Raw genomic sequence first — 114,642 nt, 5'->3', positions numbered from 1 at the left:
TGACCGTGCCCGCCGTCGCCGACTCGGTCGGCACCCGTACCGTGACCACCGCGAACCCACCGGGCTCGGCGTCGGATGCGCTGACCCCGACGTGCGCGGCGGCGGTCCCGGCCCCTGCTAGTCCGAACCCCGCCACCAGCACCGTGCCGGCGATCCAACGTGCGAATGTCACTGTGTTTCTTCCTGTTCTGTGGATTCGGTGAGCCCCGCGACCACCGCAATGGCTCGCCCTTCGTGGGCGATGACAACCGGTCCCGTATGCCCGGCAAGACGAGTGAGTGCCTGCGACAACGGCTCGCTGGTGCCGGTGAACGGCAGCGGCGCGCCGAGATGTGCACTCACCGGATCGGTGGCAACTGCGGCAGCGAGCCCTTCGGCCGTCACCGATCCGAGAATCTCGGCCACCACGGTCGGCCCGGATACCTTGCGCTGCAGCACGACCGGCAGGGCTGTGCCGCTTCCCAGCAGGTCGCGCGCTTCGGCGACCGTCGCGCCCGACGGCACCGCCACCAGGTCAGCAGCCCGATCGAGTTCGCTCAGCACGTCACCGACCGTCGGCCCGTCCACCGCCGTGGTGAGCGGAAATCCCAGGCTCCCCAGCCATTCGTCGTTGTAGTACTTCGACAGATACGCCCGCCCCGAATCCGGCGCGACGACCACCACGACATCCTCGGGCCCCAACGTCCGCGCCGTCCGCAGCGCCGCCGCGATGGCCGTCCCCGACGATCCGCCCAGCAGCAGCCCTTCTTCCCGCGCCACCCGATGCAGCACCCGAATGGCCTCGGCATCGGGAATCCGCTCGATCCCGTCCACCACCTCCGTGTGATACGACTCCGGCCACTCGTCGGCCGCCGTCTCCGGATGCAGGAAATGCCCGACCGCTTCGACGTACCAGATCCGCCCGTCCCCACCGCCGTACACGGAGGTCAGCGGATCGGCCCCGATCACCCGCACGGTCCCGCCGGACGCCTCCTTCAGGTATTCACCGGTCCCGGTGATGGTTCCACCGGTCCCCACGCCCGCCACGAAATGCGTGACGCGCCCGGCGGTCTGCCCCCAGATCTCGGGCCCGGTGGTGGTCCGGTGCGCTTCCGGATTAGCCGGATTGTCGTACTGCCCGGCGAACCACGCCCCGGGAATCTCCGAGGTCAGCCGCAATGCGACCGACCGCAGATGCTCCGGATGATCGACCGGCCGCAGCCCCGGCGTCTCGTGCACCTCCGCCCCGTGCGCCCGCAGCAATGCCTTCTTCTCCGCGCTCACCCGATCGGGCACCACCACCACGGTCCGATACCCGCGTGCCGCCGCCAGCGCCGCCAATCCGAGCCCGGTGTTCCCGGAACTGGCCTCGACCACGGTCCCGCCGGGCCGCAGTTCCCCGGCCCGCTCGGCGGCCAGCAGCATCCCGAGTGCAGCCCGATCCTTCACGCTCCCACCGGGATTGAGGTACTCCAGCTTCACGTACACCGTGGCCGCGATATCGTCGACCACCCGGTTCAGTCGCACCAGAGGCGTATGCCCGATGGCCTCGGCGACGGAGTCGAACACGCCGAGAGCCTTGGCGGAAACCTCGGTGGCGTGCGTGGAAACACCGGTCATGCGGCAGCCCTGCCTGTCTCGCCGAGCGCGGTGAAGAGCTCTCGGCGCAGTCGTAGATACTCGGGGTCATCGTGATCACGCGGGCGGGGTAGCTCGATCGCCAAGTCCCGCACCACTTTTCCGGGCCGCGGCGTGAACACCACCACCCGGTCTGCCAGTCGCAGCGCCTCGTCCACATCATGGGTGACCAGCACCGCGGTGAATCGGTCCCGCTCCCACAGCCGTGCTATCTCACCCTGCAACGTGGCGCGGGTGAGCGCGTCGAGCTTGCCGAGCGGTTCGTCGAGCAGAAACAGCCGCGGCCGATTCACCAGAGCCCGCGCCAATGCCACCCGTTGTGCCATGCCACCGGACAGCTGGGCCGGGTAGGAATCCCGGAAACTTTCCAGGCCAACCAGTTCCAGCGCCTCGGTCACCCGGTCACGCTCGGCGGCGAGAGTGCCTCGTGCCTGCGGTCCCAGCGCCACATTCTGTTCGACGGTCCGCCACGGATACAACGTCGGATCTTGAAACATCAACGCGCGGTGCGGATCCGGTGCCGTGATCAGCTCCCCGTCGGCCCGCAAGGTGCCGCGCGAGGGTCGGTCCAACCCGGCAAGCAACCGCAGCAATGTCGACTTCCCGCACCCGGACGGCCCCAGCAATGCCACGAACTGCCCCGGTTCGATGCGCAGCGAGATATCGGTCAGCACCCGCAGCCGCCCCAATTCCTGCGCCCGCGTCGGCACCGGCGCGGGCCGCCCCAGCACCCGATCGAGCACACCACGCTTGCGCGCCCCGTCCACCGAGAACTGGTGCGACACACCGTCGATCTCGATCGTGATCCCGTCGCTCACCATCGCACCAAATCCTTCTGCCAGGCCAGCACGCGATTGCGCACCCGCAGCAGTCCGCTGATCGCGGTGCAGCACACCACGATCATGATCACGATCGCGGCGTACATCCGCGGATACGCCGCCCACCCCTTCGTCCACTGGATGTACCAGCCGAGCCCGTTCTTCACCCCGAGCAATTCCGCCACCGCCAGCGCCGTCAACGATGCGCACAAGCCCATGAACAGCCCGGTGAAAATGCTCGGCAGCGCACCCGGCACCGCGACCCGCCAGATCAGGAAGCGATTCGACGCGCCCAGCGTCTGCGCCACATCGAAATACCCGCGCGCCACCCCCGACACACCCACCCGGGTCAGGAACGACACCGGGAACCACACACCCAGCGCCACCATGAACACGCTGCCCAGATAGGTGCTCGGGAACAGGATGAACACCACCGGCAGAATCGTCGCGGGCGGCACCGGACCGAGCGTCAGCAGAATCGGATGCGTCCAGTACGCGACACTTTGCGCCCACCCGGTCGCGATCCCGGTGAGCAGCCCGCCCACCGCACCGATCGCGAACCCCGTCAGCAGCAGCAACAGTGAATGCCAGGTGCACGACAGCAGCAGCCCGCCGTCCTCCCGGAACACCTGCAGCATCTGCTGCGGTGATGCGAAGTGCGGCGGTTCCAGCCAGCCGGTCTTGGCGGTGCTGAACTCCCACACCAGCATCCACGCGGCCAGCACCCCGATCCACGGGGTCCAATACCGCAATCGCACGGTCGCCGCGCGACTGCGATAGGCCGCCACTGCCCAGACCGTCAGCCCGAAAGCGATGGCGGCGAACAGTATTCCGACCGCTCTCGGCCCGGCCACGGTCAGGCGATCCGGTACGGCCAGCGTCGCCCCCGCGGTCAACACCCACAACGACCACGCCGACACCAACCCCAGCGTCGGCGGATACCGCACCGCGTTCACCACCGCCGCGACCGTCTTCGATTCGGTAGCAATGTCTTCCGCCGCCGGAGCGGTCGTCACCACGTCAACCCCAGATCGGCGAACACCTTGTCGGCCAACACCCGCGCATCGGTCTTCCGATCCAGATACCCCGTCTTGGCGAACTTCTCGATGCCCGGCGTGATCTCCGGCTTGAACTGCACCGCGGACGGGTTGTAGCCGTAGGTCTTCAATGTCGATTCCACGACCGTCAGATCCGCCGCCACATATTTGTTGTCCACCTCGAGCGCCGCGGTCTGTCCCAGATTCGCGCCCACCCAGCGACTCCCCTCGGCCCAGGCCGTGACCAGCGCCCGCGCGGTATCCGGATCCTCCCGTAGCAGGCGGCCATTGAGAGCGGTCGCGCAGCAGAACAACTGACGGTTCGCCCCCTGCTGATTATTGGTGAGCTCCCGCGCCTTGCCCTTCAAGGTCGGCAGCAACGCGTTCGGGTCACTCCCCGCGACCGCCTGGATCTCACCGCGCGCCAGCGCATCCCCCAGCTGATCGCCCGGGAACACCCGCCATTCGACGTCCTGGCTCGGATTGATCCCCGCGTCGAGCAGATCCAGCGAGAAGAACGACATGGACGAATCACCGATCGCGCCCACCCCGATGGTCTTGCCCCGCAGCTCCGCCACCGACTTGATCGGACTGTCGGGCGCCACGATGATCCGCAGGCACCCCTCGTGCAGCCCCGCCGCCAGCTTGGCGTCGATCCCCTGCTCGATCGGCTTCAACCAGGAGAAAAAGATCCCCGGCGCGGCATCCAGCTTCCCGGCGCCGACCGCGTCCTTGATCTCATCGGCCCCGGTCTTGACCACCTCGACCTTCAGCCCGTGCTTCTCGAAAATCCCCTGATGCAGCGCCGCGAACAGCGGCGCCTCACAAACCCCGCCGCCGAACCCGATCTTCAACGCCCGATTGACCGGCCCCGACCCCGGCGTCCGCCGAGTCGTCAACCAGGCCCCCAGCCCGCCCCCGGCCACCACTGCCGCCGCGATCCCGGCCCCCGCGAACAACTTCCGCCGCGACAACGCCGGAACCTCCAGCTCCGCAGGCCCTCCCAGATCCTCGGTCTCGTCCAACTCGTTCTCGCCCGCCATCGCCGCAGCCCTCCATCGTCGCGCCGCACTCCCACACCGTTATTCGGTGCCCGAGCGCCTCGACGTCAGACTCGCAAAGCGACACACCGGCGAACAGATTTCCCCTCACCACGAACACAAGTCCCCCCAACGAAAAAGAGGCGAGGACCAATGGTCCTCGCCTCTTATCCGAGCCGCCCAGGGGAATCGAACCCCTGACCTTTTCATTACGAGTGAAGCGCTCTACCGACTGAGCTAGGGCGGCGTGCCTTCCGGCGCTGCGAGTCTATCGTCTCGTGCCCGAATCGCGAAAACGGGTGCCCGGGGTGATGTGCGACACGCCGGAGGGTCAGCCGGAACGCGCCGCGATCAGGGCGGCGGCCATGGCGGCGAGGGCGAAGCGGGGCTTGACGTTGGTTTCCAGGGCGTCGCGGCAGTCCAGGACGGCCTGGATCGAGAGCAGCAGGCCCTCGGGGCGGACGTCGGTGGCGAGTTCGCGGATCTGCTCGGCCATATCGGGATGGGTGAGCACCACACCGGAGGAGGAATCCGCCGCGGCGGCGCCGAAGCGGACCGCGAGCGCGTCCCGGTACATGCCCGCGACATCGATCAGGGCCCGGTCCAGGGCGTCGCGCCCGGTCCGGGTGGCCCGCGACTTCTGGCGTTTCTCCAGGTCTTTCAGCGCACCGGCGGATCCGCGGGTGGCCGAGGCCGCGCCCTTGCCGGTGCCGCCCGCGCCCAGCGCGGTGGCCAGCTCGTCGCGTTCCTTCTCGTCCCGTTCGGCGCTGACCTGCTTGGCCTCGTCGTCGGCGGACTTCACCAGGTCGTCGGCCGCCTGGTACGCCGCCGCGGGTCGCGCAGTGGCCACGACCAGCTGCAACGCCTTCTTGCGCCGGGACCGGGCCTGCTCATCGGTGGCCAGCCACCGCGCCCGGCCCACATGCCCGCCGCTCACCGACGCCGCCCACCCGGCGGTCCGCTCGTCGAGCCCGTGCCGCTCGCGGAGCACCTGCGCGATCGAGGCCACCGACGGTGTCGCCAAATGCACATGGCGACAACGGGATCGCAGTGTCACCGAAATATCCTCCGGATCCACCGAGGGCGCGCAGAGCAGGAACACCGTCCGCGCCGGCGGCTCCTCCACCACCTTGAGCAGTACGTTTCCGGCGGCCTCGGTCAACCGGTCGGCATCCTCGACGACGACCACCTGCCAGCGCCCGGTACTGGGACGGCGCGAGGCCACCTGCACGATCTCGCGCATCTCCTTGGTGCCGATGCTCAATCCCTCCGGCACCACCCGCCGCACGTCACCGTGCGTCCCGGCCATGGTGGTCGTGCACGCGTGACAGCGCCCGCACCCGGGCGTACCCGGATCGGTGCACTGCAGGGCGGCCGCAAAACACAGCGCCGCCACCGAACGGCCCGATCCGGGCGGCCCGGTGAACAACCACGAATGCGTCATGGCCGACGACGATCCGGCGCCATCTCGCGCCGCCACCGCCGCAGCCGTCAGCGCGGACTCGACCGCATCCTGGCCGACCAGCCGATCGAAGACACCCGCCACGTCGACCACCTTAGCCGCCACCCCCGACAGCCTCGGCCGACGGTCAGTCGGCGCTACTGTCAGTTGGCCCGCTGATAGGTGGAGTTGGCCCCGTCCAAGGCTTCCCGAATGATGTCGGCGTGCCCGGCATGGTGCGCGGTCTCCCGCAGAATGTGCAGCAGGATGTAGCGCACGGTCAGGTGCACGCGGTCGGGCGCCCACGGTGCGGTCGGCGTCGGCACCGAATCCTCGAGGTTGGGTAGCTCACGAATCAGCTTCGCCGTCTGCTCGGCGACCACGTCCCACTCGGCCAGCAGCCCCGCCACGGTCTGTTCCGGATCCAGCCGGTACTCGGAATCCATTCGGGAGACATCGAATTCGGAGTTCGGATCGCGCTCGACGAGGATCGTCGTCCAATGCTTCTCCACATTCACCACGTGGCTGAGCAGACCGCCGAGGGTGAGTTCACTGACCGTGGTGCGCTGGCGCGCCTGCGTGTCGTCGATGTTCCGGACCGGGATCCGAAACAACTCCCGCTGGCTGTCGAGAATCTTGATCAGTTCTTCACGCTCATGGTCGACGGTCATCGAATGTCCTTCCGCTGGTGCGTGTTACGGGTTACACGCTACGGCAGGACACCGACAGAAAAGCCGGTGAAAAGCGAAAACGCTCCCGCCGGAGCGGGAGCGTTCGCATCGAATCCGATCAGGACTGCGCCGCGGCGGTCTTCTTCGCCGGAGCTTTCTTGGCAGCCGCAGCCTTCTTGGTGGTCACACCGTCGGCCGTCTTCGCCGCCGCCTTCTTCGCGGCAGCCTTCTTGACGACGGTCTTGGCCACCGCGGTCTTCTTGGCCGCGGTCTTCTTCGCGGGAGCCTTCTTGGCCGTCTTCTTCGCGGCCTTCTTCACCGGGCCGCGTGCCCGCCGATCCGCCAGCAGCTCCGAGGCCCGCGCATCCGTGATCGACTCGACCTCGTCACCCTTGCGCAGGCTGGCATTGGTCTCACCGTCGGTGACGTACGGACCGAACCGCCCGTCCTTGATCACCATCGGCTTCTCCGACACCGGGTCCACACCCAGCTCGCGCAGCGGCGGCGCACTCGCCGACTGGCCACCGCGCCGCTTGGGCTCGGCGTAGATCTTGAGCGCCTCCTCCAACGTCACCGAGAAGATCTGGTCCTCGCCGGTGAGCGAACGCGAGTCGGTGCCCTTCTTGAGGTACGGCCCGTAGCGCCCGTTCTGCGCGGTGATCTCGTCCCCGGAGGTCGGGTCCGCACCCACCACGCGCGGCAGCGACAGCAGCTGCAACGCCTCTTCCAGCGTCACCGTCTCCACGCTCATGGACTTGAACAGCGACCCGGTGCGCGGCTTCGGCTTGTCGGCCGCCTTCTTGGCGGGCTTCTTCGCGCCGGTGTCGATATCCTCGGCCGGTTCCGGCAGCACCTCGGTGACGTACGGCCCGAAACGCCCTTCCTTGGCGACGATTTCGTGCCCGGACACCGGATCGACACCCAGCGAACGCCCTTCCTGCGGCGTCGCGAACAGCTTCTCCGCGACCTCCGGCGTCAGTTCGTCCGGCGGCAGATCATCGGGCAGATTGGCCCGCTGCGAGATCGGATCCCCGTCCGGGTCATCGGGATTGACGATCATGCGCTCGAGGTAAGGCCCGAACTTGCCGACCCGAACCACGACGTCGCGGCCCTCTTCATCGGCAAAAAGCTTGATGGAGTTGACTTCTCGCGCGTCGATGCCGTCGAGCCGTTCGCCCACCATCTTTTTCAGGCCGCCCGAGCGCGCAACCGAACCCTCGGCACCGTGATCGCCACCGAAATAGAAGGAGGACAACCAGTTTCCGCGCTGCTCCCGACCACCGGCGATGGCGTCGAGATCGTCTTCCATGGCCGCGGTGAAGTCGAAGTCCACCAGCCGCCCGAAGTGCACCTCCAGCAGCCCGATCACCGCGAACGCCACCCACGACGGCACCAGCGCGCTACCGCGCTTGTACACATACCCGCGGTCGAGAATCGTCTTGATGATCGAGGAGTAGGTGGAAGGACGGCCGATGCCGAGATCTTCCAGCGCCTTGATCAGCGAGGCTTCGGTGAAACGCGCGGGCGGATTGGTGGTGTGCCCGTCGGGCTCGAGCTCGATGGCGGTCACGCCCTGGCCCTCGGTCAGTGCGGGCAGTCGCGATTCGGCGTCGTCGGACTGGCCGCCCGCCTCCTCGTCGACACTCTCCACATACGCCTTGAGGAAGCCGGCGAACGTGATCGTCCGGCCCGAAGCCGAAAACACGCACTCCTCACCGGAATTCGCGTTACCGGTAATCCGCACCGTCATCGTGGTGCCGCGCGCGTCCTGCATCTGCGAGGCGACCGTACGCTGCCAGATCAGTTCATACAGACGGAATTCGTCGGTATCGACCTTGTTGTGCAGCTGTCCCGGCGTGGCGAAGACGTCACCGGCGGGACGAATCGCCTCGTGCGCCTCCTGCGCATTCTTGACCTTGCGGGTGTACTGCCGCGGTGTGGGACTCACATACTCCGCGCCGTACAACTGCGTGGCCTGCGAACGCGCCGCCTGAATCGCCGACTCCGACAGGGTCGTCGAGTCCGTACGCATATAAGTGATGTAGCCGTTTTCGTACAACCGCTGCGCCACCCGCATGGTGCGCTCGGAGGTGAAGCGCAGCTTGCGCGCGGCCTCCTGCTGCAGCGTCGAAGTCATGAACGGCGCGTACGGCTTTCGGGTGTACGGCTTGGATTCCACCGAGCTGACGGTGAAATCGGCCCCGTGCAGTCCCTCGGCCAAACGCTGCGCATATCCGGCATCGAGCACGACTACGCCCTGCGACTTCAGCTGCCCGTCGGATCCGAAGTCACGACCGGTCGCCACGCGCGAGCCCTGGACGGTGACCAAACGAGCACCGAAGACCCGCGGATTCCCGCCGGTCTCGTCCCCGCCCGCATCCAGCTTGGCCGCGATATCCCAGTACTCCGCGGACCGGAACGCCATGCGCTCCCGCTCGCGCTGCACGATGACTCGCGTCGCCACCGACTGCACCCGGCCCGCCGACAAGCGCGGCATGACCTTCTTCCACAGCACCGGCGACACTTCGTAGCCGTAGAGCCGGTCCAGGATGCGCCGCGTCTCCTGCGCGTCGACCAGGTCCTTGTCCAGCTCACGGGTGTCGCGGGCGGCGGCCTGAATGGCCGACTCGGTGATCTCGTGGAACACCATGCGCCGCACCGGCACCTTGGGCTTGAGTGTCTCGAGCAGATGCCAGGCGATCGCCTCGCCCTCGCGGTCGGGGTCGGTGGCGAGATAGAGCTCGTCGGCGTCGGCCAGCAGGCTCTTCAGCTCACTGACCTTCCCCTTCTTATCGGGGCTGACCACATAGATGGCCTCGAAATCGTGATCGACGTCAACGCCGAGCCGAGCCCACTGCTGTCCTTTGTATTTGGCGGGCACATCCGCCGCGCCACGCGGCAGGTCCCGAATATGACCGACCGAAGCCTCCACCACGTAACCGCGGCCGAGGTAGGGAGCGATCTTCTTGGCCTTCGTCGGCGACTCCACAATCACGAGACGACGCAGGGAACGGCCCTGGTCGGGCGCTGCCTCAGGGTTCGGCGCTGCACCGCGGTCTCGTGTTGCCACCGGCGAACACACCTTTCGTCTCGATCCGCGTCGGCTCTGGTGTACGCACCCTACGCGGCTGGGGCAAAGCGGCTGCGATGTCCGATATCGCTGCCAGCAACGTTTATACCGTGTTCAAAGGCCGCGGCTGGTGCGCGGCGACGATGTAGCCCCTGATCGTGATCGAGTGTAATGGGTCCAGATATGGGTCGTCCCCCACCGCCCGGAGGCGATGGGGGACGGAACCTGTGGGTTGGCTCGCTCTTAGAGCGCGCGAACACCGGTGGCCTGCGGGCCCTTGGTGCCCTGGCCAACCTCGAACTCGACCTTCTGGTTCTCCTCGAGGGTACGGAAGCCCGATCCCTGGATCTCGGAGTAGTGGACGAAGACGTCCGCGGAGCCGTCCTCGGGCGCGATGAAGCCGAACCCCTTCTCCGCGTTGAACCACTTCACAGTTCCCTGTGCCATTCTGTTCCTTCTCTTTCCATACCGGAACGGCGGACAACGAGGTTCGTCCACCGGGTCCGTTCCGACCGTTGTACTCTGTTCCCCCTGCAGGAAAGCACCTAGTACACCGTTCGCAACATCGATCCTGCTGATGGTTTGGACTTTCGATCCGTTCCCTCGAACACAGAAGCTTGCGACCAGGAACCAGTGAACCATGTCTTTGGGGAATTCAACAGCCGAGTTACCCACAATTTGCAAAAAAGTTGATCTTGCGAATGCGCAGGTGAGGGGCATAATGCCCAAATCCGAACTTGAAGTTGGTTTGCTTCCGGATAACAGAGCGAGCATCCGGCAAACCGGGTGTGAGGCAGGCCGCTACTCGGTAGTGAAATGGCAGGTAGGGCTGCGGGCGCACACACCTTTCGCACCCGTTGGGCGTGTCGCGGTGACGACTCGATGAATGATGAAGATCAGTTGCGATGCGCTGGAGACAACAGCGACATCAGCTACGGGAGATCGTTGCTGAATCGTGTCCTAAATGGACCGGTGTCCGGTGACCCCCGCCTCACCCACGTCACCGAGCTACCGTCCCGCGCGGCACAGATCACGAAATGGCCCGAATGGACATCTCCGGATGTCATCGCCGCAGTTCAGGCGGCCGGAGTCGCGGAGCCGTGGAGTCACCAGAGCGAGGCCGCGGACCTGGCCGCGGCCGGGCGGCACGTGGTGCTGTCGACCGGGACGGCGTCCGGAAAATCGCTGGCGTATCAGCTGCCCGTGCTGACCACGCTGCAGGAAGATCCCCGGGCCACCGCGCTGTATCTGTCGCCCACCAAGGCGTTGGGGGCCGATCAATTGCGCATGGTCAACGAGCTGACCAGCGAAGATCCCCTGCGGAACGTGCACCCCGCGCCCTACGACGGGGACACCCCGGCCGAGATCCGGCAGTGGGTGCGGGCGCACGCGCGCTGGGTTTTCACCAATCCCGACATGCTGCACGTCGGAATGCTGCGATCGCATCAGCGGTGGGGGCGGCTGTTGCGGCAGCTCAAATACGTCGTGGTCGATGAATGTCATATCTACCGCGGGGTTTTCGGGTCGCACGTGGCGCTGGTGCTGCGCCGGCTACGGCGACTCGCCGAGCGGTACGGGGCGGATCCGGTCTTCGTGCTGTGCTCGGCGACCACCGCGGACCCGGCCCGCACCGCCGAAAAGCTGATCGGCGCACCGTGTGTCGCGGTCACCGAGGACGGGTCGCCGCAGGGGTCGCGCACCGTGGCGCTGTGGGAGCCGCCGCTGCTCGGGGCGGGCCTGACCGGGGAAAACGGTGCGGCCATTCGCCGTTCGGCCGGCGCGGAGGCCGCCACCGTGATGGCGGATCTGGTGGCCGAGGGCGCGCGCACGCTGACCTTCGTCCGGTCGCGGCGTGGGGCCGAGTCGGTGGCAATGGACACGCGGCGGCTCCTCGCGGACGTAGATGCCCAGCTCCCGTCGCGTGTCGCGGCCTATCGCGCCGGGTATCTGGCCGAGGATCGGCGGGCGCTGGAGACGGCATTGTCGGAGGGCTCGCTGCTGGGCGCGGCCACCACGAACGCCCTGGAACTGGGCGTGGACATCGCGGGACTGGATGCCGTTGTGGTGGCGGGTTATCCGGGCACGGTGGCCTCGTTCTGGCAGCAGGCCGGGCGCGCCGGACGGCGCACGCAGGGGTCGTTGGTGCTGCTCATCGCGCGCGACGACCCGCTGGACACCTACCTCGTGCATCACCCGGAGGCGCTGCTCGGACGGCCCCTCGAGGCCACCATCACCGACCCGCACAACCCGTACGTGCTCGGCCCGCATCTGCTGTGCGCGGCGCTGGAACAGCCGCTCAGCGATGCCGAAGTGCACTCCTTCCAAGCCTGGGATCTGCTGTCCGACCTGGCCGAACAGGGTTTGATCCGGCGCCGGGCCGGGGTCGCGCGGGACGGCACCGCGCGCTGGTTCGTGACCGCGGACGCGCATCCGCACGACGCGGTGGACGTGCGCGGCGGCATCGGCAGCGCGATCGCGGTGGTGGACGGCGAATCCGGGCGCATGCTCGGGACCACCGATGCCGGGCGCGCCCCGGCCACCCTGCATCCCGGTGCGGTGCACCTGCACCAGGGCGAGAGCTACGTGGTCGACGAGCTGGACCTGGAGGAAGGCGTCGCGCTGGTGCACGCCGATACGCCGGGGTGGAGCACCAGCGCGCGGGCGGTGACCTCGCTGGAGATCGAGGCCGTCACCGAGGAACGCCGATACGGCTCGGTCACAACGGCTTTGGCGCAGGTGCTGGTGACCCGGCAGGTGATCGGCTATCTGCGCCGACTGCCCAGCGGCGAAGTGCTGGACATGGTGGCGCTGGATCTCCCCGCGCAGACGCTGCCCACCCGGGCGGTGTTCTACACCGTCACGCCGGACCTGCTGGTCCGGGCCGGAATCGACGCGCGACACGCCGCGGGCGCGCTGCACGCGGCCGAACACGCCGCGATCGGCATGCTGCCGCTGGTGGCGACCTGCGACCGCTGGGACATCGGCGGCGTGTCGACGGCGGAGCACGCCGATACCGGGCTGCCGACCGTATTCGTCTACGACGGACATCCGGGCGGGGCGGGCTTCGCCGAGCGCGGGTTCTCCCAGCTCCGGCACTGGCTGACGGCGACCCTCGGGGCCATCGAGTCGTGCGTGTGCCTGGGCGGCTGTCCTTCCTGCGTACAGTCGCCGAAGTGCGGGAACGGCAACAATCCGCTGGACAAGGCCGGGGCGGCCCGGCTACTGCGGGCGGTGCTGGCCGAGCTCGGAGAAAGTGACGGCGGTCACCCCGAACCGTGACGCCGCCGACTCCGACGCGAGACCGGAGCGCCACCCGACCAACCGGTCGGCCACGTCAACTGGTAGATATCGGGCTGCCCGGAGGCGTCCGCGACACGCAGGGTGTGAAGTCGATTAAAAAGGGATGTGATCCTGTTAACTGGAGGGTTGCTCCGTTCGATAATGTCGCTCGCGGATTTACCTGTGTATTCATTCCAATGAGTCTCGCGGAACGAATTGGAAAGCGATCGATACCCAATCTATTCGGTTATCCCATTCATCGAATTTCGACATTGATCACTACTGGATGTGGCCCGCGCCATCCCATTTCTAACCAACCGCTCGGTACGAGCTATTCGCGGTCACGCCTACTCCACCGGTCCCGCGCGCGCCATCGCCCGCACCGCACGCTCGCCCAGCGGGCCGAGCGATATCCGGCCCTCGACGGTGACCGTGACATCCCAGTCCGCCGCCGCGCACCCGGTTTGGCGAGCGCCCATTCGAACGGCGATCTCCGCGCTCCGGGCGCAGGCCGCCGCGACACCGCCGCCGAGGGCACCGGCCGCCGCGAGCGCACTCAGGTCCGCGGCGGACTGCACCCGATGCCGCGCGATGACGGCCACACCCACCTGCGCGACCAGCACACCCACCATGAGCAGCCCGATCAGGGCCATACACGCCGTTACCGTCACACCGCCCGCCTCGGCCTCGGTCCGGTTTCCGACCGTCATCGGGACTCGCCGGGCTCGCGGGCTGCGACCGCCGCCGCGTGCAGGGTGATCGGAAACACGGCGGCACGGGCACTGACCTCGACGACGACCAGGTCTCCCTCGGTGTGAACGGCGACCCGGGTACCGGGTGGCCCGACCCGGCGGGCGATGGCGATGCCGGTCTCCGGATCACCGCGGGCGGCCAGGCGAGCCGCCTCGCGGGCGGCATCGACACAGCGCACCTGCGCCGATACCGCCAGCAGGGCGCCGACCGTCAACACCAGCACCGCCACCAGCGCGGCTAGCGCGATCGCCGCCTCAACGGTTGCCATCCCCGCCTCGGTGTCGGGTGATGGTGTGGCATACGTCACTTGACGGGAGTCTTCAGGGCCTTGTCGATGATCTTCGTCAGGGCGTTCACAATGCTGTCGCCGGTCACCACGGTGTACAGCACCGCCCCGAACGCCGCGGCCGCGATGGTGCCGATGGCGTATTCCGCGGTGCTCATCCCGTCCTCGGCGGTCAGCGCGCGCAGCAGTCGAGTTCGCAGTTCCCAGCACAGGTTTCGGACAGTCGTTCCCACGGTCACTCCTTCTCTCACTCCGGCGCGGCGGTTCCGCACCGGCACAGTCGGGGTCGGTCACAGCAGGCCGCCGTCCAGCACGCGCCCGGCCAGGCCGATGACGACGGGGACGATGCCCAGGCACAGGAAGGCGGGCAGGAAACACAGGCCGAGCGGGCCGCCGATCAGGACTCCCGCCCGTTCGGCCCGCGCGGCGGCGGCATCCTCGAGCTCGGAGCGGCGGCGCTGGGCCAATTCGGCGACGGCCGTGGCCAATCCGGTCCCGGAGCGCGCCGAGCGGCGGGCCATCCGGGCCAGGGCCGTCACCACGTCGTCGGTGTGCCCGGCGTCCGCCTGCCCGGCCGCGGCCTGCTCCCACGCGGACGCGGGATCGGCGCCGAGCGCCAACAGGTCCGACGCCCGGCGCAGGGCGGAGGCCAGTGGCTCCGGGGATTCGGCCGCGACCGCGCCGACCGCAGCGGCCGCGGGCAATCCGGATCGCAGACAGGCCGCGAGCAGATCGAGGGCCGAGACGTCACCCAGCGGATCCGGACCCGGCCGCGAAATCGGCGGCGGCGCAGCGGGAGCCGGGATGCCGAGTCGGCGCAGGCGATGTCCGGCCTCGACGCGGCCCGGCAGCATCAGCAGTGCGGCACCCACCGAGGCCAGCGCGAGGGCGGGTGTCATCGCAGCACCCCGCCGGTGATGGCGTCGGCCCACAGCAGCCCGGCACAGGTCAGTGCGACACCGAGCGGCAGCAGCACGGTCCCGGCCGCGGATACGAACAGCACGTGCAGCGGCGACGCACCCATCAGCTGCCCCAGGCCGATCCCCAGCAGCGGCAGCAGCGCCAGCACCAGCGCCGTGGCCCGGGCGCCCGCCAACGCGGCCTCGGTGCGATCCCGGAAGTGTCTGCGGCCCAGGAGATCCAGCCGCGCGGCCGCCAGCGGTTCGGCCAGTGAGAGTCCGTGGCGCTCCGCCACCAGCCACGCCCCGGCCACCCGGGACAGCTCCTCGGCCACCACGCTGCCGGGCCGTCGCAGCCCCTCCGCGCCCGACCCGCCCAGCCGGCTGCACGCGGCACTCACCGCGAAGGCCCTGGCCACCTCACCCGTGGTCTCCGCCGCCGCCACCGCGGCCGCCGCACTCGGATGCGCGCCGATCCGCAGTTCCCCGATCACCGCTTCCAGCCCGGCCAACAGCCCGGTCACCTCGGCGACCCGCGATCGATCCCGCCGGGCGCGACGGCGGCGCCGCACAACGGTGGCCGCTATCAGCGCCGTGGCGATCAACGCCCCGGGTCCGGCCGCCAGCGAGAATGCGGCCGACGCCAGTACAGCAACCTTAATAATGTTGCTGTGCAGCATCTTTCGCGAAACAGCCCGCTGTGGAAAGAGTCGAGCCAACCGCCGCCGAGCAGCCGGTGGCGGCAGCGCGAGGAGCGCACCTGCGACACAGGCCAGAATGACCACGCCGGGAGCGGGATTCGGCATCATCAGCACCCACCGCACTGACGAGTCGCCGAATCTTCTTCGGCACCAGTCGAATCGACGCGATCATGGCATCGGCAGTTGGCGCGCCAACCCAGCCGCAGTCCGGGAAACCGCGAGTTCCGCACCCGGAACGGACTGCAGCACAAGAGATTACCAACCGGAGCAGACGAGTCATCACTCGAGGTCGTCATCGCAGGTCCTTTCATCGAGGAGTCGACCGAGCGCCGCCGCAGCCGGAGCCTGGCGGCTGTCGGCGGTCCAGGCCGGGGTGATCCGGACCCGGCCGTCGGAGGCGGTCACCAGGCCGATCTCACGCAGGGTGCGGCGGCCGTCGGGATGGCGGTGGACGTGCAGGATCACCTGGATCGCGGCCGCCAGTTGGCTGTGCAGGGCGGCCGCGGGCATCCCACCGAGCGCCGCGAGAGCCTCCATCCGGGCGGGTACCTCGCCCGGCGAGTTCGCGTGCACGGTGCCCGCGCCGCCGTCGTGCCCGGTGTTCAGGGCGGTGAGCAGGTCCACGACCTCCGCGCCCCGAACCTCGCCCACCACGATGCGATCTGGCCGCATGCGCAACGCCTGGCGGACCAGATCACGGACGGTGACCGCGCCCGCCCCTTCGACATTGGCCGGCCGGGCGACCAGTCGGACCACGTGCGGGTGCGGCGGCGCGAGCTCGGCCGCGTCCTCGACGCAGATGATGCGCTCGGCCGGATCGACCGTGGCCAGCAGACCCGAGAGCAGCGTGGTCTTCCCCGCACCGGTCCCACCGACCACCAGAAACGCGAGCCGGGCCCGAATAATGCGCTCCAGCAGCGCTTTCGCCACCGGTGACACCGCACCGGCGGCGGCCAGCGCGTCGAGGCCCTGGGTGGCAGGACGCAAGACCCGCAGGGACAGACAGGTGCCGCCGTGGGCGATCGGCGCCAGCACCGCGTGCAGTCGCACGCCGAAGGAATCCCCCAGCGCCGCTTCGCTTCCCGCCAGCCTGCCGTCCACCCACGGCTGCGCGTCGTCGAGCCGCCGGCCGGCCGCCAGCGCCAGCCGCTGGGCCAGCCTGCGCACCGCCGCCTCGTCCGCGAACCGCACCGCGGTCCGGCGCAACCCGCGCCCGCGATCCACCCACACCGCGTCCGGCCCGGTGACCAGCACATCGGCCACTTCGGGATCGTGCAGCAGCGGCTCGAGCACCCCGGCCCCGGTCATCTCGGTCTGCAGCAATCGCAAGGCGCGCAACAGATCCGTGTCCGCGAGCACCCCACCCGCCTCGGCCCGCACCGCCGCGGCCACCTGCGCCGGATCCGGATCGGCCGCGCCCTCCGCCAAACGCTCCCGCACCCGCTCCAGCAGCTCGGCCGACAACAACTCAGTCATCACGGACCTCCACCCCGACCAGCAACCAGCGACAGCCGCGACCGGACCCGAGACGGCAGTAGCCGGAACGCGACTCCCGCGCGGGCGGCCAAACAGCGATGCGGATCGACGGACCCGGCCGGGAACGCGGCGACCATCGCCGGGGCACCGGGCTCACTTGCGCACCCCCGCCGACTCCAGCGCCGAAGCGCAGTACGCACCGCGGGAACGCGCGATCCGCCACCACGCGGGCCCCGGCCGGGCAGCTACCTGTCCCATCGGGCCGTCGGAAAACAATGCGGTCAGGCAGGTTTCGGCCGCGGTGCGCAGTGGCCCACGGCGGCGGACGGTGAGCCCGCCGCGCTCCAGCCGCTCGGTGAGGCCAGGTTGGGACGGCACGGAAGCCAACAGCGGCAGTGCCAGGGCCTCGGCGATTTCGGTGGCACCGAGACCCCCGGGAGCGGGCCCGCGCACGACCACCCGCACATTGGGGTTGCGGGTACGGCAATACGCGGCAGCGGATTTCGCCGCCGCCACCGACCGCAGCCGGGCCCGGGTCACCAGCACCACGAGGTCGGCGATGTCGAGAACCTGCTCGGTGTACGGCCCGTGATCACTGGAGAGATCCGCGACCACCAGATCACCTGCGGCACGGCCACCCTCGATGACGGCCCGCACGGCGGCGGGCGCGAGCGCATCGACCGCGGTGCCCGGTATTTCGAAGGCCGGTGCGGCGGTTCCCCGGTCGACCAGACAGCCCGCCGCACGCTCGAATCCCGTTGCCAGTACTACCCGCTGACCGCTGTCGCCCTCCACAGACACGAGATCGGTTGTCGGCGTTTCCGTTCCGCCCACACCCTCGGAATCGGTCCTCCCACACGAGAGCACCGCCAGGCCGGACGCGGCGGGCAGGGCGGCGTGCAGGGCCGGAGCGGACACGCGCCCGTGTTCGATGGTGAGATCCGGCCAGCGCAGACCCGGAGCATTCTCCAGCCCCAGCAGCAGATCCAGGCCGCCGCCGAAGGGCGCGCAGTCGACCAGCAGGGTGCGGTCGCGGAAACGGCCAGCGGCGGTGAGGGCCACGGCCGTGGCGAGGACCGAGGCGCCCGCCCCGGCGCCCGCGCCCGCCACCGCGAGCACCGCGCCGTCACCGGGCCTGCGGCCGTCGTGCGCCGCGAAGGCGGCCACCAACGCGTCGGCGTCGGCGGGCAGCGCCAGCACCAGTTCGGCACCCACGGCGGTGGCGGCCTGCCAGTCGAGCAAACTCGGCTCCCCGTCGGTCACCAGGAGAATCCCGGCGCGGCGGGGGTGTTCGGCGGATGCACAGCTACGCGCGGCGGCGGTATCGAGGACGATGGCGGAGGCGGCCGTCCAGGCGGGCCGCCCGGGCGGCGAGACACGCTCGTCGAGTGGACGGTCGGCCGCGGCGGCAATGCGGCGGATCTCGTCCCGCAGACGGGGATCGGCGACGAGCGACAGAGCCGGTGGTGTGGCGGCGTCGGAGTTCATGCTGGTCAGCGTCGCCCGATCGGCGAGAGGGCGAAAGCGGGTCCACGGCGAGTGTGGATAACACGCGACCTGTGCAGAACTCGAGGTGCGGGAAGGACTTCGGAGTTGCCCGGAAATCGGGGGACCTGTCCGGAAATAGAGGACGGCCCCAGCCGGGGGGGGAGGAGGCTGGGGCCGTCGGGTTCAGCCCCGGGGGGTCGGGCTGAACGCGCCTGGACCATGTCCAGGTAACTGCGATACTACACCCAAGCCCCGGCCGGATTGCAAGTCCGTCCGGCGAGTCTTTTTCCCGCCCCGACGGCCCGGCTTCCGACTGGCTAACCCGGACATATCCTGCGCCGAAAGTGATGCCCGACACCGCGACCGCCGCGCCGCATGAAAAGGCGCAGGTCCATCGCGGGACCCGCGCGACGCGCCCAAGATCCCCGCGACGCGCCGCCGGACCATATCCTGGACCACGTGACAGCCGAACGCGGACGAGTCGCCGCCTTCTTCGATCTCGACAAGACGGTGATCGCCAGGTCGAGCGCCTTCGTGTTCAGCAAGCCGTTCCTGGATCAGGGCCTGCTCAGCCGCCGTGCGGTGCTCGAGAGCAGCTACGCGCACTTCCTGTTCCTGCTCTCGGGCGCCGATCACGATCAGATGGAGCGCATGCGCGAACACCTGACCAAGATGTGCGCGGGCTGGGATGTCGACCAGGTGCGCTCGATCGTCGCTGAGACCCTGCACGACATCGTGGATCCGCTCATCTACGCCGAGGCCGCGGATCTCATTGCGGACCATCGGATTCGGGGCCACGACGTGATCATCGTGTCGGCGTCGGGCGAGGAGGTGGTCGCACCGATCGCCGCGGCGCTGGGCGCCGATCACTTCGCCGCCACCCGGATGGTCATCGAAAACGGTAAGTACGCGGGCGAAGTCGAGTTCTACTGCTACGGCCCGGGCAAGGTCGAGGCCATCGAAAAGCTTGCGGCCCACTACGATTACGACCTGACCCGCTGCTACGCCTACTCCGACTCGGTCACCGATCTGCCCATGCTCGAGGTGGTCGGGCACCCGACGGCGGTGAACCCGGATCGGGGCCTGCGCCGCGAGGCCGCGTCGCGCGGCTGGCCGGTGCTCACCTTCTCGAATCCGGTCTCGCTGTGGGCTCGACTACCCGCACCGACCACCACCACGGTGGCCGCGACGGCCGCGGTCGGGTTCGGCGCGCTCGCGGCCGGAGCCCTCACCTACCGACTGCTGCGCCGACGGCGCTGACCCGGAACAACTGGGCCGCCGACCGAAACGCCCGGCCGCAAAAATACTCGGACACACCGAGTAATTTGAATGTTTCCCCAGGTCTTGCTGTGACGGGCGTCACGGGGTAACAATGGATGCACGGAAGGACGGAAGGCCAAGATCGGACCGGAAGAGAAGGTTTCGACCTCCCATCCCACCCTTCCCAGCACGGACATCAGGCACCCACGCGGAGCACGCCGCGACAGGGCACAAGTAGTTGTGGGCCTGCGTTATCTGGGATTTCGACGGCGAGGGCCTCGCATCCATGCGGGGATGAACCACCGGATCCTGGAGAGCTCGCCGAGGCCGAAGAGACACAACCCGAGAAGCACGCTTGGTAACCGGGTGATCCGTGCTAGCGGGCGGTGAGGTCGCAATCGCGACAACGCCGCCCGCTCTTATGCGTAAGGGCTATTACCGCACGGGCTATTACCCGGATGCGGCGTCCGCGATCGAGCGAGCCTCTCGCGCACCGTCTTCCAGCGCCCCGCAGGTGAGAATCACCCAGCCGCCAACTCCCTCGGCAGTGCCCATGCCGAAGGCGGCCGCGGCATCCAGATAGGCCTGGCGGCGGCGGAGCCAGAAAACTTCGGGGACACCCAGACTGTGTGGGTCGAGGCCGCTGGACACGGCGACCAGTCGGGAGGCAGCGCGGGCGACGATGCCGTCGGCGGTGCCGAAGGGACGCAGGGACAGCAGCTCGCCGTGCACGATGGCGGCGATCACGGGGGCCGGGGCCTTTGTGCTGGTGATGGTTTGGACCAGGAGGTCGAGGCGTTCGGCGACGCCGGGGACATTGCGGGGACGGCCGAGTTGCTGTTGGTCCTCGACCAGGTCGGCGGCTGCCAAGAGGTGCAGACGGGCCAGCGCCTGCAGCGGGGCGCGCTGCCAGACGCCGACCAGGTTGGTGAGGGCCTCGGCGTCGAGGGCCTGGCCGACGCGCAGGGCGCCCGCGAGGATCGGGTCGCCGACATTGCCGTCCGCGGGCAGGTCGATGGTGCCGCCGTCGATGGCCGCGGACGAGCGGGCGGCGCGGACGGCGGCCTCGGCGGCGGTGGTGGGCCAGCCGCGCCGGTTCGCCCGGTGGCGGTGCACCTCGGCAAGGCTGTCACGGGCCTTGTCGGCGGCTTCGCGCACACCGGGCAGATCGACGAGGGGCTGCAGCGGGTCGGTCACGAGGTACGAGGCTAGCGGCCCCGCGACCGGGAGAATCAGCCGACCAGCAGGTCACGGCCGGGGATGGCCTCCAGGAGTCGTCGGGTGTAGTCGGATTGCGGATGGTCGAAGACCTCGGTGGTCGAGGCCGCCTCGACCACCGAGCCCTGGCACATGACCAGGACGTCGTCGGCGATCTGCCGAACCACGGCCAGGTCATGGGTGATGAACAGGTAGGTCAGTCCGAGCTCGGCCTGAAGTTCGTTGAGCAACTGCAGGATCTGCGCCTGGACGAGCACATCGAGAGCCGAGACGGCTTCGTCGCAGACCACGACTTCCGGGGACAGCGCCAGCGCGCGGGCGATCGCGACGCGCTGACGTTGGCCGCCGGAGAGCTCGTTCGGGTAGCGGCGCATGGCCGAGGCCGGGAGCGAGACCTTGTCGAGCAGGTCGCGAACGGTGGCCTCGCGTTCCTTCGGAGTACCGATGCCGTGGGTGCGCAACGGTTCCTCGATGGTGCGGTAGATGGAATACATCGGATCCAACGACCCGTAGGGGTCCTGGAATATCGGTTGCACGCGACGCCGGAAGGCGAAGGCGGCCTTGGCATTCAGGGTGGCGACCTCGCGCCCGTCGAAGGTGACGCGGCCGGAGGTGGGCGGCTGCAGGCCCAGGACCAGCTGTGCCACGGTGGATTTGCCGGAGCCGGATTCTCCGACGATGGCGGTGGTGGTTCCGCGTCGCAGCGTGAACGAGACATCGTCCACGGCAACGAGTTCGGTGGACTTCCAGGGCGCGTTGCCGCGGATGCGGTACACCTTGCGGAGCTTGTCGGCGACCAGTACGTCGTCCGGCGCACTGGCGAATTCGGCGTCGGTCTCGGCCAGCTGACCCGCCACCTGGACGGCCTGCTGGCGCACCTCGGCGCGGTCGCGCACCGAGGACAGCCGCTGCGAGGCCAGCGACGGTGCCGAGTTCACCAGCTTCTTGGTGTACAGATGCTGCGGGTTGCGCAGGATCTGCAGTGCCGGACCGGATTCCACCACCCGGCCCCGGTACATGACCACCAGATGCTCGGCCCGTTCAGCGGCCAGGCCGAGGTCGTGGGTGATGAGCAGGACCGCGGTGCCCAGTTCGCCGGTGAGCGTGTCGAGGTGGTCGAGGATCTGCCGCTGCACGGTGACGTCCAGGGCGGAGGTCGGTTCGTCGGCGATGAGCAGCTTGGGGCGGCACGAGAGCCCGATGGCAATGAGCGCGCGCTGCCGCATGCCGCCGGAGAATTCGTGCGGATACTGGTTCACCCGGCGTTCGGCGTCGGGCATGCCCGCCTCGGACAGCAGTTCGACGGCGCGCTGCCGGGCGGCCCGGCCCTTGGCGATGCCGTTGGCCTCCAGGGTCTCCCGGATCTGGAATCCGATCTTCCACACCGGATTCAGATTCGACATGGGGTCCTGGGGCACGAACCCGATGCCGCGCCCGCGCACCGCGACGATGTCCCGCGGCGACGCCTTCGACAGGTCCTTGCCGTCGAACATGATGGAGCCGGACGTGATTCGCCCGGTGCCGGGCAGCAGGTCGATGATGGCGTGCGCGGTGGTCGACTTGCCGGACCCGGATTCGCCGACGATGGCGACGGTCTGGCCGGGGTAGACCGTCAGGCCCACCCCGCGGACCGCCGGAACCTGTTGGCCTTCGGAGCTGAAACAGACGTTCAGGTCCCGGACTTCGAGCAGTGGTTCGGTCATGTCGTCACCTCTTCCGAGCCTTGGGATCCAGCGCGTCGCGCACCGCGTCGCCGAGCATGATGAAGCTGAGCACCGTGAGCGCCAGCGCGGTCGCGGGGTAGAACAGAATGCCGGAAGTACGAATCTCCTTCTGGTCGGCGGCGATATCCGAACCCCAGGACACGATCTCGCGCGACAGTCCGACGCCCAGGTAGGACAGCGTCGCCTCGGTGACGATGAAGACGCCGAGCGAGATGGTGCTGACCACGATCAGCGGTCCGGCCGAGTTGGGCAGGACGTGGCGGATCAGCGTCCGGAATCGGGAGACGCCCAGTGCCTTTGCGGCCGTGACATATTCGCTGTTGCGGGACTCGATGACCGCCCCGCGCGCGATGCGGGCGGCCTGCGGCCAGCTGAAGGACGCCAGCGTCACCATGACCGTCCACACGGTCCGGGTGTGCAGCAGCTGCATGAGCACGATGGCGGCCAGGGTGAGCGGCAGCGCGTAGAAGATCTCCGCGATCCGCGAGATCACCGCGTCGAGCAGCCCGCCGTAGTACCCGGCCAGCGCGCCGAGTGTGCCGCCGATCAGCACGAACAGGAGGGTCGCGCCCAGCCCGGTCTCCACCGAGGCGCGCGCCCCGTAGATGGTCCGGGCGTAGATGTCGCAGCCCTGCTTGTCGAAGCCGAACGGATGCCCGGACGACGGCGCGTGCATGCTGAAATCGCCACTGCAGTACCGCGGATCGAGGCTGCTGAACAGCTGCGGCCACACTGCGACGAGCAGGATGAAGGCGATCAGCAGCGCCGCGATCACGAAGATCGGATTGCGGCGCAGCTGCTGCCAGGCCTCCCGCCAGACGCTGGTCGGGGCCGCGGTCTCGGTGACCCGGTCGGTGGCCAGCACCTCCACCTCGTCGGCCGGGGCCACGAAATGTTCTTGCCCGGAACGTGTTTCAGTGGGAGTTTCAGGCATAGCGGATCCTCGGATCGAGTGCGGCGTAGAGCAGATCGACGATGAGGTTGGTCAGCAGCAGGATCACGATGAGCACAGTCACGAAGGCCACCACCGTAGGCGGTTCACCGCGGGTGATGGCTTGGTAGAGCGTGCCGCCGACGCCCGGGATGTTGAAGATGCCCTCGGTGACGACCGCGCCGCCCATGAGGAACCCGAGATCCGAGCCGACGAAGGTGACCACCGGGATCAGCGAATTGCGCAGGATGTGCACCACGATGACCCGCGGGCGACCGAGACCCTTGGCGGTCGCGGTGCGCACGTAGTCGGCGTTCATGTTCTCCGCCACGGCGTTTCGGGTCAGCCGCAGCACGTAGGCGAACGACAGCGACCCGAGCACGAACGCTGGCACCAGCAAATCGGTGAAACTCGCTTTGCTGCCGACGGTGACCGGCGCGATCCCCCATTTGATGCCGAGCAGGTACTGCGCCAGGAACCCGAGCACGAAGATCGGGATGGCGATGATGACCAGGCTCAGCACCAGCATGGTGGAGTCGAACAGCTTGCCCTTGCGCAACCCGGCGACGAGTCCGAAGGCGACACCGAAGAAGAACTCGATGCACACCGCCATCACGGCCAGCCGGAAGGTGATCGGGAAGGCGCGGGCCAGCTCCTCACGCACCGGCCGCCCCGAGAACGAGGTGCCGAAGTCCAGCGTCACAATGCCTTTCAGGTATTGCAGGTACTGGATGTAGAAGGGCTGATCCAGGTGGTAGCGCGCCTTGAGCGTCGCCTCGATCGCCGGGGTCATCTGCCGATCCCCGGCGAGCGCCTGGATGGGGTCGCCGGGAATCAGGAAGACCATCGCGTAGATGAGCAGGGTTGCTCCGAGAAAGACCGGAATCATCTGGAGCAACCGCCGCACGATGTACCAGGCCATGCCCGCTACTTCTCGATGTTCTCGAAGTCGAACAGGCCCGACCAGGTGACCTCGGCCTTGACCTTGTCCGAGCGCCCGGCCGCGACGTTGTAGTCGAAGATCGGGATGTCGGCCATGTCCTTGAACAGCAACTGCTGGGCCTGGGCGAGGATGTCGTAGGCGGCCTCGGGGGTCGCCGCGCCCTGCGCCTGGGTGAGCAGCTTGTCGAAGTCCGGGTTGGCGTATTGCGTGTTGTTGGTGCCGGATCCGGTGAGGTAGAGGGCGGTCAGGAATTCGAACATGGACGGGTAGTCGCCCTGCCAGCCGTAGCGGAACGCCTTGCCGATGGTCTTGTTGGTGATCTCGTCGCGAATGTTCTTGAAGGTCGGGTACGGCGCGCCGACCGCGTCGATGCCGAGGGTGTTCTTGACGCTGTTGGCCACGGCCTCGATCCACGCCTGATGGCCGCCGTCGGCGTTGTAGGCGATCTGGTAGGTCCCCGACCACGGTGAGATCGCATTCGCCTGCGCCCACAGCGCTTTCGCCTGGTCCGGGTTGAACTTCAGCACGTCGGAGCCGGGCAGATCCTTACGGAAGCCGGGCAGTGTGAAGGCGGTGAAGTCCTGGCAGGGCACGCGGGTGCCGTGGAAGATGTTCTGCGCGATCTGATCCCGGTTGATGGCCATCGAGATGGCCTTGCGCCGCAGTACGCCTTCCTCACCGGCGAAGTGCGCGACGGTGGGCTGGATGCCGATGTGCTGGCTGTAGGCGATGGGCTTGTGGATGGCCCGGTCGCCGAGGTCCTTCTCGTAGGTGGCCAGCGCCGATTCCGGGATGATGTCGAGGGCATCCAGGTTGCCCTGCAACAGATCCGCGTAGGCGGTGTCGTAGGACTGGTACATCACGAAGCGCAGGCCCTTGTTCTTGGGCGGGCGGCCGCCGTGATAGTCCGGGTTGGGCAGCACTTCGATCTTCACGTTGTGCTGCCAGGTGGAGAACTTGTAGGGCCCGTTGCCGATCGGGTTCTGCCCGAAGTCCTTGGTGTTCTTGAAGAACGCATCCGGCATCGGATAGAACGGCGCGAAGCCGAGTTTCAGCTCGAAGTCGATCGACGGGTTGGTGAGGTCGACGGTGAAGGTCTTGTCGTCGAGCACCTTCAGACCCGACATGGTCTGCGCCTTGGGCGGATCCGCGCTGACATCGCTGTACCCGGCGATGCCGTCGAAGGCCCAGTTCTGCAGCTGACCGTTGGTGGACAGCGCACCGTAGTTCCAGGCGTCGACGAAGGACTTCGCGGTCACCGGCGTCCCGTCGGTGAACTTCCAGTCCTTGAGGGTGATCTTGTAGTGCTGCCGGTCGGTGGTCTCGATGGACTGGGCCACCTCGTCGCGGGCGGTGCCGTTGACGTCGTAGTACTTCAGACCGGCCCAGAGCCGGTCCACCACGCGGCCACCCATGTTCTCGTTGACATCGGTGGGCACCAGAGGTCGTTGTGGCTCACCACCATTGACCGTCACGAGGTCGGTGTTGTCGCCACCGCTGGATGAACAACCTGTCAACGCGAGCGCCGCGGCCACGGTCGCGGCGGCCACGAGGGCGGTAATCGTCTTGAATCTCAACGCTTCTCTCCTGATCCGAGGAAGTGCGTAAGGAGGATGGCGATAACCGCCGGGGTGCCAGTGGTTATGACCATTCGCCTTGGGTGAATCGGACACTAACCATCCGGACCGAAGTTGTCAGCGGATCGAAACGGGATTGTTCGGCTTGTTAGCAATCCGGCAACATTCACGGTTTGTTCATAGGCACTCTGCAAGGTTCGTCACGAGGGCCCCACCGATCGAGACTGCCGAACACGACGCAGGTCACAGTCGGTTAGGGTCGAACGTGGCCGCCGTCACCCCGTGCGGCCTGCACGCGAGAGAAGAAGAGAAGAGATGACCACGGAATCCTCCGCCGAGCACCTGGACGCCTACCCGCCCAGCGCCGAGTTCGCGGCCACCGCCAACGGCGATGCCTCTCTCTACGACCGGGCAGCCGCCGACCGCGAGGGCTTCTGGGCCGAACAGGCCCGCCGCCTGCACTGGCATCAGCCCTTCACACAGGTACTGGACTGGGACGACGCGCCCTTCGCCAAGTGGTTCGCGGACGGCAAGCTCAATGTCGCCTACAACTGCGTGGACCGGCACGTGCTCGACGGGCACGGCGATCAGGTCGCCATCCATTGGGAGGGCGAGCCCGGCGATTCCCGCGACCTCACCTACAACGATCTGCTGGCCGAGGTCTCCCGGGCCGCCAACTACCTGACCGGTCTGGGCCTGGTGGCCGGTGACCGCGTCGCCATCTACATGCCGATGGTCCCCGAGGCCATCGTGGCCATGCTCGCCAGCGCCCGGCTGGGCCTGACCCACTCGGTGGTGTTCGCGGGCTTCTCCCCCAGCGCCCTGCGCCAGCGCGTCGACGACGCCGCGGCCAAGCTCGTCATCACCACCGACGGCCAGTGGCGGCGCGGCAAGCCCGCCCCGCTCAAGACCGCGGTGGACGAGGCGCTCGCCGAAGGTGATTCGACCGTCGAGCACGTGCTCGTGGTGCGCCGCACCGGGCTGGACACCCCGATGGTCGAGGGCCGCGACATCTGGTGGGACGAGACCGTCTCGCTGGCCTCGCCCGAACACGAGGCGCAGGCGTTCGACGCCGAGCACCCGCTGTTCATCCTCTACACCTCCGGCACCACCGGGAAGCCCAAGGGCATCCTGCACACCTCGGGTGGCTACCTGACCCAGGCGGCGTACACCCACAACTACGTCTTCGACCACAAGCCGGGCAAGGACGTGTACTGGTGCACCGCCGACATCGGCTGGGTGACCGGGCACAGCTACATCGTGTACGGGCCGCTGGCCAACCGGGCCACCGAGGTCGTCTACGAGGGCACCCCGAACTTCCCGGACGAGCACCGGCACTGGCAGATCATCGAAAAGTACGGTGTGAGCATCTATTACACCGCGCCGACGCTGGTCCGCACGTTCATGAAGTGGGGTCGCGAGATCCCGGAGTCGCACGATCTGTCGAGCCTGCGACTGCTGGGTTCGGTCGGCGAGCCGATCAACCCGGAAGCGTGGCGCTGGTACCGGGATGTGGTGGGCGGCAACAAGACTCCCATCGTGGACACCTGGTGGCAGACCGAGACCGGCGCGATCATGATCTCGCCGCTGCCGGGCGTCACCGCGGCCAAGCCGGGCGCGGCCATGACCCCGCTGCCGGGCATCTCGGCCAAGGTCGTGGACGAGGAAGGCAATCCGGTCGAGCTGGGCGAGACCGAAGCGAATGGCTACCTGGTGCTCGACGAGCCGTGGCCGTCCATGCTGCGCGGCATCTGGGGCGATAACGCCCGCTACAAGGAGACCTACTGGGCTCGCTACGGCGAGAAGGGCTGGTACTTCGCGGGTGACGGCGCCAAGCTCGACAAGGACGGGGACCTCTGGGTGCTCGGCCGCGTCGACGACGTCATGAACGTGTCGGGTCACCGCATCTCCACCGCCGAGGTCGAGTCCGCGCTGGTCGGGCACTCCGGCGTCGCGGAGGCCGCGGTCGTCGGCGCGTCGGACGAGACCACGGGTCAGGGCATCGTGGCGTTCGTGATCCTGACCGCCGAGGCCAAGGACACCGGCGACGCTCTGATCGCCGAACTCAAGGCCGAGGTCTCCCACGAGATCAGCCCGATCGCCCGGCCGCGGGAGATCCACGTGGTGCCGGAACTGCCGAAGACACGCTCGGGCAAGATCATGCGCCGCCTGCTGCGCGACGTGGCCGAGGGCCGCGAACTGGGTGACACCTCAACCCTGGTGGACCCCAACGTTTTCGAAGCCATCCGGGCGGGTAAGGCGTAAGCGCCCGAACAGTCGGCGGGGCCCCGTGACCTGTGGTCACGGGGCCTCTTCGCGTGCGGGGTGGTCAAGAAGGTCCGGGCAAACCGTTAGAATTGCGCAAAAGGTGTGCCGGGAAGTCTGGTCGGCATGCGGTTGTGCCGAGGAGCCCGTCAGTGGTGTGCACGCCGCTGTTCTGTCGACTGTACGACTGGAAGGTGCACACCGTGATCGCTCAGGTCCGCTCGGAGCTGGCCCGCTATCTCAGAACCGAAACCTTCGGCGGTGCACTGCTTCTCATCGCGGCCGCCGGAGCGCTCATCTGGGTCAATTCCCCGTGGGGCGCGAGCTACACCACGATGATCGATGCCAAGCTCGCGATTCCCGCGCTGCACCTGGATCTCACGCTGGCCGACTGGACCAAGGACGGCCTGCTGGCCATCTTCTTCTTCGTCGCCGGGCTGGAACTCAAACGCGAACTGGTGGTGGGCGAACTCGCCGACCGCAAACGCGCCACCCTGCCCATCGTGGCCGCCATCGGCGGCGTGGTGATGCCCGCGCTCATCGCCATGGCGGTCGGCTGGGGCGCGCCGGGCATGGATCGCGGCTGGGCCATCCCGGTCGCCACCGACATCGCCTTCGCGCTGGCCGTGCTGGCCATGACCGGATCGCGAATCCCGGCCAGCGCCCGTGTGTTCCTGCTCAGCCTGGCGGTCGTCGACGACCTGATCGCCATCCTGCTGATCGCAGTGCTGTTCACCACCACCCTGAAGATGCTGTGGCTGCTGATCGCGATCGCCTGCTTCGCGGGCTGGGCGCTGGCGCAGAAGTTCCGGCTCGGCAGCCCACTCATCTATGTGCCGCTGGGCCTGCTCTCCTGGTATGCCCTGCACGAGGCCGGAATTCACGCCACCCTGGCCGGTGTCGCGTGCGGCCTGCTGACCCGGGTGCGGCCGGACCCGGGCGAGGACGAGCATTGTGTGCCCGCCGCCAAGCTGGAGCATTTCTTCCAGCCCATCTCGGCGGTGGTGTGCGTACCCCTGTTCGCGTTGTTCGCCTCCGGCGTGCCGCTGGATTCGAACGTGCTCTCCAAGCTGTTCTCCGACCGCTTGGCGCTGGCCATCATCGCCGGTCTGCTGATCGGCAAGACCGTCGGAATCTTCGGATCCAGTTGGCTCGCCGTGCGGTTGGGCATCGCCGAACGCCCCGGTGATCTCGGTTATCGGGACATGTTCGCCCTGTCGGTACTGGGCGCGATCGGCTTCACCGTTAGCCTCTTGGTGGCAGAACTGGCTTTGGCAGACGTCGGCGACGGCAGCGAGGCAGAACTCGCAAAAGCGGCGGTGTTGCTCACGTCTTTGGCGGCTTCCCTGGCCGGTTCGGCGCTACTGTTGCGTCGTGGGCGTGCTCACCAGGCACGACGGGACGCGACAGCGCTGCAAAGTCAAGAGTGACACCGGACAGTACTACCGGGACATGGAGAAGGGTCGAGCAATTGAGCTTCACACAGGGCGGTAACGGCTACGACGGGAACCGCACCCGCACCGTCACCTCGATTCCGTTGTCCGATGTCGACGCCCATCAGGCGGCCACCTTCGGCACCCTGGTGCGCGACGCGACCGAACAGATGTCGACGCTGGTGCGCGCCGAGGTCGAACTGGCCAAGGCCGAGGTGACCGGTGAGATCAAGAAGGGCCTGCAGGGCAGCGTCTACTTCATCCTGGCGCTGACCATCCTGCTGTTCAGCTCGTTCTTCTTTTTCTTCTTCCTCGCCGAGCTGCTCGATGTGTGGCTGTACCGCTGGGCCGCGTTCCTGGTGGTATTCCTGCTGATGATCGCGGCGGTGGCGGCCTTCGCCCTGCTGGGCTATCTGAAGGTGCGCAAGCTGCGCGCCCCCGCGAAGACCATCGAATCGCTGAAGGAGGCGAAGACCTTGCTTCCCAGCGGTTTCGGCCACGCTGACGAACAGACCGTCGGCGCCACTGCCCAACTCGGGGATGCCACGGTCGAACTCGGCAAGCCCCGGACCTAGACCTTCGATTACGCTCCTTCGGCGTGTCGTCTAATTCGCAGCCGGATCCCTCCGCAGTCCGCTACGACGGACCGTGGACCCATCGGGATGTGCGCGCCAACGGCATTCGCTTCCACGTGGTCGAGGCCGTCCCCGCCGGGACGGCCTACACCGACCCGGACATGCCCCTGGTGGTGCTGCTGCACGGCTTCGGCGACTTCTGGTGGTCGTGGCGGCATCAGCTCACCGGGCTGGCCGCCCGCGGCTTCCGCACGGTGGCAGTGGACCTGCGCGGCTACGGCGACACCGACAAACCGCCGCGCGGCTACGACGGCTGGACGCTCGCCGGTGATGTCGCCGGTCTGATCCGCGCGCTCGGCCACACCGAGGCCACCCTGGTCGGCCACGCCGAGGGCGGGCTGGTGTGCTGGGCGACCGCGGTGCTGCATCCGCGGGTGGTGCGCTCCATCGCGCTGATCAGTTCCCCGCATCCGATTGCCTTGAAGCGGGCGGTGCTGCGCGATCCACGCCAGCGCAGCACGTGGCTGCCCGACTTCCTGCGCTACCAGCTGCCGCGGGTACCCGAGGCCCGGCTCACCCGCGACGACGGCATCGAGATCGAACTGCTGTTGCGGGCACGGGTCGGCGAACAGTTCTCGGCCACCGAGGAATTCGCCGACACCGCCCGCCGCATGCGCACCGCGATCCGGATCCCCGGGGCGGCGCACTGTGCCCTGGAATACCAGCGTTGGGCCTTCCGTAGCCAATGGCGGCCCGACGGCCGCCGTTTCATGGCCGCCATGAGTGAACCGGTGCGGGTGCCGACCCTGGCGCTCTACGGCGAGCAGGACGACTACATCCTGCCGAACACGATCCGCCGCGGCGCACAGCTCTCCCCCGAGCGGCGGGTGGTGGCCATCCCGGACGCGGCTCACTATGCGCACCAGGAGAATCCGGAAGCCGTGACCGCGGAAATCGCGAAACTCCTGGCCTGACCAACGAGAGCGGCCCCGGCGAATCGCATTCGCCGGGGCCGCTCTTCGCTCAGCTCAGTACGCAGCTACCGGTACCGACCGCCGTCGTTTGGCTTGCCGCCGAGGCCAGTTCGGGCTTCACCTCGTCGAGGGTCAGCACGTATCCGGTGTCGTCGTCGGTGACGGCCGCGCCGAACACCACGCCCAGGATCCGGCCGTCGGTGTCCACCAGCGGCCCGCCGGAGTTACCGGCGCGGACCTGACCGCGAATCGTGTACACCTCACGCTTGACGTCGTTGTCGCGGTAGATGTTGGGTCCCTTGAGGTTCAGCGTCTCGCGCACGCGGGCCGCGCTGGCGGTGTAGCGCCCGCCGCCCGGATAGCCGAGCACGATCGAGCTCTCCCCCGAGGTGGCGTCGGACGGGGCCAGCGTCAGCGGGGTCGCTTGCAAACCGGGCACCGCGAGGATCGCGATGTCCTTGTTCGAGTCGAACAGCACCACCGTGGCGGGCAGCGACCCGCGTGCGGTGTCCACACTCACCGTATTGGTGCCCGCGACCACGTGCGCGTTGGTCATGATGCGCTCCGGGGCGACCACGAAGCCCGAACCCTCCAGCTGCCGTTGGCAACTGGGCGCGATGCCGCGGATGCGCAGCACGCTGGTCTGCAGCTGCTGGGCCACCGGCAGCTGCAGCACGCTCGCATCGGGCGGCTCCACGGCGGTGATCGGGACGTGCCCGAACGGGCCGATGACGTCCGGCAGCCCGGAGGTGTTGAGCAGGTTGGAGAAGTCGGTCGGCACCCGGCGCAGCCAGTCCGGCGCGACATGGTCGACATTGCGCAGCACCTGGGAGTTGGTGACCGCGGCCGCGATTCCCGGTTGCGAGGAGTTGGTCAGCGGCAGCGCCAGCAGCCACGCGGTGGCCAGCACCGCCACCGCCTGCAGCCCCGCGCCCACCACGCTGTCCACGGTGCGGGTGAACGGATCCCGCATGCCGCCGCGCGCGGCCCGGCCCAGCACCATGCCCGCGACCTCGCCGACGATCACCAGCGCCACGATGAGCAGCACGCCCACCAGCACCCGGGTGCGGCCCTCGCTGAGGTGCTTGAGAATGTGCGGGGCGATCAGAATGCCCGCCACCGCACCGAGAATCACGCCTAGGAACGCCAGCGCCGAGGCGACCGCGCCCTGCCGCCACCCGGAGGTGGCGGCCAGCAACGCCAGAATGATGATTCCGAGGTCGAGCCAGCCAGAGGCGCTCATAATGTCATCCCTACCGCGGCCAGCGAGGCCTGCAGATCACGTACATCGTGATGGTCCCATTCGGTTTCCCACCCCGACACCGCCAGCAGCCCCGCGAGCACACCGGCGGTGAACCCCCACACCAGCATTCCGTCCACGGCGAACGCGGGACCCATATAGCCCAGCGGATGCCGCACCAGGAAGCGGTTGGCCGGATCGATGAGCTCGGCGATCGGCACCCGCACCACGCGGGCCGCCTCCGTCTCGCTCACCACCCCCACCTCGCCGGGGGTGCGCCAGTAGGCGACCACCGGTGTCACATCGAACCGCGACGGCGGCACGAAGATCTTGGGCAGCACCGCGATCGGCTCCACGCCCGCGGCGTCCAGGCCGGTCTCCTCCCACGCCTCGCGCAGCGCGGTGCTGATCGGGCCGTCGTCCTGCGGCTCGACGCCGCCGCCCGGAAAGGCCACCTGGCCGCTGTGCTGGCGCAGGGTGGCGGCGCGCTGGGTGAGCAGCACGTCGGCATCGGCCGGAAGTCCGCCCGGCCCCGCCGGATCGGAGTCCGGCGACCCGCCGAACAGCACCAGCACCGCGGCCTGGCGCGGCTTCGTCGCCGCGGCGGCGAAGCGCATCATGGTGTTTCGCCGCAGCACCGGATTCACCCCGGCCGGATCGGCCGGATCATGGTCGGCCACACCGCGCAACCAACCGGGAATTCCGTTGGCAGACGCCTCGAGTCTCACGCTTTCACTCCCAATTCGGCCGCGACGGTGGCGGAAATGTCCTCGACACTGCTGAAGGGACGCACCACGACTTTCGCAACGGTGCCATCGGCGCGCAACAGCACGGAGATCGGCAGCACGGCCGGAGCGTGGACCGCGTTGCGGATCTTGGTGTCCGGATCCTCGACTCCGGGCAGATGAATGCCCAGACCGGTGAGCCGCGACAGCGCCTTGTCGGCCCCGCGATCACTGTGCACGGTGAGCACGGTCACAGCGTTGCCGGCCTGCTGCGAGAACTGTTGCAGCAGCGGCAGTTCCTCGGCGCACGGACCGCACCAGTACGCCCACAGGTTGAGCAGGGCGGGCCTACCGGCCAGCGCGGCAACGAGATCCACCGGCTTGCCGTCGGCCAGACAGTTCAGGGTGATGCCACGCAGCGGGCTGTCGCCCACCGGCGCACCACTGGGCTGCGGACAGGCGGCCAGCGCCGCGGCGCCCCGATCCGCTTCACCCACAGCCGCTTCGGGCGGCGGCGCGACCGTCGTCGAACCGGTGGCGGCGTTCCTCTCGGAATCCTTGGTCAGCTGCGGCCACAGCGCGACTGCCGCCGCCACCGCGACGATCACCGCGGCCAGCGCCCAGCGCCACCAGGTCTTGCCGATCGCCGATCCGGCGCTCACAGCCCCACCAGCTCGAGCAGATGCTCGGTCTCCGGACCCTTCACCAGCTTGGCGGCCTCGGTCGGATCGGTGGGCCCCTCGCCGTACGACGGGCACTCGTTGGCCAGGAAGCAGGCGCCGCAGGCGGGCTTGCGGGCGTGGCACACGCGGCGGCCGTGGAAGATCACCCGGTGCGACAGCATGGTCCAGTCGCGGCGCTCGACGAGTTCGCCGATGGCGTGCTCGACCTTGACCGGGTCCTCCTCGTCGGTCCATTTCCAGCGCCGCACCAGTCGCCCGAAATGGGTGTCGACGGTGATGCCGGGGACGTCGAAGGCATTGCCGAGGACGACATTCGCGGTCTTGCGCCCGATGCCGGGCAGGGTGACCAGCTCGTCGAGGTTGCCCGGGAGTTCGCCGTCGAAGCGCTCCACCAGCTCCCGGCCCAGCCCGATCAACGAGTTGGCCTTGTTGCGGTAGAAGCCGGTGGCCCGGATGTACTCCTCGAGCTCGCTGCGATTCGCGCCCGCGTAATCGGCTGCGCTGCGGTACTTCGCGAACAGTGCCGGCGTGGTCAGGTTGACCCGTACGTCGGTGCACTGGGCGGAAAGAATTGTGGCGACCGCCAATTCGAGGGGCGTAGTGAAATCAAGCTCACAGTGCGCATCTGGGAACTCGGCGGTCATATCCCGATACATGCGCCGTGCCCTGCGTACCAGCCCTATCCGAGTCTCCTTGGCGCGCTTGTTCGCTTTGCTCGGCCGCGAAAACCGTGGCGCATCCGAGACATCAGCCGAAGCCCCGTCAGCACCGGCGGGGACGCCCGAATTATCCGGGTCTGCCCCGGTCACAGCCGCGTTGGATTCAGAGACACGCACGCGTCCACCTTACGGAACCACCCCTGCGCCACAACCGGGCTGAGTACCCGCCGTGTTCCATCTGAGACCTTCGGCGTGTTTACTGCTGCCTATGCAAGGACTCGCTGTGGTGCTGTTTCCGATAGCGCTGATGCTGTTCGCGTTGGTGATGGAACGGGTCGAGAATCGACTTCGCAAACTCCTCGAACCCGACCCCGAAGTCCAGCAGTACCTCGATCGAGCCACGAACGCCGAGGTCAGCGATCTGACCAAGCTGGGGCTCCCGGCAGCGGCGGCCCGTCCGCGGCGCGCCCGGCCCGCGGCCAAGGGATTGGATGTGGCGCAGGCCAGCTGAGCTGGTCGGCGCAATGCTCCAGTGGTCCGGCAGCCGAGGGCTCCGGACCACTTTTTACGATCTTCGTAACACCGGTCTCACGGCGTGTCGTAGATTCGTAGGGAAGCGTGTCGCGAAACCGTCATTGTGTGGCGCGTACTGGGGCTCCGCGTGTCTGAGAATGAGCTCGGCGCGTGGTGTCTATCACTACCCGGCGGTATTGCAAAGTAGACTGCACTGTCGGCCGAGTCTCTTCGGTCCAGGACAGAGCCATTTCCCATAAGGAGCACATTCGTGGACGAGGCCCTCGCCAGAGCAGGCATCTTCCAAGGCGTCGAGCCCACCGCGGTCGCCGCTCTCACCAAACAGCTGCAGCCCGTTGACTTCCCGCGCGGCCACGTCATCTTCAACGAGGGCGAGCCCGGTGATCGGTTGTACATCATCACCTCTGGCAAGGTGAAGATCGGACGCCGTTCGCCCGATGGTCGCGAGAATCTGCTGACGATCATGGGGCCGTCGGACATGTTCGGCGAGCTGTCGATCTTCGACCCGGGCCCGCGGACCTCGACGGCCACCACCGTCACCGAGGTCAGAGCGGTCACCATGGACCGGGACGCCCTCAAGGCGTGGATCGACCAGCGGCCGGAGATCGCCGAGCAGTTGCTGCGGGTCCTCGCCCGCCGCCTGCGCCGCACCAACAACAACCTGGCCGACCTCATCTTCACCGATGTTCCGGGTCGTGTCGCCAAGGCGCTGCTGCAGCTGGCACAGCGCTTCGGCACCCAGGAAGCGGGCGCGCTGCGCGTGACCCACGACCTGACCCAGGAAGAGATCGCCCAGCTGGTCGGCGCCTCCCGCGAGACCGTGAACAAGGCCCTGGCCGACTTCGCGCACCGCGGCTGGCTGCGACTCGAGGGCAAGAGCGTCTTGATCTCGGACTCGGAGCGCCTGGCCCGACGGGCCCGGTAAAGAGCCACAACGGAAGGACCGGGCATCACCACGCGGTGATGCCCGGTCCTTCCGTGTTCTAACCCCGTGCGCGCAAGTACTCGAGCTGGGCTTTCACCGAGCTCTGGGCCGCGGGCCACAGCCGCTTGTCGACATCGGCGTAGACCTCCGCCACGATCCGCAGCGATCCGGCCTTGGGTCCGAGCTTCTCCAGGGCGGCCCGCACCTGGTTCAGCCGCTCTTCGCGGTGCGCGATGTAGTAGCGAATGACCGGTTCGGCATCGGCGTGGTCGGGTCCGTGGGCCGGGAGCAGGTGCCGTCTCGGCGCGACCGCCACGAGTCGATCCAGCGAGTCCAGGTAGGCGGCCAGTGCGCCATCCCAGGACTCCAGCACGGTCGTACCACTACCGAGCACGGTGTCGCCGGTCAGCAGCGCCCGTTCGCCGTCCGGGCCGTCGATCAGGAAGCTCAGCGAATCCTCGGTATGCCCCGGGGTAGCCAGCACCGTGATGCGCAGGCCCGCCGCCTCGATGACCTCACCGTCGGTCAGCACCGTGCCCGAGCCGCGCAGGAATTCGGAGTCCTTGGCCCGCACCGGGGTTCCGGTGGCCTTCACCAGGTGGTCGATGCCGCCGGTGTGGTCGTGATGCTTGTGGGTGATCAGCGTCAGCACGATCTCGCCGCCGGTCTCGCGAACCAGCGCCTCGGTGTGCTTGCGATCCTTCGGACCCGGATCCACCAGCACGTACTCCGTCGCGCCGGGCGCGCGCAGCAGCCAGGTGTTGGTGCCCTGCAACGTCATTCCGTTGGGATTGTCGGCCAGCACGACGGCGGCGGACGGAGTCACTTGCCGCAGTTGCTCATACGCGGGATGCGTGAGGGTCATCTTCTCGTCCTAATACACACAACGCGATGAGTCCAGAGTTGGACCCATCGCGTTTCGATTGTGCGCCAAGCGTTTTCAACGCACTTCGGCGATGAGTTCCACTTCTACCGGGGTGTTCTTGGGCAGTTCCGACGTGCCGACCGCCGAGCGCGCGTGCACGCCCGCCTCGCCGAGCACCTCGCCGAGCAGCTCCGACGCGCCATTGATGACCAGCGGCTGATCATTGAAGCCGGGCGCGGAGGCCACGAATCCGACGACCTTCACGATGCGCACCACATTGTCGAGTCCGACCAGATCGTGCACCACCGCAAGGGCATTGAGCGCGGCCAGCTTGGCCATCTCCGCGCCCTGCTCGATGGTGAGCTCGGCACCGACCTTGCCGGTGAGCGGCAGCTGACCGTTCACGAACGGCAGCTGACCGGAGGTGTAGACGTAGTTACCGCTGCGCACACCCGGCACGTACACCGCGACCGGCGGCGGGGCGGGCGGCAGTTCCAGTCCGAGCTTCTCGAGGTTCTCGGCCCAACCCATCAGCTCTTCCTCCTCTTGAGGTAGGCGACATGCTGTTCACCGGTGGGACCGGGAAGCACCGAGACGAGTTCCCAGCCGTCGGAACCCCACTGGTCCAGAATGGCCTTGGTGGCATGGGTCAGCAGGGGCACCGTCGCGTACTCCCACGCGGTCAGTTCACTCATGGGCTGAGAGTAGCCCCGGCCGCAAGAGACAGTGGTGTATCAGACAGTTCGTCGAGCCTATGGGCGAGAATCCGGAACGAGTTATAGGCTCGCGAGCGTGGGAGTACCGATAGCAGTGCCCGTTTCGGTTGAGCCGGGGGTCGAAGCAGGGTGGCCGGAGCGTGCGGACAAGGCCCGCTTGCACTATGTATCCGGCAAGGGTGGGACCGGTAAGTCGACGGTCGCCGCGGCCTTGGCACTGGCGCTCGCGGCGGGTGGGCGCCGGGTGCTGCTGGTCGAGGTCGAGGGCAGACAGTCCATTGCGCAGCTGTTCGATCTGCCGCCGTTGCCGCCCACCGAGACTCGCATCGCCACCGCGGACGGCGGCGGCGAAGTGCTGGCGCTGGCGCTCGATGTCGAGCACGCCTTCCTGGAATACCTCGACATGTTCTACAACCTGGGTTTCGCCGGTCGCGCCATGAAGCGGGTGGGGGCCATCGAGTTCGTCACCACCATCGCGCCGGGCCTCCGCGATGTCATCCTCACCGGCAAGATCAAGGAATGCGCGGTGCGGGTGGACAAGAAGACCGGCAAGCCCGCCTATGACGAGATCGTCATCGACGCGCCCCCGACCGGCCGCATCGCCAGCTTCCTGGATGTCACCCAAGCCATGGCCGAGATCGCCGGCGGCGGGCCGATCGCGTCGCAGGCCGAGGGCGTTTCCAAGCTGCTGCACTCCCCGCAGACGATGATTCACCTGGTCACACTGCTGGAGGCGCTGCCGGTGCAGGAAACCGCCGACGCCATCGCCGAACTCACGGCCAATGATCTGAATATCGGCACCGTGATCGTGAACCGGGCCGGCGAGGGCTACCTGCCGCGTTCGGTCCGGGAACGCGCCGCGACCGGCGACATCGACGTCGACGCCCTGAAGGCCGGGCTGGCCGAAGCCGGAATCGCCCTGTCCGAAGCCGATTTCCAGGGTCTGGTCGCCGAGGCCGTGGAGCATTCCGCGCGGCTGGCCGCCCAGGACGAGAGCGCCGCGGAACTCTCCGCGGTCGACATCTCGCGGCTGTACCTGCCGTCGCTGACCGACGGCATGGATCTGGGCGGGCTCTACGAGCTGGCCGAAGTCTTGAGCGCGCAGGGGGTTCGCTAGTCATGGTCGTTCCGGCAGGCACTGTGCCCCTGGATGTTTCGAAGATCATCGCCGACCCTGCGGCCCGCATCGTGGTGTGCTGCGGTTCCGGCGGCGTCGGCAAGACCACCACGGCGGCGGCGATCGCGCTGCGCGCGGCCGAGTCCGGTCGCAAGGTCGTGGTGCTGACCATCGACCCGGCCCGGCGGCTGGCCCAGTCGCTGGGCGTGAGCGATCTCGGAAACGTCCCGCAGAGGGTCGAACTCGGGCCGGAGGCCAAGGGCGAACTGTTCGCCATGATGCTGAACATGCGGCGCACCTTCGACGAGATGGTGCTCGAGCACACCAATCCCGAGAAGGCGGAGCAGATCTTCGCCAACCCGATCTATCAGACCGTCGCGTCCTCCTTCGGTGGCACCCAGGAGTACATGGCAATGGAGAAGCTCGGGCAGTTGGCGTCCAAGCGCGAGTGGGACCTGATCGTGGTCGACACCCCGCCCTCGCGCAATGCCCTGGACTTCCTGGATGCGCCGAAGCGGCTGGGAACCTTCCTCAACGGCAAGATGATCCGGGTCATCATGGCCCCGGGCCGCGGGGTCGGGAAGTTGGTCGCGGGGGCCATGAGTCTGGCCCTGCGCGGGGTCTCGACCATTGTCGGCGGGCAGTTGCTCAAAGACGCCAGTGTCTTCTTGCAGTCACTGGAATCCATGTTCGGCGGCTTCCAGGACCGTGCCGACCGCACCTACGCCATGCTGTCGCGGCCGGGCACCCACTTCGTGGTGGTGGCCGCGGCCGAGCCGGATGCGTTGCGCGAGGCCAGCTTCTTCGTCGATCGGCTCTCGACCGACAAGATGCCGCTGGCCGGTCTGGTGCTCAACCGGACGCATCCGGTGCTGAGCTCGCTGTCGGCCGAGCAGGCGCAGGTGGCCGCGGACCGTCTAGCCCCCGAGACACCCGCCAACGGCTCGAATCCGGACGACGCGCCCGAGACTCCCGAGTCGCTCGCGGCCGCGGTGCTGCGCATTCACGCCCAGCGTGCGGCCACCGCCAAGCGGGAACAGCATCTGCTGCACCGATTCACGGGCGCACATCCGAGCGTCCCGATCGTGGCGGTCACGGCATTGCCCTTCGAGGTCGCCGACCTGGAAGCGCTGCGGGCCGTGGGTGACCAACTCGTCGACGCGGCGAACGAAAAATCGGCCTGACACGACTGCCAAGTCCGCCTGACACGCCCGGGGTCTTTCGACCCAAGTGCGACTTTTGCCCGATCTGACCCCGGACACGGATCGAGCCCGCTTCCGCGGGCTCGATCCGTTCTGCCTATAGGGGGGATCTGGGTAAGGGATACTCGGCTACATCGCAATCTTCTGTGACCGCTGGACGCGGAAGAAGTCCGCCCAGCTAGTCACCTCCGGATGCTGTTTCAGCAGCGCACGACGCTGCCGCTCGGTCATGCCGCCCCACACACCGAACTCGACACGGTTGTCCAGGGCGTCCGCCCCGCACTCCATCAGCACCGGGCAGTGCCGGCAGATGGTGGCCGCTTTGCGCTGCGCTGCGCCACGCACGAACAGCTGGTCGGGATCCACTTCCTTGCATCGGGCCTGGGAAACCCAGGCGATTCTCGCTTCGGCCTGCTCCACGTCCAATCGAGCGATCGGGGTAGTCATGTGCATTTGGTGTGCCCCTTTGCAGTCCGAACACCGGGTCAACGGCGCTCCAGAATCGCGAGTGCAGCGCGCAGTTACCCAACCCCACTGCGTTCTGCACCACATTCCACTTTGAGTGTTAGCTCTATCACACTGGGTTCTCAATCTAGGTAAAGGTGTATGGCCAGCGCAAGACCGTCCCGAGATTTTCTGGTACGTCCGTCCACGCATTCGTTGCATGGAACCGGGCAGTCCGTACCTTTCCGGACGAAAGGACACCCGGACGGGCGAACACCGAGTGTCCGAAAGGCCAATTAGGCTAGGGCCCGTGCCGATCACACGAACGCTCTGGAGACTGGCCGGCAGCTGCGTCCTGGCCGCCGTGCTGCTCGCCGGACTGCTGTTCCCTCTGGCCGGTGGCTTCGGGTTCATCTCCAACCGAGCCGCTGACGCCGTCGACAATGTCTCCGCCGAACTCGTCGAGGGAACCGTGCCAGCGGTTTCGACCATGGTGGACGCCAATGGGACACCCTTCGCGTGGCTCTACGAGCAGCGCCGATTCGAGGTCACCAGCGACAAGATCTCGAATGACATGAAGCTGTCCCTGGTCTCGGTCGAGGACAAGCGCTTCGCCGACCATCACGGTGTGGACTGGCAGGGCACGTTCCGCGCGTTCCTGACCAACACCTCCGGCGGCCAGGTCTCGCAGGGTGGCTCGACCATCGACCAGCAGTACGTGAAGAACTATCTGCTGCTGGTGGTCGCCAAGACCGACGCCGAGCGCCGCGCCGCCACCGAGACCACCCCCGCCCGCAAGATCCGTGAGATCCGGATGGCGCTGACGCTGGACAAGCGGCTCACCAAGGACGAGATCCTCACCCGGTATCTGAACCTGGTGCCCTTCGGCAACAGCTCCTACGGCATCCAGGACGCCGCGCAGACCTATTTCGGCGTGGACGCCAAGGACCTCAACGTCCCACAGTCGGCGATGCTGGCCGGCATGGTGCAGTCCAGCTCCAAGCTGAACCCCTACACCAACCCGAGCGGCGTGCTGGAGCGACGGAACACGGTGCTCGACACCCTGATCCAGAACGTGCCCAACCGCGCCGACGAGTACCGCAAGGCCAAGGACGCGCCGCTGGGCGTGCTGCCCGAGGCCAAGAGCCTGCCGCGCGGCTGCATCGCCGCCAACGACCGCGGCTTCTTCTGCGACTACGCGCTGCAGTATCTGAACAACGCGGGCATCAGCCGCGATCAGATCGAGAAGGGCGGCTACCTGATTCGCACCACCCTGGATCCGGCGGTCCAGGACCAGGTGCGCGACTCGCTGGCGGCCAACACCAACCCGAATCTGGACGACATCGCCGAGGTCATGAATATCGTGGCCCCCGGCCAGGATTCGCATCCGCTGCTGGCCATGGGGTCCAGCCGCGTATACGGCCTGGACGCGAACGCGCATCAGACCGTGCAGCCGCAGCCGTATTCGATGGTCGGTGACGGCGCGGGCTCGATCTTCAAGATCTTCACCACGGCCGCGGCCATGGAGAAGGGCCTGGGCATCAACGCCACCCTCGACGTACCCGCGAACTTCCAGGCCAAGGGCATGGGTAACTCGGGCACCCCGGGCTGCCCGCCGGAGACCTACTGCGTGAAGAACGCGGGCAACTACGCGGGCTCGATGTCGGTGACACAGGCGCTGGCGACCTCGCCGAACACGGCCTTCGTCAAGCTGATCCAGGCCGTGGGCGTGTCCCCGACCGTGGACATGGCGGTCCGGCTGGGCATGCGTTCCTACACCCAGCCCGGCACCTCCGGGCACGGCAACCAGAGCCTGGCCGACATGGTCAAGGACCAGAACCTGGGCTCGTTCACGCTGGGCCCGGTCGCGATCAACCCGCTCGAACTGTCGAATGTGGCCGCGACGCTGGCCTCCAGCGGCAAGTGGTGCCCGCCCACCCCGATCAAAGAGGTGGTGGACCGCAACGGCAAGTCGGTGCCGCTGACCCAGCAGGCGTGTGAGCAGGTGGTGGATCCGGGTCTGGCCAATACCCTCGCCAATGCGCTGAGCCAGGACGTGGTGGGCGGTACCGCGGCCGGGTCCGCGCATTCGGTGGGCTGGAACATCCCGACCTCCGCCAAGACCGGAACGACCGAAACCCACCGCTCGTCGGCCTTCTTGGCGTTCACCAACTCCTTCGCCGGGTCGTCCTACATCTACGGTGACTCCCCGACGCCGGGCGAGATCTGCTCCTACCCGTTGCGCAGCTGTGGCAGCGGAAACCTGTACGGCGGTAATGAACCGGCGCGGACCTATCTGGGCGCGATGAAGAACGTGCTCGATCGATTCCCGCCCGCGGCGCTGCCGCCGACCGATGACAAGTACGTTCGCGGATCGAACAATTCGCAGATTCCGGACGTGATCGGCATGCAGCAGGCGGAGGCCACCTCGACGCTGGTCGCGGCGGGCTTCCAGGTCTCGGTCACCACCCAGCCGGGTGCGGCCAAGGGCACGGTCATGAACGTCTCGCCCAACGGGTCGGCGATTCCGGGCTCGGTGATCACGCTGTACGTCAGCGACGGCAGCCAGATACCGGCGCCCGCGCCGAATGCGCCACCGGTGTCGATACCGGGATTGCCGGGCATCACGATCCCGCAGCTGCCACCGATCCCGATCCCCATCCCGATCCCGCGATAGGCAGAGAAAAGGCCCGGAGTGACGATGTCACTCCGGGCCTTTCGTCTTGAAGAAGTCTCAGAGCCGGGCGCGCACCGCCGCCGAGATCCGCGACCCGTCGGCCCGTCCGGCGGCCAGCGCGGTGGCGACCTTCATGACCTGCCCCATCTGCTTCATGCCCGGCCGCGCCCCGGTCTCCTCGGCGACGTCGGCGATGGCGGTGTCGGCGATGTCGCCCACCTCGGCGTCGGTGAGCTGGGTGGGCAGGTATTCGTCGATGATCTGCTCTTCGGCGCGCTCGTTGGCGGCCAGTTCACCGCGTCCGGCCTGCTCGTAGATGACGGCGGACTCGTTGCGCTTCTTCGCCTCCTTCTGCAGGACGGCGACGATCTCGGGATCGGAGAGCTCACGCGCGGCCGGACCGGCGACCTCGGCGTTCTGAATCGCGGACAGCAGCATGCGCAGGGTGCCCAGGCGCAGCGCGTCCTTGCTCTTCATCGCGGTGGTCATATCCGAGCGCAGCTTGGTTTTGAGTTCCGACATGAGCGACACGGTACGAGGGACTTCTATCGTGGTCCAGCTCATTTGACTCGATGTTTCTCCGCCGGGTCGCCTATTCTGGGCAAATGCCCGTCTTCTCGACCTCCAACCTCAGCCGTGCCGCACTCGGAGCCGCCGGGGTCGCGGTCGCCGGAATCGGATACGCGACGCTCATCGAGCGCAATGCCTTCACGCTGCGGGAAGCGACGTTACCGGTGTTGGAACCGGGCAAACCCTCACTACGCGTGCTGCACATCAGCGACCTGCACATGATGCCGGGTCAGCAGTTGAAGCAGGCGTGGTTGCGCGAGCTGGACCGGCTGGAGCCGGATCTGGTGGTCAACACCGGGGACAACCTGTCGCATCAGAAGGCGGTGCCGTCGGTGGTGCAGTCGCTGGGCGGATTGCTCGCGCGCCCCGGCATTTTCGTCTTCGGCTCGAACGACTACTTCGCGCCGGTGCCGAAGAACCCGCTCAAGTACTTCAAGAAGGACCACAAGCGGGTCTACGGCGATCCGCTGCCCTGGCAGGACATGCGGGCCGCGTTCACCGAGCGGGGCTGGCTGGATCTGACGCACGTGCGCCGCGATCTGGAGGTCGCCGGGGTGAAGATCTCGACGGCGGGCGTGGATGATCCGCACCTGCAGCGGGATCGCTACGAGACGGTCGCGGGTGCGCCGAATCCGTTGGCGGACTTGAGCATCGGACTCACCCATTCGCCGGAGCCGCGGGTGCTGGACCGGTTCGCGGCCGACGGCTACGACCTGGTGATGGCGGGGCACACCCACGGCGGACAGCTGTGCGTGCCCGGTTTCGGTGCGCTGGTGACCAATTGCGGGATCGACCGGGCCCGGGTGAAGGGGGCCTCGCGCTGGGGCGCACACACCCGGTTGCACGTGTCCGCGGGCCTGGGCACCTCGCCGTGGGCGCCGTACCGCTTCTGCTGCCGTCCGGAGGCCACGCTGCTGACCTTGGTCGGCGCGCCGCCGAAGAAGCCCGCCGCCGAGTCGGGGCGCGGCCGCACCGCGTCTTCGGAGGCTGTCGCGCGGTGAGCGCCCGCCGCGATAACCAACGCGGTACGTAGTCGTCAGTCAGGGGGCAACCGTGACCAGTGGAAACGACCGCGGCAGCGAGCCCGGTGGACAGCAACCCGATTGGTGGCAGGGCGGGACAGGTCAGGAACCGGCGTGGCAGCAGCCGTATCAGCCTGCGCCTGCGCCGCAACCGAATCCGGCATGGAATCAGCCCGGCTACCCGCAGCCGACGACACCCATCACGGGTGGTCCGTACGGTGCGCCGTACCCGGGCGGGCAGCCGCAGTACCCGCCCACGCAGTCGTTCGGCGGCCCACCGCCTTACGGCGGTCAGCAGCCGCCCTATCCCCCGCCGCCCGGTGGTCGCCGGGGACGCGGCTGGCTGTTCGTGGGTCTGGGCGCGCTGGTGGTGGCGATCATCGCGGCGGTCGTGGTCGTCGCGCTGGTGAACCGCGGTTCCAATGAGCCGTCGGCGAAGTCGAACACCACGCCGTCGCTGATCAGCGCGCTCACGTCGACCACGGCCAAGCCGACCGGGTCGAACCGGCCCGGCGCCACCAAGACCACCGGCCCGAAGCCGACCTCCACACCGGCCGCGGTGATTCCCGGCTACCAGGTGGTGACGATCCCGGACAACGGTGCGGCCTACGACATTCCGCAGAGCTGGAAGGTGGATCGCAGCGGGGCCAGTTCCTTCGGCACCGGCGCGGACGCCATCCCGGTGGCCGGGCTGGCGCAGGACGGCACCGACTACTGCCCGAACAATGTGCGCACCAACATCTTTCTGACCCAGTCCGGGGAATCGGATCCGGCCAAGGCGGCCGCCGATATCGGTACCCGCCTGGGTCGCATCGGCTGGTCCGGCGCGAGCGGCACGACCTCCGGTGCGCCGGAGTCGTTCCAGTCCTCCGATGGGCAACTGCAGGGCATCTACCTCGAAACCAAGGGCACCACCCAGCCGGCCGCGGGCTGCGCCTCGACATTCTCCGTCTACACCTTCGCCTTCCCCGGCGACAATGGCGCGTTCGTGTTCACGATCGCGGCCGATACCGGGGTGGACCAGGCGGTGGACGCCACCATGGCCAAGAAGATCCTCGCCAGCATCCGCCCGATTCAATAAGGGCGACAGCACAACTCGTCAGACAGGGGGTCCGACGATGAACAGCGGAACCGACGATCGCAATATCGACCCGGAGCAGACCACCTCCAGCGGGGACTGGTGGCAGGGACCGGTGAGCGGACAGCACCCGCGGGAACCTGTCACGCCGCCACCGGCGCCGTATCCACGGCCGAATCCCTCCGTCTCCGGCCCGAATCCGTATGTCTCCGGTCCGAATCCCTATACGAGCGGCCCGAATCCGTATACGGGCGGACCGAATCCCTATACGAGCGGGCCGAATCCGCAGTCGACGGGGCCGAGACCGTTTTTGTCCGGCCCGAATCCGGTTCCTCCGCTACAGAATCCCTATGGCGCGGCCGCGAACATGCTCCCGCCCATGGCTCCGCCACCCCCGCCCGGCCGCAACCGGATCTGGCTGCTCGCGGCCGTGGGTGCGCTCGTGGTCGTCATCGTGACGATCGTCGCGGTCGCCGTGGTGATGAACGATTCGGGCACCGCCGCGGCGCCCAGCAGCTCCGCCAAGCCCTCCTCGACCACCAAACCGGCCACGACTCCGCACCCGACCAGCACGGCCCCGCAGTCCACGCTGACGCCCACGATTCCCGGCTATCAGGTCGACGTGCCCGGAGATCTGAAGGCCGCGTGGGATATTCCCAAGGATTGGGCCATCGATCAGAGCCAGAGCATCTTCGGCACCAGCTCCGACAGCATCCCCGGCGTGGGCTACGCGCAGGACGGTATCGACTACTGCACCGACAACACCCGCACCACCATGTTCCTGAGCACTTCGACCATCGACGACGCGACCGCCGCGGCCACCGATGTCGGCGCGCACGCCGCCCGTATCGGTTACTCGGCCAAGACTTCGCTCACCGCGGGCGCGCCACAACAGCTCAGCACCACCGACGGCAATCTGAAGGGCACGTACCTGGAGACCAGCGGCGCGTTCACCTCGCCCGCGGGCTGCGCCACCGCCTATATGGTCTATACCTTCGCCCTCAGCGTCGGCACCGCGGGCAAGGGTTCACTGGTGTTGGTGATCGTCGCCGACACGGGCGTCGACAAGGCCGTCACCGCCGATTCCGCGCGTAAACTGTTCGCCTCTTTTCGCCTCCTTTAGGCCATCTGACCAGCCGATTTAACGTCTGGACAAACGGTGCGCTAAGCTACTCCAGGTTCGCTTCACGGGGTGTGGCGCAGCTTGGTAGCGCGCTTCGTTCGGGACGAAGAGGTCGCAGGTTCAAATCCTGTCACCCCGACGTGTTGGTTGAGACACAGCAGTAGGCCCTGGCCGGTTTTCCGGTCAGGGCCTTACTCGTATCCGGAGACTTGTCAGTTCTTGGCCATGCGCCGGCGGTAGCCGCGGGCGGTCAGGGGCGAGCCGAGGCCGTGCAGCAGCACGCTGCCGAGCACCGTGATCACCATTGCCGTCAGGGCGAGTTCGGCCTTTTCGTCCCGGAGTTTGTTGAAGGCCAGCAGGCCGAAGACGATCGAGGTGGTGCCGCGGGGGCCGAGCCAGCCGATGAGGAAGCTCTCCACGGTGGTGAGGTGGTAGCCGATGAGCGACACCATGACCGGGACGATGCGGACGATGGTCAGGATGGCTCCACAGAACAGCCACAGCCGCCAATTCGCGCCGCCCCACAGGGTGTAGACGGCGGTGGCGCCGAAGGCGAACCACATGACGACCGTGAGCAGGAAGCCGATGTCGTCGATGAGTTCGAGTTCGCGGTGGTGTTCTTCGGTCTTGCGGACGCGGTGGATGACGAAGCCGCAGATGAAGGCGGCGACGAAGCCGTTGCCGTCGATGGCCACCGACAGGGCGTAGGAGCCGAGCGGGGCGGCGACCATGATGAGCCGTTTGGACTGCAGGCTCATCAGCCGGGCGGCGTCGGCGCGGTTGGTCAGGAAGGCCAGGGCCGCACCGAATCCCGCGCCGACCAGCAGCGCCTTCAGGGCGGCGGGACCGACGGTGCCGAGGGCGCTGAGCGGCGTGTGGTCCTGGGTGAGGTCGCCCGCGAGGATCAGGGCGAACAGGATGATCGGGGAGACGATGCCGTCGTTGTAGCCGCTCTCGACATTCAGGATGTTGCGCACGCGCACCGGAATTCGCTTGTCGCGCAGGATCGCCGCCGCGGGCGCGAAGTCGATGGGCACCACCACGCAGGCGACGACGAGCAGCAGCGCCCACCCGGATCCGGGCAGCAACCACAGGCCCAGCCCGACGGCGGCGGCCAGGCTCAGCGGCAGCGCGATGAGCAGCAGGCGCAGGGCCGCACCGGGATTGCGGCCGAACAGGCCGCCGCGCACCTCGGTGGCGTCCACGAACAGCAGCACCGCGAGCACGAATTCCGCTGCGTGCAAGGCTGCTTCGGTGTCGAGCGTCTCGCCGATGGAGTCGCGCACCGCCAGGCCGACGATGACGCCCGCCGCGACCGTCAGCATGGGTGCCGAGATGCGCCACTGGTCGAACTTGGCGGCGAACAGGCCCCACACGGTCAAGGAGATGGCAACCGCCAGCATGGTGGCAATCATTCAGCCATTTTGACAGACCGAACCGTATGGTCCGGGAACGGAGCGGAGTGGCCGGTGAACGGAGCGGGTCAGCCCGCGACCGGCCGAAGCCGGGTGCCGCCCAGCAGATTCGCGTGGGCGGTGAGGATGTCCCGCAGCGCCGCCTCGGTGGCCGCGTCGACGGGAGTCAGCACGGTCAGGCTGTGGTCCGCGCCGTCCGGGCTGGTGAGGTTGTCGTAGCAGACGGTCAGCTCGCCGGCCGGATGCCGAATGCGCTTGCTGCCGTGGCTGCGGTCCTGGACCGTGTGGTCGTCCCACCAGCCGGTGAATTCCGGGCTGCGCGTGCGCAATTCGGCGATCACCTGTCGCAGCCGGGCGTCGTCGGGATGCCGGGCCAGATTGCGGCGCAGATTGCCGACGGTCTCGCGGGCCACCCGCTCCCAATCGAGCTGGCTGGCGCGGATGTCCGGGTCGAGCAGGGTCAGGTGGGCGACATTGATGCCGGGCTCGAAACCGGGACCGAACAGCGCCGCGGCGGCCGTGTTGCGGGCCAGCACGTCCAGCCGGAAATCGCTCAGGTAGGCCGGGAGCGACGGCATCCCGTCGAGTACGGCGCGCAGCGAGGCGGGCGGTTCGATGGTGCGGCGGGCAGGCGGCTGAGCGCCGCGCCCGATCAGGTGCAGGTGTGATCGCTCGGCATCGGTGAGCCGTAAGGCGTCGGCAAGGGCGTCGAGGATCGCTGCCCCCGGCGTCCCGACCCGGCCCTGCTCGAGCCGGATGTACCAGTCGATGCTGACCGCGGCCAGTTGCGCGACCTCCTGTCGCCGCAGGCCGGGCGTGCGCCGGGTGCCGACGCTGCGGAGTCCGGCATCCTCCGGCGACAGTCGTTCTCGCATCGCCCGCAGGAACGCGCCCAACTCCGTCCCGGATCCCGTACTCTCCACGCAGCCAGCCTAGGGCGTGGGTGGCATGCGGGATACCAGGCTGCGGAGGATCTCCCGTCCGTTCTCGGTCAACGGGATGCTGATCTCAGCATTCGAACCACCGAGGAGGACGGCCATGAACCGCACCGCACGCATCGTTTCCGCGACTTTCGCAGTGGCGGCCCTGGCCGGGCTGACCGCCTGCGGCAGCGACCACGATTCGACACCCACCACGACCTCGTCGTCGGTTCAGGTCCGCCCCGTCGTCCCGGCGACGGCCGCATCGTTCACCGTCACCGCCGACGCCACCGGCGCCTTCCCCGCCGACTTCTACGCCGGGGCCTTCGGCTGCACCGCGGCCAACCACGCCCCGCACCTGTCCTGGTCCGGAGCCCCGGAAGCCGCGAAGAGCTTCGCGGTCACCATGTTCGACCCCGATGCCCCGACCGGTGCGGGCTTCTGGCACTGGATGAACTGGGATATCCCCGCCACCGCAAAGGATTTCACCGCGGGAGCGGCAGGTGTGGCCGGAGCCAATGACGCGGGCGCGCCGGGCTACCTGGGCCCCTGCCCGCCCGCGGGCGACAAGGCCCACACCTACCGGATCTCGGTGCTGGCCCTGGATACTCCCAGCCTGGGCCTGCCCGCGAGCACCACGCCGACGGTGGCGTCCTTCTCGATGGGATCGCACATCATCGGCGTGGCGCACCTGAGCCTGACGGCCCAGCGCTCCTGACAGCTCAGCCCAGGTGCAGGCGGCGCATCAGCCGCAGCGTCACCAGGGTCGACTTGAGCTGCTTCTCGTACGGCATCGACGCGCGGGCGGCCATGATCTGCTTCTTCTGCACCCCGACATTGATGGTGTCGGTGTACTTGAGCAGACCGGCCGCCCCGTGCCGGGTGCCCACGCCCGACTGCTTCACGCCGCCGGACGGGGTGCCCTTGGCGGCGTAGCTGGTGACGAAGCCGTCGTTGATATTGATGGCCCCGGATTCGATGCGCTCGGCGAGTTTCGTTGCGCGGTCGATGTTTCCGGTCCAGATGCTGGCGTTCAGCCCATACGCGGTGTCGTTGGCGAGCTCCACCGCCTCGTCGACGGACCCGTACTTGTAGATGCTCACCACGGGCCCGAAGGTCTCCATGGTGGCGTGGGCCATGTCCTTGGTGACGCCGGTGAGCACGGTCGGCTCGAAGAAGGCCGGGCCGATGTCGGGGCGGGGGTTGCCGCCGGTGACGACGGTGGCGCCCTTGTCCCGGGCCTCGTCGACGTGGGAGGCGACGCGCTTCATGTGGTCGACCGAGACCAGCGAACCCATTTCGGGGTCGAAGTCGTAGCTGGCGCCCATGGTCTTGCCGAGTTCCTCTGCGGCGGCGACGAATCGGCGCAGGTACTCGTCGTAGATGCGCTCGTGCACATAGATGCGCTCGATGTGCATACAGGCCTGGCCGGTGTTGCCGAAGACGGCGAAGATGGCCGAGGGGATGGCCTCGTCGAGGTTCACGTCGTCGAGCACGATCATCGGGTTCTTGCCGCCGAGTTCCAGGCTGCAGCCGATGAGGTTGCGCCCGGCCTGCTCGCCGATGGTGCGGCCGGTGGCCGTCGAGCCGGTGAACATGACGAAGTCGACATTGTCGATGAGGGTCGGGCCGACATCCGGCCCGCCGCCGCACACGACCTGCACCAGTCCGCGCGGCAGGCCCGCCTTCTGCAGCAACTCGATGCCGTAGAGCGTGCACAGCGCGGTCTTGTTGTCCGGCTTCATGATCACGCCGTTGCCCGCGATGAGCGCCGGGGTGGAGTCGGACATGGAGATGGCGAAGGGGAAGTTCCAGGGCGCGATGACCGCGACCACGCCCTTGGGCCGGTGCTCCTCGGTGGAGGAGGTGATCACCGGCATCGGGCCGGAACGCTTCTTGGGCTTGAGGGTCTTCTCGGCCGTCTTGAGGTAGTGCGCGATGACCATGGGCGTATCGCACGCCTCCTCGATGGCCATGCGCCGCGCCTTGCCGCAACCGATCTGGATCAGGTCGGCGAGGGTTTCTATTTCGGAGAGAATCAACTCGTGCGCCCGCTCGAACACCGCGAGGCGATCCTTGACCGGCCGGGCCGCCCATTCCTTCTGCGCCGCGCGCGCCAGCTCGGCGGCCGCGACCACGTCCTCGGGCGAGGACTGCGGCAGGTAGCCGACGACGTCGCCGGTGTAGACCTCGGTCATCTCGAAGGGCTCGCGAGCCTCGCCCGCCTTGCCGGCCGTCACCATGGCGGTCAGCCGGTTGATGAGGGATTCCGTGACGCGGGGCGGAAGCTTCGCCTTGCTCGTTGTGCTCATGGGACTCTCTCCAGTACTTGCCGCCCGTGACGGCGGTCACCATGATCCAAACTAGAACACGTTATTGTTCAGGACAACGGTGCGGGGTAGTTTCGTGCCGGAATCAGCCCGAGAAAGTGGAAGAAGGGTCGGCGATGACCGCAGCGACTACCGAAACGCCCAGCAACACCGAACCGCACGCGCTGGTCGAGAAGCGCGGCGCGACGCTGATCGTCACCATGAACCGGCCCAAGTCCAAGAACGCCCTCACCGGCGAAATGCTGGCCATCATGACCGAGGCCTGGGACACGGTCGACAACGATCCGGAGATCCGCTCCTGCATCCTCACCGGGGCCGGCGGCGCGTTCTGCGCGGGCGCGGACCTCAAGGCCATGAACAAGCGCAACCCCAGCGACGGCATGTCGGAGGGCTCCGCCTTCGACCCGACCCGGATGCCGGGCCTGCTCAAGGGCCGCCGCCTGACCAAGCCGCTGATCGCGGCGGTCGAGGGCGCGGCCATCGCGGGCGGCACCGAGATCCTGCAGGGCACCGATATCCGCATTGCCGGGGAGAGCGCCAAATTCGGTGTGTCCGAGGCGAAGTGGAGCCTGTTCCCGATGGGCGGGTCGGCGGTACGGCTGCCGCGCCAGATCCCGTACACGATCGCGGCCGAACTGCTGCTGACCGGCCGCCACATCACCGCCACCGAGGCGCTGAACTTCGGGCTCATCGGGCACGTGGTGCCGGACGGGACCGCGCTCGACAAGGCCTTGGAGATCGCCGAACTGATCAACAACAACGGGCCGCTGGCGGTCCAGGCGATCCTGAAGGTCATTCGCGACACCGAGGGTCTGCACGAAGAGGACGCCTTCAAGATCGACGCGAAGGTCGGCCTGCCGGTCTTCCGCAGCGAAGACGCGAAGGAGGGCCCTCGCGCCTTCGCCGAGAAGCGGAAGCCGAACTTCCAAGGGAAGTAAGGGGTTACGGCCGAACGGCCAATTCCTCACCCAGGAACCCGCCGGACTGGTGCCGCCACAGGGAGGCGTACGTGCCCTCGGCACGCAGCAACTCCTCGTGGCTGCCCTGTTCGACGATCCGCCCCCGATCGAGCACGACCAGCCGATCCATATCGGCCACCGTGCTCAGCCGGTGCGCGACCACCAGCGCCGTACGCCCTTCCATCAACTCCCAGAGCGCTTGCTGGACAAGGATTTCGCTCTCGGAGTCGAGGGCGCTGGTGGCCTCGTCCAGCAGCAGGATGGGTGCGTCACGCAGGATGGCGCGCGCGAGTGCCACCCGCTGCCGTTGCCCGCCCGACAGTTTCACGCCGCGCTCGCCGATGAGCGTGTCCATGCCCTCGGGCAGCCCGTCCGCGAACTCGGTGACGTGCGCGGCCTTGGCCGCACGCCGCACCTCGGCGTCCGTGGCGTCGGGCCGGGCGAAGCGAATGTTCTCGCTCAGCGTCCGGTGGAACATCGCCGGATCCTGCGGTACATAGGCGAGCAGGCTGCGGAGGTCGCTTTGGCGAAGCCGCGAAATATCCTGCCCGCCAATGCGAATGGCACCGCCGTCGATGTCCATCATGCGCAGCAGCAGCTGCGTGATGGTGCTCTTACCGCCGCCCGAACGCCCGACCAGCCCGATGCGCGACCCGCTGGGCACATCCAGATCCAGCCCTCGGAACAGCGGTGCCGCACCCGCGTGCGCGAAGTCCACCCGCTCGAACCGGATCCCGGACCCCGTGGGCCGCAGCGGTTCCGGCTCCGCCACATCCAGTACGGTCGGCGATTCCAGCAGCAGTTCGGTGAACTGCGCGGCCTCGGTGGTGGAGCTCTCCAAGCGCCGGTAGATCTGGTTGAACCGGAACATGATGTCGGTGGCGTTCCAGTAGTAGGTGAACACCACGATGATCACCTCGACCGAGGCGTGCCCGCCGTCGATGCCCAGCGCGATCAGCAGCCCCAGCACGTTCACGATCACCATGAGCGGCATGACCGCGGTGTCGATGAAGAGGTTGTTGTAGTCCCACGACAGCAGCGTCTTGCGCCGCTGCCCCAGCACTCGCCGCCGGTGTTCGGCCGCCTCCTGCGGTTCGGCCGAGAAGGCCCGTACCGCTTGCATATTCGACAGGCTGTCGGCGACGTGCCCGGAGACCAGCGCGACGGCGGCCTCCCGCTCGTCGACGAGTCGCTGCCGCCGCTTGATGAGCGGGGTGACGACCACGCCGCACAGCGCGATCAGGCCGAGCAGGGTGACCACCAGCATCGGGTCGTAGCGCCACAGCACCACGCACGCGAAGCCCATCGGCACCAGCGCGGAAACGATCTCGAAGGCCAGGGTGTCGGCGAACTCCTCGAACCGGGTGGCGAAGCTCAGCGACCGCTTGGTCAGCGAGCCGGCGAAGTTGTCATGGAAGAACGCCGCGTCCTTGGCTAGCAGCTCGTCCATGGCGGTGTTGTAGAGATTCTCGATACCGTAGGCGTCGAGCCGGTTGAGGAAGTGGATTCCGATGCGCCAGAACACCTCCGACAACAGCAGCACCCCGGCGAAGCCCAGCACGTACGGCGCGAGGGTGCCGAACGAGGAATCTCCGGTGGCCGCCACCTTGCCGACGAGAACGGCGACCAGTAGGGGCGCGATATAGAGCTGACAGGTTTTTCCGAGGGCCGGTCCCAGCATGCCCAGGGCCGTTATCACCTTGCGGCGGGACATCTCCCGGCCGTAATAGCGCAGAACCAGCATCACAGCGGACGTGCGCGAACTCATTCATCTCCTCTCGCGACAAGTGCTCGTGAGCAGTACAGACAGCCCACAGTGCCCGTCGGGGAGGCGGTTCCGCCACCGAATTATTGCCAGCCGGTAGCTGAATTGTCGGCGCTGGGCAGCCACGGAATGGCTGCCCAGCGCCGGGTGCGGATGTCGAGCGGAGCACTTGCCGACATCCACGTGCGGGGGGGTTATTCGGTGGGACGCACCGAGCTCCGGACTATGGATCGGGCGATATTCGGCAGGAAGCGTCGCATGAGATACGCCGGACGGGCCTGCCCGGGGAAGACGAACAAGGGTGTCTTCGGCTTGGCCAGGGCCTTTTCCAACGCATCCACAATGCTCTCCGGCGAGGCCCCGCCGGTATTGCCGAGCACGCTGGCGTTCTCCTCGCGCACCTTGTCCAGGAACGGCGTCTCCACCATGGGCGGGCAGAGCACCAGGAATCGGACCCCGGTGCCGTGCAGTTCGTAGGAGAGGCTGTCGGCGAACCCGATCACCGCGTGCTTGGAGGCCGTGTACCCGGCCAGGCCCGGCGACGGCAGCCAGCCCGCCAGCGAGGCGAACAGCACCACGGTGCCCGCGCCCGCCTGCTTCATGGCCGGGACGACGGCCTGGCAGAGGTTGACGGTGCCGATGTAGTTGACGTCCATCATCTTCCGCAGCTGCGCCACATCGTGGTCCAGTACCGACGCGTGTACGTGGCACATGCCCGCGGCGTGCACGAGGCGATCGATGGTGCCCAGTTCCGAGCGCACCTTGTCGACCACGGCGCGTACCTGGCCGGGATCGGAGACATCGCAGGTGTAGGTGTGCGTGTTCGGTGACCGCAAGGCGGTCTCCGACAACCCGGAGGCATTCATATCGACCGCCGCCACGTTCCATCCCGCGGCCGCGAGCCGTTGCGCGACAATGCGTCCCATGCCGCTGGCCGCGCCGGTGACGAGTGCTGTCCGGGTCATCGGACCTCCCGGGTCCGCAATACCGTGGCGGCTTCCCCGAAGGTCATGCGGAGTGCGCCGATACGACTGGAGAACAGTGCGCCCTTGGGCAGGCCGAGGGCGCGCAACTGGTCGGAGACGGGATGGGTGCCGAGCTCCACGCGGGTGCCGCCGGGCCGTCCGCTCACCGCGCCCGGGTCCATGACCCACGGTGTGCGGCGCAGGATGCCGTTACGCCAGGTGTAGGCGTCGATGGACGCGCCGCCCGCGCCGCCGGGCATGGGGATGCCGTCCGCGACGCGCAGGGCGATCACCAGCTGCCCGTCCAGCCGCACCTCGCAGCGATGCCCGCGACCGTCGGGGGTGATGTCGATGTCGGCCATCAGCTTGGGAAAGCCCCAGATCGACTGTCCCGCTTCGCAGGTGAAGCTCTGGTTGACCGGCAGCCAGTGAATGTAGGCCCCGGTGCTGTCCTTGCGGCCGCGCTGCTTGGCCATCAGCGAGAAGGCGAATTCGTGGTAGGGCCCCAGGTCCCCGTCCACGTACCGCACGAAAGCCAGTGAGAGCACAGCTTTTCCGAGCACGGTGACCGGTTGCAGCCCGGCGGCGGCGAGCAGTGCGCGCGCGGCGGTGGGGTCGACCAGGAACAGCGCCGAGCAGGCGCCGGCGTGCCGGATCTCGACCGGCATGCGGACCTGTTCACCTAGGACGGAATGCGCTTCCACGCCAAAATTAGAACAGGTTTCAGTACCGGCCGTCAGCGGTTTCATCGACTTTCCCAATTCGGTTCGGCCGCCGCCGCACAGGACTTCGCCCACCGGTAGTCGGGCTTGCCGCTCGGGGTCCGCGACACCGCGTCGGCCACCCAGATCCGGCGCGGCAGCTTGTATCCCGCCAGCTGCGTGCGTACCCGCGCCACCAGCGCCTCGAAGTCGATCGCACCGTCGGCCGCCGACACCACCGCCGCCACCTGCTGACCCCAGCGCTCGTGCGGCACCCCGATGACGATCGCGTCGTACACGGCCGGATGCGCCTTGAGCACCGCCTCGACCTCCTCGGGAAAGACCTTCTCCCCGCCGGTATTGATGACCATGTTCCCGCGCCCGATCAGCGTCACCGTCCCGTCGGCCTCGACACGGGCCCGATCGTCGGTGATGACCATGCGGACGCCGTCCACGGTCCGGAACAGCTTGTCGGTCTTGACCGGATCCTTGTAGTACCCGATCGGCACATTCCCGGTCTTGGCCACCCAGCCTTCACCGCCCGGCCCGACCGGATGCCCGCCGTCATCCACGACCAGCGCCCCGCGCCCGGTGGTGACCCGTGGTGCGCGCGCCGGATCGTCGTCCTTTTGGGCGAATCCAATGCCGCCGAAACCGGTTTCGGAGGATCCGATGGATTCGGTGACCAGCGTGCTCGGAAACAGTTCCAGCAGTGCGTTCTTCACCGGCTGGGTGAGCTGTGCGGCACCGGAGCCGATGGAGATGAGCGAGGACGCGTCCACGGGTGCGGCCCGGTAGGAATCCACCAACGGACGAGCGATGGCGTCACCCGTCACGACCAGCACGTGCGGCCGCTCCCGCGCCACCACCTGCCACACCTCGTCGGGATCGAAGCGCGGCTGGAACAGCACGGCATTGCCGGACCACAACGCGGTGAAGGTGGGCATCATGGCGGCGGCGTGGATCATCGGCGGCAGCACGAACCAGGTCATCGGCGTCGAATTCGCGGCGCCCATGCGGGACTGCTGATACTCGTCGGCGACGGGCTCCCCGGTGTAGAAGTCGATGCCCCCGCCCAGCACCCGCCACATGTCCTCCTGCCGCCAGATCACGCCCTTGGGCAGCCCGGTGGTCCCGCCGGTGTACATGATGAAATGGTCATCGGCACTGCGCGGCGCGAAATCCCGGCTGGACGAACCTGATTCGAGAGCCTGCTCGTAGCGGACGGATTCCGAGAACAGCCCCACCCCACCCTGATCGTCCTCCACCACCACGGTGTGCCGCAGCTTCGGCAATCCCGGCCGGATCTCCTCGATCAGCGGTGCGTAACACCGGTGGTGCACCGCCATTTCCAGATCCGCGTTGTCGTACACATACCGCAGTTCCTCCGCCCGGTACCGATAGTTGATGTTCACCGGTACCGCGCGAATCTTGTAGCAGCCCAACAGCGTTTCCAGCGACTCGATGCTGTTGTGCATGTGGAACCCGATATGCGTCCCCGGCGCCGCGCCCGCCGCCGCGAGGTGATGGGCCAACCGGTTGGCGCGGGCGTCGAGTTCGGCGAAGGTGCGCCGCCGGGCACCCTCGATGACGGCGATCCGATCCGGCACGGCATCGGCGATGTGTTCGTAGAGGTCGGCGAAATTGCAGGCCACGGCCGTATCTCCTGGTGGTTCCGGCTACAGCACGGTGAGCGGTAGCGGTGTGCCCCGGTCGGCGAAGACGAAGCCCGCCCCCGAACTGAACCGGGTGATGGCGACCTCGTCGGCGGTGCGGAAGGGCAGGTCCGCGCGCCGGATCTCGAGGGTGAGCGCGCAGTCGGAAACCTCGCGCACGGCGGTGAAGAAGCGCGGATTCACCCCGCGCACCAGCGCGTCGAGGGGTTGCAGGTGCTCGGGGTCGAGCAGCGCCGACCACGCTCCGTCGTCGGCGGCCCCGCAGGCCCGCCCGATCCGCAGTTCCACCGACTGCTCGCCGCCGGTGGTCTCGCTGGATACCTCGATATCCACGTACGCGGCCGGATTGAATGCCGGATGCAGGCGGAGCACCTTGGCGAGGTCGGCGAAATCATCCCCGAGACCGAGCGCGTTGCGAATCCGCTCGGCGGTAAGTCCCGCGATTCCCGTGAACTGTTTGCGCAGAATATCCAGCGCCACTTCCGGTTTCGTTCGCGCCTCGACCGCTGCCCGGTAACCGAGGGTGAGCAGATGGTGCTGCAAACTCACCTCATCGGCCATCCGAACAAGCGCCGACCGCGAGAAGTCGCCGAACCGGAGGTCGCTGAGCAGCGGTCCCGAATAGTCGGCCATCCCCTCATCCTCCGGATCGATCGGAGCCAGCACGGTCGCCGCCGCCTCGGATCCGGCAATCAATTCGGCTCCGGCCGGGGCAGCCGGGGGTTCGTGCGCCGGATCGATCGTCACCGTCCACGCGCACACCGGCTTCCGGTCCGCGGGCTCCCGTGGCGGCCGATGTACCGGCCGCACCTGCGCATACGGATTGGTGGCCAGCGCCGTCGCATCGAAGGTCGGGTCCTCGATGTCGTGGCACATGGCCACCACGAACTCGGTCCCCATCGGCTCCACATCGGCGAGTGCGCCACAGTGGTCCAAATGGAATTCCCCGTGATCGTGGTCGATCACCCGGAACCGGAAGTCCATGAACTGCGGTGGCGCACCGATATCCAGCTGGAAGCCCTTGAAGATATCGCTCACCCCGTCACCGGTGATGTTGAGCGCCTTGCGCATTCGCCGTGTGTACACCGGACTGGCGAGCTGCCATTCCTCGATGGCCACCGCCGTCATCCCCGGCCTTCCGAGCGCGCCGAGCACATGCGCCATGCCGGATCGATCGATGAGGTGCCCGCACAGCAGCAGTTCCGGAACCAGCAGCGCCAGTTCGGATCTGGTCAGCGATTCGTATCTGCTGGTCACCACAGGGGCACCGGCCCCTTTCCGATGGGGTACCAGCCCGGCAGTGGCTGACCGGTCATGGACCGTTCCATGCGCTTGCGCATGCCGCTCGAGAGCGCGTCGTTGGAGATCATCTCCACGAAAAGCGCTGTGACATTGCCGAAGTCGAAGAAGTCACGTTGCCAGCTCCACTGGAAGTCACCGGCATACCGGAACCAGCTGCCCCCGATGCCCTCGGGCGAATACGGCCGCCCGTCGGCGCGCTGCTGGTCGTTGACCTGCTTCCAGAAGCCGATCACCGAGCCGTTGCGCTCGTCGACCACGAATTCCTGATACGGATACGTCCAGCCCTCGAGCCCGAACATCTCCTGTCCGAGCGCGATCTCCCGGATCTCGTCCCGCCCGACGGCCATGAATTCCTGCTGCGGACCGTAGTTCCACCCGTAGGTGGCGTCCTCGGTGTAAAAGTGCTCCAGGGGTTTCCAGTCCCCCGCCGCCTCACACTGTTTGTTCTCGTCCACCCAGCGGCGGACCATCTCGTCGAGCTCATCACGGGACCAGGCCATAACGGCCTCCTGAATCTGTTGAGATCTATTGAGTAATAGGTGCTTCCGGCTGCACCTCGACCAGGACGAGATGCGAGCCACGGGGCATGGACACGACCGCGGTCACGGCGGCCGCCAGATCGGCGGGCCGCAGGAAGTGCGCGTGCCGGGCGAATCCCCACTTCACCCAGTTCTCCAGTAGCGGGCCAACCACTTCGGGCGTGGCCTGCATGCCCATGCCGGTGAGGGTCTGGCCGGGCCGCACGATGGACGAGCGAACCCCCGTGCCTTCCAACTCCATGCGCAGCTGGGTGGCGAATGCCTCGACACCGGTCTTGGCCGCGTTGTACGCACCCGCGCCCGGCCGGGCGCGCACGGCGCAGTCGGAGCCGATGATCACGAAGTCGCCGCGTTGTCGTTCGAGCATGCCCGGCAGGATTCGGTGCGCCAGCCGTTGCGCCCCGACCAGGTGCACCCGGACTTGGGATTCGAACAGGTCGGGATCCATTTCCCAACCGCGGCCGAATTCGAGGTCACCGGCACCGGACACGAGAATCTCGATGGGCCCCAGGGCTTCCTCTGCGGCGGTGACGAATTCGTCGACCGAGGCGGTATCCGCGACGTCCAACCGTCCCGCGAACGCCTCGCCGCCCGCCGCCCGGATCTTCTCGGCGAGGGTCTCGCAGATCTCCACCCGGCGCGCACCCAGCGCCACCGGATGACCCAGCGCAGCAAGCGCTTCCGCCGTGGCAGCGCCGATGCCGGACGACGCGCCCGCGACGATCGCCGGCCGCCGGTCGGGATGTGGCGTGAAACGAGCCATCACTTCACCTCCACGGACACGGGCAGCTGGGCGAACCCACGCACATTCACCGAATGCACCCGGCCGATACCGGATTCACCGATCCCGTACCCCCGCACGCGAGTCGCGAACTCCCGCAGCACGACGGTCGCCTCCAACCGGGCCAGATGCGCGCCCAGACAGAAGTGCACCCCGCGCCCGAAGCTGATCAGCCCGCCCTTGTCGCCGCGCTGAATGTCGTAGCGGTCGGCGTCATGGAACACCGCCGGATCCCGATTCGCGGAACCGATGAGCAACAGCACTTTCGAGCCCTGCGGAATCGTCCGCCCGTAGTACTCCAGGTCGACGGCGGCGGTCCGGGCCAGGATCTGGCTCGACGCGTCGTAGCGCAGCGTCTCCTCCACCCAGTCCTCGACCAGTTCGGGCTGCGCGGCCACCTTCGCGTACTGCTCCGGATTGCGTCCGGCCCAATACAGGGCGTTCCCCAGCAATTTGGTCGTGGTCTCGTTCCCGGCGACCACCATGAGGAACATGAATCCGAGGATTTCCTCGTCGGTGAGCCGGTCCCCGTCCGCCTCGGCATCCAGCAGGGCCGACGTCAGATCGTCGGCGCGCTGTTTCTTCCGGGCCGCGAGTATCTCGTTGTAGTACCCGGCCAGTTGCATCGCCGCCTCGATGGCCGCGACGGGCACGTCCAGCACGCCCTCCTCGCGATGCACCAGCAGGTCGGCGAGTCTGCGCAGTTCGGCTCGGTCCGAGTCCGGCACGCCCAGCAGTTCGGAGATGACGTCCATCGGGACCTGGCCCGCGACCGCGTCGATCCAATCGAAATCACCGCTGGCCAGCGCAGGTTCGAGATAGCGCAGCGTGATCTCACGAATACGGTCGCTCATTTCGCTGACCCGCCGGGGCGTGAACCCCTGATAGACCAGCTTGCGCAGCCGCAGATGACGCGGGTCGTCCATGGCCAGGAAGGACATGGTGCGCCAGGCGTGCGGCCCCCAGGCGGCCGGGTCCAGGGAGACCCCGTTGGCGCTGGAGAGTCGGGTGTCGTCACGGAATCCGGCGGCCACGTCGACGTGTCGGGAGAGCGCCCAGAAGTCGAGTTCGGGGTGGTGGTACAGCGGGGCCTCGGTGCGCAACCGCTGGTACACGGGATAGGGGTCCTCGTGCATGCGGTAGTCGTAGGGGTCGAACAGCAGCGGCTCGACGGAGGCTGCGGTCATTCTGTCTGCACCTCGTATTCGATAACGCGTTCATCGGCTCTGACGAACGTTTTCCAGCAACGGAGACACATAGCTGGACATGTGTCTGTACGGTACTAGCGACGGGATGGTCTGACAACGGAATCCCGAAACCGAGCGCGGGCGCGACATCCAGAACTGAAACATGTTCTTGCGCGTATCCGAGCTACGTACATATAGTCCGTACACGTGTCCGGACAGCATGGGAGCTACCTATGAGCCCGAGCGATCTCATACCGGAGAGCGGTTCGCGGTTGCTGATCGACGGCAAGCTGACGCCGGGCGGCGACGGCGTGTTCACCACGTCGAATCCGGCTACCGGCGAACCCCTGGGCCACGCGGCCGACGCCGACGCGGCCGACATGGATGCGGCGATAGCCGCGGCCCGGACGGCCTTCGACACGACCGACTGGTCGCGGGACGCCAAGGCCCGTGCCGCCGGTCTCCGCCAACTCCGAGACGCTTTGCAAGACAACATCGAAGCCCTCCGCGAAATCACCATCGCGGAAGCCGGTGCACCCCGCATGCTGACCAGCGGCCCCCAGTTGGAGGGCCCCGTCGCCGATCTCGCCTACTTCGCCGACCTGGCCGAAACCTATGCCTGGGAAACCGATCTCGGCATCGCCTCCCCCATGGGCATCAAGAGCTCCCGCACCCTGCGCCGCGAACCCATCGGCGTAGTCGGAGCCATCACCCCGTGGAACTTCCCGCACCAGATCAACTTCGCCAAGCTCGGCCCGGCCCTGGCGGCGGGCAACACCGTGGTCCTCAAGCCCGCACCCGACACCCCTTGGTGCGCGGCCGCGGTAGGCCGGATCATCGCCGAGCACACCGACATTCCCGCCGGTGTCGTCAATATTGTCACCTCCGACGACCACGGGTTGGGCGCACAACTGGTCGCCGACCCCCGTGTGGACATGATCTCCTTCACCGGCTCGACGGCCACCGGCAAGTCCGTGATGACCACGGCGGCAGCGTCTTTGAAGAAGGTCTTCCTGGAGCTCGGCGGCAAGTCGGCGTTCATCGTGCTGGACGACGCGGACATCGCGGCGGCGGCGAGCTATGCGGCCTTCGGTGTCTGCGTGCACGCGGGCCAGGGCTGCGCGATCAGCACCCGACTCCTGGTCCCCCGTGCCCACCACGATCAGGCCGTCGAAGCGGCGGCCCGCACCCTGGCCAACATCAAGCCCGACAACCCCGCCAAGCCTGGAACCGTCTGCGGCCCGGTCATTTCCGAACGCCAGTTGGCTCGCATCGAACGCTATCTGGACCTCGCCCGTACCGAGGGCGGCACCATCGTCACCGGCGGCAAGCGCGCCGACGGCCCCGGCTGGTTCATCGAGCCGACGCTGATCACCGGCCTGCCCAACAGTTCCCGGGTGGCCCAGGAAGAAATCTTCGGCCCCGTCCTCACCGTCATCCCGTTCGACGGCGACGCGGATGCCGTCCGCATCGCCAACGACTCCCCCTACGGCCTGTCCGGCTCGGTCTGGGGACGCGATCCCGAGCGGCTGCGCACTGTCGTCAATGGTGTCCGCACCGGCACGCTCAGCGTGAACGGCGGCATCTGGTATTCGGCCGACGCGCCCTTCGGCGGCTACAAGCAGTCCGGCATCGGCCGGGAAATGGGCGTCCTCGGCTTCGAGGAATACACCGAGACCAAACTCATCGCGACCGGCTGCTGAGGAGTACCGACATGAGCCGTTTCACCGACAGGTCGATCATCGTGACCGGGGCCGCCCGCGGCATCGGCGCGGCCTACGCGAAGGCCCTCGCCGCCGAAGGTGCGAAAGTCGTTGTCGCCGACCTGAACAGCGAACTGGGCGAGGCCACGGCGAAGGAGATCACCGCGGGCGGCGGGACCGCCGTCTTCGCGCAGGTCGACGTCGCCGATCCCGAATCCGCCAAGGCCGTCGCCGATTTCACCGTCGCCGAGTTCGGCGGCATCCATCACCTGGTCAACAATGCCGCCATCTACGGCGATATGAAGCTCGACATCCTGCTCACGGTCCCGTGGGACTACTACAAGAAGTTCATGGCCGTGAACCTGGACGGCGCACTGAACATGACCCGCGCGGTCCACAAGCACATTGCCAAGACCGGCGGCGGCTCGATCGTCAACCAATCCTCCACCGCGGCCTGGACCTACTCCGGCTTCTACGGCCTGGCCAAGGCCGGAATCAACAGCCTCACCCAGCAATTGGCGCACGAGCTCGGCCACTCCAAGATCCGCGTCAATGCCATCGCGCCCGGCCCGACCGACACCGAGGCCACCCGCAGCATCGTGCCGGAGCAGTTCGTGGATCAGCTGGTGAAGCAGATGGCGTTGAAGCGCCTGGGCACCACCGAGGACATGGTCGGGGCCTGCCTGTACCTACTGTCCGACGAGGCTGCCTGGGTGACCGGGCAGATCCTGAATGTCGATGGCGGGCAGGTGTTCCGGTCGTGAGTGACTTCCCGATCGGCTTCATCGGCCTCGGCAATATGGGCGCGCCGATGGCCCAGCGCCTCACCGACTGGCCCGGCGGCCTGGTGGTCTGCGATATGCGCCCGGACGCGGTGCAGCCGTTCACCGAGGCCGGGGCGAAGGCGGCCGATTCCCCCGCCGAACTTGCCGAATCCTGCCGCGTCATCTCGATCGTGGTCCTCGACGACGACCAGGTCCGCACGGTGGTCGAGGGCCTGCTGCAAACGGCGAAACCCGGCACGGTGCTCGCCGTGCATTCGACCATCAGCGACCGCACCGCCGTCGAGCTGGCCGCCGAATGCGCCTCGCACGGCATCGAATTCGTGGATGCACCGATCAGCGGCGGCGCACCGGCCGCCCAACGTGGCGCACTCGCCGTCATGGTCGGCGGCAGCACGGCGGCTTTCGAGGCCGTCCGAGACCCGTTCTCCCGCTTCGGTTCCCTGGTCATCCACGCCGGGGACGTCGGCGCGGGCACCCGCATGAAGCTGGCCCGCAACCTGCTGCATTTCGTCGCCTTCACCGCGGCCGCCGAGGCCCAGCGCCTGGCCGAGGCCGCCGGTCTCGACATCGCCGCCCTCGGCAAGGTGGTCCGCCACTCCGACTCGCACACCGGTGGCCCCGGCGCGATCATGCTGCGCAAGACCACCGCCCCCGTCGCACCCGACGACTTCTGGTTCCCCATCCTCGGCCACGTCCGCGACCTCGGCGAGAAGGACCTGGCATTGGCCCTCGATCTCGCTGCCCGGCTCGACGTGAATCTGCCACTGGCACACCACGCACTACACGACCTCGGCGACGGACTCGGTGTAGGTCCCGGCCCGATAGCAAAGGAGCAGTCATGACCGAGCAGCAGCCCTCCGAGGTCCGGCAGGCGGGCCTGAAGAAGATGTCGGAGGTCTACGGCTTCGACCTCCCCGACCTGGAAGGCGACCCGTTCTACGAGGTCACCGTCGACCACCTGTTCGCCGACATCTGGAACCGCCCCGGCCTGTCCCTGCGCGACCGGCGGCTACTACTGCTCGGAGCCATTACCGCACAGGGCAATGCGGAGATCGCCGAAATCCAGGTCGGCGCGGCCCTGCGCAACGGCGAACTGGACGCGGGCCAACTGCGCGAGATCGCGGTGTTCCTGGCCCACTATGTGGGCTGGCCCAGCGCCACCAAGCTCGACGGCGCCATCCGCAAGACACTGGCCAAGAAGAAGTAATCCCTACCCGCAGTAAGGAATTCACAGACATGGCGGATACCGCAACCGTCCGGCCGCTTTCGGCCAGCGAGGTCGAAACCTGGGACCACGAGGCCGATGTGGTGGTCGTGGGCTTCGGCATCGCCGGAGTCTGCGCGGCCATCGAGGCCGCCCATTCGGGAGCCGACGTCCTGGTCCTGGAGCGCACCGGCGGCTGGGGCGGCGCGGCCGCCATGTCCGGCGGCTTCATCTACCTGGGCGGCGGCACGGCGCTGCAAAAGAAGCTGGGCTTCGAGGACAGCGTCGAGAACATGGAGAAGTTCCTCACCGCGGCCCTCGGCCCCGGCGTGGACAAGGCCAAGATCCACGACTACTGCCAAGGCAGCGTGGATCACTTCGATTGGCTTGTCGCCCACGGTGTCCCGTTCAAGGAGGAGTTCTGGGGCGAGCCCGGCTACGAGCCGCCCGCCGACCAGGGCCTGATGTACTCCGGCGGCGAGAACTCCGCCCCGTTCAAGGATCTCGTCCCGCCCGCACCCCGCGGCCACCTCGCCTGGACCAAGGACAAGAAGCTGGGTGAGAAGGGCGGCGGCTACATGCTGATGGAGCCGCTCGCCCAGCGCGCGGAGGAACTCGGCGTCCGCCACGAATACGACGTCCGCCTGCGCCGCCTCATCGTCGACGAAACCGGCCGCGTCGTCGGCGTTTCCGCGACCCGCTACGGCAAGCCGGTCAACGTCCGCGCCAGCCGCGGCGTGGTCCTGGCCACCGGCAGCTTCGCCTACAACCACGCCATGGTCGAGCAGTACGCCCCCAAGATCCTCGGCCGCCCCACCGCCACCGTCGAAGAACACGACGGCATCGGCATCCAGGTGGCGCAGGCCCTCGGCGCGGACCTGGCGCACATGGACGCCACCGAGGTGGCCCTGGTGGTCGACCCGCAGCTGGTCGCCCGCGGCATCCTGGTGAACGGCCGCGGCCAGCGCTTCATCACCGAGGACACCTACGCGGGTCGCATGGGCCAGGCGGTCCTGCAGGACCAGGGCAACCAGGCGTACCTCGTGATCGACGAGATCGCACTGGAGGAGGCGATGGAAACCCAGTCGTCCCTGTCGTTCCTGCGCATCGCGCCCACCTGGGTGGCCGAGACGGTCGCCGAGCTGGAGAGCGATATGGGCCTGCCGGAGCAGACCTTGCAGTCCACCATCGACCTCTACAACCACCACGCCGAACAGGGCAACGACCCGTTCCTGAACAAGAAGCCCGAGTGGGTGAAGCCCATCCGCACCCCCCTCGGTGCGTACGACCTGCGCGGCTACACCGGCGGCTTCACCCTCGGCGGCCTCCGCACCGACCTGGACTCCCGCGTTCTGCACGTCTCCGGCGACCCCATCCCCGGCCTGTACGCCGCGGGCCGGGTCACCTCCGGCATCTGCGCGGGCGGCTACGCCTCCGGCTGCTCCCTCGGCGACGGCAGCTTCTACGGTCGCCGCGCCGGTATCTCCGCCGCCAAGCAGCTCTGAAAGGACCCTCCCCCATGCGTTTCGGCATCGTCCTGTTCACCAGCGACCGCGGCATCACCCCCGCGGCCGCCGCCAAAGCCGCCGAGGATCGAGGCTTCGACTCCTTCTTCGTCCCCGAACACACCCACATCCCCATCAAGCGCACGGCCAACCACCCCGGCACCGGCACCGCCGACCTCCCCGACGACCGCTACCTGCGCACCCTCGACCCCTGGGTCGCCCTGGGCACCGCCGCCGCAGTCACCAGCCGCATCGAATTGTCCACGGCCGTAGCGCTTCCCACCGAGAGCGACTGCATCACCCTCGCCAAGACGATCGCCACCCTCGACCACCTCTCCGGCGGCCGCGTCACCCTGGGCGCCGGATTCGGCTGGAACACCGACGAATTGACCGACCACGGCGTCCCCGGCAACAAGCGCCGCACCGTGCTGCGGGAATACATCGAGGCCATGCGCGCCCTCTGGACTCAGGAAGAAGCCTCCTACACCGGCGATTTCGTCACCTTCGGCCCCAGCTGGGCCTACCCCAAACCCACCCAATCCCACATCCCCCTCCTCATCGGCGCCGGCGGCACCGACAAAACCTTCAAGTGGATCGCCCGCTCCGCCGACGGCTGGATCACCACCCCCACCGAATCCGACGTCTCCGCCTCCACCAGCCTCCTCATGAAGCACTGGGAAGAAGCGGGCCGCGAAGGCAAACCCCGAGTAGTAGCCCTAGCCTTCAAACCCAACCCCGACCAACTAGCCGCCTGGGCCGAAGCCGGCGTCACCGACGTCCTCTACGGCCTCCCGGACAAATCCGATGCCGAAGTCCTCGCCTACCTGGACCGCCTCTCCGACAAACTGGTCCCCCTCGGCCTGACCAAACCCTGACCCCCGCGGTTCCGTGGGCTGGAACCACAAGCCCAGCCCACGAAACCGCTCGGTCTGCAATGCGGCATGGTCACCCCTAAGCTTCCGCGCGTGAGTGGAGTTGACCAGGGGCCGATGCCTAACCCGATGCCCCAACAGCCGGTGAGCCACGAGGCACCCCACGCGACCTTTGTCGTGGGCGAGGACACGGCGCATCTGCTCAGCGGTGCCGTAGTACAGCGAGCGTTCAACAATCCAAAAAGGTGGATCACCTTCGGTGCCGTGTGGGGTGCGATCACCGTGGCACTGGTGTGGTTCTGGGGACTGGGCGCGATCGTGCTCACCGGATTCATCGCCACGATGACATTGCTCCTCCAGATGGTCCAGCGCGGCAAGAAGGCCTGGAAACAGGCCGAGCAACTCGCGGCCGCCAGCCCGCCGGGAACGGTGATCACCTCCCGATTCGGACCCGACGCGGTGGAACTCGTCAGTGCCCGAGGCGCTATCAGGTACCACTACACACTGATCAAACGGATTTACACCGATCGCCCCGGCGTGATCGTGATCCACCACGGTGCCTTCTACCTCGCCCACGCGCGGGAACTGTTCCCGGACTGGGCCATCGCGATGATCCAGCACAAGGGCCGGAACACCGCGGCAACGGATCTGCCTGCGCTACCGCCGATTCCACCAGTGGAGAACCCCACTTCCGTCTTCGTTCCGACGGCGGACACCGCACGCACGCTGGCCACGGCCTACCGGTGGCAGAAATTGCGCTCCACGATCCCGATCCTGGCGCTGTCACTATTGCCATACCTGGTAATTGGAGCGCTCCCACCGATGAGACCGGCTCTGATCATCGGGCTCTGCATCACCGCCGCATTCGCCGGACTACAGGCCCTGTCGATCGCACTGACGTGGCGTGACGTAGACGAGAGCTACCGGACCGGATTTCCGGCCGGACACCCCGTATCCACCCACTTCGGTGACAATGAGCTCGAAATTCAAACCGCGAACTTCCGCGCCCGAATCCCCTATTCGAAGTTCCGATCCCTACAACCACGCGGCACCACAATCCTGCTCCGAACAACCGCCCACTCCGCCTACCCACGCGAACTCTTCCCGGACAACGAGATCCAGCGCATCCGCGCAGCGAGACGAAAGGGTGCTCGGATCTCTGAAAGGTGATCCGTGCAGTCCGTCGGCTGGTAGGCGAGGTAACGGCTCCCAAGCCGCGTCAGCGAAAGTCCGGTAGGGCAGGCGACGCAACCACACTTCCGGTACATCCCACCGAGACGCAATCCCGTTGCAGCACAGTCACGCAAGTAGTCTTCCCCCCGAGTTACCTGGTCTCGAGCCACCGAATCACATGTTGATCCCAGCCCGTCGCGAAGCACGGGCGCGTGCGTGCTGGCGGCGTTGCGCCGGGGTGGTGTAGACCTGCACCAGCTCGGTCATGATGTTGACCGCAACCCCCGGATCGAAGATCGACCCGGTTGGTTCGGCATCCGGGACACCGGCCGCGGTGACCGGTTCGACGGCGGTGGTCGGGAAGAGATATTGGCTGCCTTCGGGTTCAGTGGTGACCGATTCGCCGGTGGGCGTGCGCCATTCGACCACCCGCCCGGGGTGGTGGCGGACCTCCCACCCGTTGACGTGGTTGTCGGCGAGTGTCTTGAGCCGATGATGACGACGGCAACGAGCCGCAAGGTTGTCCTCGGTGGTGTGGCCCCCGGCTTGCGGGTTGTGGTGGTCGAAGCGGTATTGGTGGTCGAGATCGCTGGCAGCGGCTGGAATGTGGCAACCGGGTGCACGGCAGATCCCATCGATGGCGCGGGCCTGGCGGGCGGTGCGGGTACCGGGCCGGTAGCGCAATTCGGTGGAATCGCTGGTGTTTTGGTCGGCGACCATGCCGGTCGCGGTGGTGGTGTCGGTGATGACCTCGAAGCGGGCGTGGCGTGCGACCTGACGCGCCAAATCAGGATCGATGGCACCAAGACCTGACAGCAGCGCCGGGTTGTCCTGCAAACCAGCCAAGGTCTCGGCCGAGACACCCACCTGCACAAGCGCTTTACGCGCGACCGGGGCCTCACCGACGACCGCGCGCGGGCAATCCTCCAGGCCGCACTGACACACCAGACGACCGGTGCCATCGGCGAGAGCGACCAACGCGTCGGCTCGGCGCTGGGCCACGGTGCGCGGATCCTTGCCGCAGCACTGCCCCGACGCCATCTCCCGCAGTCGCTCGTACAGCGCCTGGCCACCAGCTGCGGGCAGGACAGCGTCGAGGATCGCGGTGCCGTCGTCGTGCGCGGTGATCGAGACGAAGCGGTCGGCCTCGGCGGCCTTGCGGCGCGCGGCTTGACCAGCGGGGTCGGCTTCGAGCAGGCGGCGGCGAGCGGTGCGGCGAATACGCTGCGGCTCGGCCTTTTCCGCGTATGCAGCCAGGCCCGGCTCCAGCTCGGCGAGCAGCTCATCGGACGCGTTGGACAGCGACTTGGTGATCGCACGCGTCTGCGCCAGATCGATGCGCCCCGCGGCGAAAGCTTCACGGGTGGTGGTGCAACGGTTCTCCAAATCCAGACCCAACCCGATGAGCCCATCGGCGGTGCCCTGCGAAACCTTCAGCGCAATACCGATTTCGGTCGCAGTGTCCTCACCCGCGTTGAGGTTGCTCACCCCGAGATCGAGCTGCTGTTCACGACGCAGCCGGTAGAGCGCAGTCATCAACGCGATCTCTTCGGCCTGCAAAGCAGCAATCTGCTGGTGCACGTCACGCAGCTGAGCGACGACCGCGTGCGCGGTAGCCATCTCATCTGCGATATCAGTCATACATTCGATCATAGTTTCGAATCACGCGACACAACAGCATGATTGAAGCAACACGCAGCGAAAATACCTAGCAAATATAGGAATTGGCGATCGAGCCGCCACTCCCAGAGCCGACAGACTTTCAGCCGCAGGCGGCGGTGCGCTGAAGGAGGCGGAGGCTGCCGGTGGTGCCGAGGTCGCGGAACTTTCCACTGGCGGTCGCCCGGCGGTACAGGTGATCGGCCGCACGAAGGACAAGGAGGCCGCCGCCTGCGATCCAGTGGACCCAATCGTCGTAAGCGTGGTCGGCGGCCGCGCCGGAGTCGGGGGCGGTGATCAGCAGGAGGCGTAGTGGGGTGCGCCAGTTCTCCGGGTTCTCGTCAGTGCCGGAGATCGAGGCCGGGCGATCGGTGATTTCGATGATGGTGCCCTGGCCTACGTAGGCGCGGATGGCTTCGCGTAATGCCTGGGCTTCGTCCGCAGTCAGCGTTTCACCCATTTGCTCGATGAGTGCCGGCAATTCGCCGCGCACGGCCGTGAGTGCGGGCGAAGTCATTCGAAAGCCTTTCTCCAGCGCACTCATTCATACGGTTCCCGCATACCGCGAGTTGCTAGGCACGCTCGGCCATAGTAGCATCCGGACACGTGTCTGATCCCCTTTCCGACCGCTCAGCGGTGAGCATGGAGGCCACTCGTCGGCGGCTCACCCAGAAGCAGGCCGATACCGTGGACCGGTTGACGCAGGCGGCCATGGATGTGCTGGCGCGCGAGGGTTTCGCCGGGCTGACCGTCCGCATGGTGGCGGCGCAGGCCGGGGTGGGTACGGCTACCGCGTACACCTATTTCTCGTCCAAGGAACACCTGGTGGCGGAGATGTTCTGGCGGCGGCTGGCCGCCACGGACGCACCCGCCGGGACCGAGCCGGATTCGACGACGCGAGTACTGGCGGTGCTGCGGCAGATCGCGCTTTTGCTCGCTGACGAGCCGACATTGGCCGGAGCCGTGACCGCCGCACTATTGGGTACCGATCCCGATGTCGCACACCTGCGGCTGCGCATCGGCAGCGAGATCCGGCGGCGGCTGATCGACGCGCTCGGCCCCGACGCGGATCCGGAACTCGTCGAGACCCTGGAAATGATCTACGCGGGCGCACTGGTGCGCGCGGGCATGGGTTACGCCTCGTATGCCGAAATTGCCGACCGTATGGAGAAATCCGCACTGCGCGTGCTGAAAAGCTGACAACCTGAAAAGCCAGGTGTCTATCCGGGAGGTCGCAGATGACCCGGCCGCGCGCGGTATCCGGTGGCGAGCACGAGCACGGCCATCTCGAGGAGTTCCGCACCGACCCCATCGCCCTGATGACCCGGGTCCGGCGCGAATGCGGTGACATCGGCTCGTTCCGTCTGGCCGATCGCGAAGTCATCCTGCTGACCGGCGCGCAAGCCGACGAATTCTTCTTCCGCGTGAGCGATGACGAGCTGGATCAGGCTGCGGCATACCCGTTTCTGAAGCCCATCTTCGGCGAGAGCGTGGACTTCGATGCCCCGCCGGAACTCCGCAAGCAGATGCGCGGCCACGCCACCACCATCGCCCGCGAGGTGGACCGCATGGTCGCCCGCTGGGGTGACGAGGGCGAGATCGATCTCCTCGAATTCTTCGCGGAACTCACCATTTACACGTCCTCGGCCTGCCTGATCGGCACCAAGTTCCGCGAGGAACTCGACGGCCGCTTCGCACACCTCTATCACGAGCTGGAGCGCGGCACCGACGCCTACTGCTACGTGGACCCCTATGCGCCCATCGAGAGTTTCCGCCGCCGCGACGAGGCACGCTGGCAGCTGGTGAAACTGGTCCGGCACATCATGGCCGGGCGGCTCGCGAATCCCGCTACGGGCAAGGACGATCGGGACATGGTGGACGTGCTGGTGTCGGTCACCGACGAGCAGGGCAACCTTCGCTTCTCGGCCAGCGAGATCACCGGGATCTTCATCTCGATGATGTTCGCCGGGCACCACACCACGTCCGGCACCGCGGCCTGGACGATCATCGAGCTACTGCGGCATCCCGACATACTGAACACCGTTGTCGCCGAACTGGATTCGCTCTACGTCGACGGCTCCGACGTGAGTTATCACGCCCTGCGCCGGATTCCGAACCTGGAAGCGGTGCTCAAGGAAGTCCTGCGTCTGCATCCGCCGCTGATCATCCTCATGCGGGTGGCCGGCGAGGAGTTCGAGGTGTGCGGCCATCGCATCGCCCCCGGTGACCTGGTGGCCGCGAGTCCCGCCGTCTCCAACCGGATTCCGGAATCCTTCCCAGACCGTTGCGCGGGCGCGGCCTTCGCGCTCACGCAGCTGCCGGCGATCTTCTCGATCCTGTTGCGGGACTGGGAATTCGAACTGGCGCAGCCGTCCGACAGCTACCGCGACGACCATTCCACGATGGTGGTGCAGCTACAACAGCCGTGCGCGGTGCGGTATCGACGCCGCGCACGGCCGCAGAGCTGATTACAGCGCAGCCTCGATGGCGCCGGTCACGGCCGGATCCTTCGGCTCGGTCCGCGGCCGGAAGCGACCCAGGATCGCCCCGTCCCGCCCGACCAGGAACTTCTCGAAGTTCCACTGGATGTCCCCGGCCTCACCGGCGGCGTCGGCGGTGGCGGTCAGCTCGCTGTACAGCGCGATCCGACCCTCCCCGTTGACGTCGCTCTTCTCCAGCAGCGGGAAGTCGACACCGTAAGTGGCCGAGCAGAATTCGGCGATCTCCTCGGCGGTGCCCGGCTCCTGGCCCATGAACTGGTTGCACGGCACACCGACGACGGTGAATCCCTGCGGCCCGTAGGTCTGCTGCAGCTCGACCAGACCCGAGTACTGCGGGGTCAGCCCGCACTTGGAGGCGACATTCACCACCAGCACGACCTTGTCGCCGGCCAGCTCGGCCAGGGTGGTGGGCTTGTCGGACAGGGTGCGCAGCGGAATCTCGCGAATATTGGTCACAAGCACGAATATAGAACGGGTTCGGCGCACGCTGCGGTTCAGGCGTACCGCACCTGCCAATGTTTGATGCCGTTGATCCACCCCGACCGCAAGCGCTGCGGCGGCGCGACCTCGGCAATGTCCGGCATGGCATCGGCGATGGCATTGAACATCAGGTCGATTTCCAGCCGCGCCAGATTCGCGCCCACACAGAAGTGATTCCCGGTGCCGCCGAACCCGACATGCGGATTGGGATCGCGCGTGCAATCGAATTCGAAGGGCCGCTCGAACACCTCGTCGTCGAAGTTGGCGGAGCTGTAGAACAATCCGACCCGCTGCCCCTCCAGGATCTTCTGCCCGCCGAGTTCGGTGTCGTGCACCGCGGTGCGCTGGAAGGCCGTGACGGGGGTCGCCCAACGCACGATTTCGTCGGGCGCGGTCCGGGGGCGGTGCTGCTTGTACAGCTCCCACTGATCCGGGTTGTCCACAAAGGCTTTCATCCCGTGCGCGATGGCATTGCGCGTGGTCTCGTTGCCCGCCACCGACAGCAGGATGACGAAGAATCCGAACTCGTCCGAGCCCAGCATCTCGCCGTCCACGTCGGCGTTCACCAACTGGCTGACGATATCCCCCGCCGGTTGCGCCCGGCGCTGTTCGGCCATGTTGTAGGCGTATCCCAGCAGCTCGGCATTGGCGGTCATATTGTTGCCCGCGAATTCCGGATCGTCGTAGTTCAGTAGCTGATTCGACCAGGTGAACAGCTTGTGCCGGTCGTCCTGCGGCACACCCAGCAGTTCCGCGATGGCCTGCAGCGGCAGTTCGCACGCCACCTGCTCGACGAAATCCCCACTGCCCGCGGCCTTGGCCTCGCGCACGATTTTCCCGGCGCGTTCGGTGAGGGCCGCACGCAGACCTTCGATGGCACGCGGGGTGAATCCCTTGGAGACGATCCGGCGAATCTTGGTGTGCTTCGGGGGGTCCATATTCACCAGCAGCGCTTCGCGACCCAGTTCCAGCTGTGCGGGTTCGGAGTCGGCGGGCATACGAATGATGGAGCCCTTGAGATTCGAGGACCAGAGTTCCGGTCGCCGCGAGATCTCCTTGACGTCCTCGTGCCGGGTGATGACCCAGTAGCCGTCGTCGTCCATGGGCGCGGCTTGAGCGGGCGTCTGCGCGTTCCACCAGACCGGCGCGGTTCGCCGGAGCAGCGCGAACTCCTCGGCGGGACTATGGTCGGCCCAGAGCGCGGGATCGGTGAAATCGAAGCCGGCCGGCAATGACGGAACAGACACTGTTCCTCCTCGGGCATGGTGCCACTATGATCACGAAATTGGAACGTGTTTCACAACGATTGAACCACGCCGACCTGCGGCGGGGCAGCGTTTCCAGCCAGTTGATCTTGCCACTGGACATTGCGTCCAGCGGATCGGCAGACTAGAACTTGTTCTACAGTGATGCCAGGCACACTCGAAGATGAGGTAACTGATATGACCGCTTCCCCGGGCTCAGCGAACGAGGCCGACTACGTCGTCGTAGGCGCAGGTAGCGCCGGTGCGGTGCTGGCCGGTCGGCTCGCCCAGCGCGGCGCGAGCGTGATCCTGCTGGAGGCCGGGCGCAAGGACAACACCCAGCTGGTCACCCGCCCCGGCATGATCTCGATGGTCCACACGGTCCCCCAGCTCAAGAAGCTGGTGACCTGGAAGCAGTACTCGGTCCCGCAGAAGCACGCCAACAACCGCCTCATCCCCATGACGCGCGGCAAGGTGCTGGGCGGCTCGAGCTCCGTCAACGGCATGCTCTACGTGCGCGGCAACAAGGCCAACTTCGACTCGTGGGCGGCCGAGGGCAACACCGGCTGGAGCTACGACGAGATCCTGCCCGCCTACAAGCGACTCGAGAACTGGGTCGACGGCGCCGACGACTACCGCGCCACCGGCGGCCCGATCGAGGTGACGCGTCCGCGCGAGATCACGCCGATCGCCGAGGAATTCATGACCGCCGCGTCCGAGACCCTCGGCGCGCCGATCATCAAGGACTACAACGGTGCGTCGCAGGAGGGTCTGTCGATCTTCCAGCAGAGCGTGAAAGATGGTGTCCGCTACAGCTCTTCGCGCGGCTTCATCACCAATATGCCGAACTCGCACCTGACCGTGCTCACGCATGTGCAGGCCACCCGCGTGGTGATCGAGAATGGCCGCGCCATCGGCGTCGAGATCGCCGAGAAGAACGGGCAGCGCCGGATCGTGCGGGCGGCCAAGGAGGTCATCGTCTCCGGCGGTGTCATCGGCTCGCCGCAGCTGCTCATGCTCTCGGGCATCGGCCCGGCCGCGCACCTGCGCGAAATGGGCATCGACGTGGTCGCGGACCTGCCGGTCGGCCAGAACCTGCACGACCACCTGTTCGTGCCGATGACCTTCGTGTCCAAGAAGGCCATCCACCGCGGCATCCCCACCTATTTCGCGCGCGGCATCCTCAAGGAGATGCGCAATCCGGGCAGCTCCTTCATGGGCCGCACCGTCTTCGAGGCCGCGGGCTTCGTCAAGACCAAGTTCGCCACCGGCGACCACCCGGACATGCAGATCCACACCCTGCCGTGGAGCTACCCGACGCCCAACCAGGACGAGGACAAGCTGCACCTGGTGGACCGCCGCCCGGCGCTCACCGTCATGCCGTCGCTCATCTACCCGAAGAGCCGCGGCGAGATGAAGCTGGCCTCGGCGGACCCGTTCGCTTCGCCGCTCATCGACCCCGGCTACCTGACCGATCCGTGGGACACCGAGTTCCTGATCGAGGGCATCCGGATGATCCGGGAAGTCATGTCGCACAAGAGCATCGCGAGCGACATCACCGAGAACTTCTTCCCGGGCCAGGAGTGGGCCGACGAGACCGCGCTGCGGCGCGAACTGCCCAACCGCGTGCACTCCATCTACCACCCGGTCGGCACCTGCCGCATGGGCGTGGACGAGCGCGCGGTCGTCGACCCGACGCTGAAGGTCAACGGCATCGAGGGGCTGCGCGTCGCGGACGCCTCGATCATGCCGAGCATCACCGGCGGCAACACCAACGCGCCGAGCTACATGATCGGTGAGAAGGCAGCCGAACTGATCGGCTGAGTACAGACGGCGGAGGAGTGCTGCTACTTCCCTGGTAGCTCTTCCGCGCGGATCGACGGCTCACGACCACCGTCGATCCGGAACAGCCCCGGGCCTGCTACCTCTCGGCTCGGGGCTGTTGTATGCCACCACCCTGCCAAGGAGTCATCGTGTCCCTACCCGTGGATGTCTGGCTGAACGCACCGCTGGCCGAATCTGCCACGCGGGCAAGGGAGTTGCGGGCAGCCGGGGTGGACGGCGTGTTCACCTTCGAAGGCGCGCACGACGTGTTCCTGCCGTTGAGCCTGGCCGCGGATGCCGGAGTCGACCTCATGACCAATGTGGCCATGGCGTTTCCGCGCAGTCCAATGCATCTCGCGCATACCGCGTGGGATCTGCAGGCATTGTCGGGCGGGCGGTTTCGACTCGGGCTCGGCAGTCAGATCCGGCCGCATATCGAGCGGCGGTACGGGAGTACCTGGTCGGAGCCGGTGGAGCGGATGCGGGACACCGTGCTGGCGGTGCAGGCGATTCTGCGGGCGTGGCAGGAGAAGGAACGGCTGGACTATCGGGGGCGGTTCTGGCGGCACACATTGATGACGCCGCAGTTCGATCCGGGGCCGAATCCGTATGGGGCGCCGCCGGTTCTGGTCGGGGCGCTCGGGCCGCGGATGACCGAGATGGCGGCGCAGGTGGCGGATGGACTGCTGGTCATGCCGTTCAATACCGAGCGGCATTTCCGGGAGCGGACGCTGGCGGCGGTGGACAAGGGGCTGGCGGGGTCCGAGCGGCCATTCGAGATCATCGTGGAAGCGATTGTGGCCATGGGTGATTCGCCGGAGGAACTGGCCGCCGCGCGATCGGCCGTGCGGAATCTGCTGGCGTTCTACGGTTCCACGCCCTCGTATCGCCCGGTGCTGGAGGTCGAGGGGTGGGCGGACTTGCAACCGGAGCTCAATCTGCTGTCCAAGCAGGGGCGGTGGCGGGAGATGGCGGGGCTGATCGATGATTCGATGGTGGATGCGCTGACCGTCAGCGGGACGTCCGCCGAGTGCGCCGCGCAGATCCGAACGAGGTTCGGGGACAACGCTTCCCGTGTCTGCTGCTACTTCCCGGGCTACCAGGTCGCCGATACCGCGATCGCCGACCTGGTAGCCGCACTGCGCTAGCCGACCGTGATCGGCCGGTCCAGCTCGAACAGGCTGCGATGACCGGTCATATCGGTCACCACCAGCCGCGGCAGCTGTGGGCCGCGGCCGTAATAGGCATGGGAAGTCACCGGGTCGGTGGTGGTCTCGTGCGAGCCGTCACCGAAATACCAGTCGTACTGGCGGATCGCGGCTCCGGCCGGGTTGGCGTCGAAGACGACCGGGGTACCCGCATCCACCTTCGTCCGGGACGTGGTGAAGCCGTCACCGAGCGGCTCACCGCCGCCGAACCATTCGGCCAGCCGCGGATTCAGCAGGAACGCCTCGGCGTACTTGCGCGCACCGTCGGTATCGGGCTGTCCGGCGGCCGGGACGGTCAGGCACTGCGGCAGCTCGCCCGGCCGGGGGCAGGCCAGCTGACGCAGCGAGATTGCCTCGTCGCCCAGTGGATTCATGGCCGGTCGCCGATCCCCGGTCTGCACGGCATCCTGGGTGAACAGGCCGTCGGCGGCGGCCGCGAAGGCCTCACCCGCTGCGGCATTGGCATCGGTCACCGCCTGCCGGAACGCTTCCCCCGACAGCCGCACGAACTCCGACCAGCGCTGGGTCAGCCCCTGCGGCACCCGGCCCGCGTCGTAGCCGTGGAAATAGTCGCCCAGCAGCACCTTCGGCGCGCCGGGCAGTGTGTGGGCGGCCTGCACGGCCTCGCGGGCGCCGCGCCCGCCGTAGCCGAGCTTGGCGCCACTGAAGTAGGGGACGGTCGCGGCCGGATTCTCCGATTCCGCGCCCACCCCGGCGCATTCGCGGCGCACGGCGGCGGCCAGGTCCTGGGTGCCGGGCGTGACACCGACCGGAATGCCGAAGAAGGGGTCCAGGTCGTTGAGGCAGCCGTCCATGACGACCAGATCCACCTGGTAGCCGTTGGCGGTGGCGTCGGCCGCGGCCTGTTCGAGCTGGCAGAAGACATCGAGGGTGGCGTCGGCGCCGGTCGGGCAGTTCGGATGCAGTGCGGGGGAATCGAGGGTGGCGCCGGAACTGGTGTAGTCGTGCAGCTGCGCCTTGCGACCGATGCGGGTGCCGAGCGTCTCGGCGAACAGGTCCGCGAAGGTGCGATCCTTGTCCAGGTTCTGGCCCCACAGCACCGAGTCGCCGACCGAAACCACATGCAGCGGACGGCATTCCCGGTTCACCCGAAAACTCCAGGGCTTGCCGTAGCCGCTCACGTCACCGCCGGGGACGCGGGCGCGGGCGTCCACGCGTAGCAGGCCGTCGGGGGGTAGCTCGTCGCGGCGGATGTCGAAGCCGACGGTCATCACCTCGTTCTGCACCACGGTGATGCCGCTGCGAATCGGCTGGCCGCCGCCCAGGATTCGCCATTCCACCTCGGCGTGGGCCGGGACGCCCGGCGGGAAATAGACGGCGGTGGTGCCGTGTAGCGGGCCGTTGCAGGGCCCATCGTGCGGAGTGCTGACATCGAGTATGAGGGGAAGGTCGGACAGGGGGTCGGCCATCGCGGGGCCGCCGGGCCCGACGATGGTTCCGGCCAACGCGAGCACACCCGTCAATGTCGGCAGCAGCGCTGCACGGCTTTGCCGGGATCGCCACAACTTCACATGCTCCTCCTGGGAGTTCCGCAATCTGACAGCAGACATGGTGCGGACGGGGCGGCGCGACCTCGTGAGGCGCGCCGGAATGGCCCAATTTAGGCGCGTTCTACCTGCATATCTGCTAGACAAAGGGGATGAACGCGAGAAATCTGACACTCGCAACACTGGCCTTCGGCCTGACCTTTTGGGCCTGGAATCTCATTGGTCCGCTATCGAGCAGCTATACCAAGCAGCTGGGCCTGTCCCCCGGCCAGCAGTCCCTGCTGGTCGCCACCCCCGTACTGGTCGGCTCGCTGGGCCGGATCCCGGCCGGTGTGCTCACCGACAAGTTCGGCGGGCGCCTCATGTTCACCGTCATCTGCTTCGTGTCGATCATTCCGACCCTGCTGGTGGGCTGGTCGAATTCCTTTGCGGCGCTGATCCTCTGGGGCTTCTTCCTGGGCATCCCCGGCACCTCCTTCGCGGTCGGCATCCCGTTCGTGAACTCCTGGTTCGAACCGGCCCGGCGCGGCTTCGCCACCGGCATGTTCGGTCTCGGCATGGGCGGCACGGCGCTGTCGGCGCTGTTCACCCCGCGCCTGGTGGACCATCTGGGGCGGGCGCAGACCCACGTGCTGATGGCCGTCGCGCTGGCGGTGCTGGGCGCGGTGATGTGGCTGTTCAGCCGCAACTCGCCGGAGTGGAAACCGGCCACCGAGCCGGCGCTGCCGCGCATCCGGGATGCCTTGAAGCTCAAGGCCACCTGGCAGGGCTCGTTCCTGTACGCGGTCGCATTCGGCGGGTTCGTGGCGTTCTCCACCTATCTGCCGACGGTGCTGAAAAACGTCTACGAGTTCTCCCAGTCGGATGCGGGACTGCGGACGGCGGGCTTCTCGATCGCGGGCGTGCTGGCGCGGCCGCTGGGCGGCACGCTGTCGGACAAGATCGGACCGGCGCGGGTGCTGATGGTCTCCTTCGCGGGCACGGCGATCATGGCGATCGTGCTGGCATTCAAGCCCGGCCCGGAACTGCCCGCCGGTACCGCGCTGGTGTTGATGGCGTTCTTCCTCGGACTCGGCACGGGTGGCGTGTTCGCACTGATCGCCCGGTTGGTGGAACCGGCGCGGGTGGGCACGGTAACCGGACTGGTCGGTGCTGCAGGTGGATTGGGCGGCTACTTCCCGCCCTTGGTCATGGGGCTGGTCTACAGCTCGCGGCACGACTACTCGTTCGGGTATGTCCTCCTCGCGCTCACCGCCGCGGCGGCCCTGCTCTACACGCTGAAAGTTGGCCGTGAGGTCCGCAATTGAGTGTTCATGATCGGCGAAATCGCCGAAAACAGGTCCTTGCCAGGACTATTCGCAACTACAAGATCTTGTTAAGGCCGTGCCAAGCGCGGCTGGGCATCGTTGTGTCAACGCCGGAACACACGGCGGACCCAACGAGCCACCATCCGGGGGTGGGGACGCTGGGGCCGACCCGCCCACGAGGGGTGGTGGGTCGACCCACAGCAAACCAACCAACCGGTACTCGATTCGGGAGCATGGCCTACCGCGAAGGGGGTGGTAGGCCAGCGCGGACCCGCTGTTATCCACCCACGAGGGGTGGCGGATAACAGCGGGTTCTTCGCGTCCGAGGCTAACGATCAGCGATCTTGTTCGTCCGATATGTGGCCTCCGGTGCCCGATGCACGGCATCATTGAGGGCAAGAGCGCCAAGAAGATTGGGATTGACGATGGAAACAGTGGTCGTCTTCGTGCTGGCCTGCCTGATCTACTGGTGGGGCCTAGTCTGACGTGGAAGTTTGCGCGACCGCGTACAGCGCGTCCGCGATGCGGCGGCTGAAGTGGTCGGCATCCTCGGTGCCGTGGGTCAGGGCGCGCATCAGCGTCGCGCCACGCAGGAACTCGAAGATCGCCTCGACATCGCAATCCGGCGCCGCCTGACCGGAATCGGCTGCGGCCGTGAGCAGCTCGCGCAGCGCCGCGATGGTCGGACGCTCACCACCGTCGAGCAGGCGGCGATAGCTCTCCTGATCGTCGTGATATTCCGAGAGCAGGCCGGGGATGGCCGAGCGGGCCGCCGGATGCGCGGCCGCGGCGAGGAACAGGCGCGTCCAGGCCAATAGGTCCGCGCGCAGATCACCGGTGGGGACCGGATGGTTCTCCGAGTCGAGCGCGAACACGGCCTCCTCCACCAGGGCCCGCTTGCCGGGCCAGCGGCGGTAGATGGACGTCGTGACGACACCGGCGCGCCGGGCCACGGCGGCGATGGTGGTGGCCTGGTAGCCGTCGCGGACCAGGAGTTCCTGGGCGGCCTTGAGTACCTGGGCATCCAGGTGCGGGTCACGCGGGCGGCCGGGGCCGGTGCGGGCGGTCGCCTGGGTCACGGCGGGTTCCCCTCCTGCTGGAAACGGTGGAAATTCTGAAACAGGTTACATCGTGGGTGTAATTGAAATACGCTGCGCCGCGTATTCTAATTCAGGAGGACCGTCGCATGCTGACGCCGCAGGACGAACTGCTCGCCCACCAACTCGCCACCACCTTCGACCACGTGCAGCAGAGCGATCTGCGCTGGACCGAACGCGTCGTGCTGTACGGCTTCGACACCACCGGTGAGCTCAGCGTGATGACCGGCATGGCGCGCTACCCCAACCGCAATGTGCTCGACGCCTACGCCATGGTGACCATCGGCGGTAAGACCGCGCACGTGGTTCGGCTCTCGCGCGAGATCGGCGGCCGCTACGACGGCATCGCGGACTGGACCGTCGGGCCGTTCACCTACGAGGTCGTCGAACCGCTACGCAAGGTGCGCGCCACCCTCGGCGACAACGGGCACGGGGTGCGACTGCACCTCGACTTCGACGGACAGTTCCCCGCCTACGAACAGGAACCCGCGTTCTTCCGCACTCGTGGGCGGGTCCGCGAGGACGCCCGGCGGTACTACCAGAACGGGCGCATCGCGGGCTGGCTCGAGGTCGAGGGCACCCGGTTCGAGATCGACCCGGAGACCTGGTGGTTCGGGCGCGATCACTCCTGGGGCACCCGCCACGGCGGGGGCGGCGGCAGTCTCGGCGAAGGCGAGGGGCTACAGCCCGGCGAGATCCCCGACGGGGTCCTCTACTACATGGGCATCTTCCAATTCGAGGACGAGCTGGTGCATTTCGCGCAGCGCGAGACCGCCGACGGACAACGCTGGCACTTCGAGGGGACCGTGCTGGCGCCACTCGACGCCGGCGGGCAGGCGACCCCGATCATCGGCACCGAGCACGCGCTGACCTTCCGCGACGACTTCCGGATCGTCAGCGGCGGCAGCTTCACCGTGCGCTCGGCCGACGGGCGGGAGCGGGAATTCCGGATTACGCCGATCTCCGACTTCTGGCCCGGGATAGCGGGATACGACCATTACCGCGGGTACGCCTCGGGGCTGTGGAAGGGGGCCGACTGGAGCGACGGCTTCACCGCCGATCTCACCGATACCGCCGATCTGCGCCAGGTCAGCATGCTCAGCGAGACCTTCTGCCGGATCGAGACCGACGGCAAGGTCGGGTACGGGCTGGTCGAAATGGTGTTCATGGGGCGCAATGCGCGCTACGGGTACGCGGGGTTCTGACGGTGAGCACCAACCGAATTCCGGCAGAGCAGCTGGGCGAGGCACTGGAACCGGCGGTGCGCGAGCATCTTCCGGTATCGGAGGCGGCACGGGTTCGCAATGTGTCCCGTACCGAGCGCGGGTTCGCCACCGAGACCTATCTTTTCGAGATTCAGGACGGTGACGACAACACACCGTTGGTGCTGCGGCGGCCGCCGGATCTGTCGCTGTTTCCCGACTACGACCTACTGCGGCAGGTGCTGGTCATGCGACGGCTGGCCGCGACCGGTCTCCCGGTGCCGGGCGTCGCCTGGTTGGAGCGCGGCGAGAATCCGCTCGGGAGTCCGTATTTCGTGATGAACCGGCTGGAAGGGCAGGCGCCGAGCGACTATCCGTCGTATCACGTGGCGGGGACCTACTTCGAGGCCACGCCGGGGCAGCGCGAGCGCATGTGGTGGGGGTGCGTGGACACCATCGCGGAGGTCAATCAGCTGGATTGGCGGGAGCTGGGATTGGAGTTCCTGGCGTTTCCCGAGCGCGGCGCGGGGGTCATCGAGCAAGGGGTGAACTACCTCGACGCCGCACTGTCCTGGGCCTGCGAAGGTGATGCGCCCGAGATCTATCGGCGGGCCGTCGCGTACCTGCGGGACAACCTCTACGAGCCGGAGCGGATCGCGCTGTGCTGGGGTGACGCTCGCATGTCGAACATCCTGTACGACAGCGATTTCCGGGTGCGCGGCGTGCTGGACTGGGAGATCGCGCATCTCGGGGCGCCCGAATCGGATCTGGCGTGGATGCTGTTCCTGGACTGGGCCTGCAGCGAGTACGAAGGGCATGCGGCTCTCCCGGGGACGCCGTCGCGGGCGGAGACCATCTCCTACTACGAGAAGATCACCGGAGAGCGGGTGCGCAATCTCGCGTACCAGGAGATCTTCTCGGCGGCGCTGCTGTCGGTTCCGCTGCTGCGCATGACACATCGCGTGCAACTGCCGCCGGAAATGAACATCACCGGATTCTGCACCGCCCGCATCGAGCAATTACTCGACTGACTTTTGTCGGCGACTGCGGTTAGGCTGTCGCCGCACATTTCATTTCGATCGGGGGGTTTCTTCGGTGCTGCGCGTAGGCGTTTGGATGGTCATCCTGGGCTTCGGCTCGCTGCTGCTGGCCAAGGCCAATATGCATTTCATCCTGTTGGCATGGGCGGATGACATGCAGCCGGGGTTCGGGATCGGGCTCGGCATTCTCGGGGTGCTGGTGGCGGTCGCCGGGGTGGCGACGAAGGCCTCGAAGGGGCAAGCGTAAGACCAACGAATCCGCCCCCGGCAGGTTGCCGGGGGCGGATTCGTCTCGTTCGTTACCGGGCTTCGACCAGTTCCGGCTCTCCGGCCGGAATCCCTTCCGGCCCTGCCGCTTTCGCGCCCTTCATCAGGAAGAAGGCGATCACCGTGGCGGTCAGGATGGCCGCGCCGCCCGCCAGGAAGGTGACCGACATGGCGTGGGTGTACGCCTCGCGGGCCACGGCCAACAAGGCCGAGTTGCCGCTGGCGAAGGCTCCCGCAATGCTGTCACGAGCGAAGGCCGGGGCATCGGAAGGCATTCCGCCGGTGTAGGTTCCGGCCAGCACCGCACCCAGCACGGCCACACCCAGCGCGCCACCGGTCTGCTGGATGGTGTCGTTGAGGGCCGAGCCGACACCCGCCTGCTCCGGCGGGATGGCGCCCATCAGCGCGCCGATGGCGGCGGGCATGGCCAGACCGGCACCCGCACCCAGCACCGCCATGGCCAGGGCCGCGGCCCAGAAGCCGGAGTCGACGGTCAGCGCGGCCAGCGCGCCGGAGCCCGCGGCCAGCACCGCCATGCCGATGAGGGTCACCGGACGCGCCCCCAGCTTGGCGACCAGTCCCGCGCCGAGACCGTTGAACAGCAGGGCGGCAATGGCCAGCGGGGTGAAGGCCAGCGCGGTCTTGATCGGCGAGTAGCCGAGCACGAACTGCAGGTACTGGGTGAGCAGCAGGGTCAGACCGGCATTGGCGAAGGTGACCAGCACCAGCGAGAAGCTGGAGCCGGTGAAGACGCGGTTGCGGAACAGGTACAGCGGAACCATCGGGTGCTCGGCGGTCAGCTCACGAACAATGAAGGCCGCCAGCACGATCGCGGCGATGAGCATCGAAACCCAGGTGCCCGCAAGGCCCTTGGTCGGAAACTCGATGATGCTCCACACCAGCGCCACCATGCCCACGACCGACAGCGCCATACCCGGCAGATCGGTGGGCCGGATCGAGCCCTTGGATTCCGGCATCAGGCCGAAGGCCGCCACGATGGCGATCGCCGCGATCGGGACATTGAGCAGGAACACCGAACCCCACCAGAAGTGGTTGAGCAGTACGCCGCCCAGCACCGGGCCGCCGACCATGCCCAGCACCGACACACCGGTCCACGCCGCGATCGCCCTGGGGCGTTCGACCTCGTCGAACACGGTGATCAGGATGGACAGCGTGCTCGGCATGATGAGCGCGCCGCCGATACCCATAATCACGCGGCCGGTGATCAGCATGCCCGAGGTGGTGGCGTAGGCGGCGAGTAGCGAGGCCGCGCCGAAGAGGACCAGGCCCAGCACCATCACCAGCCTGCGGCCGAAGCGGTCGGAGAGACTGCCGGAGGTGAGCAGCAGGCCCGCGAAAACCAGGATGTAGCAATCGATCACCCACTGCAGGGCCTGCGGACCGGCGTGCAGGTCGACCGCGATCTCCGGTAGCGCGACGGTGAGGACCATGTTGTCGATCACCAGCACCAGCGAGGCCAGGCAGAGCACGACCAGGATCAGCCAGCGCTTCGGATTGCGTTCGGCCACAGGCGATGTCGGCGCCTCGGTCACGTTTTCGGCAGTCATTTCACGTCCCCTTCGAGAAGCTTGTCCGCACACCGTGCGGCGTTGTCGAACACTGTACGGTCGCCGTACAGTGTTCGCAAGAGGGAACGGTGTACGGTCATACGAACGGCGTTCTAGCTGGGGTTATGCTGTTCCGTGGACGAAGGAGGAAGAGTCACATGGCGGCAAATGCGCAGGAGTTCTCGTCGGTGTGGACCCGACCGCAGCGAGAGCGGCGTGACCAGCCCGCACTCAGCCGGGACCAGATCATCAGGGAAGCGCTCGCCCTGCTCGACACCGAGGGCTATGACGCGCTCAGCATGCGCAAGCTCGGCACCCGACTCAATGCCGGGGCCACCTCGCTCTACACGCACGTCGCCAACAAGGACGAAATCCTGGAGTTGGTGATCGACGCGGCCTTCGGCGAGGTCCCCGTGCCCGCCACCATCGCAGCCGAGAACTGGCGCGCCGATCTGCACGCCATGGCCCGCGATATCCGCGACACCATCCTGCGCCATCCCTGGATGAGCATCGCCATGACCGGAGCCGGACTCGCCTACCTCGGCCCGAATCTCATGCACCTGTCCAACACCATGCTCGCGATCCTCGAGGCGGCGGGCTTCGACGATGCGACAGCAGACCGCGCCTCGAATGCCCTCTGGGCCTTCGTCATCGGCTCCACCAGCCCCGAAACCGCCATGCTCACCAGCGTTTCCCGCAGTGGGCTGAGCGAGAAGGAATGGTTCGGCAAAATGATGTCCATGTCGGTGCAGGCGGTGGAGGGCTACCCACACGTCGCGAAGCGCTACGACGTCTATCGGGAGCTCGATCCCGCGCGGTCCAGGGACGATTTCTACAACTCCGAGCTCGGCCTCATCCTGGACGGGTTGGAATTTCGACGCAGTCGTGCGGCGGCCGGGAAATGACCGACCGCACAGACTGATTCGGTATTACCGGCCCGTCGCCAGGCTGGTGCCGCCGTTGGCGTCCAGCACCACGCCGGTGATGAAGCCGTTGGTGGCCAGCATGTGGATGGCGCGGGCGATGTCCTCCGGGCGGCCGACACGACCCACCGGGGTGGTCGCCACCAAGCCGTCGAACAGGGCCTGACGCTGCGCCTCCGGAACCCGGTCCCACCACGGGGTGTCGATGACGCCCGGGGAGACGGCATTGATGCGCAGCGGGGCGAGTTCCACGGCCAACGGCGGGACCATGGCGTCGAGCGCGCCGTTGATGGCGGCCAGGCCCGCGGTGCCGGGGAAGGCCGAGCGGGACGAACCGGCGGTGATCAGGGTGACCGAGCCGTTCGATTCCATATGCGGGAGTGCGGCTTTCAGGATCCGTACCTGCGGCCAGAACTTGCCGTCGAAACCGGCGGCCAGCTGATCCAGGTCGAGATCCAGGAAGGGGCCGCTGCCCGCCGAGCCGCTGACCGCGATGACCAGGTGGTCGATGGTTCCGGCCTGGGCGAAGAAGGCGTCGATGTCCGCCTGGCTGGTGGCATCCAGCGCATACCCGGTGGTCTTGCCACCGATCCGTTCGATAGCCGCGTCCAGCTTGTCGCGGCCGCGGCCGGTGATGACGACCTCGGCGCCGCCGGTGGCGAAGGTGGTGGCGGTGGCCTCGCCGATGCCGGAGCTGCCACCCATGACGACGACGCGCGGTGTTGTGGTCATTGTCGGAAACCTCTCTGTCGCTGTCCGTCTATTCTTACGGAACTGACAGTCTCGACAACGCATAAACCGAGACTTTTAGTCTCGACAAAGGAGTGATGTGTGCCTCACGAACGACCGCACACCGGGCGACGCCGCAACGAGGCCACCCACCAGGCCATCCTCGACGCGGCCCTGCGACTGCTCGGTGAATCCGAGGGCGCGGCGGTCACCATCGACGCGATCGCGCGGGCGGCCGGGGTCGGCAAGCAGACCGTCTACCGGTGGTGGCCGTCCAAGGGCGCGCTGCTGTTGGACGCGCTCACCGAGCGGTCACAGCTGCAGGTACCCACGCCCGACACCGGGTCGGTGCGGGCGGATCTGAACGCCATCATCGCGGCGACATTCCGTGGCGCACAAGAACCTTCGACCGCGCCCGCGCTGCGGACGCTGTTGCGCGAGTCGGCGCACGATCCGCATCTGGCCGAACTGCTGCGGACCTTCACCGCGCAGCGGCGGGACGCGGTGCATGCGGTGCTGGCACGGGGGCAGGAGCGGGGGGAGATTCCGGACGACGCGGATTTGAGCCTGATGGTCGACGAGTTCTACGGGGTGTTCTGGTACCGGTTTTTCCTCGGGCACGCACCCATCGACGACTCGGTCGCCGAGCGTCTCACCGATTCGATTCTCGCGCGGTACTGAAGAATTCGGCCGAGCGATCGGTCTGCGCGAGATGCCGCAGGGCACTGATCAATTCGTCGCCGAGCACATTGCCGACCACGACCGTCTCCGCCATGCCGTCGATGTCGGTATGGCCGCTCAACACCGACATGTCCAGCTCCGCAATCGGTTCCACGGCGCGGGCGTACTCGTCGACGCGGTCGGCGATCTCACCGTGGCCGAGCTGCCGCAGCGCGCCGATCACCTCCGCCGCCGTGTGCACGGCCGGATTGTCGCGGCCGACCCGCCAGCCCAGGCGATCGAGCATGGCCCGCACCTCCGCCAGGGCCGCGGTGCGGGATTCGGTGTCGCAGAAGGCGATCGAGCGGGTGGCGGTGTGCTGGGCCACGCCGAGGATCTTGTGGGTGCCGAGATCCGGATCGTCCAGGGCCGCGATCACATCGCGGGCCGAGGCGATGGACAGGCCGCCGACGTCGATCAGGGCGCGGATCAGGTGCAGCCGGCGCAGGTGGGCGTCGTCGTACTGCGCCTGGTTGGGGCCGGTCGCCTCGCCCTTGGGCAGCAGCCCTTCCCGGACGTAGTACTTGATCGTCGGGGTGGACACGCCACTGGCCTTGCTCAGCTCGCCGATTCGCATCGGACCTCCTCGTTGCCGGTGGCATTGCTTTCCCGATGGCATTGCGTACCGGCCGAGTATGGCAAAAACCCGCATCGCCGAATGCGATGCGGGTCTCTGCGAGGTGTTGCTACTTGGCCAGCTGCTCGCGGACCGTGACCTCGATGCGCTTGCCGAGATCGGCGTCGACGCTCTTCCAGTAGTCGAACACGCGGCTCAGGATGGGCTCACGCACACCACCGAGGATGTGGCCGGAGACGTTGGCCACCAGGCGATCCCGCTGCGCGTCGTCCATGACCTCGCGGACCAGCGTGCCGGCCTGCGCGAAGTCGTTGTCCTCGCGGTGGGTGATGTACCCGGCGCGGGTCATGCTCGGGTCGAACTCCCACGCACCGTCGTCGATGGCGCGGGCCGGGTCGGCGTGCGCGCCACCGAAGGAGTTCGGCGCGTACACCGGGACGCTGGCGGCATTGTGCGAGAACCGCATCTGGCCGTCCTGCGAGTACGAGTTCACCGGCGCGGCCTTGGCGCGGTTCGGCGGCAGCTGCGCGTGGTTGGCGCCGATCCGGTAGCGGTGCGCATCGGCGTAAGCGAACACGCGGCCCAGCAGCATCTTGTCCGGCGAGAAGGCAATGCCCGGAACCACGTTCGAGGGCGCGAAGGCGGCCTGCTCGATGTCCACGAAGTAGTTCGCAGGGTTGCGGTTCAGGGTCCAGCGGCCGACCTCGATGAGCGGGTAGTCCTGCTGCGACCAGACCTTGGTCAGGTCGAACGGGTTGAAGCGGTAGTTCTCCGCCTCGGCGACCGGCATGATCTGGACCTTCAGGGTCCAGCTCGGGTGGTCACCGTTCTCGATGGCCTGGTACAGGTCGCGACGGTGGTAGTCGGCGTCCTTACCGGCCAGCTCGTCGGCCTGGGCCTGGGTCAGGGTCTGGATGCCCTGGTCGGTCTTGAAGTGGTACTTCACCCAGAAGCGCTCGCCCGCTTCGTTGATCCACTGGTAGGTGTGCGAGCCGAAGCCGTCCATGTGGCGCAGGGTGGCCGGGATGCCGCGGTCGCCCATCAGCCAGGTCACCTGGTGCGCGGTCTCCGGACGCAGGGTCCAGAAGTCCCACTGCATGTGCGCGTCGCGCAGGCCCGAGCCCGGGAGGCGCTTCTGCGAGTGGATGAAGTCGGGGAACTTGATCGGGTCCTTGATGAAGAACACCGGGGTGTTGTTGCCGACGATGTCGTAGTTGCCCTCGGTGGTGTAGAACTTCACCGCGAAACCGCGCGGGTCGCGCCAGGTGTCGGGGCTGCCCTGCTCACCGGCGACGGTGGAGAAGCGGACCAGCGACTCGGTGCGGGTGCCCGGCTGGAACAACGCGGCCTTGGTGTAGCGGCTCACATCGCCGGTCACCACCAGTTCGCCGAACGCGCCCGCGCCCTTGGCGTGCACCACACGCTCCGGAACCCGCTCGCGGTTGAAGTGGGCCAGCTTCTCGATCAGATAGTGATCGTGCAGCAGGATCGGGCCCTGGGTGCCCGCGGTGAGCGATTCGTTGTCGCTGGGCACCGGGGCGCCGGAATTGGTGGTGGTCGCCTTGGTCATGGGTCCGAGCCTGCCGAGTTTTCTGGAACTAGTCAAGAAAACTGAGCGGGGTCTGAGTAAACAAAGGTGTATACACCAGGCGAAAGGTCATCGCGGGGTGGGCGGGACCGGGGCGCGATAGGTCGGGAAGTTCGAGGGCCAGGTGGGGATCGGCGGCATCGAGGGCATGGTGAAGTGCTGCAGGTAGGAGGGAAACGTCGGGGGCGGGTAGTAGGTGTGCTGGGCCGGGGTCGAGGAATCGTGAGCGAAGGCCGCGATCACGACGCGGATCACCAGGAGCGCCGCGACGCCCGCGGCCCAGCGGCCGAAGCGGCTGCCACCGGATTTGGGGGCGGCCGTCGGGGCGACGGCGGTCGGCCTGCCCACGTACGGGTCGCCGGCGGCGGCGCGGGCGCGTAGCTCGTCCTGTTTCGCGATCCAGTCCAGTTGTTCGCGCACGGCGGTGCCGTAGGCGGGATCGAGTTCGGCGACTCGGCGCAATTGGGTTGCGCCCGCTTGTCTTTCGCCGCGATCCACCGTGATCAGGGCGAGTTCGTAGAGCGCCTCGGAATTCTCCGGTTCCAGCCGCAGCACCTCGCGGAAGGCGGCCTCGGCCTGCGCCAGCGCCGCCGGGCCTTTGACGTTGCGCCGCAGGGTGAGTCCGCGCAGCACGTGGACGTGCACATTGTCGGGGTCCAGTTCCAGGGCCTTGTCCAGATTCGCCAGCGCCCCGGCGGGGTCGGTATCCCGTTGGGTGGCAGCCAGAATCCGCACGTTATCCACATTGTCGGGATCCAGCTCGATCGCGCGCCGCGCCGCGGCAATCGCCTTCTCCCGTAACTCCCCCGCGGCCTCCCCGCTCCCGGCCCGCGCCAGCTGCAACTCCGACAACGCCCGCACCCGCCACACGAACACGTCATCCGGCGTCACCCGCAACGCCGCCCCCGAAAACTCCAGTGCCCGCCCGTATTCCCCCATCCGATAGGCCACATTGGCCATATCCGCCAACGCCGCCGCATTCTCCGGCTCAATCGCCAGCACCTGCGCCAACATCTCCCGGGCCCCGTCATACCGCCCGAGCTCAGCCAGCACCCGTGCCTTCTCGATCTTCTCGCTCATATCCCCCCTCCGAGCTACCCCGGTGGCATCCCGCTCAGGCTGGGCGGCGTGTACGGGTTGTACAGCGGCGGAATCGACGCGTGCGTGGTCGGCCGTTGATCCGACCCGGACCGGTCGGCATCGGTGGAGCAGCTGTGCAGCAACAGACGGCCCACGATGAGCAACGGCACCACCACGAGCCAGTGCCGCTTGATCTTTCGGCCCGAGTCGGGGCGCACCGCCCGCACCGCCGCATCGAGTTCAGCCGGAGTCGGCCGCCCGTCCTGCACACGCCGCGCCTTGGCCCGCTCGCGCGCTTCCCGGCGCTTGATCGCGGCCTCGGCCGCCCGCTCGACATCGCTCTCGGCCTGCTGTTGCTGCTGTTGAGCCGACGTCTCGCGCCGCACCGCCCGCTCCTCGGCGGCCCGCTCGTCCTCCGCTTCGAGGGTGGCGATGTGCGCCTCCACCTGCCCGGCCCGTTCCGGATCCAGCCGGGCGACCTTGCGCAACCGGTTGATCGCGGCGCGGCGGCGGCCGCACAGCCAATCGGCCAACGCGGATTCGTAAAGGACGCCGACGTTTTCGGGCTCTGCCTTGCGTAGCTCGGCGAGCTCGGTCACGGCCTTGTCGATAGCGGCCGGGGTGGTTTCGCGCCAGCGGTCGGCATGGCAGGCGCGCAGTTCCGCCAGTAGGGCGGGGTCGAGCACCGGGTCCCGTGGCGAAACCTGGTGCGGCGGCTGAACCGAGGCGGCCTCGGACCGCCGCCGCTGCTCCGCGAGCACCCACTCGAGATCGCGGCGCACCGTGTCCGCCCCCGCCGGATTCAGCTGTCCGGCCTGCCGAAACCGGGCGGCGGCAGTCTCCAGGTCACCGTCCTCGGCGGCCATCCGGCCCAACTGGTGGATGACCGCCTCGTTGTCGGGTGCGATCCGCAGGATCTCGTGCAATGTCTCCACTGCCAGCGCCCGATCCGGGAGGAACTCCATGAACACCGCGGCGCGCACGGTGAGTGCGCGGATATTCTCCGGATCGATTTCGAGGGCACGATGGACGGCGGCCAACGCCGCCTGCGGGTCGGTCTTGTACACGACCGTCGCGAATATGGCGTGATTGTCCGCGTCCTCCGGGCCGATCGACCGGGCGCTGCGCGCGGCGGACTCCGCCTGCTCGAATCGTTCCCGGCGTTCCTCCGAGTCCTCCGGTGCCGCCCGATACAGCGCGAGACCCGCCATGGCTCGAATTCGCCAGGTGACGGCCTGTTCCGCGTCCAATGCCAAGGACGCTGCGGCACAGTCGAAAGCCCGGAGCGCTTCGCCGCAGGCAAGCGAGTACTGCGCCAGCGCCGCGAGAGCGATCGCATTGTCCGGCTCGGCGGCGACCAACTCGGCCACCATGTCGCGTGCGGCTTCCTGACGACCCATATGCCCCAGCACCACCGCCTGCTGCAGCTTGGTCAGTCCCGCCGTGCGTTGACGCAGTGCCGCAAGCTGTTCGGTCTCCGGATTCATCGGTCTTTGCGGGCGCGCATGTAGGCGGCCAACTCGTCGTAGCTGCCGTCGTTGTTGGCGAATTCGACTACGTTGCGGGCGGATTCGAACCAGGGGCCGGTGCTGGGGCGGGTTTGGGTGAGGGCGGCGGCGATGTCGGCCATGCGGACGGGGCGGACGGTGCCGGTGCGGATGGAGTCGGCCATGGCGAGTTGGGTTGCGGATTTGCAGATTTGGGCCAGGTCAGCGCCGGAGTAGCCGTCGGTGCGGGCGGCGACGGCGGGGAGGTCGATGCCCTCGATCGGGCGATCCTTCAGGTGGTGGCGGAGGATCGAGATGCGGGCCTCGGTGTCGGGGAGGGCTACCAGGACCATGCGGTCGAAGCGGCCGGGGCGGCGGAGGGCGACATCGACGTCCCAGGGGTGGTTGGTGGCGCCGATGATGTAGACGCCCTCGTTGTCGCTGGTCATCGAATCCATCTCGGTGAGCAGCTGATTGACCGTGGAGCGCAGCGAACTGGAGCCGGACAGGTGGCTGCGTTTGTGGCCCAGGGCGTCGATCTCGTCGAAGAACAGGACACAGGGGGCCTTGCGGCGGGCGTTGCGGAAGACCTGCTTGAGGTTGTATTCGCTGCGCCCGGTGTACCAGTTGAGGATGTCGGCGATCTCGATGGCGTAGAAGTTCGCGCCCAGCTCGCCCGCGACCGCCGCGGCCACGAAGGTCTTGCCGCAGCCGGGCGGGCCGTAGAGCAGCAGGCCGCCACGGGCGCTGGTGCCGAACGCCTTGGCCAGCTCCGGGTTTCGCACCGGACCCAGCAACGACAGTTCCAGCTGCGCCTTGACCTGCTCCATGCCACCGACATCGGCGAGGGTGAGCTTGGGCTGCTCGAACAACCCGACATCACCCTCGACGTAGACCTCGGCCTTGTCGTTCACGAAGGCGGGCTGGATGAGGTTGCCGATCTGCTGTTCGGCGGCATCCCAGTCGTAGTCGTTGCCGGTCGACTCCCGCCCGTCGTCCGAAGCCGGTGCGGCCGTGCCGGGTTGCGCGGCGACCGGTCCGGCCAGCGCCGTGGTGCAGCGTTGCAGCAGCGCCGCCACCTGCTCGTTGCTCGGATCCTGGGCCAGCGCCGTGGCGCATTGCGCGAGCGCCTCGGCATGCCTGCCCTTGGCGGCCAGCAACTCGATCACGCTGATCCGGACCGGCAAGAGCTCGGGATTGGTGTCGAGCACGGTCAGCAGATTGGTGATCACCGGATCGTCGGTCAAAGCTCCCCCAGAGAAGTGCGTGGTTCTGCGCCGAATGCTAAACGCTCCGGGTGACACCGGACACCGTTGTCCAGATCACATCGGCCCACCCGGAATAGATCCGCGGGGACACCGGTTGATCACCCTTGCCGGCGTCGGAACAGCCCCGGGCCGCACCCTTTGTCGCTACGAGCGACCACTCGCCGAGAGGCGCTTGTTGGGCGTCGGCGTCTACTTCCCCGGAACAACCGGGGGCCCGCGTTAGCCTCAGGCCATGGTGCGCATGCGCAGGGGGCTGGCCGGTGCGATCGCGGCGGTGGTGACGGCGGGCAGCGTGATGGTCGGGGGCGGGGTCGCGACGGCGGCCCCGGAGCCCGCACGCTGCGCCGCACCGGCAGACCGCGAATTCCAGCGGACCACACCCGAAGACATGGATGTGGATTCGGCGGGCCTTGCCGATGCCCTGGCCTTCGCCGCCTCTCGAAACCGTTTGAACGTGCAGGTCTTCCGGCACAACTGCCTCATCGGCGAGGGGCCCACGAATGCCGAAACCGGTGGCGTGCCGTGGAATGTGTGGAGCGTGACCAAGAGCGTCGTGTCACTGCTCGCCGGAATTGCTTCCGACCGAGGCAAACTCGATATCGACGCCCCCTTGGATCGTTATCTGCCGCCGGGCATCGGCGATGTCCAGCATCGCGCGATCACCGTGCAGAACCTGCTGCAGGAAACCTCCGGACTGCGGGTCGGCGTGGTGACCGAGGGGATCACCGGCATCGTGCCCATCGACCCGTTCAGCGCGGTGCAGGCGCTGGGCGTGCCGTTCGAGGATCCGCCGGGCACCACCTTCCAATACAGCCAGCGCAATGTGGATCTGCTGTCCTATGTCGTGGAATTGGCGGTCGGCGAGCCACTGCAGCAATTCGCGCAGCGAGAGCTGTTCGGCCCCATCGGAATTCAGTCCACCGACTACTATTGGGCACGCGACCGGTCCGGCCATACCTACGGTTACGCGCACCTCTACATCCCGCCGGATGATCTCGCGCGGCTCGGGATGCTGGTGGCCGAGCACGGGAAATGGCGTGGCCGCGCCATTGTTTCGGCCGACTACCTGAAACGCGCCACCACCGAATCCGACACCAACCACTGCTACGGCTACCTGTTCTGGACCGGTCCCGGTTGTGCGGAGAATCCCGAATTCCTACCGGCCGACATGTATTCCATGTCCGGTTTCGGCCTGCAGCACGTATTCGTGGTGCCCAGTCTGGATCTCATGGTGGTGTGGACCGGCGTCTTCGGCATCCACTCCTCGCAGGGCCCGAGCGGGCTGCTGCAGTACGGCGGTGAGCCGCCGCACGAATTCTTCCGTCGGCTGCTGGCGGCGTTGCGCGACAACCCGATCCCCGATCCGGGCCCCTATGTGGAGGCGCCGCCGTCGATCGACTATCGCGGGTATTTCGACCCGGACATCACCCTCGCGGTCTTCGGTGTCGGCGCGGACGCGTATCCCGGCTGCGATCTCACCTCGTGTCTGAACCTGCCGTTGCGCGCGCCGTTCAGCAACGCACCGCCAGGCTGTGTCCTGCTGGCATGCGTCGGACCGGACCCGCGCACCCCGGGTATTCGCTGACCGGCCGTGATCCCCTACGGGTTGACCACGGCGCGGCCCGCTAGCTCCCGCAGTTCATCGGCCGGTCGACGACCGGCGAACTGCAACAGATCTCGCACCACCTCCCGGGCGCGATGATCGGTGTGCACCAGTTCGGGCGTTAGTCGCTCGGCATTGAGCAACGCGTCCAAGGCTTCGCTGGCCTGCCGTCGCTGCGCGTGCGCGCGGGCGACGTCGACCAGGAAGCGGGCCTGCCGCTCCGCGGACAGCACCGAGGCGTCCACGGTGCGCGCGGTATCGAGCGCCTCTCCGGCATCACCCAATTCGACGGCCACGGCCACCGCGTGCACGGCGACCCCGGTCGGACCGAATTCGGTGTCGAAGTCGTTGCGGCCCTCGCCCAGCCGGTCGGCCGCGGCGCGTGCCGCCACCAGCCCGGCCCGCGCGGCCGTGCGATTGCCGTCGGTCGCGGCGATCACGGCCAGCATGAGCTGCAGGGATCCGTAGAGCGACAGCACTTCCGGCTTCGGATGCTCGGCTGCCACCTGGGCGGCCAGCGCCGCCACCGATACTCGTGCGGCCTGTTCGGCCTGTTCCAAACGTTGCAGGCGCAGGAAAGCCTGTGCCATGCGATAGGTTCCGGCCACGACGCTGAGCGCGTCACCGGATTCCTCGGCTGCGGACAATGCGCGGTCGGCCGCGACCCACGCCGCGTCGACCTCCTCCTGACGGGTGAACGCGGTCGCGGCGACCTGATAGGCCCGCGAGAGTTGGGTCAGCACTTCCGGCCGCTGTGTCACGGTGGACCGGGCGGCGTGCTCGAGATCCGGGATCAGTTCCAGCAGGCTGCTGCCCACCTCGACCAATCGGGACTCGTGCGCCAGCTGCCAGGCCAGATCCACGCGCTCCTGCAACTTCTGGAGTTCGACCGACTCGCGATCGGTCTCGTCCCCGAAAAGCTGTTCCAGCGCTGGATGTCCGGTGAGCAGCAGCCGTAGCTGCTCGAAAACCGCCGCGCCGGGTCGCTGCCCGTCACCGCGGTCGGCGGCCATCGGTTCGGCTGCTTCGGGTCTCAGGTCACGGACCGCCACCCCGAGCACGTCCGCCAGTCTTTGCAGAACGGACAGTCGCTCGACAGGTAGTACGTCTCGCTCGACCTGCGACACCCAGCTTTCCGAGCGCCGAATCGCCGCTCCCAACTCTTTCTGCGATAGTCCCCGCCGCCGGCGCAACTCCGCTACCCGTGCCCCAAGGGTACTTTCGGCCACCGGGTCAAACTCCTTCTGCCTGATCGGCTTTCCCGGCCGTCACCGCCCGCTTGTTTCGCCGATGTCTACCATGCCCTTCTCCTTCCGCCCTTTCCGTCCAGACGGGATCTGTCGACAAGGATTCCAGACCGGGCGAGCTTACGGCGCACAGTATGGAACATGGATTTTTCTTATTGCACCGCAATTTTTCTGTGTTTAACGTTTGAAGAGGACCCGTCGAACCAAACGGACGACAAGAGGTGGTCATGCCCGGCGAACTTCTCTTCTTCCTACTCGGAGCCGGAATCGGCGGCGCGGCAATGTGGTTCGCGGCGTGCGCCCTTGCGGCCACCAAGTATTCCTCCACTGCTGACGGGGCGACGGTGCAATCCATCACCGCACGCCTCGAACGCGAGGGTATCCGGAACTCGCGTTCTGTGAAAGGTCAACCAGCCACGCACCGAGCGCAGGCCAGATGACCGCCGCACCGAAAACCGATGAAGTCCATGTGCGCCTGCGGTTTCCCGGAGGAATGATCTTGGATTACCGCGCCGAGCGCGCAATTGCCGAACGCCTCGCAGCGCATTTGCGACCGCACCGCATTGAAGTCACCATCGACGTGCAGCCGACCGATCGACTAGCCCCGCTCCCCTGCGCGGAACTGTGGACAGATTGACCAACTTTCGCCGGTCGCGCGGTGAAACTCCGCGTAAAAACTGAAAACGGACCGTGCACTTTGTCGTGCACGGTCCGTTACAGCTAGATCTGATCAGTTGTTCAGAAGAACTTCCGCGATCTGAATGGTGTTGAGCGCCGCGCCCTTCCGGAGATTGTCACCGGAGATGAACAGCGCCAGACCGCGGCCGTCCGGCACACCCGGATCCTGGCGGATGCGGCCGACGAGCGACTCGTCGATTCCGGCGGCGGCCAGCGGGGTGGGGACATCGGTGAGAGTGACGCCAGGGGCCTTGGCAAGAAGTTCCTCGGCACGCTCCACCGAAATCGGCCGGGCGAACTCGGCATTGATCGACAGCGAGTGACCGGTGAAGACCGGCACGCGCACGCAGGTCCCGCTCACCAGCAGATCCGGCAGACCCAGGATCTTGCGGGACTCGTTGCGCAGCTTCTGATCCTCGTCGGTCTCGCCGCTGCCGTCGTCCACCAGCGAGCCCGCGAGCGGGATCACGTCGAAGGCGATGGGGGCCACGTACTTGTTCGGGGCCGGGAAATCGACCGCCGAACCGTCGTGCACCAGCTTCTCGGCGTCACCGATCACGGCGCGCACCTGCGAGACCAGCTCCTCCACACCGGCCAGACCGGAGCCCGACACCGCCTGGTAGCTGGACACGATCAGCCGCTGCAGACCGGCCTCGTCGTGCAGCACCTTGAGCACCGGCATGGCGGCCATGGTGGTGCAGTTCGGGTTGGCGATGATGCCCTTGACCAGGTTGCGGGTGGCCTCCGGGTTGACCTCGGAGACGACCAGCGGCACCTCGGGATCCTTGCGCCAGGCCGAGGAGTTGTCGATGACCGTGACACCGGCGGCCGCGAAGCGCGGGGCCTGCACGCGAGACATGGTGGCACCGGCCGAGAACAGCGCGATGTCCAGTCCGCTCGGGTCCGCGGTCTCGGTGTCCTCGACCACGATGTCCTTGCCGCGGAACGGCAGCGTCTTACCCGCCGAGCGCGAGGACGCGAAGAAGCGCACCTCGTCGGCCGGGAAGTTGCGCTCCTCCAGCAGCTTTCGCATGACCGCGCCGACCTGACCGGTCGCGCCGACGACGCCTACCCGCACACCCATGACTATCGCCCCGTTCCGCCGTGCACAACGGCGACCTCGTCGCCGCCCAGATCGAACGCCGAATGCAGCACCTTCACGGCCTCGTCCAGGTCGTGGTCCTTGACCAGCACCGAGATCCGGATCTCCGAAGTCGAGATCAGGTCGATATTGATGCCCGCCTCGGCCAGCGACTCGCAGAAGGTGGCGGTCACGCCCGGGTGCGACTTCATGCCCGCGCCGACCAGCGACACCTTGCCGATGTGGTCGTCGTAGGTGACCTGGGAGAAGCCGATGTCGCCCTGCTGCTTGGTGAGCAGCTCCACGGCGCGCGGGCCCTCGAGCTTGGGCAGGGTGAAGGTGATGTCGGTCTTGCCGGTCTCCACCTTGGAGATGTTCTGCAGCACCATGTCGATATTGATCTCGGCATCGGCGACCGCGCGGAACACCTTGGCGGCGTAGCCCGGCTTGTCCGGAATGCCGACCACGGTCACCTTGGCCTCGCTGCGGTCGTGCGCGACGCCCGTGAGGATTGCTTGCTCCAAGGGGATGTCCTCCATCGATCCGGTAATCATGGTGCCCGTTTTGTCGGTGTACGAGGACCGCACGTGCACGGGCACGTTGTAGCGGCGCGCGTACTCGACGCAACGCAGCATGAGAACTTTCGAGCCGCAGGCGGCCATCTCCAGCATTTCCTCGTAGGAGACGGTGTCCAGCTTCTGGGCGTCGGTGACGATGCGCGGGTCGGCGGAGAAGACGCCGTCCACATCGGTGTAGATCTCGCACACATCGGCATTGAGCGCGGCGGCCAGCGCGACGGCGGTGGTGTCGGAACCGCCACGGCCCAGCGTGGTCACGTCCTTGCTGTCCTGACTCACCCCCTGGAAGCCCGCGACCAGCACGATCGTGCCCTCGCCGAGCGCCTGCTGCACCCGGCCCGGGGCCACGTCGATGATCTTCGCGTTGCCGTGGGTGCCGGTGGTGATGACACCCGCCTGCGAACCGGTGAAGGATCGGGCCTCGGCGCCGAGCGAGTGAATCGCCATGGCGACCAAGGCATTGGAGATGCGCTCACCCGAGGTGAGGAGCATGTCCATCTCGCGAGCGGGGGCGGCGGGCGCGACCTGCTGGGCCAGATCGAGGAGCTCGTCGGTGGTGTCGCCCATGGCGGAACACACGACGACCACATCGTGGCCCTGCTTCTTGGTCTCGACGATCCGCTCAGCGACCCGACGAATGCGCTCGGCGGTGGCGACCGAGGATCCTCCGTACTTCTGGACGACTAGAGCCACGGCGGAAATCCTCCAAGATCGACAAACTGCTGCTACCGACCCACAAGAGTACCGGCCCAGGTCGCCCGGATTTCCCCTACCTCCTGTTACTTGGCGAACAGCGCGTTGAAAAGCCAGTGGTACTTGGTGTTCTGGAAGGCGGCGATCGACCATTCGCCGCCGGAGCGGGCCACCACGTAGAGGACCATCTTGGTGTTGAAGCGGTTGCGCTTCTTCTTCCCCTTCACCACCGCGCCCAGCCCGTGCACCAGCGCGACGTCCGGTGACACGAAACGCACCGAGGTGATCTCTCCTTCGGTGCGGGTGCCCTTCAGATACTTCGCGAACAGCGGCGCGTGCGACGCCTCGATGGCCTCCCGGCCGATGACCCGCTGCCCCATCCAGTTGACGTAGTCGGCGTCGGGCGCGAAGACGGCCGCGAACGCCGCGGCATCGCCGGCCTCCCAAGCGCGGTCGGCCTGCTCGAGCAGGGCGCGGATCGCGGTCTCATCGGTGAGTTGCCGAGTGCTCATTACGGTTACCTCGATATTCTTGACTCGATCAGTAGCTTCATGAATCAATAGTTGAATGAGTAAGATACTGTCCGAGTGAGACTAGGATGTCAAGGGATGACGAAGAAACACGACGAGCTGGGCGCCGCACTCACCTTCGCGGCCCAGCGCAGCGCCACCGATGCCGTGATGTTGCACGGCGCCATGGCCGACAAGCTCGGCCTGCACGTCACCGACCTGCGCTGCCTCACCCTGCTGCGGGCGAGCGGACCCGCCACGGCCGGCGAGCTGGCCCAGCGCACCGGCCTGACCACCGGGGCCATCACCCGGATGATCGACCGACTACTGAAGGGCGGATTCGTTCGGCGCGAGCATGATTCGAAGGATCGGCGCCGGGTGATCATCACCGCCGTGGACGAGCGCATCGCCGAGATCGCGCCGCACTACGAGGTCCTGGCCCGCGAGTTCGGCAAGATCGCCGGGGACTACAGCACCGCGGAGCTGACCCTGTTGCTGGAGATCTTCAACCGGCTGCACGAGACCTCGGTGCACGTCACCACGCTGCTGCGCGAGCGCGACGGCGACTGAACCGCGCGTTCAGGCCCGGTCCAGCCAGGTCACCTGCGTGCCGTTGGCGAATTCCCGCCGCTGGGTGACGGTGAACAGGCTCGGGCTGAAGTTGCCCGCGACCATCGGCACGCCCGCGCCCGCGACCACGGGGTAGCTCTTGATGATCAGCTGATCGATCTCGCCGAGCAGCTGACCGGCCAGGTCTCCGCCTCCACAGAGCCAGATGTCCAGGCCCTCTTCCTTTTTCAGGCCCCGGACCAGTTTGACGGCGTCCCCCGAGACGATCTCCACCTGCGGATTGTCGACCGGCGCGAGGGTGCGCGAGAAGACGTACTGCTTCAGATGATCGAACGGGCTCTCGACGCCGACGGCGAGACCGGGTTCGTAGCTGCCGCGGCCCATCAGGACCGTGTCGATCCGCCGGTTCGGCGCATCGACCGGCATGCCCACCTGCGCCCGGATATGGGTCGGCACGGTCTCCGGCATGTCCTCGCCGAACCAGGCCACCATGTCCGCGCCGATCGGATAGAAGTCGAATTCCCCCTGCGGACCGGCGATGTAACCGTCGAGGGAGACCGCCACGTAGTAGACGAGCTTTCGCATGCTTTACCGCCTTGTTCGTAGTACTGTGTCCGTAGTGGTTACGAACGTAGTACTACAACTGGAGTGGTGTCAATGGTGCGGACGAATCCGGAACGACGACATGCGTTGATCGACGCGGCAATCGAGGTCCTCGCCCGTGATGGCGCGCGCGGACTCACCTTCCGCGCGGTCGACAAGGAGGCCGCCGTGCCCGCGGGCACCGCCTCCAACTACTTCCCCAACCGGGACGAACTGCTGGTCCAGGCCGGGCACCGGTTCTACGAACGGCTACAGCCGAGCAAGGAGACGATGGAGCACCTGTTCACCGGACCGCGCACCCGCGAGACCATCGCCGAGTTGATGACCGAGACCGTCGCGCGGGTGACCGGCTTCCGCACCGGCTACCTGGCACTGCTCGAACTCCGCCTGGAGGCCACCCGCCGCCCGGACCTACAGGCGATCCTCACCGAACGGGTGCGCGCCGACATCGATTTCAATGTCCGCAACCATCTGGACTCCGGCCTGCCCGGCGACGCCGACTCGGTCCTGCTGCTGTATCTGACGTTGAATTGGCTGATCCTCGAAAGGCTCACACTGCCCGGCATTTTCAGCGACGATCAGGCGGCCCACCTGATCCGCTCGGCGGTCGAACGCGCCATTCCAGCCGTGTGACGGGCATCACCGCACCGGGAGGCGAGCTTCACTGAGCGGTTACCTTTTCGAGATATTTACTACCTCTTCCGAGGTCGCCGGATTCACCTGCCAGCCAGGGCAAATCGCCGTAATCAGACCGACCAGTCGGTCAGAAGCGGCGGTGAGCACAGTTGACTCTCGCAGCGACGCTGGTCACAATCGGTGCCCGAGTGGAGGGTAGATATGCGCACGAAAACTGACCACCGGTTCGTCATCGACATCGATCCCGAACAAGTGATGGACGCGTTGCTCATGGTCGAGCAGATGCCCGACTGGTCGCCCTCACACCAGGACGTGCGGGTCGCCACCCGCGACGAATTCGGCAGGCCCAAGCGGGCTTACGTGTCGGCCAACCTGATGGGCCGCCCCGATCGGCAGGTCGTCGAGTACACCTGCAGCGACCACCGGGTCGAATGGCGGGTCAGCGAATCCAGCGCGGGCGCGGGCGGCAAGGGCTGGTTCGACCTCGCCGAAACCGAGGACGGCGCCACCGAGGTCTGGTACCACTCCGAGCTCTACCTGCCGATCCCCGCGCCCGGCATGCTCCTCAAGCGCAGCGCCAAGCGCGAGGGCGAGGTCATGATCACCAACTTCATCACCTTCGTCGAGTCCATCACCGGACTCGAGGGCCTCGGCGACACGGAAGAGGCGCCCTACGCCGAACCGAACAGCGCCGGATACGAGGACTTCAGCGGTTACGTCCAGCCGGGATACGCGCAGCGTATGGACTACGGCCGGAATTTCGAGCCGGGCTTCGGCACCGCCTGACCCGATTCCGGGCAGTATGTCCCTCATGCCCGGTCCCGCCCGCACCCGCTTGATGCCGGTCGCCGAGGATGCCTCGGTCACCCAACTGGAACTGTTCTTCGACCTGGTGATCGTCTTCGCCTTCACCATGGTCACCGACTTCGCCGCGCACGAGACCACCGCGGTCAATCTGCTGCGCGCCCTGCTGATCCTGGCCATGCTCTGGTGGGCCTGGATCGGCTATTCGTGGCTCGGCAATGTGGTCAAGGCCGACGAGGGCATCGCCCGGGTGGCCCTGTTCGTGGCCATGGGCGCGGTCTTCATCATCGCGCTCACCGTTCCCGAGGCCTTCCACGATCTACCCGGCGGCTGGTACGGGCCGCTGGTCTTCGTCATCGCCTACCTGATCGTGCGCTTCATCCACCTGGCCGTGTTCTGGATGGCCAGCTCCCACGACGCACAGCTGCGCCGGCAGGTGATCCGCTGGGCGGCAGGCTCACTCAGCGTCGCAAGTGTGCTGCTGGTGGTGGGCGCGCTCTCCCACGGCACCACCCAGCTGGTGCTGTGGCTGGCCGCGCTGGTCTGGGACATGGGCTGGACCTTCTTCGCGGGCAACGAATGGCGGCTGTACTCGCCCTCGCACTTCGCCGAACGGTACGGCCTGATCGTGATCATCGCGCTCGGCGAATCCATCGTGGAGATCGGCGTCGGCGTGGCCGGACTGCCCATCTCGTGGTCCATCACGGTGGGATCGATACTGGGACTGGCGGTCTCGGGCCTGCTGTGGTGGGCTTACTTCGACGTCGCCGCGATGGTGGTCGAGCGGGCCATGCACCAGGCCGACGGTGCGCGGCGGATCCAGATCGCGCGCAACTGCTACACTTTCTGGCACTTCCCGATGATCGCCGGAATCGTGGCCATGGCCCTGGGTTTGAAGAAGGTGCTCAGCTACGTCGGTGGCGCGCAGGGGCATTCGCTCAGCGATCAGCTGCACGGGATCCCGCTGTTCGCGCTCTACGGCGGTTCGGCGGCCTACGTGTTCGCGCTGACCGGGTTCCGGCACTACGCGACCGGCAAGGTGCTGATGCCGCGCCTGATCACGGGAGTGGCCCTGGTGGTACTGATTCCGGTCGCCTCGCTGCTACCGGCACTGGGCGCGCTGGGCCTGCTGTGTGCCGTGCTGGCGACCTTGATCGGGTACGAGGTGGTGCGTTATGCCCAACCGCGCGAAATGATCCGACACGGGCAGCTGTGACCCTCAGGGGATGCGCGGGGTCACCCGGTTGTCGACCGACTCCGCCACCCGCACCCCGGCGTGTACGGCATCGCGGATCTGATTGATGTTCTCGCGCAGCGCGTCCGCCACCAGTTCGTCGGTGCGCGGATCGGCGAGCACCTGGAAGATGACCCGGAAGCTGGCGTCCGCGACGCTGCGGATCATCTCCTCGTGGAACGGGACGTAGCGCACCTTCCCCAGCTGGGGATCGTTGCGGATCACCTCGAGGATCATGGCGTCGATCTCGGAGTGGTTCTCCTCCAGCGCATTCGCGATATTGCGGGTGTAGCGGCCGCAGCGCAACACCTCGGCGACCTCGTCCAGCACCGCCACCGCGACCGGACGCTTGACGGCGTCGACGATCACCCCGACCGAGCGGTTCACGATCGCGGCGGTGATCCGGTCGCCGAAGGCCCGATCGGCGACGCGGCCCACGCGCACCGCGATCACCACGATGCGCAGCAGCCGGAACCCGCGGAAGAACGGACTGGTGACCGGGATCATGCCCAGCACCTCGTACCAGTAGATGAAGGGGAACGTCCAGCTCCAGCCTTCCCGCCGCCAGCGCCACAGGAATTCGAGCAGGAACACGCCGCAGATGCTGTAGTCGACGATCCGGATGGTCCGGAAGGTCTGATCGGCGACCGGGAAGAAGGTCACCCAGACCACCAGCGCCACCGAGACCACGGCGAGGGCCAGCATGAAGAGATCGGTCCACAGGGCCGGTGGCTTGTGTGGAAACTCCCCCGCCTCCGGTGCGTCGGGTTCGATCACGACGTCCCCTTCCTCATCGAACGGTCCCGCCAGCGTAGTCGGCGCAAACGACCGGGGAAGGGGTCTCGTGCGACGGCCTAGTGCCCGGCCCGGATGATCGCCTCGATATTGCGTTCGGCCACAGCGGTAATGGTGAGCGACGGGTTCACCGTCGCCGTGCTGCCCGGGATGCCCGCGCCGTCCATCACGTACAGGCCCGGGTGGCCCACCACGCGGCCGTAGCCGTCGGTGGCCCGGCCCAGCACCGCGCCGCCGAGCGGGTGCGCGGTGAAGAAGCCTTGCGCGTCATAGGCGATCGGCGAGTAGTCGACCACCGAGCCGCCCGCCTGGGCCACCTTGTGATCCACCGCGCGGCACGCGGCCACCACCGCGTCCTGCGCCGCCCGCGGCCAGCTCAGGCCGACACCGTTGCTGCCGCGGTCGTAGCCGAAGCGGGCGCGGGTCGGATCCAGCACGATGCCCAGCGAGGCGATCGCACCGACATCCACCGGAATGCCCGGCACATACCAGCTTTCGAGGTGCAGCGGCATGCCCGAGTCGTCGAAGATGCGACTGGCACTGGGCACGCCGCCACCGGTGGTGGACAGCGAGCTGATGCTGCGGGCCAGCACCACATCGCCGTTGGTGCCCCAGCCGTCGCCGACATGCTCGTTGAGATTGGGCAGCGCGCCGGTGGCCTGCGCGCGCACCAGCAGTTCGGAGGTGCCGACCGAGCCCGCGCCCAGGAACAGCCGATCGCAGGTGAGGGTGCGGGTGCGCAGCACCTGACCGGCCGGGGACAGCTTGCTCACCGCGACCACGTACTTGCCGGAGCCGTCCTGGCCGATGGTGTCGACCCGGTGGCCCGGGAAGATGGCCGAGCGACCGGTGCCCTCCGCGTAGCGCAGATAGTTCTGATTCAGATCGAACTTGGCGCCGTTGGAGTTTCCGAGATTGCTGCGCGACGCCGTCGCCGACGCGCGGCTGCCGCCCGAGAGTTCGGAGCGGACCACATCCCAGTTGAAGATCGAATCATTGGCCTGCGGTTCGTATCCCGCGGCCCGCACCTGCTGATCCCACACTCGGGAATGGGTGAAGGGTGCGGAGTCGTACACGTCCTGCGGCATGGTGGACAGCCGCAGCATCTGCCGGACCCGCGGGTAGTAGACCGAATCGAGTTCGTCATAGTTCACGACGCCACCGAAGACCTGGTCGAACAGGTTTCGCGGCGGCGCGACCATGGCGCCGGTGAACACGATCGACCCGCCGCCGACCGCCGCGGCGCGCCACACGTCGATGCCGGGGTACTGGGTGACATCCAGCACGCCACCGAAATCGCCGCACGGCATGGGGACCTTGTTGACACCGGTGAAGCTGGTGCGATGCCAGAATCCGCGCCCGTCGGGCAGATCGTCGCCGGTGAAGATCTCGCGCCAGGGATCGTTGGGCCAGCGCGAACCACGCTCGAGCACCGTGTTCTGCACGCCCGCCTCGGCCAGCCGCAGCGCGGTGACCGCGGCGCCGAAACCGGAGCCGATGACGATGGCCTCGCTGTGTTCCGGCGGATCCGGTAGTGGCGCGAAGATTTCCGGAACCCACGCCTGGAACAGCGCGTTCCACAACGGATCGGCGGATGCGGTTCCGGCGCCGCGGTAGGCGGCACCCGTTCCGACACCCGCCAGCAGAGCCGCCATCCCGGCAGCCTTGAGCACGGCGCGTCTACGCAACCGGCCACCTCCCTCATCACCATGGCCGCGCGCGAGATTACCGGTCAGCCGACCGGGCCTCAACACCTTCGTCCAGAAGAGACGCCCGGATATGCACGACCGCTATTTCTTGTTCAGGCCCGCAGCCGCTCCCGGCGGAGCTGATCGACCTCCGGGAGATCCAGGGGCGCAAGGGAATCCACGCCCAGGGCGCGGCAGAGCAGGTAGTCGGCGAGCTCAGGATTGCGGGCCAGAGCCGGGCCGTGCATGTAGGTGCCGAGCACCGAACCCTGGATGACGCCCTCGAGGCCGTCGCCGACACCGTTGCCGACACCCTTGGTGACGCGTCCCAGCGGCTTGGCGTCGCCGCCGAGCTTGGTTCCGCCACGGTGGTTTTCGAAGCCGGTGAGAGCCGCGGAGAGGCCGGGAATCAACGGCTGGGTGGCGACCTCGCCGATGGCTCGCTTGTCCTGCGGGGAGGTGGTGACGTCGAAAAGGCCGACGCCGTCGACCCGTTCGCCCGAGGAGGTCTCGTACCAGTGGCCGAGCACCTGAATGGCCGCGCAGATGGCCAGCACCGGAGCACCGCGCTCGGCGGCCTCCTGCAGGCCCGGGTAGCGCTGCAGGTGGCGGGTGGCCAGCCGCTGCGCCGAGTCCTCGGCGCCGCCGAGGGTGTAGACGTCCAGGGAGTTGGGAACCGGCTCGGTGAGCGGGATTTCGATGATCTCGGCGTCGTAGCCGCGCATGCGGGCACGCTGCCGCAGCACCACGGCATTGCCGCCGTCGCCGTAGGTGCCCATCACGTCGGGCAGCACCAGGCCGATGCGGACGGTGGAGTCACTCATGCCTTGGTCCCCGTCTCCAGATCGCGGTTCAGGTCGCGGAACGCGGTGTAGTTGGCCAGTACCTCCACCCGCCCCGGCGGGCAGGAGGCGATGGCGCGCAAGGGATCCGCGACGGTGATGTGCTCGACGCCGGCGTAGGTCAGGCGCACCGCGAGATCGGTGGCGCGCTCACCGGCGGCCACCACCTGGGTGCCCTCGAAGTGCTCGAAGCGCACATCCCACAGCCAGGACAGGTCCTCGCCGTCGGGCACCTGGCCGTTGACCGCGATCACCAGACCCGTTGCGGCCGGGTCGATCATGGACAGCGCTTCCTGCCAGCCCGCCGGATTCTTGGCCAGCAGCATGCGGGTATTGCGGCCGTCCACATCGATGCTGCGGTAGCGGCCCGCGATCTCGCGCACGGTGCCGGTGGCTTCGGCGGCCTTGACCGGGTCGGCGCCCAGCGCGACGGCGGCGGCCACGGCCTGCGCCGCGTTGCCGCGATTGGCGCGCCCCGGAAGGGCAAGGGAGAGCGGGATTTCCAGGCCGTCCGGCCCGTGCAGCCCCTGCTCGTCGACCCGCCACTGCGGTTCGGGGCGCTTGAAATCCGCACCCGTGCTGTACCAGTGCTCGCCCTCCCACACGATGGGTTCGCCGCTGCGCGGGCAGCTGGTGGCGTCCACCGACCAGCCGCTCCCGGCCGACACCCACACCACGTTCGGGTGGTCGTAGGCGATGGAGGTGACCAGCACGTCGTCGCAGTTGGCGATCAGCACGGCCGCGGGATGCCGGGCCATGCCCTCGCGCAGGCGGCGCTCGATCATATTGATCTCGCCGACCCGGTCGAGCTGGTCGCGGGAAAGGTTCAGCAGCACCACGACCGAGGGGTTGAGCGCGTCGGCCACGTGCGGCAGATGCAGCTCGTCCACCTCGATGGCCGCCAGCGGCGCGGTGCGGTGCGCGGTCAGCGCGGCCACGATGCCCGCGTCCATGTTCGCGCCGTCGGCCTGGGTGGCGACCCGGCCGAGCGTCTGTAGCGCGGCGGTGGTCATGCGGGTGGTGGTCGACTTGCCGTTGGTGCCGGTGACCAGCACCGTGCGCTTGCCGCGACCCAGCTGCGTCATCAGCGAGGGATCGATCTTCAGCGCGATCAGCCCGCCGATCATGGAGCCGTTGCCGCGCCCGGCCCGTCGCGACGCCCACGACGCGGCCGTCGCCGCCCGCAACGCCAGCTGTCCCCGCATCGAAATGTCTGCCACGCCGCGAGTTTATTGGGATGGCGCGGTAGTGGGCGCGGCGGGCAGGGTGACGCTGACCGCAGTCAGCTCTTGTAGAGCAGCGCCTGGTACTGGTTGGTGTAGTAGTCCTCGAGCTGTTCGACGGATTCCGCGGTGGCCGGCTGCAACTCCTTGACCAGGCGGGCCTGGGTCGGGAAATCGAATTCGGCCCATTTCTCCGGCTTCCACAGGTCGCTGCGCAGCATGGCCTTGGCGCAGTGGAAGAAGATCTGCTCGATCTCGATCTCGATGGCCAGGATCGGGCGATGACCCTTGACCACCATGTCGTCGAAGTACGGTGCGTCGCTCAGCAGCCGGGCGCGGCCGTTGACGCGCAGCGTCTCCCCGCGGGTGGGGATCAGGAACAGCACGCCCACATGCGGATTGGACAGGATGTTGAGATAGCCGTCGGCGCGGCGGTTGCCGGGGCGTTCGGGAATCACGATGGTGCGGTCGTCGAGCACCTTCACGAAACCGGCCGGGTCGCCCTTCGGCGAGGCGTCACAGTTCCCGTCGGCGTCACTGGTGGACAGCACGATGAACGGGGAGTTGGCGATCCACTGTTTGTCGCGCGCGTGCAGCGCGACGCGCTCCTTGCTGACGGCCCGCGGGCCGGGCTCGCCGAGGAGTTCACGCAGCTGGGCCGGGTCGCTGATCTCGCTCATGCCTCGATTCAACGCGCCCGGCACCCGTGCGCACCAGCGATTTTGCGGCGGTGTGAGGAATTCCCTAGGCGTCGAACATATTCGGCTGCCCGGCCGAATACCGGGCGATGTCGAGTTGCCGGAACGGTTCCAGCACCTCCGCGCGGTAGAGCGTGAACAGTTTGCAGCGGGCGGCATCCGAACCGGTCACATCCAGCAGCTTGTTCACGGCCGTGCGGGCGGCCTCGGAGGCGCCCTCCATGGTGGCCAGGTCCACGTTCGTGCGCACGTAATCGCCTGCCAGATACAGGTTCTGGAGGGTGTCGACGTGCGATTCCGGGCGCAGCGCCCAGGAACCCGCGGTGTTGATCAGCAAGGGGTCGGCATTGGTGTTGCGCTTCTGCTCGGCATCCCAGGCGATCCCGGTGTCCAGGAACCAGGAGTGCAAATCGTCGTCGCGCAGCAGGTCGGAGCGATCGTTGAGGTGCACCTTCAACTGCGCCCACACCTCCCGCGCGATCTCGTCGTGGGTGCACTCCTTGGCCGTCTTGCCGTAGAGCATGCCCGGGGTGTTCCAGTCGGAGATGTCGACCGACAGGCAGTCCTGCACGGTGCCGTCGCCCAGGCCGCTGAACGGGGTGCGATTCCAGAACTGGCCCTGCGAAATGGAAGTCAGCGACCATGGCGAATCCACGTAGGCGACGTGGCCGCGCGCGATATCGCTGGTCCGGCGCAGGAAGAACTGGATGCCGGTCATCCAGTCCACCGTCAATTGGTTCATGCCCGCCAAATCCGGTCGCAGCGCCAGGATTTCGGGCGTCCACAGTGTCCGGGCCACCTCCACCGGCATCGCGCTCACGAAGTGATCGGCGGTGACCGTCTGGGCCGCTCCCGCCGAATCCACCACCCGCGCACCGGAAATCCGCGCCCCGTCCAGCTCCAGACCCTGTACCTCGGCGTTGACGAAGGTGACGCCGAGATCCCGCAGCCGGTTCACCCAGGGATCGATCCAGGCCTCGTTGGTGGCCCCGTTCAACAGCCGGTCCAGCGCACCGTCATTGCCGACCTCGAGCGGATTGCCCAGGAACTGCTCGCCCATGGTGCCGATGGTCAGCGTGCTGGCCTTGTCCTCCCGCGCGGCCACCAACAGCGTGGTGAGCGTGCGCGAGAGCAGCATGCGGAATTCGTTGGAGCGCTCGCCCGCTCCCACGTAGTCGCGCCAGGAGACCTGATCCCAGTGCCCGTAGCGGCGGGCGTCGCAGCTGGTGTTGAAGACGAGCAGCCGGTTCGCGAAGTAGGTGGCGTCGGCGGTGCCCATCCGGGTCGAGGTGGCGATGGCCGAGCCGACCGTCTCGCGGAAGTCGTCCGGGGTGGCCCAGGGTTTCCCGAACCGGCCCATCGGAATGATCGTGCTGTCCGCGTCCTTGCGCGCGAACCGCGCCTCGGCGGCCGCGACCAGGTTGTCCCACACACCATTGGCATTGCCCGCGAACGGGATTCGCCGCATGGTGTCGGGGATGTGGCGGTAGAAGCCGGGGAAGAAGCGGAATCCGTGCTCACCCCAGAGCTCGGGCCTACCGTCTTTGCCGGTGCCCGGCACCGCGATGCTGCGCGCCTTACCGCCCAGGGCGCGGCGCTCGTAGACGGTCACCTCGAAGCCGCGTTCGGCCAGTTCGTGCGCCGCGGTCAGCCCGGCGACGCCCCCGCCCAGCACCGCCACCCGACGTCCGGTATCGGCCCTGGCACTGGTGGGCCGGGCGGCCCCCGCCGCCACCGCGCCCATCGCTCCGGCCGCCACCGCTCCACGCAGCACAGTCCGCCGCGTGACGGACAAACGCTGTCCTGCCATACCCGTTACCTCCCACGCCTGGTCCGCATCCTAGGGAGCTGTCGCAGACAGATGGTCGGTTGGGGTGGAAATTCTCATGCCGAAGGCCCGGATTCCTGCCGGAATCCGGGCAAACAGGACGGTCGGCTAGACCTCGGCGAGATTCGGGTCGAATTCCGCCCGGCGTGTCGGCTCGGCGGGTCGACTGGGCTCGGCTGGCAGGACGGGCTCAGCAGCCCGGCGGCGACCCGCCGAGGTGGCGGTGAAGGCCCCCGCGATGACGATCACGGCCCCGGCGAGAGACAGTGCCGATGGGGTCTCACCCAGGAACGCCCACGAGGCGGCGATCCCCACCACCGGCACCGCCAGCGACAGCGGGGCGACCGTGCCCGCCGGGTAGCGGCTCATCAGATACGTCCACAGACCCGAACCGGCGATGGTGCCCAGCAGCACGATGTAGGCCAGCGCGGCGAGCGCGGGCAGGCCGCTGCCGGAGACGGACCCGACCAGATCGTTCCAGCCCGTGGTCGGCCCCTCGGTCAGCACCGACAGCGTGAACATCGGGATGGGCGGCACCACGGCCATCCACAGCGTCAGGTGCAACGGGTTGAGGTCCTCGGATTCCGCTGCGGCCAACCGTGATCCGATATTGCCGAAGGCCCAGCCCAGACCGCCCGCCAGGGTGAGCAGCAAGGGCAGCAGCGCCGCGTGGTGCGAGCGATCCCAGCCGATCACGCCCATCCCGACCAGGGCGACCGCCAGGCCCAGCAGCTGGATCCCGCGCAGCCGCTCACGCAGCAGGATCGCACCCAGCAGCACCGTGAACGGCGCCGAGGACTGCAACACCAGCGAGGACAGGCCGGTCGGCATCCCGGCCCGCATGGCCGTGAACAGGAACGCGAACTGCAGAATCCCGAACCCGACCCCGTAGAGCAGCAGCCACTTCACCGGCACCTTGGGCCGCGGTACGAAGATCAGCACCGGAATCGCGATCACCGCGAACCGCAGCCCCGCGAAGAAGAACGGCGGGAAGTGCTCCAGCCCGATATGAATGGCCAGAAAGTTCAGCCCCCACAGCACCACCACGGCGAGGCCGAACAGTCGATCACGATTGGTCATGCCGAAATTCTTGCGTCGGCTAATAGGTAAGAACAATCGAATAATTCTGTAACAACTATGTAGTAAGACTTAACTGTGCCCCAGCCAGACCCGCCCCGCTCGGTCCCGCCCCCACGCCGCGTCGCCCGCGCCACCCCCGCGTCGGCGCAGCCTATCGACGGTTCCGGAACCACCCCGGCCAGGGGCGGCACGCCCGCGGCGGAGCCCGTCCCCGCGCCGACCGAAGCCACCCCCGACGCGGCGGTCCCGGCCAGGGCGCAGAACGCCCCGGCTCGTGCGAGACGCGTGAGTTCGACCGACTCGAACCGGGGCGACGCGGCGTGGGGGCGGGACCGCGCGGACGGGCCGCTCATGTCGCTCGAAAGACTGCGCGTGCTGCGGGAATTGGCGGATCGCGGGACGGTTGCCGCGGTGGCGGAGGCGTTGTCGATGACGCCGTCGGCGGTGTCACAGCAACTCAAGGTGCTGGCCAAGGAGGCCGGGGTCGCGCTGCTGGAACCGGATGGCCGCCGGGTGCGGCTGACCGATGCCGGGCGCGCATTGGTCGTGCGCGCCGACGAGGTGCTCGAGGCGATGGAACGCGCGGTCACGGAGATGGCCGAGTATCGCGGATCACCACGCGGGCAGGTCCGGGTGGCGCTGTTTCCATCCGGGGCCACCCTGCTACTGCCGCAGGTGCTCGCCGAGTTGGCGGGCAGTGGCGTCGAGGTGGTGGCGGCCGACGAGGACGTGGTGCCGGGTGAGGTGCCGCGTTTGCTGGCCGATTACGACGTGGTTCTCACCCACCGCGACGAGCGCGCGCCCGCACTCGGCGGACCCCGCGTGGACACCCGGGTGCTCATGCGCGAACCCATCGATGTGGTGGTCGCCCCGGACCACCGGCTGGCCAAGCAGGGCGCGGTGGTGCCCGCCGAGCTCGCCGACGAGACCTGGATCAGCGTCCGCACCGGTTTCCCGGTCGACGACGTGCTGCGCTCGATCGCCACCGTCACCGGCGTCCAGCCCCGAATCGCCCAGCGCCTCAACGAATTCGCCGTCATCGAGTCCCTGGTCGCCACCGGTTACGCCGTCGCCCTCATGCCCCGCTACGCCGTCCGCCACCCGGATCTGGTCATGCTGCGCTTGGCGGGAGTCCGGGCGGCCCGCGTCTACGATCTGGCCACCCGCCCACATGCACACAAGCGCCCCGCGGTCGCCATGGTCATCGCCGCCTTCCAGGCCGCCGCCCGGCGTGCAACGAATAGCTGAACACTCGGATCAACGGTTGACTTGGAGTGCACTCCAAGTCCTAGCGTGGGCGCTATGAGCATTCGACTCGGGTATCAGATGCCGAACTTCAGCTACGGGGTCGCGCCGCGGGACTTGTTCCCGGCGGTGGTGGCGCAGGCGCGCGAGGCCGAGGCGGCGGGCTTCGATGCGGCCTTCGTGATGGACCACTTCTACCAGTTGCCGTTGCTGGGCGCGCCCGAGGAGCCGATGCTCGAGGCGTACAGCGCACTGTCCGGGCTGGCCGCCTCGACCGAGCGGATCCAGTTGTCCGCCTTGGTGACCGGCAATACCTACCGCAACCCGGCGCTCACCGCGAAGACGGTCACCACGCTGGACGTGGTGAGCCGCGGCCGCGCGGTGCTGGGCATCGGGGCGGGCTGGTTCGAGCTCGAGCACAAGGCCTACGGCTACGACTTCGGCACCTTCACCGAGCGTTTCGAGAAGCTGGAGGAGGCGCTCGAGATCATCACGCCGATGCTGCGCGGGCAGCACTCCACCTTCGAGGGCAAGTGGTATCGCACCCAGGACGCCATGAACGAGCCGCGGGTGCGCGACGACCTGCCGATCCTGCTCGGCGGCGGCGGTGAGAAGAAGACCTTCGGCCTGGCGGCGCGCTTCGCCGACCACCTCAACATCATCTGCAATGCCTCCGAGCTCCCCCGCAAGCTCGAGGCCCTCAACGCCCGGCTGGACGAGGTGGGCCGCGACCCGAAGACCCTGGAGACCAGCTTCCTGGCCTTCGTCATCGTCGACGAGGACGGCGATCGCGCCCGCAAGACCCAGGCCGACATGCTGGCCCGCATCGGCATCACCGACCTGTCCAGCCTCCCGGCCGCGGCGCTGCGCAATACGCCCGCCGACCGGCAGT

107 protein-coding genes, 2 tRNA genes and 1 pseudogene (2 of these 110 running past the window's edge) are annotated in these 114,642 nt (G+C 67.5%); 42 read left to right on the top strand and 68 right to left on the bottom strand.

What is annotated here, in order from left to right; translation table 11 throughout:
* The 10 genes from ACYVN4_RS17035 to ACYVN4_RS16990 all read right to left on the bottom strand — a co-directional run.
* Positions 1-172: the beginning of a YcnI family protein gene (locus ACYVN4_RS17035; RefSeq protein ID WP_460722095.1), read on the bottom strand. Its footprint begins 524 nt before the window's first position; only the first 172 of its 696 coding nucleotides appear in the window; its start codon is at positions 170-172; its stop codon lies beyond the left edge, outside the window.
* Positions 169-1,599 (bottom strand): PLP-dependent cysteine synthase family protein, encoded by a 1,431-nt coding sequence (locus ACYVN4_RS17030; protein ID WP_460722094.1) that lies wholly within the window; start codon positions 1,597-1,599, stop codon positions 169-171. The genes ACYVN4_RS17035 and ACYVN4_RS17030 overlap by 4 nt, the downstream gene beginning before the upstream one ends.
* Positions 1,596-2,438, bottom strand: coding sequence for an ABC transporter ATP-binding protein (locus ACYVN4_RS17025; protein WP_460722092.1), 843 nt, complete (start codon positions 2,436-2,438; stop codon positions 1,596-1,598). Before ACYVN4_RS17025 ends, ACYVN4_RS17030 begins: the two co-directional genes overlap by 4 nt.
* On the bottom strand, positions 2,432-3,451 hold the full coding sequence (locus tag ACYVN4_RS17020; protein ID WP_460722090.1) for an ABC transporter permease: 1,020 nt from the start codon (positions 3,449-3,451) through the stop codon (positions 2,432-2,434). The genes ACYVN4_RS17025 and ACYVN4_RS17020 overlap by 7 nt, the downstream gene beginning before the upstream one ends.
* On the bottom strand, positions 3,448-4,515 hold the full coding sequence (locus tag ACYVN4_RS17015; protein WP_460722088.1) for an ABC transporter substrate-binding protein: 1,068 nt from the start codon (positions 4,513-4,515) through the stop codon (positions 3,448-3,450). The genes ACYVN4_RS17020 and ACYVN4_RS17015 overlap by 4 nt, the downstream gene beginning before the upstream one ends.
* A 171-nt stretch (positions 4,516-4,686) precedes the next feature.
* Positions 4,687-4,759: transfer RNA gene (locus ACYVN4_RS17010), tRNA-Thr, on the bottom strand.
* 84 nt (positions 4,760-4,843) lie between these two features.
* The gene (locus ACYVN4_RS17005) at positions 4,844-6,058 is read right to left on the bottom strand and encodes a DNA polymerase III subunit delta' (RefSeq protein ID WP_460722724.1); all 1,215 of its coding nucleotides are present in this window, start codon (positions 6,056-6,058) and stop codon (positions 4,844-4,846) included.
* Between the two features lie 59 nt (positions 6,059-6,117).
* A complete protein-coding gene (locus tag ACYVN4_RS17000) occupies positions 6,118-6,624 on the bottom strand; it encodes a DinB family protein (protein WP_460722086.1) in 507 nt (168 codons plus the stop codon).
* A gap of 118 nt (positions 6,625-6,742) precedes the next feature.
* The gene (topA, locus tag ACYVN4_RS16995; protein ID WP_460722722.1) at positions 6,743-9,619 is read right to left on the bottom strand and encodes a type I DNA topoisomerase; all 2,877 of its coding nucleotides are present in this window, start codon (positions 9,617-9,619) and stop codon (positions 6,743-6,745) included.
* 318 nt (positions 9,620-9,937) lie between these two features.
* Entirely contained in the window at positions 9,938-10,141 is a 204-nt protein-coding gene (locus ACYVN4_RS16990; RefSeq protein ID WP_029925108.1) for a cold-shock protein, read from the bottom strand.
* A gap of 435 nt (positions 10,142-10,576) precedes the next feature.
* Here ACYVN4_RS16990 and ACYVN4_RS16985 point away from each other — a divergent pair, with 435 nt between their 5' ends.
* The gene (locus ACYVN4_RS16985; protein WP_460722083.1) at positions 10,577-12,973 is read left to right on the top strand and encodes a DEAD/DEAH box helicase; all 2,397 of its coding nucleotides are present in this window, start codon (positions 10,577-10,579) and stop codon (positions 12,971-12,973) included.
* A gap of 347 nt (positions 12,974-13,320) precedes the next feature.
* On the opposite strand, the gene ACYVN4_RS16980 is transcribed toward ACYVN4_RS16985, so the two are convergent.
* From ACYVN4_RS16980 to ssd, 7 genes are all read right to left on the bottom strand, one after another.
* Positions 13,321-13,683, bottom strand: a complete 363-nt coding sequence (locus tag ACYVN4_RS16980) for an Rv3654c family TadE-like protein (RefSeq protein ID WP_460722081.1) — start codon at positions 13,681-13,683, stop codon at positions 13,321-13,323.
* Complete coding sequence (locus ACYVN4_RS16975; RefSeq protein ID WP_460722079.1) at positions 13,680-13,994, bottom strand: TadE family type IV pilus minor pilin; 315 nt, start codon at positions 13,992-13,994, stop codon at positions 13,680-13,682. The genes ACYVN4_RS16980 and ACYVN4_RS16975 overlap by 4 nt, the downstream gene beginning before the upstream one ends.
* 35 nt (positions 13,995-14,029) lie before the next feature.
* Positions 14,030-14,245 (bottom strand): DUF4244 domain-containing protein, encoded by a 216-nt coding sequence (locus ACYVN4_RS16970; RefSeq protein ID WP_452402906.1) that lies wholly within the window; start codon positions 14,243-14,245, stop codon positions 14,030-14,032.
* Positions 14,246-14,302: 57 nt separating this feature from the next.
* Positions 14,303-14,911, bottom strand: coding sequence for a type II secretion system F family protein (locus ACYVN4_RS16965; RefSeq protein WP_460722077.1), 609 nt, complete (start codon positions 14,909-14,911; stop codon positions 14,303-14,305).
* Positions 14,908-15,720: a hypothetical protein gene (locus ACYVN4_RS16960; RefSeq protein WP_460722075.1), complete on the bottom strand. Its 813-nt coding sequence runs from the start codon at positions 15,718-15,720 to the stop codon at positions 14,908-14,910. Before ACYVN4_RS16960 ends, ACYVN4_RS16965 begins: the two co-directional genes overlap by 4 nt.
* 171 nt (positions 15,721-15,891) lie before the next feature.
* A complete protein-coding gene (locus ACYVN4_RS16955; protein ID WP_460722073.1) occupies positions 15,892-17,088 on the bottom strand; it encodes a TadA family conjugal transfer-associated ATPase in 1,197 nt (398 codons plus the stop codon).
* Between the two features lie 153 nt (positions 17,089-17,241).
* Positions 17,242-18,576 (bottom strand): septum site-determining protein Ssd, encoded by a 1,335-nt coding sequence (gene ssd / locus ACYVN4_RS16950; protein ID WP_460722072.1) that lies wholly within the window; start codon positions 18,574-18,576, stop codon positions 17,242-17,244.
* Between the two features lie 375 nt (positions 18,577-18,951).
* Here ssd and ACYVN4_RS16945 point away from each other — a divergent pair, with 375 nt between their 5' ends.
* Positions 18,952-19,836, top strand: a complete 885-nt coding sequence (locus tag ACYVN4_RS16945; RefSeq protein WP_460722070.1) for an HAD family hydrolase — start codon at positions 18,952-18,954, stop codon at positions 19,834-19,836.
* A 450-nt stretch (positions 19,837-20,286) separates the two neighbouring features.
* Here the strand turns inward: ACYVN4_RS16945 and ACYVN4_RS16940 are convergent, their stop codons facing one another.
* From ACYVN4_RS16940 to ACYVN4_RS16920, 5 genes are read right to left on the bottom strand one after another with little or no spacing between them, the layout of a single operon-like run.
* The gene (locus tag ACYVN4_RS16940; protein WP_460722068.1) at positions 20,287-21,033 is read right to left on the bottom strand and encodes a Fic family protein; all 747 of its coding nucleotides are present in this window, start codon (positions 21,031-21,033) and stop codon (positions 20,287-20,289) included.
* Between the two features lie 35 nt (positions 21,034-21,068).
* Positions 21,069-22,757 (bottom strand): dipeptide ABC transporter ATP-binding protein, encoded by a 1,689-nt coding sequence (locus ACYVN4_RS16935; protein ID WP_460722067.1) that lies wholly within the window; start codon positions 22,755-22,757, stop codon positions 21,069-21,071.
* Between the two features lie 4 nt (positions 22,758-22,761).
* Positions 22,762-23,712 (bottom strand): ABC transporter permease, encoded by a 951-nt coding sequence (locus ACYVN4_RS16930; protein ID WP_460722065.1) that lies wholly within the window; start codon positions 23,710-23,712, stop codon positions 22,762-22,764.
* On the bottom strand, positions 23,705-24,631 hold the full coding sequence (locus ACYVN4_RS16925; protein ID WP_460722063.1) for an ABC transporter permease: 927 nt from the start codon (positions 24,629-24,631) through the stop codon (positions 23,705-23,707). The genes ACYVN4_RS16930 and ACYVN4_RS16925 overlap by 8 nt, the downstream gene beginning before the upstream one ends.
* Positions 24,632-24,636: 5 nt before the next feature.
* A complete protein-coding gene (locus ACYVN4_RS16920; protein WP_460722061.1) occupies positions 24,637-26,229 on the bottom strand; it encodes a peptide ABC transporter substrate-binding protein in 1,593 nt (530 codons plus the stop codon).
* A 315-nt stretch (positions 26,230-26,544) separates the two neighbouring features.
* Between ACYVN4_RS16920 and acs the strand changes: the two genes are divergently transcribed.
* The 4 genes from acs (at position 26,545) to ACYVN4_RS16900 (ending at position 31,476) form a co-directional block, all read left to right on the top strand.
* Entirely contained in the window at positions 26,545-28,494 is a 1,950-nt protein-coding gene (gene acs, locus ACYVN4_RS16915) for an acetate--CoA ligase (protein WP_460722059.1), read from the top strand.
* 203 nt (positions 28,495-28,697) lie between these two features.
* Positions 28,698-29,924, top strand: a complete 1,227-nt coding sequence (gene nhaA / locus ACYVN4_RS16910) for a Na+/H+ antiporter NhaA (protein ID WP_460722057.1) — start codon at positions 28,698-28,700, stop codon at positions 29,922-29,924.
* 41 nt (positions 29,925-29,965) lie between these two features.
* Entirely contained in the window at positions 29,966-30,502 is a 537-nt protein-coding gene (locus tag ACYVN4_RS16905; protein WP_460722055.1) for a phage holin family protein, read from the top strand.
* Between the two features lie 23 nt (positions 30,503-30,525).
* Positions 30,526-31,476, top strand: coding sequence for an alpha/beta fold hydrolase (locus tag ACYVN4_RS16900; RefSeq protein WP_460722053.1), 951 nt, complete (start codon positions 30,526-30,528; stop codon positions 31,474-31,476).
* Between the two features lie 49 nt (positions 31,477-31,525).
* On the opposite strand, the gene ACYVN4_RS16895 is transcribed toward ACYVN4_RS16900, so the two are convergent.
* From ACYVN4_RS16895 to nth, 4 genes are read right to left on the bottom strand one after another with little or no spacing between them, the layout of a single operon-like run.
* Positions 31,526-32,719 carry a MarP family serine protease gene (locus ACYVN4_RS16895; RefSeq protein WP_460722051.1) on the bottom strand — a complete coding sequence of 398 codons (1,194 nt, stop codon included), beginning with the start codon at positions 32,717-32,719 and terminating at the stop codon, positions 31,526-31,528.
* Complete coding sequence (locus tag ACYVN4_RS16890) at positions 32,716-33,444, bottom strand: NUDIX hydrolase (RefSeq protein ID WP_460722048.1); 729 nt, start codon at positions 33,442-33,444, stop codon at positions 32,716-32,718. The genes ACYVN4_RS16895 and ACYVN4_RS16890 overlap by 4 nt, the downstream gene beginning before the upstream one ends.
* Positions 33,441-34,103, bottom strand: a complete 663-nt coding sequence (locus ACYVN4_RS16885; RefSeq protein WP_460722046.1) for a TlpA family protein disulfide reductase — start codon at positions 34,101-34,103, stop codon at positions 33,441-33,443. Before ACYVN4_RS16885 ends, ACYVN4_RS16890 begins: the two co-directional genes overlap by 4 nt.
* A complete protein-coding gene (gene nth, locus ACYVN4_RS16880; protein ID WP_460722720.1) occupies positions 34,100-34,807 on the bottom strand; it encodes an endonuclease III in 708 nt (235 codons plus the stop codon). The genes ACYVN4_RS16885 and nth overlap by 4 nt, the downstream gene beginning before the upstream one ends.
* 244 nt (positions 34,808-35,051) lie before the next feature.
* Here nth and ACYVN4_RS16875 point away from each other — a divergent pair, with 244 nt between their 5' ends.
* Together ACYVN4_RS16875 and ACYVN4_RS16870 are read left to right on the top strand one after the other, a co-directional pair.
* Positions 35,052-35,294: a hypothetical protein gene (locus ACYVN4_RS16875; protein ID WP_153802894.1), complete on the top strand. Its 243-nt coding sequence runs from the start codon at positions 35,052-35,054 to the stop codon at positions 35,292-35,294.
* 273 nt (positions 35,295-35,567) lie between these two features.
* Positions 35,568-36,242 carry a Crp/Fnr family transcriptional regulator gene (locus ACYVN4_RS16870; RefSeq protein WP_213558957.1) on the top strand — a complete coding sequence of 225 codons (675 nt, stop codon included), beginning with the start codon at positions 35,568-35,570 and terminating at the stop codon, positions 36,240-36,242.
* Between the two features lie 58 nt (positions 36,243-36,300).
* On the opposite strand, the gene ACYVN4_RS16865 is transcribed toward ACYVN4_RS16870, so the two are convergent.
* The 3 genes from ACYVN4_RS16865 to ACYVN4_RS16855 all read right to left on the bottom strand — a co-directional run bounded on the left by ACYVN4_RS16865 (position 36,301) and on the right by ACYVN4_RS16855 (position 37,802).
* Complete coding sequence (locus ACYVN4_RS16865; RefSeq protein ID WP_460722044.1) at positions 36,301-37,107, bottom strand: MBL fold metallo-hydrolase; 807 nt, start codon at positions 37,105-37,107, stop codon at positions 36,301-36,303.
* Between the two features lie 75 nt (positions 37,108-37,182).
* On the bottom strand, positions 37,183-37,638 hold the full coding sequence (locus ACYVN4_RS16860) for a RidA family protein (RefSeq protein WP_379354779.1): 456 nt from the start codon (positions 37,636-37,638) through the stop codon (positions 37,183-37,185).
* Positions 37,638-37,802, bottom strand: a complete 165-nt coding sequence (locus ACYVN4_RS16855; RefSeq protein ID WP_379354781.1) for a DUF4177 domain-containing protein — start codon at positions 37,800-37,802, stop codon at positions 37,638-37,640. The genes ACYVN4_RS16860 and ACYVN4_RS16855 overlap by 1 nt, the downstream gene beginning before the upstream one ends.
* Before the next feature lie 115 nt (positions 37,803-37,917).
* Here ACYVN4_RS16855 and ACYVN4_RS16850 point away from each other — a divergent pair, with 115 nt between their 5' ends.
* Together ACYVN4_RS16850 and ACYVN4_RS16845 are read left to right on the top strand one after the other, a co-directional pair.
* Complete coding sequence (locus tag ACYVN4_RS16850; protein WP_460722041.1) at positions 37,918-38,940, top strand: ArsA-related P-loop ATPase; 1,023 nt, start codon at positions 37,918-37,920, stop codon at positions 38,938-38,940.
* 2 nt (positions 38,941-38,942) lie between these two features.
* Positions 38,943-40,124 carry an ArsA family ATPase gene (locus ACYVN4_RS16845; RefSeq protein ID WP_460722039.1) on the top strand — a complete coding sequence of 394 codons (1,182 nt, stop codon included), beginning with the start codon at positions 38,943-38,945 and terminating at the stop codon, positions 40,122-40,124.
* 147 nt (positions 40,125-40,271) lie between these two features.
* Here ACYVN4_RS16845 and ACYVN4_RS16840 read toward each other — a convergent pair whose 3' ends face one another.
* Positions 40,272-40,595: a WhiB family transcriptional regulator gene (locus ACYVN4_RS16840; RefSeq protein ID WP_379354787.1), complete on the bottom strand. Its 324-nt coding sequence runs from the start codon at positions 40,593-40,595 to the stop codon at positions 40,272-40,274.
* Between the two features lie 301 nt (positions 40,596-40,896).
* On the opposite strand from ACYVN4_RS16840, the gene ACYVN4_RS16835 reads away from it, so the two are divergent.
* Complete coding sequence (locus tag ACYVN4_RS16835; protein WP_460722037.1) at positions 40,897-43,263, top strand: penicillin-binding protein; 2,367 nt, start codon at positions 40,897-40,899, stop codon at positions 43,261-43,263.
* Between the two features lie 57 nt (positions 43,264-43,320).
* Here the strand turns inward: ACYVN4_RS16835 and ACYVN4_RS16830 are convergent, their stop codons facing one another.
* A complete protein-coding gene (locus tag ACYVN4_RS16830; protein WP_460722035.1) occupies positions 43,321-43,785 on the bottom strand; it encodes a GatB/YqeY domain-containing protein in 465 nt (154 codons plus the stop codon).
* Between the two features lie 83 nt (positions 43,786-43,868).
* On the opposite strand from ACYVN4_RS16830, the gene ACYVN4_RS16825 reads away from it, so the two are divergent.
* From ACYVN4_RS16825 to ACYVN4_RS16810, 4 genes are all read left to right on the top strand, one after another.
* Positions 43,869-44,834, top strand: a complete 966-nt coding sequence (locus tag ACYVN4_RS16825) for a metallophosphoesterase (RefSeq protein WP_460722033.1) — start codon at positions 43,869-43,871, stop codon at positions 44,832-44,834.
* A 52-nt stretch (positions 44,835-44,886) separates the two neighbouring features.
* Positions 44,887-45,936, top strand: a complete 1,050-nt coding sequence (locus ACYVN4_RS16820; protein WP_460722031.1) for a hypothetical protein — start codon at positions 44,887-44,889, stop codon at positions 45,934-45,936.
* 376 nt (positions 45,937-46,312) lie between these two features.
* On the top strand, positions 46,313-47,056 hold the full coding sequence (locus ACYVN4_RS16815) for a hypothetical protein (RefSeq protein ID WP_460722029.1): 744 nt from the start codon (positions 46,313-46,315) through the stop codon (positions 47,054-47,056).
* 65 nt (positions 47,057-47,121) lie between these two features.
* A tRNA-Pro gene (locus ACYVN4_RS16810) sits at positions 47,122-47,195 on the top strand.
* Between the two features lie 73 nt (positions 47,196-47,268).
* On the opposite strand, the gene ACYVN4_RS16805 is transcribed toward ACYVN4_RS16810, so the two are convergent.
* On the bottom strand, positions 47,269-48,471 hold the full coding sequence (locus ACYVN4_RS16805; RefSeq protein WP_460722026.1) for a cation:proton antiporter domain-containing protein: 1,203 nt from the start codon (positions 48,469-48,471) through the stop codon (positions 47,269-47,271).
* A 68-nt stretch (positions 48,472-48,539) separates the two neighbouring features.
* On the bottom strand, positions 48,540-49,394 hold the full coding sequence (locus ACYVN4_RS16800) for a helix-turn-helix transcriptional regulator (protein WP_460722024.1): 855 nt from the start codon (positions 49,392-49,394) through the stop codon (positions 48,540-48,542).
* Between the two features lie 115 nt (positions 49,395-49,509).
* Between ACYVN4_RS16800 and ACYVN4_RS16795 the strand changes: the two genes are divergently transcribed.
* On the top strand, positions 49,510-50,109 hold the full coding sequence (locus tag ACYVN4_RS16795) for a YbhB/YbcL family Raf kinase inhibitor-like protein (protein WP_460722022.1): 600 nt from the start codon (positions 49,510-49,512) through the stop codon (positions 50,107-50,109).
* A gap of 4 nt (positions 50,110-50,113) precedes the next feature.
* Here ACYVN4_RS16795 and ACYVN4_RS16790 read toward each other — a convergent pair whose 3' ends face one another.
* Positions 50,114-51,703, bottom strand: coding sequence for a succinic semialdehyde dehydrogenase (locus tag ACYVN4_RS16790; protein WP_460722020.1), 1,590 nt, complete (start codon positions 51,701-51,703; stop codon positions 50,114-50,116).
* A 134-nt stretch (positions 51,704-51,837) separates the two neighbouring features.
* On the opposite strand from ACYVN4_RS16790, the gene ACYVN4_RS16785 reads away from it, so the two are divergent.
* On the top strand, positions 51,838-52,659 hold the full coding sequence (locus ACYVN4_RS16785) for a crotonase/enoyl-CoA hydratase family protein (RefSeq protein WP_460722018.1): 822 nt from the start codon (positions 51,838-51,840) through the stop codon (positions 52,657-52,659).
* Positions 52,660-52,663: 4 nt separating this feature from the next.
* Here ACYVN4_RS16785 and ACYVN4_RS16780 read toward each other — a convergent pair whose 3' ends face one another.
* The 8 genes from ACYVN4_RS16780 to ACYVN4_RS16745 all read right to left on the bottom strand — a co-directional run bounded on the left by ACYVN4_RS16780 (position 52,664) and on the right by ACYVN4_RS16745 (position 61,596).
* Positions 52,664-54,448, bottom strand: coding sequence for an ABC transporter ATP-binding protein (locus ACYVN4_RS16780; protein WP_460722016.1), 1,785 nt, complete (start codon positions 54,446-54,448; stop codon positions 52,664-52,666).
* Between the two features lie 191 nt (positions 54,449-54,639).
* Positions 54,640-55,410, bottom strand: a complete 771-nt coding sequence (locus tag ACYVN4_RS16775; protein ID WP_460722014.1) for an SDR family NAD(P)-dependent oxidoreductase — start codon at positions 55,408-55,410, stop codon at positions 54,640-54,642.
* Positions 55,407-56,114 carry an acetoacetate decarboxylase family protein gene (locus ACYVN4_RS16770; RefSeq protein WP_460722012.1) on the bottom strand — a complete coding sequence of 236 codons (708 nt, stop codon included), beginning with the start codon at positions 56,112-56,114 and terminating at the stop codon, positions 55,407-55,409. The genes ACYVN4_RS16775 and ACYVN4_RS16770 overlap by 4 nt, the downstream gene beginning before the upstream one ends.
* A 41-nt stretch (positions 56,115-56,155) precedes the next feature.
* On the bottom strand, positions 56,156-57,766 hold the full coding sequence (locus ACYVN4_RS16765; RefSeq protein ID WP_460722010.1) for an acyl-CoA synthetase: 1,611 nt from the start codon (positions 57,764-57,766) through the stop codon (positions 56,156-56,158).
* Positions 57,767-57,790: 24 nt separating this feature from the next.
* Entirely contained in the window at positions 57,791-59,044 is a 1,254-nt protein-coding gene (locus tag ACYVN4_RS16760) for a hypothetical protein (protein WP_460722008.1), read from the bottom strand.
* A complete protein-coding gene (locus ACYVN4_RS16755; protein ID WP_460722006.1) occupies positions 59,041-59,589 on the bottom strand; it encodes a nuclear transport factor 2-like protein in 549 nt (182 codons plus the stop codon). Before ACYVN4_RS16755 ends, ACYVN4_RS16760 begins: the two co-directional genes overlap by 4 nt.
* A gap of 25 nt (positions 59,590-59,614) precedes the next feature.
* The gene (locus ACYVN4_RS16750) at positions 59,615-60,391 is read right to left on the bottom strand and encodes an SDR family oxidoreductase (RefSeq protein ID WP_460722004.1); all 777 of its coding nucleotides are present in this window, start codon (positions 60,389-60,391) and stop codon (positions 59,615-59,617) included.
* Positions 60,391-61,596: a cytochrome P450 gene (locus ACYVN4_RS16745; protein WP_460722002.1), complete on the bottom strand. Its 1,206-nt coding sequence runs from the start codon at positions 61,594-61,596 to the stop codon at positions 60,391-60,393. The genes ACYVN4_RS16750 and ACYVN4_RS16745 overlap by 1 nt, the downstream gene beginning before the upstream one ends.
* A 233-nt stretch (positions 61,597-61,829) precedes the next feature.
* On the opposite strand from ACYVN4_RS16745, the gene ACYVN4_RS16740 reads away from it, so the two are divergent.
* The 7 genes from ACYVN4_RS16740 (at position 61,830) to ACYVN4_RS16710 (ending at position 68,835) form a co-directional block, all read left to right on the top strand.
* Positions 61,830-63,299: an aldehyde dehydrogenase gene (locus ACYVN4_RS16740; RefSeq protein ID WP_460722000.1), complete on the top strand. Its 1,470-nt coding sequence runs from the start codon at positions 61,830-61,832 to the stop codon at positions 63,297-63,299.
* 11 nt (positions 63,300-63,310) lie between these two features.
* Positions 63,311-64,063 (top strand): SDR family oxidoreductase, encoded by a 753-nt coding sequence (locus ACYVN4_RS16735; protein ID WP_460721998.1) that lies wholly within the window; start codon positions 63,311-63,313, stop codon positions 64,061-64,063.
* Between the two features lie 35 nt (positions 64,064-64,098).
* The gene (locus ACYVN4_RS16730) at positions 64,099-64,926 is read left to right on the top strand and encodes an NAD(P)-dependent oxidoreductase (RefSeq protein ID WP_460722718.1); all 828 of its coding nucleotides are present in this window, start codon (positions 64,099-64,101) and stop codon (positions 64,924-64,926) included.
* A complete protein-coding gene (locus tag ACYVN4_RS16725; protein ID WP_460721996.1) occupies positions 64,923-65,291 on the top strand; it encodes a carboxymuconolactone decarboxylase family protein in 369 nt (122 codons plus the stop codon). Before ACYVN4_RS16730 ends, ACYVN4_RS16725 begins: the two co-directional genes overlap by 4 nt.
* 29 nt (positions 65,292-65,320) lie before the next feature.
* On the top strand, positions 65,321-66,793 hold the full coding sequence (locus ACYVN4_RS16720; protein WP_460721994.1) for an FAD-dependent oxidoreductase: 1,473 nt from the start codon (positions 65,321-65,323) through the stop codon (positions 66,791-66,793).
* 14 nt (positions 66,794-66,807) lie between these two features.
* Entirely contained in the window at positions 66,808-67,668 is an 861-nt protein-coding gene (locus ACYVN4_RS16715) for an LLM class F420-dependent oxidoreductase (RefSeq protein WP_460721992.1), read from the top strand.
* 90 nt (positions 67,669-67,758) lie between these two features.
* A complete protein-coding gene (locus ACYVN4_RS16710; protein WP_460721990.1) occupies positions 67,759-68,835 on the top strand; it encodes a YcxB family protein in 1,077 nt (358 codons plus the stop codon).
* Between the two features lie 177 nt (positions 68,836-69,012).
* Here the strand turns inward: ACYVN4_RS16710 and ACYVN4_RS16705 are convergent, their stop codons facing one another.
* Positions 69,013-70,479 carry an HNH endonuclease signature motif containing protein gene (locus tag ACYVN4_RS16705; protein ID WP_460721988.1) on the bottom strand — a complete coding sequence of 489 codons (1,467 nt, stop codon included), beginning with the start codon at positions 70,477-70,479 and terminating at the stop codon, positions 69,013-69,015.
* Between the two features lie 121 nt (positions 70,480-70,600).
* Positions 70,601-71,014 carry a hypothetical protein gene (locus ACYVN4_RS16700; protein ID WP_460721986.1) on the bottom strand — a complete coding sequence of 138 codons (414 nt, stop codon included), beginning with the start codon at positions 71,012-71,014 and terminating at the stop codon, positions 70,601-70,603.
* Positions 71,015-71,133: 119 nt separating this feature from the next.
* Between ACYVN4_RS16700 and ACYVN4_RS16695 the strand changes: the two genes are divergently transcribed.
* Both ACYVN4_RS16695 and ACYVN4_RS16690 read left to right on the top strand, forming a co-directional pair.
* A complete protein-coding gene (locus ACYVN4_RS16695) occupies positions 71,134-71,697 on the top strand; it encodes a TetR/AcrR family transcriptional regulator (RefSeq protein ID WP_460722716.1) in 564 nt (187 codons plus the stop codon).
* A gap of 38 nt (positions 71,698-71,735) precedes the next feature.
* Positions 71,736-72,965: a cytochrome P450 gene (locus ACYVN4_RS16690; RefSeq protein WP_460721984.1), complete on the top strand. Its 1,230-nt coding sequence runs from the start codon at positions 71,736-71,738 to the stop codon at positions 72,963-72,965.
* On the opposite strand, the gene ACYVN4_RS16685 is transcribed toward ACYVN4_RS16690, so the two are convergent.
* Together ACYVN4_RS16685 and ACYVN4_RS16680 are read right to left on the bottom strand one after the other, a co-directional pair.
* Positions 72,966-73,454: a glutathione peroxidase gene (locus ACYVN4_RS16685; protein ID WP_460721982.1), complete on the bottom strand. Its 489-nt coding sequence runs from the start codon at positions 73,452-73,454 to the stop codon at positions 72,966-72,968.
* Between the two features lie 38 nt (positions 73,455-73,492).
* Positions 73,493-74,725 (bottom strand): cytochrome P450, encoded by a 1,233-nt coding sequence (locus ACYVN4_RS16680; protein WP_460721980.1) that lies wholly within the window; start codon positions 74,723-74,725, stop codon positions 73,493-73,495.
* Between the two features lie 195 nt (positions 74,726-74,920).
* Between ACYVN4_RS16680 and ACYVN4_RS16675 the strand changes: the two genes are divergently transcribed.
* Entirely contained in the window at positions 74,921-76,546 is a 1,626-nt protein-coding gene (locus tag ACYVN4_RS16675) for a GMC family oxidoreductase (protein WP_460721978.1), read from the top strand.
* A 149-nt stretch (positions 76,547-76,695) separates the two neighbouring features.
* A complete protein-coding gene (locus ACYVN4_RS16670) occupies positions 76,696-77,694 on the top strand; it encodes a TIGR03617 family F420-dependent LLM class oxidoreductase (RefSeq protein ID WP_460721977.1) in 999 nt (332 codons plus the stop codon).
* On the opposite strand, the gene ACYVN4_RS16665 is transcribed toward ACYVN4_RS16670, so the two are convergent.
* Positions 77,691-79,286 carry a PKD domain-containing protein gene (locus ACYVN4_RS16665; protein WP_460721975.1) on the bottom strand — a complete coding sequence of 532 codons (1,596 nt, stop codon included), beginning with the start codon at positions 79,284-79,286 and terminating at the stop codon, positions 77,691-77,693. The genes ACYVN4_RS16670 and ACYVN4_RS16665 overlap by 4 nt on opposite strands.
* Positions 79,287-79,414: 128 nt before the next feature.
* On the opposite strand from ACYVN4_RS16665, the gene ACYVN4_RS16660 reads away from it, so the two are divergent.
* A complete protein-coding gene (locus ACYVN4_RS16660; RefSeq protein WP_460721973.1) occupies positions 79,415-80,569 on the top strand; it encodes an MFS transporter in 1,155 nt (384 codons plus the stop codon).
* A gap of 476 nt (positions 80,570-81,045) precedes the next feature.
* Here ACYVN4_RS16660 and ACYVN4_RS16655 read toward each other — a convergent pair whose 3' ends face one another.
* The gene (locus tag ACYVN4_RS16655) at positions 81,046-81,648 is read right to left on the bottom strand and encodes a TetR/AcrR family transcriptional regulator (protein ID WP_460721971.1); all 603 of its coding nucleotides are present in this window, start codon (positions 81,646-81,648) and stop codon (positions 81,046-81,048) included.
* Between the two features lie 107 nt (positions 81,649-81,755).
* Between ACYVN4_RS16655 and ACYVN4_RS16650 the strand changes: the two genes are divergently transcribed.
* From ACYVN4_RS16650 to ACYVN4_RS16640, 3 genes are all read left to right on the top strand, one after another.
* Positions 81,756-82,871, top strand: coding sequence for a hypothetical protein (locus ACYVN4_RS16650; protein WP_460721969.1), 1,116 nt, complete (start codon positions 81,756-81,758; stop codon positions 82,869-82,871).
* Between the two features lie 2 nt (positions 82,872-82,873).
* Positions 82,874-83,899 (top strand): phosphotransferase family protein, encoded by a 1,026-nt coding sequence (locus ACYVN4_RS16645; RefSeq protein ID WP_460721967.1) that lies wholly within the window; start codon positions 82,874-82,876, stop codon positions 83,897-83,899.
* Between the two features lie 85 nt (positions 83,900-83,984).
* Entirely contained in the window at positions 83,985-84,155 is a 171-nt protein-coding gene (locus ACYVN4_RS16640) for a hypothetical protein (RefSeq protein WP_460721965.1), read from the top strand.
* A gap of 52 nt (positions 84,156-84,207) precedes the next feature.
* Here ACYVN4_RS16640 and ACYVN4_RS16635 read toward each other — a convergent pair whose 3' ends face one another.
* Positions 84,208-85,743, bottom strand: a complete 1,536-nt coding sequence (locus ACYVN4_RS16635) for an MFS transporter (RefSeq protein ID WP_460721963.1) — start codon at positions 85,741-85,743, stop codon at positions 84,208-84,210.
* A 158-nt stretch (positions 85,744-85,901) separates the two neighbouring features.
* Here ACYVN4_RS16635 and ACYVN4_RS16630 point away from each other — a divergent pair, with 158 nt between their 5' ends.
* The gene (locus ACYVN4_RS16630; protein ID WP_460721961.1) at positions 85,902-86,648 is read left to right on the top strand and encodes a TetR/AcrR family transcriptional regulator; all 747 of its coding nucleotides are present in this window, start codon (positions 85,902-85,904) and stop codon (positions 86,646-86,648) included.
* A gap of 24 nt (positions 86,649-86,672) precedes the next feature.
* Here the strand turns inward: ACYVN4_RS16630 and ACYVN4_RS16625 are convergent, their stop codons facing one another.
* Positions 86,673-87,398, bottom strand: coding sequence for an SDR family oxidoreductase (locus ACYVN4_RS16625; RefSeq protein ID WP_460721959.1), 726 nt, complete (start codon positions 87,396-87,398; stop codon positions 86,673-86,675).
* Between the two features lie 99 nt (positions 87,399-87,497).
* Here ACYVN4_RS16625 and ACYVN4_RS16620 point away from each other — a divergent pair, with 99 nt between their 5' ends.
* On the top strand, positions 87,498-88,076 hold the full coding sequence (locus ACYVN4_RS16620; protein WP_460721957.1) for a TetR/AcrR family transcriptional regulator C-terminal ligand-binding domain-containing protein: 579 nt from the start codon (positions 87,498-87,500) through the stop codon (positions 88,074-88,076).
* Here the strand turns inward: ACYVN4_RS16620 and ACYVN4_RS16615 are convergent.
* The 5 genes from ACYVN4_RS16615 to ACYVN4_RS16595 form a co-directional block, all read right to left on the bottom strand.
* The gene (locus tag ACYVN4_RS16615; RefSeq protein WP_460721955.1) at positions 88,048-88,692 is read right to left on the bottom strand and encodes a MerR family transcriptional regulator; all 645 of its coding nucleotides are present in this window, start codon (positions 88,690-88,692) and stop codon (positions 88,048-88,050) included. The genes ACYVN4_RS16620 and ACYVN4_RS16615 overlap by 29 nt on opposite strands.
* 109 nt (positions 88,693-88,801) lie before the next feature.
* Positions 88,802-90,262: a catalase gene (locus ACYVN4_RS16610; RefSeq protein ID WP_460721953.1), complete on the bottom strand. Its 1,461-nt coding sequence runs from the start codon at positions 90,260-90,262 to the stop codon at positions 88,802-88,804.
* Between the two features lie 87 nt (positions 90,263-90,349).
* Positions 90,350-91,360 (bottom strand): tetratricopeptide repeat protein, encoded by a 1,011-nt coding sequence (locus ACYVN4_RS16605; protein WP_460721951.1) that lies wholly within the window; start codon positions 91,358-91,360, stop codon positions 90,350-90,352.
* A 14-nt stretch (positions 91,361-91,374) separates the two neighbouring features.
* Positions 91,375-92,847, bottom strand: coding sequence for a tetratricopeptide repeat protein (locus ACYVN4_RS16600; RefSeq protein WP_460721949.1), 1,473 nt, complete (start codon positions 92,845-92,847; stop codon positions 91,375-91,377).
* Positions 92,844-94,094 (bottom strand): AAA family ATPase, encoded by a 1,251-nt coding sequence (locus ACYVN4_RS16595; protein ID WP_460721947.1) that lies wholly within the window; start codon positions 94,092-94,094, stop codon positions 92,844-92,846. Before ACYVN4_RS16595 ends, ACYVN4_RS16600 begins: the two co-directional genes overlap by 4 nt.
* Positions 94,095-94,347: 253 nt before the next feature.
* Here ACYVN4_RS16595 and ACYVN4_RS16590 point away from each other — a divergent pair, with 253 nt between their 5' ends.
* Positions 94,348-95,700 (top strand): serine hydrolase domain-containing protein, encoded by a 1,353-nt coding sequence (locus ACYVN4_RS16590; protein ID WP_460721945.1) that lies wholly within the window; start codon positions 94,348-94,350, stop codon positions 95,698-95,700.
* A 14-nt stretch (positions 95,701-95,714) separates the two neighbouring features.
* Here ACYVN4_RS16590 and ACYVN4_RS16585 read toward each other — a convergent pair whose 3' ends face one another.
* Positions 95,715-96,731, bottom strand: coding sequence for a helix-turn-helix domain-containing protein (locus ACYVN4_RS16585; RefSeq protein WP_460722766.1), 1,017 nt, complete (start codon positions 96,729-96,731; stop codon positions 95,715-95,717).
* Positions 96,732-96,758: 27 nt separating this feature from the next.
* Positions 96,759-96,947 (bottom strand): annotated as a pseudogene (locus tag ACYVN4_RS16580) (helix-turn-helix domain-containing protein); the annotation flags it as partial.
* A 454-nt stretch (positions 96,948-97,401) separates the two neighbouring features.
* Between ACYVN4_RS16580 and ACYVN4_RS16575 the strand changes: the two are divergent.
* A complete protein-coding gene (locus ACYVN4_RS16575; RefSeq protein ID WP_452398983.1) occupies positions 97,402-97,602 on the top strand; it encodes a hypothetical protein in 201 nt (66 codons plus the stop codon).
* A gap of 93 nt (positions 97,603-97,695) precedes the next feature.
* Here the strand turns inward: ACYVN4_RS16575 and ACYVN4_RS16570 are convergent, their stop codons facing one another.
* The 3 genes from ACYVN4_RS16570 to ACYVN4_RS16560 form a co-directional block, all read right to left on the bottom strand.
* Entirely contained in the window at positions 97,696-98,727 is a 1,032-nt protein-coding gene (locus ACYVN4_RS16570) for an aspartate-semialdehyde dehydrogenase (protein ID WP_460721943.1), read from the bottom strand.
* Positions 98,728-98,729: 2 nt separating this feature from the next.
* Positions 98,730-99,995, bottom strand: a complete 1,266-nt coding sequence (locus tag ACYVN4_RS16565) for an aspartate kinase (RefSeq protein WP_460721941.1) — start codon at positions 99,993-99,995, stop codon at positions 98,730-98,732.
* A gap of 86 nt (positions 99,996-100,081) precedes the next feature.
* A complete protein-coding gene (locus ACYVN4_RS16560) occupies positions 100,082-100,507 on the bottom strand; it encodes an SgcJ/EcaC family oxidoreductase (RefSeq protein ID WP_460721939.1) in 426 nt (141 codons plus the stop codon).
* Positions 100,508-100,603: 96 nt separating this feature from the next.
* Here ACYVN4_RS16560 and ACYVN4_RS16555 point away from each other — a divergent pair, with 96 nt between their 5' ends.
* The gene (locus ACYVN4_RS16555; RefSeq protein WP_460721937.1) at positions 100,604-101,074 is read left to right on the top strand and encodes a MarR family winged helix-turn-helix transcriptional regulator; all 471 of its coding nucleotides are present in this window, start codon (positions 100,604-100,606) and stop codon (positions 101,072-101,074) included.
* Between the two features lie 9 nt (positions 101,075-101,083).
* Here the strand turns inward: ACYVN4_RS16555 and ACYVN4_RS16550 are convergent, their stop codons facing one another.
* Complete coding sequence (locus ACYVN4_RS16550; RefSeq protein ID WP_460721935.1) at positions 101,084-101,659, bottom strand: dihydrofolate reductase family protein; 576 nt, start codon at positions 101,657-101,659, stop codon at positions 101,084-101,086.
* A gap of 72 nt (positions 101,660-101,731) precedes the next feature.
* Here ACYVN4_RS16550 and ACYVN4_RS16545 point away from each other — a divergent pair, with 72 nt between their 5' ends.
* The 3 genes from ACYVN4_RS16545 (at position 101,732) to ACYVN4_RS16535 (ending at position 104,333) form a co-directional block, all read left to right on the top strand.
* Positions 101,732-102,310, top strand: a complete 579-nt coding sequence (locus tag ACYVN4_RS16545; protein WP_460721933.1) for a TetR/AcrR family transcriptional regulator — start codon at positions 101,732-101,734, stop codon at positions 102,308-102,310.
* A gap of 204 nt (positions 102,311-102,514) precedes the next feature.
* Positions 102,515-103,099 carry an SRPBCC family protein gene (locus ACYVN4_RS16540; protein ID WP_460721931.1) on the top strand — a complete coding sequence of 195 codons (585 nt, stop codon included), beginning with the start codon at positions 102,515-102,517 and terminating at the stop codon, positions 103,097-103,099.
* A gap of 25 nt (positions 103,100-103,124) precedes the next feature.
* A complete protein-coding gene (locus ACYVN4_RS16535) occupies positions 103,125-104,333 on the top strand; it encodes a low temperature requirement protein A (RefSeq protein WP_460721929.1) in 1,209 nt (402 codons plus the stop codon).
* A 3-nt stretch (positions 104,334-104,336) separates the two neighbouring features.
* Here the strand turns inward: ACYVN4_RS16535 and ACYVN4_RS16530 are convergent, their stop codons facing one another.
* The 7 genes from ACYVN4_RS16530 to ACYVN4_RS16500 all read right to left on the bottom strand — a co-directional run bounded on the left by ACYVN4_RS16530 (position 104,337) and on the right by ACYVN4_RS16500 (position 112,505).
* Positions 104,337-105,128, bottom strand: coding sequence for an ion transporter (locus ACYVN4_RS16530; RefSeq protein WP_460721927.1), 792 nt, complete (start codon positions 105,126-105,128; stop codon positions 104,337-104,339).
* 77 nt (positions 105,129-105,205) lie between these two features.
* Positions 105,206-106,834 (bottom strand): GMC oxidoreductase, encoded by a 1,629-nt coding sequence (locus ACYVN4_RS16525; protein ID WP_460721925.1) that lies wholly within the window; start codon positions 106,832-106,834, stop codon positions 105,206-105,208.
* A gap of 113 nt (positions 106,835-106,947) precedes the next feature.
* A complete protein-coding gene (locus ACYVN4_RS16520; RefSeq protein WP_460721923.1) occupies positions 106,948-107,658 on the bottom strand; it encodes a type 1 glutamine amidotransferase in 711 nt (236 codons plus the stop codon).
* Positions 107,655-108,881, bottom strand: coding sequence for a MurT ligase domain-containing protein (locus ACYVN4_RS16515; RefSeq protein ID WP_460722714.1), 1,227 nt, complete (start codon positions 108,879-108,881; stop codon positions 107,655-107,657). The genes ACYVN4_RS16520 and ACYVN4_RS16515 overlap by 4 nt, the downstream gene beginning before the upstream one ends.
* Before the next feature lie 77 nt (positions 108,882-108,958).
* Positions 108,959-109,579 carry a pyridoxamine 5'-phosphate oxidase family protein gene (locus ACYVN4_RS16510; RefSeq protein WP_460721921.1) on the bottom strand — a complete coding sequence of 207 codons (621 nt, stop codon included), beginning with the start codon at positions 109,577-109,579 and terminating at the stop codon, positions 108,959-108,961.
* Positions 109,580-109,643: 64 nt separating this feature from the next.
* On the bottom strand, positions 109,644-111,407 hold the full coding sequence (locus tag ACYVN4_RS16505) for a hydroxysqualene dehydroxylase (RefSeq protein WP_460721919.1): 1,764 nt from the start codon (positions 111,405-111,407) through the stop codon (positions 109,644-109,646).
* Between the two features lie 126 nt (positions 111,408-111,533).
* The gene (locus ACYVN4_RS16500) at positions 111,534-112,505 is read right to left on the bottom strand and encodes an EamA family transporter (protein WP_460721917.1); all 972 of its coding nucleotides are present in this window, start codon (positions 112,503-112,505) and stop codon (positions 111,534-111,536) included.
* 351 nt (positions 112,506-112,856) lie between these two features.
* Between ACYVN4_RS16500 and ACYVN4_RS16495 the strand changes: the two genes are divergently transcribed.
* Positions 112,857-113,753 carry a LysR family transcriptional regulator gene (locus ACYVN4_RS16495; RefSeq protein WP_460722712.1) on the top strand — a complete coding sequence of 299 codons (897 nt, stop codon included), beginning with the start codon at positions 112,857-112,859 and terminating at the stop codon, positions 113,751-113,753.
* Between the two features lie 54 nt (positions 113,754-113,807).
* Positions 113,808-114,642: the 5' portion of an LLM class F420-dependent oxidoreductase gene (locus ACYVN4_RS16490; protein WP_460721915.1), read on the top strand. Its footprint extends 155 nt past the window's final position; only the first 835 of its 990 coding nucleotides appear in the window; the start codon lies at positions 113,808-113,810; its stop codon lies off the right edge, out of view.

The organism is Nocardia heshunensis, assembly GCF_054782115.1.
This window is presented reverse-complemented; position numbering and strand designations above follow the sequence as displayed.

Bases quoted from the DNA above. Each gene is read 5' to 3' on its own strand.
- ACYVN4_RS17030 (WP_460722094.1), bottom strand. From the start codon at position 1,599: ATGACCGGTGTTTCCACGCACGCCACCGAGGTTTCCGCCAAGGCTCTC.
- ACYVN4_RS17025 (WP_460722092.1), bottom strand. From the start codon at position 2,438: ATGGTGAGCGACGGGATCACGATCGAGATCGACGGTGTGTCGCACCAG.
- ACYVN4_RS17015 (WP_460722088.1), bottom strand. From the start codon at position 4,515: ATGGCGGGCGAGAACGAGTTGGACGAGACCGAGGATCTGGGAGGGCCT.
- ACYVN4_RS17000 (WP_460722086.1), bottom strand. From the start codon at position 6,624: ATGACCGTCGACCATGAGCGTGAAGAACTGATCAAGATTCTCGACAGC.
- ACYVN4_RS16990 (WP_029925108.1), bottom strand. From the start codon at position 10,141: ATGGCACAGGGAACTGTGAAGTGGTTCAACGCGGAGAAGGGGTTCGGC.
- ACYVN4_RS16985 (WP_460722083.1), top strand. From the start codon at position 10,577: ATGAATGATGAAGATCAGTTGCGATGCGCTGGAGACAACAGCGACATC.
- ACYVN4_RS16980 (WP_460722081.1), bottom strand. From the start codon at position 13,683: ATGACGGTCGGAAACCGGACCGAGGCCGAGGCGGGCGGTGTGACGGTA.
- ACYVN4_RS16975 (WP_460722079.1), bottom strand. From the start codon at position 13,994: ATGGCAACCGTTGAGGCGGCGATCGCGCTAGCCGCGCTGGTGGCGGTG.
- ACYVN4_RS16965 (WP_460722077.1), bottom strand. From the start codon at position 14,911: ATGACACCCGCCCTCGCGCTGGCCTCGGTGGGTGCCGCACTGCTGATG.
- ACYVN4_RS16960 (WP_460722075.1), bottom strand. From the start codon at position 15,720: ATGATGCCGAATCCCGCTCCCGGCGTGGTCATTCTGGCCTGTGTCGCA.
- ACYVN4_RS16955 (WP_460722073.1), bottom strand. From the start codon at position 17,088: ATGACTGAGTTGTTGTCGGCCGAGCTGCTGGAGCGGGTGCGGGAGCGT.
- ssd (WP_460722072.1), bottom strand. From the start codon at position 18,576: ATGAACTCCGACGCCGCCACACCACCGGCTCTGTCGCTCGTCGCCGAT.
- ACYVN4_RS16945 (WP_460722070.1), top strand. From the start codon at position 18,952: ATGAAAAGGCGCAGGTCCATCGCGGGACCCGCGCGACGCGCCCAAGAT.
- ACYVN4_RS16935 (WP_460722067.1), bottom strand. From the start codon at position 22,757: ATGACCGAACCACTGCTCGAAGTCCGGGACCTGAACGTCTGTTTCAGC.
- ACYVN4_RS16930 (WP_460722065.1), bottom strand. From the start codon at position 23,712: ATGCCTGAAACTCCCACTGAAACACGTTCCGGGCAAGAACATTTCGTG.
- ACYVN4_RS16925 (WP_460722063.1), bottom strand. From the start codon at position 24,631: ATGGCCTGGTACATCGTGCGGCGGTTGCTCCAGATGATTCCGGTCTTT.
- acs (WP_460722059.1), top strand. From the start codon at position 26,545: ATGACCACGGAATCCTCCGCCGAGCACCTGGACGCCTACCCGCCCAGC.
- ACYVN4_RS16895 (WP_460722051.1), bottom strand. From the start codon at position 32,719: ATGAGCGCCTCTGGCTGGCTCGACCTCGGAATCATCATTCTGGCGTTG.
- ACYVN4_RS16875 (WP_153802894.1), top strand. From the start codon at position 35,052: ATGCAAGGACTCGCTGTGGTGCTGTTTCCGATAGCGCTGATGCTGTTC.
- ACYVN4_RS16865 (WP_460722044.1), bottom strand. From the start codon at position 37,107: ATGACCCTCACGCATCCCGCGTATGAGCAACTGCGGCAAGTGACTCCG.
- ACYVN4_RS16860 (WP_379354779.1), bottom strand. From the start codon at position 37,638: ATGGGTTGGGCCGAGAACCTCGAGAAGCTCGGACTGGAACTGCCGCCC.
- ACYVN4_RS16855 (WP_379354781.1), bottom strand. From the start codon at position 37,802: ATGAGTGAACTGACCGCGTGGGAGTACGCGACGGTGCCCCTGCTGACC.
- ACYVN4_RS16845 (WP_460722039.1), top strand. From the start codon at position 38,943: ATGGTCGTTCCGGCAGGCACTGTGCCCCTGGATGTTTCGAAGATCATC.
- ACYVN4_RS16840 (WP_379354787.1), bottom strand. From the start codon at position 40,595: ATGCACATGACTACCCCGATCGCTCGATTGGACGTGGAGCAGGCCGAA.
- ACYVN4_RS16830 (WP_460722035.1), bottom strand. From the start codon at position 43,785: ATGTCGGAACTCAAAACCAAGCTGCGCTCGGATATGACCACCGCGATG.
- ACYVN4_RS16825 (WP_460722033.1), top strand. From the start codon at position 43,869: ATGCCCGTCTTCTCGACCTCCAACCTCAGCCGTGCCGCACTCGGAGCC.
- ACYVN4_RS16815 (WP_460722029.1), top strand. From the start codon at position 46,313: ATGGCTCCGCCACCCCCGCCCGGCCGCAACCGGATCTGGCTGCTCGCG.
- ACYVN4_RS16805 (WP_460722026.1), bottom strand. From the start codon at position 48,471: ATGATTGCCACCATGCTGGCGGTTGCCATCTCCTTGACCGTGTGGGGC.
- ACYVN4_RS16795 (WP_460722022.1), top strand. From the start codon at position 49,510: ATGAACCGCACCGCACGCATCGTTTCCGCGACTTTCGCAGTGGCGGCC.
- ACYVN4_RS16790 (WP_460722020.1), bottom strand. From the start codon at position 51,703: ATGAGCACAACGAGCAAGGCGAAGCTTCCGCCCCGCGTCACGGAATCC.
- ACYVN4_RS16785 (WP_460722018.1), top strand. From the start codon at position 51,838: ATGACCGCAGCGACTACCGAAACGCCCAGCAACACCGAACCGCACGCG.
- ACYVN4_RS16780 (WP_460722016.1), bottom strand. From the start codon at position 54,448: ATGAGTTCGCGCACGTCCGCTGTGATGCTGGTTCTGCGCTATTACGGC.
- ACYVN4_RS16775 (WP_460722014.1), bottom strand. From the start codon at position 55,410: ATGACCCGGACAGCACTCGTCACCGGCGCGGCCAGCGGCATGGGACGC.
- ACYVN4_RS16755 (WP_460722006.1), bottom strand. From the start codon at position 59,589: ATGGCCTGGTCCCGTGATGAGCTCGACGAGATGGTCCGCCGCTGGGTG.
- ACYVN4_RS16750 (WP_460722004.1), bottom strand. From the start codon at position 60,391: ATGGCTCGTTTCACGCCACATCCCGACCGGCGGCCGGCGATCGTCGCG.
- ACYVN4_RS16745 (WP_460722002.1), bottom strand. From the start codon at position 61,596: ATGACCGCAGCCTCCGTCGAGCCGCTGCTGTTCGACCCCTACGACTAC.
- ACYVN4_RS16740 (WP_460722000.1), top strand. From the start codon at position 61,830: ATGAGCCCGAGCGATCTCATACCGGAGAGCGGTTCGCGGTTGCTGATC.
- ACYVN4_RS16735 (WP_460721998.1), top strand. From the start codon at position 63,311: ATGAGCCGTTTCACCGACAGGTCGATCATCGTGACCGGGGCCGCCCGC.
- ACYVN4_RS16730 (WP_460722718.1), top strand. From the start codon at position 64,099: ATGGGCGCGCCGATGGCCCAGCGCCTCACCGACTGGCCCGGCGGCCTG.
- ACYVN4_RS16725 (WP_460721996.1), top strand. From the start codon at position 64,923: ATGACCGAGCAGCAGCCCTCCGAGGTCCGGCAGGCGGGCCTGAAGAAG.
- ACYVN4_RS16720 (WP_460721994.1), top strand. From the start codon at position 65,321: ATGGCGGATACCGCAACCGTCCGGCCGCTTTCGGCCAGCGAGGTCGAA.
- ACYVN4_RS16715 (WP_460721992.1), top strand. From the start codon at position 66,808: ATGCGTTTCGGCATCGTCCTGTTCACCAGCGACCGCGGCATCACCCCC.
- ACYVN4_RS16705 (WP_460721988.1), bottom strand. From the start codon at position 70,479: ATGACTGATATCGCAGATGAGATGGCTACCGCGCACGCGGTCGTCGCT.
- ACYVN4_RS16700 (WP_460721986.1), bottom strand. From the start codon at position 71,014: ATGACTTCGCCCGCACTCACGGCCGTGCGCGGCGAATTGCCGGCACTC.
- ACYVN4_RS16690 (WP_460721984.1), top strand. From the start codon at position 71,736: ATGACCCGGCCGCGCGCGGTATCCGGTGGCGAGCACGAGCACGGCCAT.
- ACYVN4_RS16675 (WP_460721978.1), top strand. From the start codon at position 74,921: ATGACCGCTTCCCCGGGCTCAGCGAACGAGGCCGACTACGTCGTCGTA.
- ACYVN4_RS16660 (WP_460721973.1), top strand. From the start codon at position 79,415: ATGAACGCGAGAAATCTGACACTCGCAACACTGGCCTTCGGCCTGACC.
- ACYVN4_RS16650 (WP_460721969.1), top strand. From the start codon at position 81,756: ATGCTGACGCCGCAGGACGAACTGCTCGCCCACCAACTCGCCACCACC.
- ACYVN4_RS16640 (WP_460721965.1), top strand. From the start codon at position 83,985: ATGGTCATCCTGGGCTTCGGCTCGCTGCTGCTGGCCAAGGCCAATATG.
- ACYVN4_RS16635 (WP_460721963.1), bottom strand. From the start codon at position 85,743: ATGACTGCCGAAAACGTGACCGAGGCGCCGACATCGCCTGTGGCCGAA.
- ACYVN4_RS16630 (WP_460721961.1), top strand. From the start codon at position 85,902: ATGGCGGCAAATGCGCAGGAGTTCTCGTCGGTGTGGACCCGACCGCAG.
- ACYVN4_RS16625 (WP_460721959.1), bottom strand. From the start codon at position 87,398: ATGACCACAACACCGCGCGTCGTCGTCATGGGTGGCAGCTCCGGCATC.
- ACYVN4_RS16615 (WP_460721955.1), bottom strand. From the start codon at position 88,692: ATGCGAATCGGCGAGCTGAGCAAGGCCAGTGGCGTGTCCACCCCGACG.
- ACYVN4_RS16610 (WP_460721953.1), bottom strand. From the start codon at position 90,262: ATGACCAAGGCGACCACCACCAATTCCGGCGCCCCGGTGCCCAGCGAC.
- ACYVN4_RS16605 (WP_460721951.1), bottom strand. From the start codon at position 91,360: ATGAGCGAGAAGATCGAGAAGGCACGGGTGCTGGCTGAGCTCGGGCGG.
- ACYVN4_RS16600 (WP_460721949.1), bottom strand. From the start codon at position 92,847: ATGAATCCGGAGACCGAACAGCTTGCGGCACTGCGTCAACGCACGGCG.
- ACYVN4_RS16590 (WP_460721945.1), top strand. From the start codon at position 94,348: ATGGTGCGCATGCGCAGGGGGCTGGCCGGTGCGATCGCGGCGGTGGTG.
- ACYVN4_RS16585 (WP_460722766.1), bottom strand. From the start codon at position 96,731: ATGGCCGCCGACCGCGGTGACGGGCAGCGACCCGGCGCGGCGGTTTTC.
- ACYVN4_RS16575 (WP_452398983.1), top strand. From the start codon at position 97,402: ATGACCGCCGCACCGAAAACCGATGAAGTCCATGTGCGCCTGCGGTTT.
- ACYVN4_RS16570 (WP_460721943.1), bottom strand. From the start codon at position 98,727: ATGGGTGTGCGGGTAGGCGTCGTCGGCGCGACCGGTCAGGTCGGCGCG.
- ACYVN4_RS16560 (WP_460721939.1), bottom strand. From the start codon at position 100,507: ATGAGCACTCGGCAACTCACCGATGAGACCGCGATCCGCGCCCTGCTC.
- ACYVN4_RS16555 (WP_460721937.1), top strand. From the start codon at position 100,604: ATGACGAAGAAACACGACGAGCTGGGCGCCGCACTCACCTTCGCGGCC.
- ACYVN4_RS16550 (WP_460721935.1), bottom strand. From the start codon at position 101,659: ATGCGAAAGCTCGTCTACTACGTGGCGGTCTCCCTCGACGGTTACATC.
- ACYVN4_RS16545 (WP_460721933.1), top strand. From the start codon at position 101,732: ATGGTGCGGACGAATCCGGAACGACGACATGCGTTGATCGACGCGGCA.
- ACYVN4_RS16540 (WP_460721931.1), top strand. From the start codon at position 102,515: ATGCGCACGAAAACTGACCACCGGTTCGTCATCGACATCGATCCCGAA.
- ACYVN4_RS16535 (WP_460721929.1), top strand. From the start codon at position 103,125: ATGCCCGGTCCCGCCCGCACCCGCTTGATGCCGGTCGCCGAGGATGCC.
- ACYVN4_RS16520 (WP_460721923.1), bottom strand. From the start codon at position 107,658: ATGAGTGACTCCACCGTCCGCATCGGCCTGGTGCTGCCCGACGTGATG.
- ACYVN4_RS16515 (WP_460722714.1), bottom strand. From the start codon at position 108,881: ATGCGGGGACAGCTGGCGTTGCGGGCGGCGACGGCCGCGTCGTGGGCG.
- ACYVN4_RS16510 (WP_460721921.1), bottom strand. From the start codon at position 109,579: ATGAGCGAGATCAGCGACCCGGCCCAGCTGCGTGAACTCCTCGGCGAG.
- ACYVN4_RS16505 (WP_460721919.1), bottom strand. From the start codon at position 111,407: ATGGCAGGACAGCGTTTGTCCGTCACGCGGCGGACTGTGCTGCGTGGA.
- ACYVN4_RS16500 (WP_460721917.1), bottom strand. From the start codon at position 112,505: ATGACCAATCGTGATCGACTGTTCGGCCTCGCCGTGGTGGTGCTGTGG.
- ACYVN4_RS16495 (WP_460722712.1), top strand. From the start codon at position 112,857: ATGTCGCTCGAAAGACTGCGCGTGCTGCGGGAATTGGCGGATCGCGGG.